Annotated in this window: 106 protein-coding genes, 1 pseudogene and 1 riboswitch (1 of these 108 only partly in view); of the genes and pseudogenes, 50 read left to right on the forward strand and 57 right to left on the reverse strand. The window is 69.6% G+C overall.

What is annotated here, in order from left to right:
* The 10 genes from OG496_RS36890 to OG496_RS36935 form a co-directional block, all read left to right on the forward strand.
* Positions 1-165, forward strand: partial view of an SOS response-associated peptidase gene (locus OG496_RS36890; RefSeq protein ID WP_366489762.1) — the final stretch only. It extends 675 nt beyond the left edge of the window; only the last 165 of its 840 coding nucleotides appear in the window; its start codon lies off the left edge, out of view; the stop codon is at positions 163-165.
* 1 nt (position 166) lies between these two features.
* Positions 167-823, forward strand: a complete 657-nt coding sequence (locus OG496_RS36895) for an alpha/beta family hydrolase (RefSeq protein ID WP_405973955.1) — start codon at positions 167-169, stop codon at positions 821-823.
* A 236-nt stretch (positions 824-1,059) separates the two neighbouring features.
* On the forward strand, positions 1,060-1,752 hold the full coding sequence (sigR, locus tag OG496_RS36900) for an RNA polymerase sigma factor SigR (RefSeq protein WP_033282150.1): 693 nt from the start codon (positions 1,060-1,062) through the stop codon (positions 1,750-1,752).
* Positions 1,749-2,051: a mycothiol system anti-sigma-R factor gene (rsrA, locus tag OG496_RS36905; RefSeq protein ID WP_033282062.1), complete on the forward strand. Its 303-nt coding sequence runs from the start codon at positions 1,749-1,751 to the stop codon at positions 2,049-2,051. The genes sigR and rsrA overlap by 4 nt, the downstream gene beginning before the upstream one ends.
* 125 nt (positions 2,052-2,176) lie before the next feature.
* A complete protein-coding gene (locus tag OG496_RS36910; protein WP_405973956.1) occupies positions 2,177-3,484 on the forward strand; it encodes an HD-GYP domain-containing protein in 1,308 nt (435 codons plus the stop codon).
* A 4-nt stretch (positions 3,485-3,488) separates the two neighbouring features.
* The gene (locus OG496_RS36915; RefSeq protein ID WP_405973957.1) at positions 3,489-4,739 is read left to right on the forward strand and encodes an HD-GYP domain-containing protein; all 1,251 of its coding nucleotides are present in this window, start codon (positions 3,489-3,491) and stop codon (positions 4,737-4,739) included.
* Positions 4,740-4,843: 104 nt separating this feature from the next.
* On the forward strand, positions 4,844-5,824 hold the full coding sequence (locus OG496_RS36920) for a tetratricopeptide repeat domain-containing protein (RefSeq protein WP_033282065.1): 981 nt from the start codon (positions 4,844-4,846) through the stop codon (positions 5,822-5,824).
* Between the two features lie 195 nt (positions 5,825-6,019).
* Complete coding sequence (gene def / locus OG496_RS36925) at positions 6,020-6,670, forward strand: peptide deformylase (RefSeq protein ID WP_405973958.1); 651 nt, start codon at positions 6,020-6,022, stop codon at positions 6,668-6,670.
* 296 nt (positions 6,671-6,966) lie between these two features.
* Positions 6,967-8,064, forward strand: coding sequence for an epi-isozizaene synthase (cyc1, locus tag OG496_RS36930; RefSeq protein ID WP_366489772.1), 1,098 nt, complete (start codon positions 6,967-6,969; stop codon positions 8,062-8,064).
* Positions 8,061-9,431: a cytochrome P450 gene (locus tag OG496_RS36935; protein WP_366489773.1), complete on the forward strand. Its 1,371-nt coding sequence runs from the start codon at positions 8,061-8,063 to the stop codon at positions 9,429-9,431. Before cyc1 ends, OG496_RS36935 begins: the two co-directional genes overlap by 4 nt.
* A 16-nt stretch (positions 9,432-9,447) precedes the next feature.
* Here OG496_RS36935 and OG496_RS36940 read toward each other — a convergent pair whose 3' ends face one another.
* Positions 9,448-10,410 carry a GlxA family transcriptional regulator gene (locus OG496_RS36940; protein WP_405973959.1) on the reverse strand — a complete coding sequence of 321 codons (963 nt, stop codon included), beginning with the start codon at positions 10,408-10,410 and terminating at the stop codon, positions 9,448-9,450.
* 87 nt (positions 10,411-10,497) lie between these two features.
* On the opposite strand from OG496_RS36940, the gene OG496_RS36945 reads away from it, so the two are divergent.
* The gene (locus OG496_RS36945; RefSeq protein ID WP_329257156.1) at positions 10,498-10,662 is read left to right on the forward strand and encodes a hypothetical protein; all 165 of its coding nucleotides are present in this window, start codon (positions 10,498-10,500) and stop codon (positions 10,660-10,662) included.
* Here the strand turns inward: OG496_RS36945 and OG496_RS36950 are convergent.
* The 10 genes from OG496_RS36950 to OG496_RS36995 form a co-directional block, all read right to left on the reverse strand.
* Positions 10,640-11,098 carry a hypothetical protein gene (locus OG496_RS36950; RefSeq protein ID WP_366489776.1) on the reverse strand — a complete coding sequence of 153 codons (459 nt, stop codon included), beginning with the start codon at positions 11,096-11,098 and terminating at the stop codon, positions 10,640-10,642. The two genes, OG496_RS36945 and OG496_RS36950, sit on opposite strands and share 23 nt — an antisense overlap.
* Before the next feature lie 127 nt (positions 11,099-11,225).
* Positions 11,226-13,310, reverse strand: a complete 2,085-nt coding sequence (locus OG496_RS36955; RefSeq protein ID WP_405973960.1) for a putative Ig domain-containing protein — start codon at positions 13,308-13,310, stop codon at positions 11,226-11,228.
* Positions 13,311-13,620: 310 nt separating this feature from the next.
* Complete coding sequence (locus tag OG496_RS36960; protein ID WP_366489779.1) at positions 13,621-14,634, reverse strand: ribonucleotide-diphosphate reductase subunit beta; 1,014 nt, start codon at positions 14,632-14,634, stop codon at positions 13,621-13,623.
* Entirely contained in the window at positions 14,634-17,063 is a 2,430-nt protein-coding gene (locus tag OG496_RS36965) for a ribonucleoside-diphosphate reductase subunit alpha (protein WP_405973961.1), read from the reverse strand. Before OG496_RS36965 ends, OG496_RS36960 begins: the two co-directional genes overlap by 1 nt.
* 124 nt (positions 17,064-17,187) lie before the next feature.
* Positions 17,188-17,347: riboswitch (cobalamin riboswitch) on the reverse strand.
* A 17-nt stretch (positions 17,348-17,364) separates the two neighbouring features.
* On the reverse strand, positions 17,365-17,871 hold the full coding sequence (locus OG496_RS36970) for a GNAT family N-acetyltransferase (protein ID WP_405973962.1): 507 nt from the start codon (positions 17,869-17,871) through the stop codon (positions 17,365-17,367).
* 109 nt (positions 17,872-17,980) lie between these two features.
* A complete protein-coding gene (mctP, locus tag OG496_RS36975; protein ID WP_366489782.1) occupies positions 17,981-19,591 on the reverse strand; it encodes a monocarboxylate uptake permease MctP in 1,611 nt (536 codons plus the stop codon).
* Entirely contained in the window at positions 19,588-19,851 is a 264-nt protein-coding gene (locus OG496_RS36980) for a DUF3311 domain-containing protein (RefSeq protein ID WP_405973963.1), read from the reverse strand. Before OG496_RS36980 ends, mctP begins: the two co-directional genes overlap by 4 nt.
* A 152-nt stretch (positions 19,852-20,003) precedes the next feature.
* Positions 20,004-20,216 carry a YbdD/YjiX family protein gene (locus OG496_RS36985; RefSeq protein ID WP_405973964.1) on the reverse strand — a complete coding sequence of 71 codons (213 nt, stop codon included), beginning with the start codon at positions 20,214-20,216 and terminating at the stop codon, positions 20,004-20,006.
* Complete coding sequence (locus OG496_RS36990; RefSeq protein ID WP_405973965.1) at positions 20,188-22,329, reverse strand: carbon starvation CstA family protein; 2,142 nt, start codon at positions 22,327-22,329, stop codon at positions 20,188-20,190. Before OG496_RS36990 ends, OG496_RS36985 begins: the two co-directional genes overlap by 29 nt.
* A gap of 88 nt (positions 22,330-22,417) precedes the next feature.
* On the reverse strand, positions 22,418-23,182 hold the full coding sequence (locus OG496_RS36995) for a GntR family transcriptional regulator (protein WP_366489788.1): 765 nt from the start codon (positions 23,180-23,182) through the stop codon (positions 22,418-22,420).
* 309 nt (positions 23,183-23,491) lie between these two features.
* Between OG496_RS36995 and OG496_RS37000 the strand changes: the two genes are divergently transcribed.
* The 4 genes from OG496_RS37000 to OG496_RS37015 all read left to right on the forward strand — a co-directional run bounded on the left by OG496_RS37000 (position 23,492) and on the right by OG496_RS37015 (position 28,253).
* On the forward strand, positions 23,492-24,778 hold the full coding sequence (locus tag OG496_RS37000) for an extracellular solute-binding protein (protein WP_366489790.1): 1,287 nt from the start codon (positions 23,492-23,494) through the stop codon (positions 24,776-24,778).
* A 105-nt stretch (positions 24,779-24,883) separates the two neighbouring features.
* Positions 24,884-25,867 carry a carbohydrate ABC transporter permease gene (locus OG496_RS37005; RefSeq protein WP_405973966.1) on the forward strand — a complete coding sequence of 328 codons (984 nt, stop codon included), beginning with the start codon at positions 24,884-24,886 and terminating at the stop codon, positions 25,865-25,867.
* The gene (locus OG496_RS37010) at positions 25,864-26,727 is read left to right on the forward strand and encodes a carbohydrate ABC transporter permease (protein ID WP_405973967.1); all 864 of its coding nucleotides are present in this window, start codon (positions 25,864-25,866) and stop codon (positions 26,725-26,727) included. Before OG496_RS37005 ends, OG496_RS37010 begins: the two co-directional genes overlap by 4 nt.
* 8 nt (positions 26,728-26,735) lie before the next feature.
* Positions 26,736-28,253, forward strand: a complete 1,518-nt coding sequence (locus tag OG496_RS37015; RefSeq protein WP_405973968.1) for a glycoside hydrolase family 3 protein — start codon at positions 26,736-26,738, stop codon at positions 28,251-28,253.
* 107 nt (positions 28,254-28,360) lie between these two features.
* Here OG496_RS37015 and nagB read toward each other — a convergent pair whose 3' ends face one another.
* Positions 28,361-29,146 carry a glucosamine-6-phosphate deaminase gene (gene nagB / locus OG496_RS37020; protein WP_405973969.1) on the reverse strand — a complete coding sequence of 262 codons (786 nt, stop codon included), beginning with the start codon at positions 29,144-29,146 and terminating at the stop codon, positions 28,361-28,363.
* Positions 29,147-29,360: 214 nt separating this feature from the next.
* On the opposite strand from nagB, the gene OG496_RS37025 reads away from it, so the two are divergent.
* Both OG496_RS37025 and OG496_RS37030 read left to right on the forward strand, forming a co-directional pair.
* Entirely contained in the window at positions 29,361-30,431 is a 1,071-nt protein-coding gene (locus tag OG496_RS37025) for an SIS domain-containing protein (protein WP_405973970.1), read from the forward strand.
* 356 nt (positions 30,432-30,787) lie between these two features.
* Positions 30,788-32,254, forward strand: a complete 1,467-nt coding sequence (locus OG496_RS37030) for a PAS domain-containing sensor histidine kinase (RefSeq protein ID WP_366490390.1) — start codon at positions 30,788-30,790, stop codon at positions 32,252-32,254.
* Between the two features lie 257 nt (positions 32,255-32,511).
* Here OG496_RS37030 and OG496_RS37035 read toward each other — a convergent pair whose 3' ends face one another.
* Both OG496_RS37035 and OG496_RS37040 read right to left on the reverse strand, forming a co-directional pair.
* Positions 32,512-32,769, reverse strand: a complete 258-nt coding sequence (locus OG496_RS37035) for a WhiB family transcriptional regulator (protein ID WP_006142322.1) — start codon at positions 32,767-32,769, stop codon at positions 32,512-32,514.
* 320 nt (positions 32,770-33,089) lie between these two features.
* On the reverse strand, positions 33,090-34,058 hold the full coding sequence (locus OG496_RS37040; RefSeq protein ID WP_328679161.1) for a diacylglycerol kinase family protein: 969 nt from the start codon (positions 34,056-34,058) through the stop codon (positions 33,090-33,092).
* A gap of 116 nt (positions 34,059-34,174) precedes the next feature.
* Between OG496_RS37040 and OG496_RS37045 the strand changes: the two genes are divergently transcribed.
* Positions 34,175-34,633, forward strand: coding sequence for a hypothetical protein (locus OG496_RS37045; RefSeq protein WP_405973971.1), 459 nt, complete (start codon positions 34,175-34,177; stop codon positions 34,631-34,633).
* Positions 34,634-34,646: 13 nt separating this feature from the next.
* On the opposite strand, the gene OG496_RS37050 is transcribed toward OG496_RS37045, so the two are convergent.
* The 3 genes from OG496_RS37050 to OG496_RS37060 form a co-directional block, all read right to left on the reverse strand.
* Complete coding sequence (locus OG496_RS37050; RefSeq protein WP_405973972.1) at positions 34,647-35,759, reverse strand: SigB/SigF/SigG family RNA polymerase sigma factor; 1,113 nt, start codon at positions 35,757-35,759, stop codon at positions 34,647-34,649.
* Positions 35,760-35,776: 17 nt separating this feature from the next.
* A complete protein-coding gene (locus tag OG496_RS37055; protein WP_019058277.1) occupies positions 35,777-36,190 on the reverse strand; it encodes an anti-sigma regulatory factor in 414 nt (137 codons plus the stop codon).
* A gap of 291 nt (positions 36,191-36,481) precedes the next feature.
* The gene (locus tag OG496_RS37060) at positions 36,482-36,742 is read right to left on the reverse strand and encodes a UBP-type zinc finger domain-containing protein (protein ID WP_327401378.1); all 261 of its coding nucleotides are present in this window, start codon (positions 36,740-36,742) and stop codon (positions 36,482-36,484) included.
* A gap of 62 nt (positions 36,743-36,804) precedes the next feature.
* Here OG496_RS37060 and OG496_RS37065 point away from each other — a divergent pair, with 62 nt between their 5' ends.
* Positions 36,805-38,400: a Na+/H+ antiporter gene (locus OG496_RS37065; protein ID WP_366489803.1), complete on the forward strand. Its 1,596-nt coding sequence runs from the start codon at positions 36,805-36,807 to the stop codon at positions 38,398-38,400.
* A 4-nt stretch (positions 38,401-38,404) separates the two neighbouring features.
* On the opposite strand, the gene OG496_RS37070 is transcribed toward OG496_RS37065, so the two are convergent.
* Together OG496_RS37070 and OG496_RS37075 are read right to left on the reverse strand one after the other, a co-directional pair.
* On the reverse strand, positions 38,405-39,322 hold the full coding sequence (locus OG496_RS37070) for a 1-aminocyclopropane-1-carboxylate deaminase/D-cysteine desulfhydrase (protein ID WP_405973973.1): 918 nt from the start codon (positions 39,320-39,322) through the stop codon (positions 38,405-38,407).
* A gap of 577 nt (positions 39,323-39,899) precedes the next feature.
* Positions 39,900-40,490 carry an N-acetylmuramoyl-L-alanine amidase gene (locus tag OG496_RS37075; protein WP_405973974.1) on the reverse strand — a complete coding sequence of 197 codons (591 nt, stop codon included), beginning with the start codon at positions 40,488-40,490 and terminating at the stop codon, positions 39,900-39,902.
* Positions 40,491-40,787: 297 nt separating this feature from the next.
* On the opposite strand from OG496_RS37075, the gene OG496_RS37080 reads away from it, so the two are divergent.
* From OG496_RS37080 to OG496_RS37095, 4 genes are all read left to right on the forward strand, one after another.
* A complete protein-coding gene (locus OG496_RS37080) occupies positions 40,788-42,194 on the forward strand; it encodes a family 2B encapsulin nanocompartment shell protein (RefSeq protein ID WP_366489809.1) in 1,407 nt (468 codons plus the stop codon).
* 113 nt (positions 42,195-42,307) lie between these two features.
* Positions 42,308-43,447: a family 2 encapsulin nanocompartment cargo protein polyprenyl transferase gene (locus tag OG496_RS37085; protein WP_405973975.1), complete on the forward strand. Its 1,140-nt coding sequence runs from the start codon at positions 42,308-42,310 to the stop codon at positions 43,445-43,447.
* A 298-nt stretch (positions 43,448-43,745) separates the two neighbouring features.
* On the forward strand, positions 43,746-44,342 hold the full coding sequence (locus OG496_RS37090; RefSeq protein ID WP_405973976.1) for a GNAT family N-acetyltransferase: 597 nt from the start codon (positions 43,746-43,748) through the stop codon (positions 44,340-44,342).
* Positions 44,343-44,375: 33 nt separating this feature from the next.
* Positions 44,376-44,723: a DUF952 domain-containing protein gene (locus OG496_RS37095; protein ID WP_405973977.1), complete on the forward strand. Its 348-nt coding sequence runs from the start codon at positions 44,376-44,378 to the stop codon at positions 44,721-44,723.
* 10 nt (positions 44,724-44,733) lie between these two features.
* On the opposite strand, the gene OG496_RS37100 is transcribed toward OG496_RS37095, so the two are convergent.
* The 4 genes from OG496_RS37100 to sodN form a co-directional block, all read right to left on the reverse strand.
* Positions 44,734-45,483, reverse strand: coding sequence for a VOC family protein (locus tag OG496_RS37100; RefSeq protein WP_405973978.1), 750 nt, complete (start codon positions 45,481-45,483; stop codon positions 44,734-44,736).
* 69 nt (positions 45,484-45,552) lie between these two features.
* Positions 45,553-45,969, reverse strand: a complete 417-nt coding sequence (locus tag OG496_RS37105; protein ID WP_365305112.1) for a VOC family protein — start codon at positions 45,967-45,969, stop codon at positions 45,553-45,555.
* A gap of 10 nt (positions 45,970-45,979) precedes the next feature.
* Positions 45,980-46,390, reverse strand: a complete 411-nt coding sequence (locus tag OG496_RS37110) for a helix-turn-helix transcriptional regulator (protein ID WP_019058262.1) — start codon at positions 46,388-46,390, stop codon at positions 45,980-45,982.
* Positions 46,391-46,536: 146 nt separating this feature from the next.
* Entirely contained in the window at positions 46,537-46,932 is a 396-nt protein-coding gene (sodN, locus tag OG496_RS37115; RefSeq protein WP_019058247.1) for a superoxide dismutase, Ni, read from the reverse strand.
* A gap of 145 nt (positions 46,933-47,077) precedes the next feature.
* On the opposite strand from sodN, the gene sodX reads away from it, so the two are divergent.
* Positions 47,078-47,512: a nickel-type superoxide dismutase maturation protease gene (gene sodX / locus OG496_RS37120; RefSeq protein WP_366489816.1), complete on the forward strand. Its 435-nt coding sequence runs from the start codon at positions 47,078-47,080 to the stop codon at positions 47,510-47,512.
* Here the strand turns inward: sodX and OG496_RS37125 are convergent.
* Entirely contained in the window at positions 47,416-48,045 is a 630-nt protein-coding gene (locus tag OG496_RS37125) for a CGNR zinc finger domain-containing protein (protein WP_366489817.1), read from the reverse strand. The genes sodX and OG496_RS37125 overlap by 97 nt on opposite strands.
* A 100-nt stretch (positions 48,046-48,145) precedes the next feature.
* On the opposite strand from OG496_RS37125, the gene OG496_RS37130 reads away from it, so the two are divergent.
* Positions 48,146-48,904 (forward strand): class I SAM-dependent methyltransferase, encoded by a 759-nt coding sequence (locus tag OG496_RS37130; protein ID WP_405973979.1) that lies wholly within the window; start codon positions 48,146-48,148, stop codon positions 48,902-48,904.
* A gap of 46 nt (positions 48,905-48,950) precedes the next feature.
* Positions 48,951-49,118, forward strand: a complete 168-nt coding sequence (locus OG496_RS37135; RefSeq protein ID WP_366489820.1) for a hypothetical protein — start codon at positions 48,951-48,953, stop codon at positions 49,116-49,118.
* A 57-nt stretch (positions 49,119-49,175) separates the two neighbouring features.
* Here OG496_RS37135 and OG496_RS37140 read toward each other — a convergent pair whose 3' ends face one another.
* Genes OG496_RS37140 through OG496_RS37150 form a run of 3 tightly spaced genes read right to left on the reverse strand, consistent with a single transcriptional unit; the run spans position 49,176 to position 51,907 of the window.
* The gene (locus OG496_RS37140) at positions 49,176-49,928 is read right to left on the reverse strand and encodes an amino acid ABC transporter ATP-binding protein (RefSeq protein WP_366490391.1); all 753 of its coding nucleotides are present in this window, start codon (positions 49,926-49,928) and stop codon (positions 49,176-49,178) included.
* Between the two features lie 53 nt (positions 49,929-49,981).
* Positions 49,982-50,920, reverse strand: a complete 939-nt coding sequence (locus OG496_RS37145; RefSeq protein ID WP_366489821.1) for an amino acid ABC transporter permease — start codon at positions 50,918-50,920, stop codon at positions 49,982-49,984.
* A 33-nt stretch (positions 50,921-50,953) separates the two neighbouring features.
* Positions 50,954-51,907, reverse strand: coding sequence for an ABC transporter substrate-binding protein (locus tag OG496_RS37150; RefSeq protein ID WP_366489822.1), 954 nt, complete (start codon positions 51,905-51,907; stop codon positions 50,954-50,956).
* Between the two features lie 496 nt (positions 51,908-52,403).
* On the opposite strand from OG496_RS37150, the gene OG496_RS37155 reads away from it, so the two are divergent.
* The 4 genes from OG496_RS37155 to OG496_RS37170 all read left to right on the forward strand — a co-directional run bounded on the left by OG496_RS37155 (position 52,404) and on the right by OG496_RS37170 (position 55,959).
* Complete coding sequence (locus tag OG496_RS37155) at positions 52,404-53,627, forward strand: NADP-dependent malic enzyme (protein ID WP_399387179.1); 1,224 nt, start codon at positions 52,404-52,406, stop codon at positions 53,625-53,627.
* A gap of 433 nt (positions 53,628-54,060) precedes the next feature.
* Positions 54,061-55,026 (forward strand): zinc-binding dehydrogenase, encoded by a 966-nt coding sequence (locus tag OG496_RS37160; RefSeq protein WP_366489825.1) that lies wholly within the window; start codon positions 54,061-54,063, stop codon positions 55,024-55,026.
* Positions 55,027-55,177: 151 nt separating this feature from the next.
* Complete coding sequence (locus OG496_RS37165; protein WP_266772466.1) at positions 55,178-55,387, forward strand: helix-turn-helix domain-containing protein; 210 nt, start codon at positions 55,178-55,180, stop codon at positions 55,385-55,387.
* Complete coding sequence (locus tag OG496_RS37170) at positions 55,387-55,959, forward strand: Clp protease N-terminal domain-containing protein (protein WP_405973980.1); 573 nt, start codon at positions 55,387-55,389, stop codon at positions 55,957-55,959. Before OG496_RS37165 ends, OG496_RS37170 begins: the two co-directional genes overlap by 1 nt.
* Positions 55,960-56,045: 86 nt before the next feature.
* On the opposite strand, the gene OG496_RS37175 is transcribed toward OG496_RS37170, so the two are convergent.
* Entirely contained in the window at positions 56,046-57,155 is a 1,110-nt protein-coding gene (locus tag OG496_RS37175; protein WP_405973981.1) for a helix-turn-helix transcriptional regulator, read from the reverse strand.
* A 1-nt stretch (position 57,156) separates the two neighbouring features.
* A complete protein-coding gene (locus OG496_RS37180; RefSeq protein WP_405973982.1) occupies positions 57,157-58,293 on the reverse strand; it encodes a DUF4097 family beta strand repeat-containing protein in 1,137 nt (378 codons plus the stop codon).
* 184 nt (positions 58,294-58,477) lie between these two features.
* On the opposite strand from OG496_RS37180, the gene OG496_RS37185 reads away from it, so the two are divergent.
* Entirely contained in the window at positions 58,478-59,323 is an 846-nt protein-coding gene (locus OG496_RS37185) for a hypothetical protein (protein WP_405973983.1), read from the forward strand.
* 27 nt (positions 59,324-59,350) lie between these two features.
* Here the strand turns inward: OG496_RS37185 and OG496_RS37190 are convergent, their stop codons facing one another.
* The 5 genes from OG496_RS37190 to OG496_RS37210 form a co-directional block, all read right to left on the reverse strand.
* Complete coding sequence (locus tag OG496_RS37190; protein ID WP_019075209.1) at positions 59,351-59,533, reverse strand: DUF6104 family protein; 183 nt, start codon at positions 59,531-59,533, stop codon at positions 59,351-59,353.
* 85 nt (positions 59,534-59,618) lie between these two features.
* Positions 59,619-63,437 (reverse strand): multifunctional oxoglutarate decarboxylase/oxoglutarate dehydrogenase thiamine pyrophosphate-binding subunit/dihydrolipoyllysine-residue succinyltransferase subunit, encoded by a 3,819-nt coding sequence (locus tag OG496_RS37195; protein ID WP_405973984.1) that lies wholly within the window; start codon positions 63,435-63,437, stop codon positions 59,619-59,621.
* 281 nt (positions 63,438-63,718) lie between these two features.
* Entirely contained in the window at positions 63,719-64,825 is a 1,107-nt protein-coding gene (locus tag OG496_RS37200; protein WP_366489834.1) for an ATP-binding protein, read from the reverse strand.
* Positions 64,822-65,562, reverse strand: a complete 741-nt coding sequence (locus OG496_RS37205) for a response regulator transcription factor (protein WP_033282112.1) — start codon at positions 65,560-65,562, stop codon at positions 64,822-64,824. The genes OG496_RS37200 and OG496_RS37205 overlap by 4 nt, the downstream gene beginning before the upstream one ends.
* 114 nt (positions 65,563-65,676) lie before the next feature.
* Positions 65,677-66,381, reverse strand: a complete 705-nt coding sequence (locus OG496_RS37210; protein ID WP_405973985.1) for a spermidine synthase — start codon at positions 66,379-66,381, stop codon at positions 65,677-65,679.
* 195 nt (positions 66,382-66,576) lie between these two features.
* On the opposite strand from OG496_RS37210, the gene OG496_RS37215 reads away from it, so the two are divergent.
* Positions 66,577-67,491 carry a rhomboid-like protein gene (locus tag OG496_RS37215; RefSeq protein ID WP_405976788.1) on the forward strand — a complete coding sequence of 305 codons (915 nt, stop codon included), beginning with the start codon at positions 66,577-66,579 and terminating at the stop codon, positions 67,489-67,491.
* A gap of 22 nt (positions 67,492-67,513) precedes the next feature.
* Here OG496_RS37215 and OG496_RS37220 read toward each other — a convergent pair whose 3' ends face one another.
* The 4 genes from OG496_RS37220 to OG496_RS37235 are packed head-to-tail and all read right to left on the reverse strand — an operon-like array spanning position 67,514 to position 69,640.
* A complete protein-coding gene (locus OG496_RS37220; protein WP_405976789.1) occupies positions 67,514-68,311 on the reverse strand; it encodes a GNAT family N-acetyltransferase in 798 nt (265 codons plus the stop codon).
* 50 nt (positions 68,312-68,361) lie between these two features.
* Positions 68,362-68,559, reverse strand: a complete 198-nt coding sequence (locus tag OG496_RS37225) for a DUF397 domain-containing protein (protein WP_405973986.1) — start codon at positions 68,557-68,559, stop codon at positions 68,362-68,364.
* 20 nt (positions 68,560-68,579) lie between these two features.
* Positions 68,580-68,777, reverse strand: a complete 198-nt coding sequence (locus OG496_RS37230; protein WP_405973987.1) for a DUF397 domain-containing protein — start codon at positions 68,775-68,777, stop codon at positions 68,580-68,582.
* A gap of 11 nt (positions 68,778-68,788) precedes the next feature.
* Positions 68,789-69,640: a Scr1 family TA system antitoxin-like transcriptional regulator gene (locus tag OG496_RS37235; protein WP_405973988.1), complete on the reverse strand. Its 852-nt coding sequence runs from the start codon at positions 69,638-69,640 to the stop codon at positions 68,789-68,791.
* A 146-nt stretch (positions 69,641-69,786) separates the two neighbouring features.
* Here OG496_RS37235 and OG496_RS37240 point away from each other — a divergent pair, with 146 nt between their 5' ends.
* Entirely contained in the window at positions 69,787-70,218 is a 432-nt protein-coding gene (locus OG496_RS37240) for an ATP-binding protein (RefSeq protein ID WP_405973989.1), read from the forward strand.
* Positions 70,219-70,420: 202 nt separating this feature from the next.
* Positions 70,421-72,838: an endopeptidase La gene (gene lon, locus OG496_RS37245; RefSeq protein ID WP_405973990.1), complete on the forward strand. Its 2,418-nt coding sequence runs from the start codon at positions 70,421-70,423 to the stop codon at positions 72,836-72,838.
* Positions 72,839-72,915: 77 nt separating this feature from the next.
* Here the strand turns inward: lon and OG496_RS37250 are convergent, their stop codons facing one another.
* Positions 72,916-73,752: a lysozyme gene (locus tag OG496_RS37250; protein ID WP_405973991.1), complete on the reverse strand. Its 837-nt coding sequence runs from the start codon at positions 73,750-73,752 to the stop codon at positions 72,916-72,918.
* 223 nt (positions 73,753-73,975) lie between these two features.
* On the opposite strand from OG496_RS37250, the gene OG496_RS37255 reads away from it, so the two are divergent.
* Positions 73,976-74,521, forward strand: a complete 546-nt coding sequence (locus OG496_RS37255) for a MarR family transcriptional regulator (protein WP_366489845.1) — start codon at positions 73,976-73,978, stop codon at positions 74,519-74,521.
* Positions 74,522-74,574: 53 nt separating this feature from the next.
* Here the strand turns inward: OG496_RS37255 and OG496_RS37260 are convergent, their stop codons facing one another.
* Positions 74,575-75,363 (reverse strand): protein phosphatase 2C domain-containing protein, encoded by a 789-nt coding sequence (locus OG496_RS37260; RefSeq protein WP_405973992.1) that lies wholly within the window; start codon positions 75,361-75,363, stop codon positions 74,575-74,577.
* A gap of 353 nt (positions 75,364-75,716) precedes the next feature.
* Here OG496_RS37260 and OG496_RS37265 point away from each other — a divergent pair, with 353 nt between their 5' ends.
* Genes OG496_RS37265 through OG496_RS37285 form a run of 5 tightly spaced genes read left to right on the forward strand, consistent with a single transcriptional unit; the run spans position 75,717 to position 81,224 of the window.
* Positions 75,717-78,395 carry a nitrate- and nitrite sensing domain-containing protein gene (locus tag OG496_RS37265; RefSeq protein ID WP_405973993.1) on the forward strand — a complete coding sequence of 893 codons (2,679 nt, stop codon included), beginning with the start codon at positions 75,717-75,719 and terminating at the stop codon, positions 78,393-78,395.
* On the forward strand, positions 78,392-78,895 hold the full coding sequence (locus OG496_RS37270; RefSeq protein ID WP_366489849.1) for a roadblock/LC7 domain-containing protein: 504 nt from the start codon (positions 78,392-78,394) through the stop codon (positions 78,893-78,895). The genes OG496_RS37265 and OG496_RS37270 overlap by 4 nt, the downstream gene beginning before the upstream one ends.
* Complete coding sequence (locus OG496_RS37275; protein ID WP_327401342.1) at positions 78,892-79,302, forward strand: DUF742 domain-containing protein; 411 nt, start codon at positions 78,892-78,894, stop codon at positions 79,300-79,302. The genes OG496_RS37270 and OG496_RS37275 overlap by 4 nt, the downstream gene beginning before the upstream one ends.
* A complete protein-coding gene (locus OG496_RS37280; RefSeq protein ID WP_366489851.1) occupies positions 79,283-79,945 on the forward strand; it encodes an ATP/GTP-binding protein in 663 nt (220 codons plus the stop codon). The genes OG496_RS37275 and OG496_RS37280 overlap by 20 nt, the downstream gene beginning before the upstream one ends.
* 25 nt (positions 79,946-79,970) lie before the next feature.
* Positions 79,971-81,224 carry a styrene monooxygenase/indole monooxygenase family protein gene (locus OG496_RS37285; protein ID WP_405973994.1) on the forward strand — a complete coding sequence of 418 codons (1,254 nt, stop codon included), beginning with the start codon at positions 79,971-79,973 and terminating at the stop codon, positions 81,222-81,224.
* Here the strand turns inward: OG496_RS37285 and OG496_RS37290 are convergent.
* From OG496_RS37290 to OG496_RS37340, 11 genes are all read right to left on the reverse strand, one after another.
* Positions 81,221-82,297: a C40 family peptidase gene (locus OG496_RS37290; RefSeq protein WP_405973995.1), complete on the reverse strand. Its 1,077-nt coding sequence runs from the start codon at positions 82,295-82,297 to the stop codon at positions 81,221-81,223. The two genes, OG496_RS37285 and OG496_RS37290, sit on opposite strands and share 4 nt — an antisense overlap.
* 103 nt (positions 82,298-82,400) lie before the next feature.
* On the reverse strand, positions 82,401-82,703 hold the full coding sequence (locus tag OG496_RS37295) for a hypothetical protein (protein WP_399387200.1): 303 nt from the start codon (positions 82,701-82,703) through the stop codon (positions 82,401-82,403).
* A 10-nt stretch (positions 82,704-82,713) separates the two neighbouring features.
* A complete protein-coding gene (locus tag OG496_RS37300; RefSeq protein ID WP_399387202.1) occupies positions 82,714-83,367 on the reverse strand; it encodes a TetR/AcrR family transcriptional regulator in 654 nt (217 codons plus the stop codon).
* A 160-nt stretch (positions 83,368-83,527) separates the two neighbouring features.
* Complete coding sequence (locus tag OG496_RS37305) at positions 83,528-84,466, reverse strand: diiron oxygenase (protein ID WP_405973996.1); 939 nt, start codon at positions 84,464-84,466, stop codon at positions 83,528-83,530.
* A 109-nt stretch (positions 84,467-84,575) separates the two neighbouring features.
* On the reverse strand, positions 84,576-85,103 hold the full coding sequence (locus OG496_RS37310) for a DUF3291 domain-containing protein (RefSeq protein WP_405973997.1): 528 nt from the start codon (positions 85,101-85,103) through the stop codon (positions 84,576-84,578).
* A gap of 44 nt (positions 85,104-85,147) precedes the next feature.
* Positions 85,148-86,605: a penicillin-binding transpeptidase domain-containing protein gene (locus OG496_RS37315; RefSeq protein WP_405976790.1), complete on the reverse strand. Its 1,458-nt coding sequence runs from the start codon at positions 86,603-86,605 to the stop codon at positions 85,148-85,150.
* A gap of 8 nt (positions 86,606-86,613) precedes the next feature.
* On the reverse strand, positions 86,614-87,972 hold the full coding sequence (locus tag OG496_RS37320) for an FtsW/RodA/SpoVE family cell cycle protein (protein WP_405973998.1): 1,359 nt from the start codon (positions 87,970-87,972) through the stop codon (positions 86,614-86,616).
* 61 nt (positions 87,973-88,033) lie between these two features.
* Positions 88,034-88,492 carry an SH3 domain-containing protein gene (locus tag OG496_RS37325; RefSeq protein WP_405973999.1) on the reverse strand — a complete coding sequence of 153 codons (459 nt, stop codon included), beginning with the start codon at positions 88,490-88,492 and terminating at the stop codon, positions 88,034-88,036.
* A gap of 197 nt (positions 88,493-88,689) precedes the next feature.
* Positions 88,690-89,934 carry an ATP-binding protein gene (locus tag OG496_RS37330; RefSeq protein ID WP_405974000.1) on the reverse strand — a complete coding sequence of 415 codons (1,245 nt, stop codon included), beginning with the start codon at positions 89,932-89,934 and terminating at the stop codon, positions 88,690-88,692.
* Positions 89,934-90,698: a hypothetical protein gene (locus OG496_RS37335; RefSeq protein WP_405974001.1), complete on the reverse strand. Its 765-nt coding sequence runs from the start codon at positions 90,696-90,698 to the stop codon at positions 89,934-89,936. Before OG496_RS37335 ends, OG496_RS37330 begins: the two co-directional genes overlap by 1 nt.
* 92 nt (positions 90,699-90,790) lie before the next feature.
* Positions 90,791-91,297: a dual specificity protein phosphatase family protein gene (locus OG496_RS37340; RefSeq protein ID WP_405974002.1), complete on the reverse strand. Its 507-nt coding sequence runs from the start codon at positions 91,295-91,297 to the stop codon at positions 90,791-90,793.
* A gap of 96 nt (positions 91,298-91,393) precedes the next feature.
* On the opposite strand from OG496_RS37340, the gene OG496_RS37345 reads away from it, so the two are divergent.
* Complete coding sequence (locus OG496_RS37345; protein ID WP_399387210.1) at positions 91,394-92,197, forward strand: nuclease-related domain-containing protein; 804 nt, start codon at positions 91,394-91,396, stop codon at positions 92,195-92,197.
* A 291-nt stretch (positions 92,198-92,488) separates the two neighbouring features.
* On the opposite strand, the gene ligD is transcribed toward OG496_RS37345, so the two are convergent.
* Positions 92,489-93,370 (reverse strand): non-homologous end-joining DNA ligase, encoded by an 882-nt coding sequence (gene ligD, locus OG496_RS37350; protein ID WP_405974003.1) that lies wholly within the window; start codon positions 93,368-93,370, stop codon positions 92,489-92,491.
* 69 nt (positions 93,371-93,439) lie between these two features.
* Here ligD and OG496_RS37355 point away from each other — a divergent pair, with 69 nt between their 5' ends.
* A complete protein-coding gene (locus OG496_RS37355; RefSeq protein WP_405974004.1) occupies positions 93,440-94,483 on the forward strand; it encodes a Ku protein in 1,044 nt (347 codons plus the stop codon).
* Positions 94,484-95,394: 911 nt separating this feature from the next.
* On the opposite strand, the gene OG496_RS37360 is transcribed toward OG496_RS37355, so the two are convergent.
* Positions 95,395-97,260 carry a beta-ketoacyl-[acyl-carrier-protein] synthase family protein gene (locus OG496_RS37360; RefSeq protein ID WP_405974005.1) on the reverse strand — a complete coding sequence of 622 codons (1,866 nt, stop codon included), beginning with the start codon at positions 97,258-97,260 and terminating at the stop codon, positions 95,395-95,397.
* Between the two features lie 400 nt (positions 97,261-97,660).
* Between OG496_RS37360 and OG496_RS37365 the strand changes: the two genes are divergently transcribed.
* Positions 97,661-100,042: an endonuclease/exonuclease/phosphatase family protein gene (locus OG496_RS37365; RefSeq protein ID WP_405976791.1), complete on the forward strand. Its 2,382-nt coding sequence runs from the start codon at positions 97,661-97,663 to the stop codon at positions 100,040-100,042.
* Between the two features lie 19 nt (positions 100,043-100,061).
* Here OG496_RS37365 and OG496_RS37370 read toward each other — a convergent pair.
* A pseudogene (locus OG496_RS37370) lies at positions 100,062-101,065 on the reverse strand (IS5 family transposase).
* 254 nt (positions 101,066-101,319) lie between these two features.
* Positions 101,320-102,666 carry an acyltransferase gene (locus tag OG496_RS37375; protein WP_405974006.1) on the reverse strand — a complete coding sequence of 449 codons (1,347 nt, stop codon included), beginning with the start codon at positions 102,664-102,666 and terminating at the stop codon, positions 101,320-101,322.
* Positions 102,667-102,919: 253 nt separating this feature from the next.
* Here OG496_RS37375 and OG496_RS37380 point away from each other — a divergent pair, with 253 nt between their 5' ends.
* The 5 genes from OG496_RS37380 (at position 102,920) to OG496_RS37400 (ending at position 107,857) form a co-directional block, all read left to right on the forward strand.
* Positions 102,920-104,611 carry a chitinase gene (locus OG496_RS37380; protein WP_405974007.1) on the forward strand — a complete coding sequence of 564 codons (1,692 nt, stop codon included), beginning with the start codon at positions 102,920-102,922 and terminating at the stop codon, positions 104,609-104,611.
* 57 nt (positions 104,612-104,668) lie between these two features.
* Entirely contained in the window at positions 104,669-104,935 is a 267-nt protein-coding gene (locus tag OG496_RS37385) for a hypothetical protein (protein WP_405974008.1), read from the forward strand.
* Positions 104,936-105,067: 132 nt separating this feature from the next.
* Entirely contained in the window at positions 105,068-106,516 is a 1,449-nt protein-coding gene (locus tag OG496_RS37390; protein ID WP_405974009.1) for a glycoside hydrolase family 16 protein, read from the forward strand.
* A 329-nt stretch (positions 106,517-106,845) separates the two neighbouring features.
* Positions 106,846-107,430 (forward strand): lamin tail domain-containing protein, encoded by a 585-nt coding sequence (locus OG496_RS37395; RefSeq protein WP_405974010.1) that lies wholly within the window; start codon positions 106,846-106,848, stop codon positions 107,428-107,430.
* Positions 107,431-107,629: 199 nt separating this feature from the next.
* Positions 107,630-107,857, forward strand: coding sequence for a hypothetical protein (locus tag OG496_RS37400; protein WP_366489882.1), 228 nt, complete (start codon positions 107,630-107,632; stop codon positions 107,855-107,857).
* A gap of 138 nt (positions 107,858-107,995) precedes the next feature.
* Here OG496_RS37400 and OG496_RS37405 read toward each other — a convergent pair whose 3' ends face one another.
* Positions 107,996-108,661, reverse strand: coding sequence for a hypothetical protein (locus OG496_RS37405; protein WP_405974011.1), 666 nt, complete (start codon positions 108,659-108,661; stop codon positions 107,996-107,998).
* A 396-nt stretch (positions 108,662-109,057) separates the two neighbouring features.
* Here OG496_RS37405 and OG496_RS37410 point away from each other — a divergent pair, with 396 nt between their 5' ends.
* Complete coding sequence (locus OG496_RS37410) at positions 109,058-109,537, forward strand: hypothetical protein (protein WP_366098268.1); 480 nt, start codon at positions 109,058-109,060, stop codon at positions 109,535-109,537.
* Between the two features lie 67 nt (positions 109,538-109,604).
* Positions 109,605-110,501, forward strand: a complete 897-nt coding sequence (locus OG496_RS37415; RefSeq protein ID WP_405974012.1) for a phosphotransferase family protein — start codon at positions 109,605-109,607, stop codon at positions 110,499-110,501.
* Positions 110,502-110,523: 22 nt separating this feature from the next.
* Here the strand turns inward: OG496_RS37415 and OG496_RS37420 are convergent, their stop codons facing one another.
* A complete protein-coding gene (locus OG496_RS37420; RefSeq protein ID WP_405974013.1) occupies positions 110,524-111,771 on the reverse strand; it encodes a hypothetical protein in 1,248 nt (415 codons plus the stop codon).
* Positions 111,772-112,055: the final 284 nt, after the last annotated feature.

The following is a 112,055-nucleotide window of genomic DNA, read 5'->3' on the forward strand; positions in this document are numbered from 1 at the left end:
GACCCGTCCCGCACCGACCCGGACGACCTGCGCGAGCTGCTCGCGCCGCCGCCCGCCGGGCTGTTGCGCGCGTACCCGGTGTCCACGGCCGTGAGCAACGTCCGCAACAACGGGCCGGAGCTGCTGAAGGAGCTGGAGGGGCCCGAGGAGGGCACACTCTTCTGATGTGACTTCCAGCGCGACTTCCCATGTGACTTCCGGCGAGATCATCGAGACCGACGCGGGGGACGCCCGCGTCACCTGGCACCCGGCCAAGAAGGCGCGGCTCGTCCTCGCCGTCAGTCACGGCGCCGGTGGCGGCATCGAGGCGCGGGATCTCCAGGTCCTCGCCGCTGCACTCCCCGCGCACGGCGTCACCGTCGCACTCGTCGAGCAGCCGTGGCGGGTCGCGGGAAAGAAAGTGGCGCCCGCGCCGAAGACGCTCGACATCGGTTGGCGGGGGATCTGGCCGGCCGTCGCGAAGCCCGGCCTGCCGGTGATCTCCGGGGGCCGTAGCGCCGGGGCCCGCGTGGCCTGTCGTACGGCTACGGAGCTGGGCGCGGCCGCCGTCCTCGCCCTGAGTTTTCCGCTGCATCCGCCGGGCAGGCCCGAGAAGTCGCGGGCCGGTGAACTGCTCGGCGCCGGGGTGCCCACGCTCGTCGTGCAGGGCGGGAACGACCCCTTCGGGAAACCGGCGGAGTTCCCGAAGGGAGACTTCGGGCTGGTCGAGGTGCCGTACGGCGATCACGGGTTCGCGGTGCCGAAGCGGGCGGAGATCGGGCAGGACGAGGCGCTGGAGATCATCGCGGGGCGCGTGGTGGAGTGGACTCGAACACTCGGGTGAGGGGCGGGAATGCCGGGGCCCTTACCACTGTTGAGGCGGACATAGACAGTCGTAGAAAGGAAGTCCGCCGCATGGGTTCGACCTTCTGCCCGAGCCGCAACAGCCGCACTGACCTGGACTGGACTGTGCTGCGTGCGGCCAAGGCCACCCCTATTGGGGCGGCGGGCGGACCGGATCGTCGTCTATCCTCCGATTCTGGTGGCATCGGTTTCGAGGCCACCCGGAATCTTGAGGAGGTGGGTCCGGTTCCCGGTACCGACGCAGGGACCGAACACGGCCAGGCGGAGCAGCCCGAGGGCCAGGGCACGAGCGAGGTCACAGCGGAATCGACCTCGGAGCGCAGTGCGCGCTTCGAGCGGGACGCGCTCGAATTCCTCGACCAGATGTACTCGGCCGCGCTGCGCATGACGCGAAACCCGGCCGACGCCGAGGACCTGGTGCAGGAGACGTACGCGAAGGCGTACGCGTCCTTCCACCAGTTCCGTGAGGGCACCAACCTCAAGGCGTGGCTGTACCGGATTCTCACCAACACGTTCATCAACTCGTACCGCAAGAAGCAGCGTGAACCCCAGCGCTCCGCGGCCGAGGAGATCGAGGACTGGCAGCTCGCGCGCGCCGAGTCGCACATGTCGACGGGTCTGCGCTCCGCCGAGTCGCAGGCGCTCGACCACCTGCCCGACTCGGACGTGAAGGAAGCGCTCCAGGCGATCCCCGAGGAATTCCGCATCGCCGTCTATCTCGCGGACGTCGAGGGCTTTGCGTACAAGGAGATCGCGGACATCATGGGGACACCCATCGGTACGGTGATGTCCCGGCTGCACCGCGGCCGTCGTCAACTGCGCGGCATGCTTGAGGACTACGCGCGTGACCGCGGACTGGTCCCGGCCGGCGCCGGAGAGTCGAACGAAGCGAAAGGCTCGGGCTCATGAGCTGCGGAGAGCCGCACGAAACGGACTGCAGTGAGGTCCTCGACCATCTCTACGAGTTCCTCGACAGCGAGATGCCGGACGTGGACCGCGCCAAGTTCAAGCAGCACTTCACGGAGTGCTCGCCGTGCCTGGAGAAGTACGGGCTCGAAGAGGCCGTGAAGAAGCTGGTCAAGCGGTGCTGCGGTCAGGACGACGTGCCGACCGACCTGCGGGCCAAGGTCCTGGGGCGGCTCGATCTGATCCGTTCCGGGCAGGCCGTGCCCGAGCACGACCTGACGGCCGCCCCCCAGGAGTCCTGACCGTTTCCTGAACGGGCGATCGTCACTCGAACGTGCTAATTCGCGGGTGATACGCCCGCGACCCTCCCCCGACCGCCCTAGGCTCCTCGGCCTGGACAGGCATGGTCGGGGGAAGGGCGTCAGCCATGGAGGCGACACCGGCACGGGCACGTGCGTACGTCGTCTGTGTCGTCGCGGCCGCCCTGTGGTGTCTGCTTCCGCTGCCGGCCGTCCACACACCCTGGTGGGCGGTCGCACTGCTGGCCGCGCTCTACGCCGGCTGCGAGCAGGTCGCCCGGCGCCGCTTCGCCGGCACCTTCTACCCGGTGCTGCTCGCGGCGGCCTTCCTCCTCCCGCCCCCCGCCGCCGCGCTCGTGCCGCTGCCGGGGGCGCTGTTCTCCCGCGTCGAGCAGGGCTCGCCCTGGCTGCGGCGCGGCTGGCGGGCCGCGCAGCTCGCGCTGGGCGTGTGGGCGGCGGCACGGGTGCACTGGGCGCTGGGCGGGCGGAACGCCGTCGTCGCGTCCGACTTCCCGTACGCGCTGGTCCCCGCCCTGGCCGCCGTCCTCGCCTTCTGCCTGGTCCTCACCGTGCTCGACGGCGGGATTCTCGCGCTGGCCGAGCGGATGCCCGTACGACGGGCCTGGCGAGGGCTGTTCCTACGGTCCCTGGCGCCCATCGGCGTGCACGGGCTCGCCGGGCTGATGATGGCCGTCCTGTGGCGCAGTCCCTACGGCCCCGTCGCCGCGCTGCTCGTGCTGCTGCCGATGGGGGTGTCCTGGTGGGTGTTCGCCCAGTACCACCAGGAACGCGCCGCCCATCAGGCCACGATCCGCGCTCTCGTCCAGGCCGTCGACATCAAGGACGGGTACACCCGCGGGCACAGTGAGCGGGTCGGGCAGGCGTCGATGATGATCGCGCGCGAGCTGGGCATGGACGACTCACGGGTGGAGGTGCTGCGCTTCGCCGGGATCCTGCACGACGTCGGGAAGCTGGGCGTCCCCACGCGCTTGCTGCGCAAGGACGGGCCGCTCACTCCCGAGGAGCGGCGGGTGATCGAACTGCATCCCGAGTACGGGCACGAGATGGTGCGGGGCATCGGTTTCCTGGGCGAGGCCCGTGCGGCTGTCCTGCACCACCACGAACGGTTGGACGGGAGCGGGTATCCGTACGGCCTGTTGGGGAGTCAGATCCCGGAGTCCGCACGGGTAGTTGCTGTGGCCGACGCCTTCGACGCGATGACGTCCACGAGGTCCTACCGGAGGGCTCGGCCGGTGTCTGCCGCGCTGGAGGAGTTGTCGCGCTGTGCCGGCACGCAGTTCGACCCGTTGATGGTGCGGGCGCTGGTGCGGGCGCTTGGGCGGTGTGGATGGCATCCGGCGGTGACTGCCGACGAGGTCCAGTCGTCCATTGTCTTCCCACCCACCCCGCCCGTTTCCACTGTGCTGAGGGGCTGACGAAATGCCCTCACCCCGCCCCCCGTTCACCCTCACCCTCATCCACACCTCCGCCGCCCTCCTCGCCCTCACCTCCCTCACCCACACCCTCTGGACCGGCCTCGAAGAACCCCCCGTCGCCCTCGCCTTCGGAGTCCTCGTCGCCGTAGGGGAGTTGAGCCGCTGGAACGGGACGACCGGTCTCAGGGAAACCGCCCCGCTCGGCGCGGCCGGCGCCCTCTCCTACGCCCTGCTCGGCGCGGACGCCGGCCAACCCACCCACCACGGCGTCTTCCAGACCGTCGCCGTGGTGGTCGCCGCCGCCCTCGTCGGCTGCGTCCCGCACATCGCGCGCGGCCACAGCCGCACCCCCGACCAGATGGCCCGCCGCGTCCTGACCGTCGGCTTCGCGGCCGTCTGCTTCCAACCCCTGTACAACCAGGGGGTGTTCAGCGGTTGGGGCGGCCCCGCCTACGCCCTGCTCCTGCTCGCGCTGCTCTCCCTCACCGCGCTCTGCGACGCCGTGCTCGCCGCCGCGCTCGCGCACTCGCGGACCCGGTGGCCGTTCGCGCCGCTGCTGCGGGACGAGCTGCGCGGGATGCTCGGGATCGGGTCGGCCGTGTGCGCGACCGGCGCGGTGATGGCGCTCGCGGTCGCCGTCGTGGGGCTGTGGGCGCTGCCCGTGTTCTCGCTGCCGCTGCTGCTGACCCAGCTGTCCTTCCGGCGGTACGCGGCCGTACGGGACACCTACCGCCAGACCATCGCCTCCCTCGCCCGGTCCACCGAGATAGCCGGTTACACGCCTGCCGGGCACGCCCGCCGGGTCGCCGCGCTGTGTCAGGCGGTCGGGCGGGACCTGGGGCTGTCCGAGCCCGACCTCACCGTCCTGGAGTACGCCGCCCTGATGCACGACATCGGCCAGCTCAGCCTCGTCGACCCGGTACCGGCCGGCGCCACCGCGGTGCTCCCCGCGGAGGAGCAGCGGCGGATAGCACTGCTCGGCGGGGCCGTCGTACGGCAGACCGGGGTGAGTCCTCAGGTGGCGGCCGTCGTGGAGCGGCAGGCCGACCCGTGCCGGGAGCAGCCGCTGTCCGCGCGGATCGTCCGGGCCGTGAACGCGTACGAGGAGAAAACCCGGGCAGGCGGCCCCGGCGGGCCGCTGCGGGCACTGGAGGAGCTGCGCCTCGGGACCGCCGGGGACTACGCTCCCGAGGTCGTGGAAGCACTGGCCCGGGTACTGTCCCGGGACTGTCTGACCTTGCCTTCGGCTGGGTAACCCATGGGTAATGAGCGCCCTCCCAGCCGTACGTGGTTGGATGCGAAGAAGAGGGTGTCCGGGGGCAGAGCCAGCCCACTGAACGGAACTGGCAGGCGGGAATCGTGAGGATCTTCGGCAAGGGACGGCACCGGCCCTCCGCCTCCTGGCGGCAGGCCACAGACCGCGCGTTCACGCTGATCGGCGACGGTCGGTACGAGGACGCGGGCGCGCTGCTGACGCGGGCCGCCGATCTGGAGCCCTGGCTGTCCGAGTCCTGGTTCAACCTCGCCCTGCTGCACAAGTTCCGGCACGACTGGGAGCAGGCGCGGGCGGCCGGGCTGCGGGCCGTCGCGCTGCTCGACCGGGAGGCCGGCGCGCCTGACTGGTGGAACGTGGGCATCGCGGCCACCGCGCTCCAGGACTGGCCGCTGGCCCGGCGGGCCTGGCAGGCGTACGGGCTGCGGGTGCCGGGCGGGGTCACCGGGGCGGGTGAGCCGGCCGGGATGGATCTCGGCAGCGCGGCTGTACGGCTGTCTCCGGAAGGGGAGGCCGAGGTCGTCTGGGGGCGGCGGCTGGATCCCGCGCGCATCGAGGTGCTGTCCATTCCGCTTCCCTCGTCCGGGCGGCGCTGGGGTGAGGTCGTGCTGCACGACGGGGTGCCGCACGGGGAGCGGACGACCGCCGCCGGGCACTCGTACCCCGTGTTCGACGAGATCGAGTTGTGGGCGCCGTCGCCTGTGCCTACGTGGGTGGTGCTGCTGGAGGCTGCCGCCGAGGCCGACCGGGATGCGTTGGAGCAGTTGGCGGCGGACGCGGGGTTCGCGGCGGAGGACTGGTCGTCCTCCGTGCGGTTGCTGTGCCGGATGTGTTCCGAGTCCCGGATGCCTTCCGACGAGGGCGACGGGGAGCATCTTGATCCGCATGATCACAGTGAGCCCGGGCATCCTGGGCCGCTGGGGCACCGGACGGACGGGCAGTTGTGGGTGCCTGAGCGTGAGTGTGGGCTCGCGGCCCCCGCGTCGCTGGTTCGGGGGTTGTTGGACGGGTGGGTCGCCGACAGCCCTGACTCCCGGGACTGGCGGGACTTGGAAGAGGTCTGCTGAGGCCGTTGGTCGGGTGCGGGCCCGTTGTCGCTGGTCGCGCTCGCGCGGCGGAGTCGCAGATCGGCGCAGGACCGCGCCCCTGAGGACAGGGCGTGGTCGCCGCCCATTGACACAGGACCGCGTCTCTTGAAGAACTCCACGTACCCTGTATCAGCAACTTCTCCCCCTTGGTTTTCAGGAAGGCTTACGTCGGTCATGGCGCAGCAGGACACCGATCAGCAGCACGTGGGCGTGCTCCCCGTGGATGACGAGGGGTTTGTCATCGACACCGAGGGGACCGAGGAGCGTGAGGCGGCCTGGCGGGAGCGGGGGGTCTCGCGGGCGATCACGGTCGTCGGGAATCCGGTGCTGCACAAGGAGTGCAGGGACGTCACCGACTTCGGCGCGGAGCTGGAGACGCTGGTGGCCGACATGTTCGCCTCGCAGCGCACCGCCGAGGGCGTCGGCCTCGCCGCGAACCAGGTCGGCGTCGACCTGAAGGTCTTCGTCTACGACTGCATGGACGACGAGGGCAAACGGCACGTCGGTGTCGTCTGCAATCCGAAGCTGGTCGACCTGCCCGCCGACAAGCGGCATCTGGACGAGAGCAACGAGGGCTGTCTGTCGGTGCCCACCGCGTATGCGCCGCTCGCGCGGCCCGACTACGCCGAGGTGACCGGACAGGACGAGAAGGGCAACCCGGTCAAGGTCCGCGGCACCGGCTACTTCGCTCGGTGTTTGCAGCACGAGACCGATCACCTCTACGGCTACCTCTACATCGACCGGCTCTCCAAGCGCGACCGCAAGGACGCGCTGCGGCAGATGGCCGAGAACGAGCCCCGCTACCCCGTGGTCGCCAACGACTGATCCGGCCGACCCCAGCGGTCGCCCGTCTCCCTTACGTACGGCGTCTGTTCAGGTGCAACTCCCTGACCAGGCGCCGTTCGTCTGTCCCTCGCACATTCGATCGTTTGTGCTCGTGTAGTGATCCAGAATCGGTCACACAAGGGGGGATTCTCGGCACTTGGGGGTAGTGAAGGGAGCAAATCCGTTCCCAGAACGGTCAGTTGTGGTGCTGAATAGGAAGTGCGGGGATACGCAACGGCGCACGCCCGGCACAGCGGGAGGGGCGTGCGCAACTGGCGGCTGAGAGGGGTTTGTTCGTGCCTGCTTTCTCACACAGCACCACATCGACAACGGCAACGGTAACGACGGCGATCGCGGTACCACCGTCGCTCTCTCTCCCGGTGATCGAGGCGGCGTTTCCCCGGCAACTGCATCCGTATTGGCCGAGGCTCCAGGAGAAGACACGTGTCTGGCTGCTGGAAAAGCGCCTCATGCCGGCGGACAAGGTAAGGGAATATGCCGACGGTCTTTGCTACACGGACCTGATGGCCGGGTACTACTTGGGCGCACCGGACGAGGTGCTCCAGGCGATAGCGGACTACAGCGCGTGGTTCTTCGTCTGGGACGACCGCCACGACCGGGACATCGTGCACCAACGCCCCGACGCCTGGCGGCGGTTGAGGTTCCGGTTGCACGCGGCACTGGATTCACCACGGCACCATCTGCTCCACCCGGATCCGCTGGTCGCCGGGTTCGCCGACAGCATGATGCGGATCTACTCGTTCCTGCCCGACACCTGGAACGCACGGTTCGCCCGGCACTTCCACGCGGTCATCGAGGCCTACGACCGTGAATTCCGCAACCGCACCGAGGGGACCGTCCCCACGGTCGAGGAATACCTCGCGCTGCGCCGGCTCACCTTCGCCCACTGGATCTGGACGGACCTGCTGGAGGCGAGCGCGGGACTCGAACTCCCGGACAGTGTGCGGAAACACCCGGGATATCGAAGGGCGGCACTGCTCAGCCAGGAATTCGCCGCCTGGTACAACGACCTCTGCTCGCTGCCCAAGGAACTCGCGGGCGACGAGGTCCACAATCTCGGAATCAGCCTCATCAAGCACGAGGGGCTGACCCTTGAGGACGCGGTCGCCGAACTGAGGCGCCGTATCGAGGAATGCACAGACGAATTCCTCGTCGCGGAACAGGACACCTTACGTCTCGCCGACCGGCTCGACGACGGCACCGTGCGCGGAATGGAACTGAGTGCCGCCGTGCGGACCTGCCTCGGCAATATGCGGAACTGGTTCAGCACCGTCTACTGGTTCCACCACGAGTCCGGCCGTTACATGGTCGACAGCTGGGACGACCGGTCCACACCCCCGTACGTCAACAACGAAGCGGCAGGTGAGAAATGACCGTCGAGTCTGTGAAGCCCGCGGCATCCGAGGTGCCGGAGCTGCTGGAGCCGCCCGTCGCGGGCGGCAGGGTCCCGCTTCTCGGCCACGGCTGGAAGCTGGTCCGCGACCCCCTGGCCTTCATGGCCCAACTCCGCGACCACGGCGACGTCGTGAGGCTCCGCCTCGGCCCGAAGACGGTCTACGCCGTCACCGCGCCGGCCCTCACCGGAGCCCTGGCGCTGAACCCCGACTTCATCATCGCGGGCCCGCTGTGGGAGTCCCTGGAGGGACTGCTCGGCAAGGAGGGCGTGGCCACGGCCAACGGGTCCCTGCACCGGCGCCAACGGCGCATCATCCAGCCCGCGTTCCGCCTCGACGCGATCCCCGGCTACGGACCGATCATGGAGGAAGAAGCGCACGCGCTCACCGAACGCTGGCAGGCGGGCGGGACGATCGACTGCACCTCCGAGTCCTTCCGGGTCGCCGTGCGGATCGCGGCCCGCTGTCTGCTGCGCGGCGACTTCATGGACGAGCGCGCCGAGCGGCTGTGCGTCGCGCTCGCCACCGTCTTCCGGGGCATGTACCGGCGGATGGTGGTACCGGCTGGACCGCTCTACCGGCTGCCCCTCCCGGCCAACCGCGAATTCAACCGGGCACTGGCCGATTTGCATCTCCTCGTCGACGAGATCGTGGCCGAGCGGCGCGAATCTGGTCAAAAGCCGGACGATTTGCTGACGGCATTGCTGGAGGCGACGGACGACAATGGCGACCCGATCGGGGAACAGGAGATCCACGACCAGGTCGTCGCGATCCTCACCCCGGGAAGCGAAACAATCGCGTCCACGATCATGTGGCTGCTCCAGGTCCTCACCGAACACCCGGAACACGCCGACAAGGTACGCGAAGAGGTCGAATCCGTGACGGGCGGCCGCCCGGTGGCATTCGACGACGTCCGGAAGCTCACGCACACGAACAATGTCGTCGTCGAGGCGATGCGGCTGCGTCCCGCCGTATGGATATTGACGCGGCGGGCGGTCGCCGAGACCGAACTGGGCGGCTATCGGATTCCGGCCGGGGCGGACATCATCTACAGTCCGTACGCGATCCAGCGCGACCCGCGTTCGTATGCGCACAACGAGGAGTTCGACCCCGACCGCTGGCTTCCGGAACGGTCCAAGGACGTGCCGAAGTTCGCCATGAGCCCGTTCAGCAACGGCAACCGGAAGTGTCCCAGCGACCACTTCTCGATGGCCCAGCTGAGCCTGATCACGGCGGCGGTGGCGACGAGGTACCGCTTCGAGCAGGTGTCCGGCTCGAACGACACCACCCGCGTCGGCATCACCCTCCGCCCGAACCGGCTGCTGCTCAGGCCCGTGTCGAGGTGATGTGACGGGCGTACGTTCAGGCGGCTTCCGGGCCCCTGAACGTGCGCCGGTAGGCGTTCGGCGTGGTGCCCAGCGCCCGGACGAACTGGTGGCGCAGGGCGGGTGCGGTGCCGAAGCCGGCGCGCCAGGCGATCGCGTCCATCGTCTCGTCCGTCCCCTCCAGCAACTGCTGGGCCAGCAGCACCCGTTGACGCAGGATCCAGCGGTAGGGCGTGGTCCCGGTCTCCTGCTGGAAGCGGCGGGCGAAGGTCCGCGGTGACATGAGGGCGCGGGCCGCGAGCTGTTCGACGGTGACCTCCTGGTCGAGGTGCTCCGCCATCCACACCAGCACCTCGCCCACCGTGTCGCACTGCGAGCGCGGCAGCGGCCGCTCGATGTACTGGGCCTGGCCGCCGTCGCGGTGCGGGGGTACGACCATGCGCCGCGCGATGGCGTTGGCGACCTCCGGCCCCTGCTCCTTGCGGACGATGTGCAGACAGGCGTCGATGCCGGCCGCGGTACCGGCGGACGTGATCACCGGGTCCTCGTCGACGTACAGCACGTCCGGCTCCACGACGACCTTCGGATACCGCCGCGCGAGCAGCTCGGCGTGGTGCCAGTGCACCGCGCACCGCCGCCCGTCCAGCAGCCCGGCGGCGGCCAGCACGAACACGCCCGAACAGACGCTGAGCACCCGGGCACCCCGGTCCACGGCCCGCCGCAGGGCGTCGAGGAGTTCCTCCGGGTACTCCCGCTCCGCATAGGTCGCGCCCGCCGGTACGGCGATGAGGTCCGCGGTCTCCAGGCGCTCCAGGCCGTGGTCGACGGTCAGGGAGAAGCCCGCGTGGGTGGTGAGCGTCGGCCCCTCGGCCGAGGCGACCGCGAAGTCGTAGACCGGCAGTCCCTCGTCGCTGCGGTCGAGGCCGAACACCTCGCAGACGACGCCGAGTTCGAAGGGGGCGACTCCGTCGAGCAGGACCACGGCCACGTTCTTCAGCATGGGGCCAGTGTGCGCCACAAGTGGCAGTAAATCGAGGGTGTACGGCAGTCCTGCCACTCACGGTAAGGAGTCAAAAGGACGAGACTCATGTCCATGAACACAGCCATGGACAACCTCATCGCCCTCCTCACCGTCGTCGGCATCCTCGTGGCCGTGACCTTCCCGTCGCTGCTCGGCATCGCGCACGACCGGCGCATCGACCGTCAGATCCGGACCGCCCACCGGATGATCACTTCGACACCACGACGGTGACCGACCATTCCTGAATGCCCTTGCAGGAGATCTTGTGCGGGGCGGTCGCGCACAGCGGCCGGGACGACGTGAGCTTCACGGTCCCGGCCGACACCGCCTCGTACGCGTTGCTCGCGTCGCCGGGCCGGATCAGGATCCCGCTGTTGGTGGCCTTCAGGCCGCTGCCCACCGTTTTGACCGGCGCCCAGGGGCGGGTGGTCGTCCCGTCCAGCAGGATGCGGACGGTGTTGCCGGTCGTCAGGCAGAACGTGCCGTTCGTGTCGGTGGCGGCGAGGGTCTCCTTCGCCGTACAGGCCGACCGGCTCTTGCTCGGCGTGGGGGAGGACGACGGCGACACGCTGCCGCTGCCGGTGTCGGACTTCGTGCCGCCGCAGCCTGTGAGGGCGAGCGCCAGGGTGGCGACGGCGAGGGACGGACCGAGAATCGATCGGCGCATGGGGGGCCTCCTTTGCCCCTTTGACGTGTCACGGACGCATCCGGATCCCTCGTGAGCTGTGAAATATCCGTGGACATGACAGAACCCCGGCCGCTGCGAGACGGCCGGGGTCCAGCTCATGACGGGGTCAGCTGGTCGTCACGGCGGTGTCGTCGACGACGAAGCTGGTCTGGAGGGAGGAGTCCTCGACGCCGCTGAACTTCAGCGTCACGGTGGAGCCGGCGTACGCGGAGAGGCTGATGCTCTTCTGTACGTACCCGGTGGCCGCGTTGAGGTTGGAGTAGCTGGCCAGGGTGGTGGATCCGGCGGTGACCGTCAGCTTGTCGTAAGCCGTGCTGGTGCTGGTCTCCGCGGTGTCGATGTGCAGGTAGAAGGTGAAGGTCGTGCCCGTGCAGCCGGACGGGATCGTCACCGACTGGGACAGCGTGTCGGTGTGGGTCGAGCCGTAGCCGTCGAGCCACGCGTAGTACGAACCGGCGTGTGCCGACTCACCGCTGTCGTTGGTGATGACTCCGCTGGTCGCGGTCCAGGTGGTGTTGCCGGACTCGAAGCCCGCGTTGCCCAGGAGCTGGGTCGAGGTGCAGCTGCCGCCGCCGGAGGTGCTGACCGTCCAGGTGAAGGAGGCCGAACCGGAGGCGCCGGTGGAGTCGGTCGCGGTCACCGTCACGGCGTAGGTGCCGGCGGTGGACGCGGTGCCCGAGATCAGCCCGGTCGAGCTGCTGATCGACAGGCCGGTCGGCAGCCCGCTCGCGCTGTAGGTGAGGGTCGCGCTCGCGCTGTCCGTGGCCGAGATCTGCAGGCTGGCCGTGGAACCCGTGACGGTGGACTGGCTGCCCGGGTTGGTGACGGTCACCGTGTTGCCCGTGGTGGTGCCGGAGGTGAAGGCGGCGGTGCCGTCCGGGGTGCCCCAGCCGGTCGGGCCGTCGTAGCCGGTGCCCGCGGTGCAGAAGTAACTCGTCGTGCAGGAGCCGTTGTTGCCGCTCGTGACGTCGTACAGGTTGCTGGTGTGGGAGTAGGGGTACTTCGCCGGGTAGTCGCTGGTACCCGGGGTGCCGGCCAGCGCGTAGACGCCCGCGATGATCGGGGACGAGGCGCTGGTGCCGCCGTAGACCGCCCAGCCGGAGCCGCCGTAGGTGTCGTAGACGGCCACGCCGGTGGCGGGGTCGGCGACGGCGGAGACGTCGGACTCCATGCGCTTGGTGCAGCCGGTGTCGGTCTGCCAGCTCGGCTTCGCGTCGTAGGAGGAGCAGCCGGAGCCGGTGCCCTCGGTGCTGCTGGTCTTCCACACGGACTCGGTCCAGCCACGCGTGGTGGACGACGTGGAGAGCGCGGTGCCGCCGACTGCCGTCACGTACTGGGACGTTGCCGGGTACTCGGCGCCGTAGTCCTCGTCACCGGCGGAGACGGTGATCGCGACACCCGGGTGCTTGAAGTACGAGGTGTCCTCGGAGGTCTGCGAGGAGGACTCGGAGCCGCCCCAGCTGTTGGAGACGAACTTCGCGCCCAGGGTCACGGCCTCGTTCTCGGCGGTGCCGAGGTCGGAGTCGGTGGCCGAACTGGCCTCCACCAGAATGATGTTGCAGTTCGGGCAGACCGCGCTGACCATGTCGATGTCGAGCGCTTCCTCGCCCGCCCAGCCGCTGTCGTTGGTCGGCAGCGAGGTGGTCGAGCCGGTCTGACTGACCTGCTTGAAGCAGCCGCTGGCCACCGTGCAGGCCGACAGGCCGAAGTTGGAGCGGTAAGTGGCCAGGTCCGAGGCCGCGTTGGGGTCGTTGTACGCGTCGACCACCGCGACCGTCAGGCCGGAGCCGCCGGTCGAGGGAAGCGCGTACGCGCTGTGCAGGTTGGCCGGGCTCAGCCCGGAGACCGCTGCGGCCGCGTCGGAGTGCACGGCGGCGGCCAGCTTCTGCTTGATGTCGGTGCGCCGCTGGGCGAAGCAGGACGCGTGACCGGGGGTGGCGGCGGCGCACAGGTGCTCGGTCGGCACCTTCTGGCCGGCCTTGCCGGTCGAGTGGACGGCCTGGGCCGCGGGGGACGTCAGGGCCTTGGAGTTCTGGGTGACCTTGGAGACCTGGGCGGACTGGACGGCGGCCTGTGGGGCGGGCTGCGCGCCGGCGGGGGAGGCCGCCACGAGCCCGAAGACGCTGAGGGTGAGGGCGGGTACGGCGGCGGTCAGCAGTCTTCGCAGACTCCGTCTGGGCTTCTCACGCATGGGGTACTGCCTCCATCGTTGGAGTGGGGTTCCTCGGCGTGGTGGCAGGCCTGTGACGCGCGTAGCGGCGGCAGATGACGTCGTCATGGGCATGACACTTTGAGCGTCCTGTGGGGCCATTGGTGAATGACATGAACAGGACGGGTGGAACGTAGCCGGGGCGACGAGACCGCGAACAGACGCACCCCATGAACTTTGCCGCTCCATAGAAACTCCATGGACGGCCCATGGAAGCTCCATGGGCCGTCCGCGAAGTAAGAGGCAGATAAAGGGGACCGGGGGTCCGCTAGGGGAGTCCTCTGGCGGGGTCCTAGAAGTCCTCGTCCAGGTCGACCGTGCCTTCTACGGCGACCTGGTACGCCGACGGGCGGCGCTCGAAGAAGTTCGTCAGCTCCTGGACACCCTGCAACTCCATGAAGGAGAAGGGGTTCTCGGAGCCGTAGACCGGCGCGAAGCCCAGCCGCTGGAGGCGCTGGTCCGCGACGCACTCCAGGTACTGGCGCATCGAGTCGGTGTTCATGCCCGGCAGACCCTCACCGCACAGGTCACGCCCGAACTGCAGCTCAGCCTCGACGGCTTCGCGCAGCATGTCGGTCACCTCCTGCTGGAGTTGGTCGTCGAACAGCTCCGGCTCCTCCTTGCGGACGGTGTCGACCACCTCGAAGGCGAAGCTCATGTGCATGGTCTCGTCGCGGAACACCCAGTTGGTGCCGGTGGCGAGGCCGTGCAGGAGACCCCGGCTGCGGAACCAGTAGACGTACGCGAACGCGCCGTAGAAGAACAGGCCCTCGATGCACGCGGCGAAGCAGATGAGGTTGAGGAGGAAGCGGCGGCGGTCGGCCTGGGTCTGGAGGCTGTCCAGCTTCTCGACCTCGTTGATCCACTTGAAGCAGAACTCGGCCTTCTCGCGGATGGAGGGGATGTTCTCCACCGCGTCGAAGGCGGCCGCCCGGTCCGCCGGGTCGGGGAGGTAGGTGTCCAGCAGCGTCAAGTAGAACTGGACGTGCACGGCCTCCTCGAAGAGCTGACGGCTCAAGTAGAGCCGCGCCTCGGGGGAGTTGATGTGCTTGTACAGCGTCAGCACGAGGTTGTTCGCCACGATCGAGTCACCCGTCGCGAAGAACGCGACCAGCCGCCCGATCATGTGCTGCTCACCCGGCGTCAGCTTCGCGAGGTCGGAGACGTCCGAGTGGAGGTCGACCTCCTCGACGGTCCAGGTGTTCTTGATCGCGTCCCGGTAGCGCTCGTAGAAGTCCGGGTAGCGCATGGGACGGAGGGTCAGCTCGAAGCCCGGGTCGAGGAGGTTCTTTTCGGTGGAGCTCATCACTGGCAGGCCTCGCAGGACTCGGGGTTCTCAAGGGAGCAGGCGACCGCGTCTTCGTCGGGGGTCAACTGCTGTACGGGGATGGGGGTTTGCGTTTGGGCCTGGGCCGCGCGGGCGATGCGGGTCGCCGGGCGGGAGCGCAGGTAGTACGTCGTCTTCAGGCCCTGCTTCCAGGCGTACGCGTACATCGAGGAGAGCTTGCCGATCGTCGGCGTCTCCAGGAACAGGTTCAGGGACTGGGACTGGTCCAGGAACGGGGTGCGGGCGGCGGCCATGTCGATCAGGCCGCGCTGCGGGATCTCCCAGGCCGTGCGGTACAGGGCGCGCACGTCTTCCGGGATCCAACTGAAGCCCTGCACCGAGCCGTTGGCCTCGCGCAGTGCCTCGCGGGTGCGGGCGTCCCACACGCCGAGCTGCTTCAACTCGTCGACCAGGTAGGAGTTGACCTGGAGGAACTCGCCGGAGAGCGTCTCGCGCTTGAACAGGTTGGAGACCTGCGGCTCGATGCACTCGTAGACGCCGGCGATGGACGCGATGGTGGCAGTCGGGGCGATCGCCAGCAACAGGCTGTTGCGCATGCCGGTCTGGGCGATACGTTCCCGCAGCGCCGACCAGCGCTCCGGCCAGGTCAGTTCCACGCCGTAGTGGTCGGGGTGCAGGACACCGCGGGCCGTACGGGTCTTCTCCCAGGCCGGGAGCGGGCCGTTGCGCTCGGCGAGGTCGGCGGAGGCCTCGTACGCGGCGAGCATGATGCGCTCGGCGATCCGGGTGGAGAGGGCCTGCGCCTGCGGGGAGTCGAAGGGGACGCGGAGTTTGAAGAAGACGTCCTGGAGGCCCATCGCGCCCAGGCCGACCGGGCGCCAGCGGGCATTGGAACGGCCCGCCTGCTCGGTCGGGTAGAAGTTGATGTCGACCACGCGGTCCAGGAAGGTGACGGCGGTGCGGACCGTCTCGTCCAGCCGCTCCCAGTCCAGCTCACCATCGGTGACGAACGCGCCCAGGTTCACCGAACCCAGGTTGCACACCGCCGTCTCGCCGTCGTCCGTGACCTCCAGGATCTCCGTGCAGAGGTTGGAGGAGTGGACCGTGTGGCCCGGCTCGGCCGTCTGGTTGGCGGTGCGGTTGGCCGCGTCCTTGAAGGTCATCCAGCCGTTGCCGGTCTGCGCGAGGGTGCGCATCATGCGGCCGTAGAGGTCACGGGCCGGGATGGTCTTCTTGGCGAGACCCCGCGCCTCGGCCTTGCGGTAGGCCGCGTCGAACTCGTCGCCCCACAGGTCGACCAGCTCGGGCACGTCGGCGGGGGAGAAGAGCGACCAGTCGCCGTTCTCGTTCACCCGGCGCATGAACTCGTCCGGGATCCAGTGCGCCAGGTTCAGGTTGTGCGTACGGCGGGCGTCCTCACCGGTGTTGTCCCGCAGCTCCAGGAACTCCTCGATGTCGGAGTGCCAGGTCTCCAGGTAGACCGCGGCGGCACCCTTGCGCCGGCCGCCCTGGTTCACCGCGGCGACCGAGGCGTCCAGCGTCTTCAGGAACGGGACGATGCCGTTGGAGTGCCCGTTCGTCCCCCGGATCAGCGAACCGCGGCTGCGGATGCGGGAGTACGACAGTCCGATGCCGCCGGCGTGCTTCGAGAGGCGGGCGACCTGGTGGTAGCGGTCGTAGATGGAGTCCAGCTCGTCCAGCGGGGAGTCGAGGAGGTAGCAGGACGACATCTGGGGGTGCCGGGTGCCGGAGTTGAAGAGCGTGGGGGAGGACGGGAGGTAGTCCAGGCGGCTCATCAGGCGGTAGAGCGCGGCGACTTCGTCCAGGGCGCGGGTGCTGTCGTCCTCGGCGAGGCCGGCCCCGACCCGGAGCATGAAGTGCTGGGGGGTCTCGATGACCTTGCGGGTGATCGGGTGCCGCAGGAGGTAACGGCTGTACAGGGTGCGCAGGCCGAAGTAGCCGAAGCGGTCGTCGGCCTCCGTGTCGATCAGCGCGTCCAGGCGGGCCGCGTGCAGCGTCGCGAACTCGGCGGTACGGTCCGCGATGAGGCCCTCGCGGTGGCCCACGGCGACGGACTCGGTGAACGTCGTGACGCCCTGGGAGGCGGCCTCGGCGGCGATGCTGACCGTCAGCAGCCGGGCGGCCAGCCGGGAGTAGACCGGGTCCTCGGAGATGAGGCCGGCGGCCGCCTCCGTCGCCAGCTCGCGCAGTTCCGCCACGTCCGCGTGCGCGGACCGGCCGCGCAACGTGGCGGCGGCGACCCGGCCGGCGTCGGCGTCGGGGAGGTCGGCGGTCAGCTCGGTCAGGGTCCGCAGGATCGCGGTACCGGGGCCGTCGGCGTCCTGAACAGCCGTTCCGGGAACGTCGGTTCCGGGTCCGGTCGCGGTCGCTACGTTCGCCTCGTTCGCCTGGGTCGCTGATGCCGGCTCTGCTGGCGCGATGGTCACGGTGGGGCTCTCCCTCGCTCGGCACGGGGCCTCGCCGAGGGCAGGCGGCAGTACACGAGCGCACGGGGCGTCGCGTCCACCGGCCCACTCCACGAGGCCCGGACGTCATGCGCCCTGGCCGGGTGGCCGGACGCGCGCCGTCGGCAGGTCCTCGGACTGACCATGCGTGCATATGCACGTAAGTACACCGTTGCGGGACAGTTCCGGATTCGCACCGGATTCCCCTGCGGCGACAGCGAGCATGAGCATACATCTTGTGCCGGGCTGTCGTGGCACCACCAGATGTTGTGTCGCGGCGGTTTCAGAGCGTCAGTTGATAGGTGAGCAGAGTGAGATCGTCCAGGTGTGGCACGGGATTCCAGTCCCGGTCGGGTGTGCGGACGAAACCCAGACGTTCGTAGATGCGGTGGGCCGCGTGCATGGAGGACTGGGTCGACAGGACGACGGCCGTGCAGCCGTCGGTGGCCCGTGCGCGGTCCACGCAGGCGCGGACGAGGGCCTCGCCGGCGCCGCGGCCGCGGGCGGCGCGGGCGATCGCCAGGGCGCGGATCTCCGCCTCGCCGGTTGTCGCGATGTCGGCGATGGGGCCGGGGCCCGGGACGAAGGTGACGCCGCCGAGGAGGTGGTCGCCGTCCACCGCGACGAGGACCTCGGCGGCCGCGGCCCGGCTTGCCACGTCCTTCAGTACGGGGAGGTAGGGGTCGGTCTCGCCGTAGTCGAGGAGGCCGTCGTCGAGGTAGGCGTGGGCCGTGAGGGTGCCGAGGGGTTCGTATTCGGCGGGGTCCGCTCGGCGGATGAGGAAGTCCATGCGGGTGAGTGTGGACGACAGCGGGCCGCCGAGTAACTTGCTTTTCGGCGGCCCGCTGTCGGTTCGTCGTGGCTGGTCGCGCCCCTTGGGCGGGGACGGTCAGCCGGCGCTAGTGAGTTGCCCCCGCTGTCGCCGGAGGCAGCTCCACCTCTACGCCCGGGTCGCCCGCGTCCGCCGTGTAGTCGCCGGGGCTCGTCTCGTCGATGCCATCGGGGGCCTTGAACGCCTTCAGGGCGAACGTCAGGACCACCGTCACCACGACGTTCATGACGAACGCCGTCAGGCCGATGTAGCCGATCTCGCCGATGCCGGGGATCTCCTTGGACGAGCCGCCGAAGTGATCCTGGGTCGGGGAGGCGACGCCGTACGCGGCGAGGGTGCCGTAGATCATGCCGACCGCCCAGCCGGCGAGGAGGGCCCAGCGGTGGCACCAGCGGGTGAAGAGGCCGCCGACCAGGGCCGGGAAGGTCTGGAGGATCCAGATGCCGCCCAGGAGCTGGAAGTTGATGGCGACCGTCTTGTCCATCGTCAGGACGAAGGCCAGGGCGCCGACCTTCACCAGGAGGGAGACGATCTTGGAGACCTTGGTCTCCTGGGCCGGGGTCGCGTCCGGTTTGATGAAGTCCTTGTAGATGTTGCGGGTGAAGAGGTTCGCCGCCGCGATGGACATGATCGCCGCCGGTACCAGCGCTCCGATGCCGATCGCCGCGAAGGCCACGCCCGCGAACCAGTCCGGGAACATGTTCTCGAACAGCTGCGGGATCGCCAACTGCCCGTTGGTGACCTTGACTCCGGCCGCGATCGCCATGAAGCCGAGCAGCGCGAGCAGGCCCAGCATCAGTGAATACAGCGGCAGGATCGTGGTGTTGCGGCGGATCACGTTGCGGCTCTTGGAGGAGAGGGTTGCGGTGATCGAGTGCGGGTACATGAAGAGGGCCAGCGCCGAGCCCAACGCCAGTGTGGCGTACGTCCATTGGCCCGCCGGTGCGGGGACGAGTCCGCCCGCTCCCGCAGCCTTGAACTTGGCGCCCGCCGCGCTGAAGATGTCGTCGAAGCCGCCGAGCTTGATCGGGATGTAGATGATCGCCACCGTGATCACGATGTAGATCAGCCCGTCCTTCACGAACGCGATCAGCGCGGGCGCGCGCAGGCCGGACGAGTAGGTGTACGCGGCCAGCACGGCGAACGCGATCAGCAGCGGCAGGTCCTTCACGAACCAGTTGGAGTTGGCGCTGCCGCCCACCCCCATGACGTCCAACACGGCCTGGATGCCGACCAGTTGGAGCGCGATGTACGGCATCGTCGCGAGGATGCCGGTGACCGCCACCGCCAGCGAAAGACCCTTCGAGCCGAAGCGGCCGCGCACGAAGTCCGAGGTCGTCACGTATCCGTGCTTGTGCGACACCGACCAGAGGCGGGGCAGGAACGTGAAGATGAGGGGGTACACGAGGATCGTGTACGGCACCGCGAAGAAGCCCGCCGCGCCCGCCGCGTAGACCGCCGCCGGGACCGCCACGAACGTATACGCCGTGTAGAGGTCACCGCCGAGCAGGAACCAGGTGACCCAGGTGCCGAACGACCGTCCGCCCAGGCCCCATTCGTCGAGGCTCTGCTCGTTGTCGGCGCGGCGCCAGCGGGCGGCCAGGAAGCCCAGGACCGTGACGGCCAGGAAGAAGAAGATGAAGACGCCGAGAGCGACGCCGTTCACGCCGTCGTTCACCGGTTACCTCCATGGCGGGTCCGCTGGTCGCGCTGCCACAGCTTGTAGGCGGTCATCGTCAGCACGGTCGAGATCAGCACCCAGAGCATCTGGTACCAGTAGAAGAACGGGACGCCGATGAACGTGGGGTCGATCTTCGTGTAGGAGCCGACCCAGAGCAGCGCCACGAACGGCGCGACGAGGCAGACCGCGATGACGACGCGGGCCGGTGTCACCACCGGTGGTCCCACTTCGGGCGGAACTTCGGGTACGTCTGACATGTCGCGGCTCCGTCACCTCAATGATCGCCTGTGTAATGCGCAGGCAATCTAGGTCACGGCGTCGCGCGTGCGGAAGACCCCGTCCGTATATCGGCATGTCGATTCTGTGAAGGCGTGACATCGGTGTCAACGGAGGCCGTCGACGGCCGGCGTCAACAGCAGCGGAAACCCTGGCGTGGATCGGCCTCCTGACGGTCCGTCCGCATGCGTTCGAAGTCGCGGCGGCCGGGGACCTCCGCCTCGGGGTGGTTCCGGCGTACGTGCGCGACATAGCGGTCGTACGCCGACTCGTCCGTCAACTCCCGGACGTACCACCGCACTCCACCGGCCAGCCGGCTAGCCGCCCGCGTCAGCGCCGACCGCATCGCGGGTCGCCTCCTCCTTCTCCTCCCGGGTCGGGATCAGCCCGGCCGGTGCCACGATGGTCGACTCGACGTACGGCGTCTCGCTCAGCGTGGAGAGCGCGGGGCGGCGGACGTGTCGAACGCAGACGCGAAGGGCGTCCGCGATGACGACCACGACGAGCACCGCGAGAATGGCCGAAAGCACCCCGTCCACCGTGGAGTTGGTGACGACGGTGCGCATGTCGTCCATGGACTTGGCGGGCGGCAGGACCTTGCCCGCGTCGATCGCGTCCTGGAACACGGACCGTTGCTTGAAGAAGCCCACCTTCGGGTCGCCGGAGAACACCTTCTGCCAGCTCGCGGTCAGGGTGACCGTCGCGTCCCAGGCGAGCGGAATCCCGGTGATCCAGGCCCACTTGATGCGCCCGGACTTCACCAGGAGGGTGGTGCAGACGGCCAGCGCGACCGCCGCGAGGAGCTGGTTGGCGATGCCGAAGATCGGGAAGAGCTGGTTGATCCCGCCGAGGGGTTCGTGGACGCCGACCCAGAGGAAGTAGCCCCAGAGGGCGCACACGATCGCGCTCGTCAGGGCCAGGCCCGGCCGCCAACTCACGTTCCTGAAAGGCCGGTAGACGTTCCCGAGCATGTCCTGGAGCATGAACCGGCCCACCCGCGTGCCCGCGTCCAGCGCGGTCAGGATGAACAGCGCCTCGAACATGATCGCGAAGTGGTACCAGAAGGCGCGCAGGCTTCCGCCGGTCACCTTGGAGAAGATCTCCGAGACGCCGACCGCGAGGGTCGGTGCACCGCCGGTGCGGGACAGCAGACTCGCCTCGTCGACGTTCTTCGCGGCCTGCGTGAGGTCGGCGGGGGAGATGTGATAGCCCCAACTGCTCACCACCTGCGAGGCGTTCTGCACCGTCGTGCCGATCGCGCCCGCCGGGGCGTTCATCGCGAAGTACAGACCCGGGTCGATGATGCTCGCGGCGACCAGCGCCATGACGGCGACCGACGACTCCATCAGCATGGCGCCGTAGCCGATCATGCGGATCTGGGTTTCCTTCTGGATCATCTTCGGGGTCGTGCCGCTGGAGATGAGCGAGTGGAAGCCGGACAGGGCGCCGCAGGCGATCGTGATGAAGACGAAGGGGAAGAGCGAGCCGGCGAAGACCGGGCCGTTGCCGTGCTTGGCGAAGTCGGTGACCGCGGGCATCTTCAGGGCGGGCAGGGCGACCACGACGCCGATCGCCAGCAGGCCGATCGTGCCGATCTTCATGAAGGTGGAGAGGTAGTCGCGCGGGGCGAGCAGGGTCCAGACGGGGAGGATCGAGGCGACGAAGCCGTACGCCACCAGCCAGATCACCAGCGTCGAGGGCGCGAGGGTGAAGGTGCCGGCCCAGGACGACTCGGCGACCCAGCGGCCCGCGACCAGGGCGAGCAGCAGCAGGGCCACGCCGATCAGGGAGACCTCGGAGACGCGGCCGGGGCGAAGTACCCGTAGATAGAAGCCCATCAGGAGGGCGATCGGGATCGTCATGCCGATGGAGAAGGTGCCCCAGGGGGAGGAGGCCAGCGCGTTCACGACGACCAGGGCCAGCACGCCGAGCAGGATGATCATGATGGCGAAGGTGGCGATCAGGGCGGCCGCGCCGCCGAACGGGCCGATCTCCTCGCGGGCCATCTGCCCAAGTGACCTGCCGTCGCGCCGAGTTGAGAAGAACAGGACCACCATGTCCTGGACCGCGCCCGCGAAGATGACCCCGGCGATGATCCAGACCGTGCCGGGCAAGTAGCCCATCTGCGCGGCGAGTACGGGTCCGACGAGCGGGCCCGCGCCGGCGATCGCGGCGAAGTGGTGGCCGAGCAGGACGCGGCGGTCGGTGGGGTGGTAGTCGATGCCGTTGTCGAGGCGTTCGGCCGGGGTGGCCCGGGTGCCGTCGACCTTCAGGACCTGGTACGCGATGAACTTCGCGTAGAAGCGGTAGGCGATGGCGTACGAGCCGAGCGCGGCGGCGACCATCCAGGCGGCCGACACGTTCTCGCCCCGCGCCAGCGCGAGCACGGACCAGCCCGTCGCGCCGACGAGCGCGACGAGGGTCCAGACGACGATGGTTCGGACGTTCGCGGTACGCACCGGGGAGTCCTCCCGTCCATGCGGCGACGGGAGGAACGTAGAGCAGCTTGCGTGACAGCGCTACACCGCGTGCACTAGCTCAAGTGGCTCAATCCTGCGGGCGCTTGAGTCGCGCCACGAACTTGTAGCGGTCCCCCCGGTACACCGACCGCACCCACTCCACCGGCTTGCCCTCCTTGTCGAGGGAGTGGCGGGAGAGCATCAGCATGGGCAGGCCGACGTCGGTGCTGAGGAGGCCGGCCTCGCGCGGGGTGGCCAGGGAGGTCTCGATGGTCTCCTCGGCCTCGGCGAGGTGGACGTCGTAGACCTCGGCCAACGCGGTGTACAGGGACGTGTACTTGACGAGGGACCTGCGCAGGGCGGGGAAGCGCTTCGCGCTGAGGTGGGTCGTCTCGATGGCCATCGGTTCGGCGTTGGCCATGCGGAGGCGCTCGATGCGCAGGACCCGGCCGCCGGCGGTGATGTCGAGCAGGTCGGCGAGGGTGTCGTCGGCGGTGATGTAGCCGATGTCGAGGAGCTGCGAGGTCGGTTCGAGGCCCTGGGCGCGCATGTCCTCGGTGTACGAGGTGAGTTGGAGGGCCTGCGAGACCTTCGGCTTGGCGACGAACGTGCCCTTGCCCTGGATGCGCTCCAGGCGGCCCTCGACGACCAGTTCCTGCAGGGCCTGGCGCACGGTGGTGCGCGAGGTGTCGAACTCCGCGGCCAGAGTGCGCTCGGGCGGGACGGGCGTGCCGGGCGCCAGCGTCTCCGTCATGTCGAGCAGGTGCTTCTTCAGGCGGTAGTACTTGGGCACACGCGCGGTGCGGACGGTGGCCCCACCCTCGTTCTCCGCACTGCTGACGTCGGTGCTCATGCTCCGCCTTCCGGGCTCCGGACAAGGGTCACTTGGTGATCCCCTCTGTATACCGTCGCCGTCTCTTTTGGTCTAGTCCACAGCGCCAAGTGGTCTAGCGGAAGAGAGTACTCCGGCACCGTTGTTTTCGCTGCCTTCTTACTTAAAGGTTCCTGCATATGTAGGTCGCATAACGGCTGGTCAGGGGTGTTTCGAGGGCTCTTGACAGGCTCTGTGGTCTGGTCCAAGCTCCCGGTACTGGTCTACACCATTGGTTCAGGTCCCGGCTCTTGGGCGGGAGGTGTGGCAGGCATCCCTGAGGAGGGTGGCGTGAAGCGCAAGCTGATAGCCGCGATCGGTATCGCGGGCATGATGGTCTCCATCGCGGCGTGCGGGGGCAACGACGACAAGGGCTCTTCGAACAGCGGCGCCGACGCCAAGGAGCTGACCGTCTGGCTCACCGTCGACGCGCAGAACAACTGGCCCCAGCTGGTGAAGGCGGCCGACGCGGCCGTGCAGAAGGCGCACCCGGGCGTCAAGATCAAGCACGAGTACTACGGCTGGCCGGACAAGAACACCAAGCTCGACGCGGTTCTCGCCACCGACAAGGTGCCCGACGTGGTCGAGATGGGCAACACCGAGATGCTGAGCTACATGGTCAAGGGCGCCTTCGCACCCGTCGACCCCGCCAAGTTCACCAACTCCTCCGCCTGGCTCGACGGCCTCAAGGCCTCGGTGACCTACGACGGCAAGACCTACGGCGTCCCGTACTACGCCGGTGGCCGCGTCGCCAACTGGCGCAAGGACATCGCCGCTTCGGTCGGCGTCAAGGCCCCGCCGACGACGTACACCGAGCTGACCGCCGACCTGGACAAGATCCAGAAGAAGGAAGGCAGCAAGTTCAGCGCCTGGTACCAGCCCACCCGTGACTGGTACGCGGCCATGTCCTTCGTCTACGACGCCGGCGGCGCCATCGCCACCCAGTCCGGCAGCGACTGGAAGGCCAGCCTCTCCTCGCCCGAGTCCATCAAGGGACTCAACGAGTGGAAGTCGGTCATCGACAAGTACATGCACGGCGACAAGACCAAGGACGAGTCCGACCGTTACATCGTCTACGGCCAGGGCAAGGCGTCCATGATCTTCGCCGCCGCGTGGGAGGGCGCGACCGCCGCCGACCCGAAGAACGACAAGACCGGCGGCAAGCTGAAGACCGACCTCGTCAACTTCGTGATGCCCGGCCCGTCCGGCAAGAACATGCCCGTGTTCCTGGGCGGTTCGGACCTCGCCGTCCCGGTGAAGTCCAAGGCGCAGGCACTCGCCGCCGAGTGGATCAACGCCTTCACCGGTCCGTCCGGCCAGAAGGGCCTGATGGCCAAGGGCAACCTGCCGAACAACAAGACCGACCTCGCGACGCTGAAGAGCGACCCCGCGACGGCGGTCCCGGCCACCGCGGCCGAGTCCAACTGGTTCGTCCCGATGGCACCGGGCTGGGGCCAGGTCGAGAAGGCCCAGGTCCTGCAGACCATGCTGCAGAACATCGGCACCGGCAAGAAGTCGGTGGCGGACGCCGCGAAGGAAGCGGACGCCGCGATCGACAAGGTCATCAACACCAAGTGACCTGAGCGCGGGGCCCTGTTGGACACCTCGGTGTTCTCGGGGCAGGGCCCCGCGACTCGTACGAAGCACGGCCGTACGACCTGAGGGATCGCTGAGGAGCGCGCGATGAGTGCCGACACGACCACCCCTGCCAAGGTGCCGCCGCCGCGGCAGGCGCCCCCACCGCGCGTCTCCGACGCACCCCGTGGACGGCGGACGTCGAGAGGGGCCGGGATCCCCTGGCTGCTGCTCGCGCCCTGTCTGCTCATTCTCGCCCTGGTCATGGGCTATCCGCTGGTCCGCCTGGTCACGCTGTCCTTCCAGTCCTTCGGCCAGTCCCAGCTGTGGGGCTTCAAGCCCGCCGAGTGGATCGGCTTCGACAACTTCTCCGGGATCCTCGGCGACGGCGAGTTCTGGGGCGTCGTCGTCCGCACGATCGTCTTCGCGGCCGGCTCGGTCATCTTCACGATGGTCGCCGGCATGGCCCTCGCCCTGCTCCAGCAGAAGGTCTCCGGCTGGATGAAGACCCTCATCAACATTGTCCTGGTGGCCAGTTGGGGCATGCCGGTCATCGTCGCGACCACCGTCTTCAAGTGGCTCTTCGACTCGGACTACGGCATCTTCAACGCGCTGCTCAGCAAGCTCCCCGGCGTCGACATGATCGGCCACAACTGGTTCGCCAGTGGACCCCAGGGCCTCCTCGTCATCATGCTGCTCGTGGTGTGGGGCGCGGTGCCCTTCGTGGTGATCACCCTGAGCGCCGGACTCACCCAGGTCCCCCAGGAGCTGGAGGAGGCCGCCCGCCTCGACGGCGCCGGCGCGTGGGGCGTCTTCCGGTACGTCACCCTGCCCATCCTCAAGCCGATCATCGTGATGCTCACGACCCTGTCGGTGATCTGGGACATGGGCGTCTTCCCCCAGGTCTTCGTGATGCGCGGCGGACACCCCGAGGCCGACTTCCAACTGCTCAGCACCTACTCGTACGACCGTGCCTTCGTCGTCAACGACTACGGACAGGGCTCCGCGATAGCCCTGGTCACGGTGGTGCTGCTGCTCGGGGTCGTCGCCGTCTACATGCGTCAGATGCTTCAGATCGGAGAGGTCGAATGAGCGCGCTCACGACCGACGCGCCCCGGAAGCCGACCGGTGGGCGCCGGAAGTCCAAGGTCGGCTGGAACCTCCTCGGCCTGCTCGTCTTCGTCGTCGTCGGCTTCCCCCTCTACTGGATGCTCGACACGGCGTTCAAACCGGCCAAGGACGCCATCGACCCGGACCCGAGCCTGCTGCCCACCGGCATCACGCTCGACAACTTCCGCCGGGCGCTGGACATCGCCGACTTCTGGGGCCCGGTCGGCCGCAGCCTCATCGTGTCCCTGTCGGTGGTCGTCATCGGCGTGGTCGTCGGCCTGCTGGCCGCGCTCGCGATCTCCCGCTTCGCCTTCCGCGGCCGCAAGATCGTGATCGTCGGCATCCTCGCGGTCCAGATGGTCCCGCTGGTCTCGATGATCATCCCGGTCTTCCTGCTCCTGAACGACCTCGACCAGTACGACAAGCTCTCCGGCCTGGTCATCACGTACCTGACCTTCATCCTCCCGTTCACGGTGTGGACCCTGCGCGGCTTCATCGTCAACATCCCGAAGGAGCTGGAGGAGGCGGCCATGGTCGACGGCTGCTCCCGCACCGGCGCCTTCATCCGCGTGGTCTTCCCGCTCCTGGCCCCCGGCATGGTCGCCACCTCGGTCTACGGCTTCATCCAGGCCTGGAACGAGTACCTGTACGCCCTCATGCTGCTCAGCCAGGAGCACCAGACGGCGACCGTCTGGCTCGGCAACTTCACCACCAAGCACGGCACCGAGTACGCCCCGATGATGGCCGGCGCCACGATGATGGCCGTGCCGATCGTCGTCCTGTTCCTCATCGTCCAGCGCAAGATGGCCGCGGGGCTGACCGCGGGCGCTGTGAAGGGATAACGCCACCGATGACGACACTCGCCAGCGGTACCACAGCGTCTGATTCTGTAAAAGATGGCCTGACGCGCGACGCCCTCACCGTCCTGCAACCGGGCTTCCCCGGCACCACGGCCCCCGACTGGCTGCTCCGGCGCCTCGGTGAAGGCCTCGCCTCGGTGGGCCTGTTCGGCCGCAACATCGCGTCACCCGGTCAACTCTCCTCGCTGACCGCCCAGTTGCGGTCCGAACGGGACGACGTGCTGGTCGCGATCGACGAGGAGGGCGGAGACGTCACCCGCCTGGAGGCCCGCACGGGCTCCTCCTTCCCGGGCAACCACGCCCTGGGCGCGGTGGACGACGTGGAACTGACGAGGGCGGTGGCCCACGAACTGGGTCGCAGACTCGCGGAATGCGGCGTGAACCTGAACTGGGCCCCCTCCGCGGACGTCAACTCCAACCCCTCCAACCCGGTCATCGGCGTCCGGTCCTTCGGCGCCGACCCGGAGCTGGTGGCCCGGCACACGGCGGCCTACGTCACCGGCCTCCAGTCGGCGGGCGTCGCCGCCTGCACGAAACACTTCCCGGGCCACGGCGACACGGCGGTCGACTCCCACCACGCGCTGCCGCGCATCGACGCCGAGTTGTCGGTCCTGGAGCAACGCGAGCTGCTCCCGTTCCGTGCGGCCATCGCCGCCGGCTCCCGCGCGGTGATGAGCGCCCACATCCTGGTCCCCACCCTGGACCCGGACCACCCGGCCACCCTCTCCCTCCGCGTCCTGACCGACCTCCTCCGCGGCCGGCTCGGCTACGACGGCCTCATCGTCACCGACGCCATCGAGATGCAGGCCATCGCCGCCACCTACGGCATCGAACGCGGCAGCGTCATCGCCATCGCCGCCGGCGCGGACGCGCTCTGCGTGGGCGGGGGCCTCGCGGACGACGAGACGGTACGACGACTGCGCGACGCGCTGGTGGGGGCGGTGCGGTCGGGAGAGCTGCCGGAGGAACGCCTGGCCGAAGCGGCGCAGCGGGTACGGGAGTTGGCCCGGTGGGCGGCCTCCGCCTCGAAGGAGACCCCCGGCCCCGCACCGGATGTGACGCGCGTCGACATCGGTCTCGTCGCCGCCCGCCGTGCCCTCACGGTCACCGGCGCCGAGGACTTCACCCCGCTCACCGAACCGCCGTACGTGGCCCTCCTCACCCCCGTCGCCAACATCGCCGTGGGCGACGAGACCCCTTGGGGCGTGGCCGCCGAACTCGAACGGCTCCTGCCCGGCACGGAGACGGCCGGCTTCGCCGGGGACGACGCGGGGAGTGTGATCCTGGAGGCGGCCGGGACCCGGCGCGTCGTGGCCGTGGTCCGGGACGAACACCGGCACCCCTGGATGGCGGCCACCCTCGACACCCTGCTGGCCGCCCGGCCCGACACCGTCGTGGTGGAGATGGGCGTCCCGCAGGCACCGCCCCGAGGTGCTCTGCACATCGCGACTCACGGTGCGGCCCGCGTCTGTGGCCACGCGGCGGCGGAGGTCATCGCGGGCGTGTGACGTGAGCCGGGGGAGCGACCCCGACCCGGGGGAACACCTCCGAATACACCGGTGCCGGGCCCTCCACGAGCGGGCCCGGCACCGGCACGTACAGATGTGAGACCCTGTCAGATCCCTTGCCAGTCCGGCTTGTTGACGAACGTGTGCCGGAAGTAGTCCGCGAGCTTCAGCTTGGACGCGGCGCCCTCGTCGACCACGACCGTCGCATGCCGGTGCAACTGCAGCGCCGAAGCCGGGCACACCGCGGCGACCGGTCCCTCCACGGTCGCGGCGACCGCGTCCGCCTTGCCCTCGCCGGTGGCGAGCAGCACCAGGTGCCGGGCCTCCAGGATCGTGCCGATGCCCTGGGTGATGACGTGGTGCGGCACCTGCTCGATGTCGCCGTCGAAGAACCGCGCGTTGTCCACCCGCGTCTGCTCGGTCAGCGTCTTGATCCGGGTCCGCGAGGCCAGCGACGAGCACGGCTCGTTGAAGCCGATGTGTCCGTCGGTCCCGATGCCCAGCACCTGCAGGTCGACCCCGCCGGCCGCACCCAGCGCCCGGTCGTACGCCTCGCACGCCGCCTGCACGTCCTCGGCGGTCCCGTCCGGCCCGAAGAACGAGTCCATCCCGACCCCGAGCGGCTCCAGCACCTCGCGCCGCAGGACCGAACGGTACGACTCCGGGTGCTCGGCGGGCAGCCCCACGTACTCGTCGAGCTGGGCGATCCGCGCCCGCGAGGTGTCCACCGCCCCGGCGCGGACCTTCGCGGCCAGCGCCTCGTAGATGGGCAGTGGCGTCGACCCGGTGGCCACGCCGAGAAGGGCGTCCGGCTTGCGCCGGAGGAGCTGTGCCATGGCCTCGGCGATGAGTTCGCCGCCCGACTTGGCGTCCGGAACGATGACAACTTCCACGCTGGCCTGCCGTTCTGCAGAGGGGCTTCGAGGAGCCCGGAGGAGCTGTGTGGTTTAGACCAATCCGCGCACCAATCTAACAGAGGAGGCTCCTGCCTCCCAGAGTTCGCCCCCTGTCCGAAGACCGGTAACCGCCCCACAGAGGCGCACCTCGCGCAGAGGGGGTGAAATGGACACCGCAGCACAGCCCCGACCGACCTCCGGAGGACCCCGCATGACCGCCACGACCCCGGCCCCCGACAGCGAACTCCCCGGCCGGATCATGGCCCGCGAGATGGCCGAACAGCCCGCGGTCCTGCGCCGCATCCTGGACGAGGGCGCCCCGCGCATCCGCCAGGTCGCCCAGGAGGTCGCCGCCCGCAGGCCCCGCTTCGTGCTGCTCACCGCCCGCGGCACCTCGGACAACGCGGCCCTCTACGCCAAGTACCTCCTGGAGATCCGCCTCGGCCTGCCCTGCGGACTCACCTCGATGTCGACGACCACGGCCTACGGCGCCCGCCCCGACCTGACCGACGTCCTCGTCGTCACCGTCAGCCAGTCCGGCGGCTCCCCGGACCTGGTGGCCTCGACCCGGGCCGCCCGCGAGGCCGGCGCGATCACGGTCGCCGTGACCAACAACCCGGACTCACCCCTGGCCGCCGTGTCGGAGTACCACGTCGACATCATGGTGGGCCCGGAGAAGGCCCTCCCCGCGACCAAGACGTACACCGCCTCGCTCCTCGCGCTCTACCTCTTCGTCGAGGGCCTGCGCGGCGGCGACGGCGCGGCGGCCAAGGCGCTGCCCGACATCGCCGAGCAGCTCCTGGCCCGCCAGGACGAGGTCCGCACCCTCGCCTCCCGCTACCGCTTCGCCGAACGCATGGTGATCACCTCGCGCGGCTACGGCTACCCCACCGCCAAGGAAGCCGCCCTCAAGCTGATGGAGACCAGCTACATCCCCGCGCTCGCCTACTCCGGCGCCGACCTCCTGCACGGCCCCCTCGCGATGGTCGACAACGTCTCCCCGGTCATCGCGGTCGTGACGGCGGGCAAGGGCGGCACCGCCCTCCAGCCCGTCCTCGACCGGCTGCGCGGCCGGGGCGCCGACCTGGTCGTCATCGGCCCGGCCGGCCAGGTCGACCAGGCCTCGGCCGGTTTCGTCCTGCCTGTGGAGGGCGTCCCCGAGGAACTCCAGCCGATCCTGGAGATCCTCCCGCTCCAGCTCCTCGCCTACGAGGTCACCATCGCCCGCGGCCAGGACCCGGACGCGCCCCGCGCCCTGGCCAAGGTGACGGAGACCCGCTGAGCCCGTGTCCCGGCCACGGAAATTCCCATGACCAATCAGTCCCGCACAGGACCCGACACGGTTAGGCTCTTCAACGTCCTTCAAAGCATGGACACCGCATGTGGTCTAGTCCACAATGTGTTACAGGCGTAAGCCTCCGTCCTCCCCGCACAGGAGGACGGACCGAGGAACCGAGGCTCTCTGCCCTGACTGCCCCGGCTCCTCATCCATCGGCCGATCGGGACCGCACACCCCGTGGCCGTTGCTGCTCCGGGCTGCGGTGCCGAGAGGGCTGAGGGTCCCTCTCAGGCGCCGCGGCCCGCGGGTGTTTTTAGGACAGGTACAGACCGGCGGGTACGCTCGCAGACGTGCCCTCCATGAACGAACTCGTACGCCAGCACACAGCACTCGACGACTCCGACCTTGAGTGGCTGCACCTGCTGGTCTCGGAGTGGCAGCTGCTCTCCGATCTCTCCTTCGCCGACCTGGTCCTGTGGGTTCCCACGCGTGACGGCACCCGCTATGTCTCCGTCGCCCAGATGCGGCCGAACACCGGGCCCACCTCGTACCAGGACGACATGGTCGGCCACCTCGTCCCACGCGGCCGCCGCCCCATGCTGGACGCGGCCCTGGACGAGGGCCGCATCGTCCGCGAGGGCGACCCCGAGTGGCGCGAAGAGGTCCCCGTCCGGGTCGAGTCGATTCCGGTACGACGGGACGGGCGCGTCCTGGGTGTCATCGCGCGCAACACCAATCTCCTCACCGTGCGCACCCCGAGCCGCCTCGAACTCACCTACCTGCAGAGCGCGTCGGACCTCGCGCAGATGATCGCAGCCGGTTCCTTCCCGTTCCCGAACCAGCAGGTCGACATGGACGCCTCGCCGCGCGTCGGCGACGGACTCATCCGGCTCGACGGCGACGGCATCGTGCAGTACGCCTCGCCCAACGCGCTCTCCGCGTACCACCGCATGGGCCTCGCCACCGACCTCGTCGGCCAGCCCCTGGGCACGACCACCGCCGAACTCGCCCCGACCCGGGGCCCGGTGGACGAGGCGCTCGCCAAGCTCGCCAGCGGCTGGGCGCCGCGCGAGTTCGAGATCGAGGCACGCGACGGGGTCATCCAGTTCCGGGCGATCCCCCTCAAACCCAAGGGCACCCGCATCGGTTCACTGGTGCTGCTCCGGGACGTCACCGAACTGCGGCGCCGTGAGCGGGAGTTGATCACCAAGGACGCGACCATCCGGGAGATCCACCACCGGGTGAAGAACAACCTCCAGACGGTCGCCGCCCTGTTGCGCCTCCAGGCCCGCCGCATCGATTCCGAGCGCGGCCGGGAGGCCCTGGAGGAGGCCGTACGCCGGGTCGGCTCGATCGCGATCGTGCACGAGACGCTGTCCCAGAACCTGGACGAGCGCGTGGAGTTCGACGAGATCGCCGACCGGGTGCTCGCGATGGTCGCCGAGATCTCCCCGGGCAAGGTCACCGGCCGGCGCAGCGGACGCTTCGGGATACTGGACGCCGAGGTCGCGACCCCGCTCTCCATGGTCCTCACCGAGATCCTGCAGAACGCCCTCGAACACGGCTTCCGCGAGGGCGAGACGGGCACGGTCGAGGTCTCGGCCGTCCGCGGCGGCACCTCGAAGGAGGCCCGCCTCCTGGTCACCGTGCAGGACGACGGCGTGGGCCTCCCCGAAGGATTCGACCCGCACCGCTCCGGCAACCTGGGCCTGCAGATCGTACGGACGCTGGTGGAGGGCGAGTTGGGCGGCACGTTCGACATGGTGCCGGGGCCGGAGCGGGGGACTCGGGTGATCCTGGACGTGCCGGTGCAGGCGCACAAGTGACGTACGTGCACACGACCTCCACACGCGCGTGCGTCAACGGCCGTACGTACACGGGTGCTTGGACGGCCGTACGCACGCGGACTCGGACGGCGGTACGCGCGCGGGTCTGAACAGCAAAGAGCCCCGGACCAGTTGATGGTCCGGAGCCAGTCGCTCGTTGCTATGCGCATCGGGGGTACTGCGCGCTGCGGCTCGGGGGCGGGAGATGCGTACTCGCTGTACGCGCCGCCAAGCTCAGGCTGTTAGCAGGGTGGGCGTCAGGCGGAGGCCTGACGGGCACGGTTGCGAGCGGCGCGGCGCTTCATGGCGCGGCGCTCGTCCTCGCTGAGACCACCCCAGACGCCGGAGTCCTGGCCGGACTCGAGCGCCCACTGCAGACACTGGTCCATAACGGGACAGCGACGGCAGACGGCCTTGGCTTCCTCGATCTGCAGCAGCGCAGGACCGGTGTTGCCGATGGGGAAGAAGAGCTCGGGGTCTTCCTCGCGGCAAACGGCGTTGTGACGCCAGTCCATGGCTGCTACCTCTCCTTGGTATTACGTGCGGGTTGCTTGTGAATGTGAACGCTTTCACGAATCCCTCAACAAGTGAAGGGCCGAACGCCAGGTTCACTGGCGGAGGTCCTGTGGATTGAAGAGGGGTTCCGGTGATCCGTGGAGGCCGGTGTTGCGGGCCGTCTCGATCGCCACGTAGAGACTCGCAAACCTCAGCGGCGGATACAACCCCTTCCGGAAAGTTTTTTTTGATTCCTCGGTGTCGACTAGGTCACAGCCGTACTTCCATGGGGTGGACCCTGGTCTAAACGTTCGAGTGAAAGGACTTCAGCCCTTTCTGCTCACACAATCACACGCAGTGCACGGCGTACGCCTGTGAACGTCACGCTCGTACGCAGTCCGAGGTGGTCGCCGTCCATCTGGAGGGGCAGGGGGACCTTCGAATGCAAGGTGAACTCACTCAGGTCGTGCAGAGCCGCAGCGTGCTTGCCATGGGGCCCGCGTTCGGGGGACGAAGTGAGCAACTGGGTGCCATACCGGGCAACCGCGGCGCTGGACAGGCGGCTGAGACCGAGTACGTCGAGGCCTTTATCGAACGACGCCTTAGGTGACGTGTACATCGGGCGATTGCCGAGATACGTCCAGGGCGAGGTGTTCGAGACTATGGCCACCACCAGATCGGTGACCGGGTCCGCGCCGGGCTGCTCCAGCGTGATCGTCCCGTGCCGGCGGTGCTGCTCGCCCAGGAACTGCCGGACCACCTGACGCACGTAGAGCGCATGCGTGGATTTCTTACCCTGCTCCCGCTGCTGCTCGACCCGCCCGACCACTCCTGCGTCGAACCCGAGCCCGGCGTTGAAGGTGAACCAGCGCGAGGGCACGGCCTCGTCCTCGGTGCCGGGCGTCCCGGAGGTCAGCCCCAGGCCGACCGTGCGCTCGCGGCCCTCGCGCAGGGCGTCCAGGATGGCGCCGGTCGCTTCCACGGCGTCGTTGGGCAGGCCCAGGGCGCGGGCGAAGACGTTGGTGGAGCCGCCGGGGACCACTGCGAGACCGGGCAGGCGCTCCGGGTCGGGGCCGGTGTGCAGCAGGCCGTTGACGACCTCGTTGACCGTGCCGTCACCGCCGAGGGCCACGACCAGGTCGACGTTCCCGCTCTCCGCGGCCTGCCGGCCGAGGTCGCGCGCGTGGCCCCGGTACTCCGTGGTGACCGCTTCCAGCTTCATCTCGCTCGCGAGCGCGTGGAGCAGGACGTCGCGCGTACGTGCGCTTGTGGTGGTTGCCGCCGGATTGACCACGAGAAGTGCACGCATGAGTTGCAGCGTACCTACTGGGGGGTACTCGGCCCATACCGAGGTAGGCGTTGGGTAAGAGGAGACGGCGTGAGCCTGAACACCTGGGGCCGGATCCCGAGGGCTACCCTTCTGGGGTGAGCGCTGAGCAGACCCCCGCCCCGGAGACCGACGGCCCCGACGGACCCCGTCCGCGCCGTCTGACCTACGCGGCGGCCCTCGTCGCCGTCGAGGGGCTCGCGCTGGCCGTCGCCGGCGTGTGGATGCTCGTCCTGGGTCTCACCGGCGAACCGGACGACCGGCAGCAGGCCGTGACCGGAGGCGTGACCCTCGTGGTGCTCGCGCTGCTGCCGCTGCTGGCCGCACGCGGACTGATCGGGCGGCGCGGCTGGAGCCGGGGCCCGGCCGTCATCACCCAGGTCATGGCGTTGCCCGTGGCCTACAACCTGCTCCAGGCCGACAGTGTGGCCATCCCGGCCGGTATCGCGCTCGCGGTGGTCGCGATCGCCGCGCTGGTGCTGCTGGTGAACCCGGCGACGACACAGGCCCTCGGAATCCGAGGGCCCGGTCGACGAACCGAAGAGCCGAAGAGCTGATCCCGGCCGGGGTCTACTCCTCGACGAGGAGCTTCTCCCGCAGCTGGGCCAGGGTCCGGGCCAGCAGCCGGGACACGTGCATCTGCGAGATGCCGACCTCCTGCGCGATCTGCGACTGCGTCATGTTCCCGAAGAACCGGAGCAGCAGGATGCGCTTCTCGCGGGGCGGCAGGTCTTCCAGCAGCGGCTTGAGCGACTCGCGGTACTCGACGCCCTCCAGGGCCTCGTCGTACGCGCCGAGCGTGTCCGCGACCGCCGGGGACTCGTCGTCCGTGTCGGGGACGTCCAGGGACAGCGTGGAGTAGGCGTTGGCCGACTCCAGGCCCTCCAGGACCTCCTCCTCCGAGATGCCCAGCTTCTCGGCCAACTCGTGGACCGTGGGGGAGCGGCCGTGCCGCTGCGAGAGCTCCGCCGTCGCCGTGGTCAGCGACAGCCGCAGCTCCTGCAGCCTGCGCGGGACGCGCACCGCCCAGCCCTTGTCACGGAAGTGCCGCTTGATCTCGCCGACGACCGTCGGGGTCGCGTACGTCGAGAACTCGACGCCGCGCTCCGGGTCGAAGCGGTCGACCGACTTGATCAGGCCGATGGTGGCGACCTGGGTCAGGTCGTCCAGCGGCTCGCCGCGGTTGCGGAAGCGGCGCGCGAGGTGCTCGACGAGCGGCAGGTGCATACGGACCAGCCGGTTGCGCAGCTCCGCGTACTCGACGCTGCCGTCCTTGAGCGTGCGCAGCTCGATGAAGAGTGCGCGCGCCCCGCTGCGGTCCTGGGGGTCGTGCCGTGTGACCTGCACGCTCTGCGTGGCCGCCACGTTGTCCCGCTCGTGCTCGTTCATCGCCTGGCCCGTCGCCCCTTCCCGAGCTTTCGCCTCCTCCCCCGCGCTCGACCCAGTCGGAGCGGGGGAACCCCCGGCAACGGGGGAGACCCCACCAATACGCACGGCACCGTCCTGCTCACGTTGACCGTCGTCCATCACACCGGCCTCCGAGGGTTCTTCCTCCGGGTGCGGCCGGGCCTGTTCGGGGATTCCGCCGCGTGGCACGAGGGAGCCGTCGTCCGCCGTGCGGCGGGATCCGCCTGAGCCGCCCTCGGCCGGCAGCTCCCGTGTGCCGCGCTCTTCGTCCCGCACCGGCCCGTCCCCGTTCCTCACGCCGGCCCGGGTCCCGCGCCGCGCTGTTTGTAGAGGCTGATCGAAACGGTCTTGTCCTCGTCGACTGCCGATGAGACCTTGCCTGCGAGGGCCGAGAGCACGGTCCAGGCGAAGGTGTCGCGCGCGGGGGCGTGACCGTCCGTCGTCGGGGCGGAGACGGTGACTTCGAGCGAGTCGTCCACGAGGCGGAAGACACAGCTGAGCACCGAGCCCGGCACGGCCTGCTGAAGCAGGATCGCGCAGGCCTCGTCCACCGCGATGCGGAGGTCCTCGATCTCGTCGAGGGTGAAGTCCAAACGGGCCGCGAGGCCGGCCGTGGCCGTACGCAGCACCGACAGGTAGGCACCCGCAGCCGGCAGCCGGACTTCCACGAAGTCCTGGGTCGCGGGCTCGCCTGCGATCTGGGACACCCTCACCTCCAAGGTGGTACAAGCTCTTTCGGGGGCCCAGGGGTCGCCCCCCGGGGTAACGCGATACTTGGTTCAGCGGTGACGCTACCGCGCTCCGAACTTTTCTGTCCCCGGGACCCCAACCCCACGCTGTCACTCATAGTAAACCTACGGATACGCTCCGTGGCTAGGGGTCCTGCGGGCCCAATTGGGAAGAGCGCGCGCCGGGTTGACGTACCCAGACGTCAGACGGTCGAACCGTCGAAACCGGCGGTCGGATTACGGCGTCACAGGAGGACGTGATTCACGGAGTCACAGGAGGACGTGGTCGACGAAGCACCAGCGCCAGCTCTCCCCGACCTCGAACGTCCGCATCACCGGATGCCCGGAGTCCTTGTGATGTGCTGTGGCGTGGCGCAGGGGCGAGGAGTCGCAGCAGGCGACATGGCCGCAGAAGAGGCACAGTCTCAGCTGCACCGGGTGGGTGCCTGCCGCCAGACACTCCAGACAGGTCTCGCTCTGGGGCCCCGGTTCCGGGAGCGGCAGCGCGTCGGCGTGCGTGCACGGTTTCATGATTGCCAGATTACGACGGGTGTGCGGTTGGCCGCGCGAAAAAACGAGGGCGGGCGAGAACGATGGACGTGATGCCACTGCTGTTGCTGGTGGCGGGGAGTGCCGTGGTGGCCGCCGCGGCCCGGCGCACCCCGGTGCCGGCACCGCTGCTGCTGGTGGCGGTCGGGCTGGTCGTCTCGTACGTCCCGGGGGTGCCCGACTACACCCTCGACCCGGAGGTCGTGCTGCCGCTGCTGCTGCCCCCGCTGCTGTACACGTCGGCCACCGACAGCTCGTACCTCGACCTGCGGGCCCAAGTGCGGCCCGTGGCACTGCTGTCGGTCGGCTACGTGCTCTTCGCGACCTTCGTCGTCGGCTGGGCCGCCTACGTGATCGTGCCGGGGCTGCCGCTGACCGCCGCCCTGGTGCTGGGCGCGGTGGTGGCGCCGCCGGACGCGGTCGCGGCGACGGCGGTGGCCCGCCGGGTCGGGCTGCCGTCACGGATCACGACGATCCTCCAGGGCGAGTCCCTGCTGAACGACGCCACCGCGATCACCGCCTACAAGGTGGCCCTCGCGGCCGCGATCGGCGAGGGCGCCACCTGGGCCGGCGGCATCTGGGAGTTCCTGCTCGCGGCCGTCGGCGGGGTCGGGGTCGGGCTCCTGATGATGGTGCCGATCCACTGGCTGCGCACGCACCTCAAGGAGGCGCTGCTGCAGAACACGCTCTCCCTGCTGATCCCGTTCGTCGCCTACGGGGTCGCCGAGCAGGTGCACGCCTCCGGGGTGCTCGCCGTCGTGGTCGTGGCGCTCTATCTGGGTCACCGCGCGTGGGAGGTCGATTTCGCGACCCGCCTCCAGGAGGAGGCCGTGTGGAAGATGGTCGCCTTCGTCCTGGAGTCGGCGGTGTTCGCCCTGATCGGGCTCCAACTGCCGGTGGTTCTCAAGGGTCTTGGCGAGTACCGGGGCCTGGACGCCGCCTGGTACGCGATCGCCGTCTTCCTGGTCGTCGTCGTGACCCGGTTCGTGTGGGTGTACCCGGCGGCCTTCATCCCCCGCATCCTGTCGGCGCGGATCAGGGAGCGCGAGGACAGCCCCACCTGGAAGGGGGCGATGACCACCGCGTGGGCCGGCATGAGAGGCGTGGTCTCGCTGGCCATCGCCTTCTCGATCCCGCTCACGGTGCACGGCGGCGGTCCCTTCCCGCAGCGCAACCTCATCCTGTTCCTGACCTTCACGACGGTCATCGGGACCCTGGTGGTGCAGGGGCTGAGCCTGCCCCCGATCATCCGGCTGCTGAAGTTCCCCGGCCGCGACCAGCAGGCCGAGACGCTCGCCGAGGCCAACGCCCAGGCACAGGCCTCCCGGGTCGCCGAAAAACGCCTGGAGGCCCTTCTGGAGGACGAACGCAACGCCCTGCCGCCTCCCCTCGCCGACCGCCTCCGCGAGGTCCTGGAACGCCGCCGCAACGCCGTCTGGGAGCGCCTCGGTGCCACCAACCCCGTCACCGGCGAGACCGTCGACGACACCTACCGCCGCCTCTCCCGCGAGATGATCAGCGCCGAACGCTCGATGTTCGTCCGCCTCCGCGACGGCCGCTACATCGACGACGAGATGCTCCGCACCTTGCTGCGCAGACTGGACCTGGAGGAGGCGGCGGCCTACCGGGAAGCGGCGTAGAAGATCACGGGAACGGGCGCCCGGTGACGATCGCGGCGACCGTGCTCCCGCGCGGGAAGGCCCCTTCGTCGGCGAGGACGACAAGTCCGTACAGCAACTTGGCGACATAGAGACGCTCTACGGGCACCCCGTGCCGCTGCTCGAAGTCCTCGGCGAAGGCGTCGAGTTCGGCGGGCACGCGTGCGTAGCCCCCGAAATGGAAGCGGTCGTCGAGCGACCAGTCGCCCCGCCGGCCACCGAACGCACGCTCCTGCAGCTCCTCTATGCCGGCGCTCAGGAAGCCGCCCTTGAGGACCGGTATCCCCAACACCCGCTGGCCGGGGCCGAGTCCGGCGGCCAGCCCGGCCAGCGTGCCGCCGGTCCCGCACGCGAGGGCGACGACGTCGACATGGGCATCGGCGTCGGCACGCGCGCGTAGTTCCTCGCCCAGGGCCCGGCAGCCGCGTACCGCAAGGGAGTTGCTGCCGCCCTCGGGGACGACGTACGCGTCCTCCGCGTCCACCGCGCGCAGTATGCCGGCCAGCGTCTCCGGGTCGGACTTACGCCGGTACGTCGACCTGTCGACGAAGTGGAGGCGCATCCCGTCGGCCGCGCAGCGGGCCAGGGACGGGTTGAGCGGGCGGTCGGACAGCTCCTGGCCGCGGACCACGCCGACCGTGGGCAGACCCAGGAGGCGGCCCGCGGCGGCGGTGGCGCGCAGGTGGTTCGAGTAGGCGCCCCCGAACGTGACGACCGTACGTCCGGCCGCCGCCGTGAGGTTAGGCGCGAGCTTGCGCCACTTGTTGCCGATCAGGTCCGGGTGGATCAGGTCGTCCCGCTTGAGCAGCAGCCGGATCCCGTGCCGGCCGAACCGCCCGTCCGCGACCTCCTCCACCGGCGACGGAAGCCGGGGCCGCAGGGCGGAGAGGTCGGGGCTGGTCACGGGACCATTGTCACCCGGGGCGCATGTGTCGGCCGGGTCGCCCGGGTCGTTCGGGTTGCTCGGGGCGTTCATGTAGCCCGGGGCATCCGGATCGCCTGGGCTGCCCGAGGGATCCGCGTCCCCCGGATCGCCCGAACACCCGTGTCGACCGGGTTGTCCGAGGCATCCATGCCACCGGTGTCGACCGGGTTGTCCGAGGCACCCGTGTAGCCCGGGTAACTCGGGAGACCCGCGTCACCCATGTCGCCCGGGGTGTCGTTGTCGCCCGGGTCGCCCGGGTCGCCCGGATCCCCCCGAGGTACCCGAGTCGCCCGAGGCGCCCGGGGTGTCCGAGGCCCTTGTGTCGTCCGGGTAGCGCGGGTGACCCGCGTCACCCATGTCGCCGGGGTTGACCGAGGTAGCCCGAGGCGGCCGTGTCGTCCGGGGTAGCTCCGGGACACCCGTGCACCCGTGCACCCGTGCACCCATGTCGCCGGGGCTGCCCAGGCACCCACGTCCCCCATGCCGCCCGGGTTGCCCAAGGCATCCGCGTCCCCCCGGCTCCCCGGAAGCCCCATGCCCCGCCCCCCCCCGGAAGTCACTTCAGCCGGTCGCGGACCCGGTCCCGGAGCCATGCCATCGTGAACCCCCGCGGGTCGACCTTTCCGGGCTGCCACTCCAGGTGTCCGATCACCGACCGTTCCGACCAGCCGTGGTGGCGGCAGATCGCCGCGCAGACCTTCTCGATCGTCGCCAACTGGGCCTCGGGCCAGGGGTCCTCGCCGTCGCCGAGGTTCTCGCACTCGAAGCCGTAGAAGTGCCGGTTGCCGTCGGTGTTGGCCTCGTTGTCGTGCGGCAGCGCCTTCTCGGCGATCACCGCGCGGAGGACGTCGTCGTCGCCGAGGCCCGCGTGGTTGGCGCGGCCGTAGCCGACGAGGTGGAGGTGGCCGTCCTTGGTGATGACGCCGTGGCAGAGCGGGCCGGGGAGGTCCGGGCGGCCCTCGCGGCACAACTCCACCGTGGCCGCGCTGCCCTTGGTGACCGTGTGGTGGATCATCACGCCGTGGACGGGTCCCCACGGGCCCTTGTGGTTGCGGTTGTGGTGCTCCCAGTCGCCGACCTCGACGACGGTGACGCCCTCCGCCTTCAGGCCGGCCAGGAAACCGCCCGCGGACATGGGTGAGGCCATGACGCCTCCTTCGTGCTGTGCGACGGCCGCTGTGCAAGGCCGTCTCGTATCGCTGCTTGTACCGAAAAAGCGCGGTACGGACGACTTGTTCGTACGGCGTGCGAGCCGATCCGGACAACGGCCGACCCGGCGGCAACTCGAACAACATTCGACGTAAACAGCCCCTGTGCCCAGCAGTTGAAGATCCATTCCCGCTCTTTCGGGTAATACCACCAGCACGCTCCGTGAGGAAGGCTGATGCGCGAGAACGATGCCGGGCGCACAGGTGCCGGGCATGAATGGGGAGGGCATTTCTCTATGTCGGTAGGCGAAGAGGTCCGCGCGGAGCAGAACAAGCCGCAGCAGAGTCTTGGTACGGCGGCTGCGCGGAACCTGGCCACGACCACGAAGTCCGCGCCGCAGATGCAGGAGATCAGCTCGCGCTGGCTGCTGCGCACACTGCCGTGGGTGAACGTGCAGGGTGGCACATACCGGGTGAACCGACGGCTGAGTTACTCCGTGGGCGACGGCCGGGTGACATTCGTGAAGACCGGCGACCGCGTCGAGGTCATCCCCGCGGAGCTCGGCGAACTGCCCGCGCTGCGGGACTACGAGGACGAGGAGGTGCTCTCGGAGCTGGCCACCCGCTGCCGGCAGCGCGAGTACGCCCCGGGGGAGGCGATCGCGTCGTTCGGCGGCCAGGCCGACGAGGTGTACCTGCTGGCGCACGGCAGGGTGGAGAAGGTCGGCACGGGCCCGTACGGCGACGACACGGTCCTCGGGGTCCTCGCCGACGGCGCCTACTTCGGCGACCAGGCGCTGCTCGACCCGGATGCCATCTGGGAGTACACGGCCCGCGCGGACACCGCGTGCACGGTGCTGATCCTGGCCCGCGGAGACGTCGAGCAGGTCGCGGAGCGCTCCGAGACCCTGCGGGACCACCTCACGCAGCTGCGCGCGATCCCGGAGCAGCGCACCAACAAGTACGGCGAGAAGGCCATCGACCTCGCCGCGGGCCACTCCGGCGAGCCGGACATCCCGCACACGTTCGTCGACTACGACGCCCGGCCGCGCGAGTACGAACTGAGCGTCGCCCAGACCGTCCTGCGCATCCACTCGCGCGTGGCCGATCTCTACAACCAGCCGATGAACCAGACGGAGCAGCAACTCCGGCTCACCGTCGAGGCGTTGAAGGAACGCCAGGAGCACGAGCTCATCAACAACCGCGAGTTCGGCCTGCTCAACAACTGCGAGTACGACCAGCGGCTCCAGCCCCACGACGGCGTCCCCAGCCCGGACGACCTGGACGAGCTGCTCAGCAGGCGGCGCGGCACCAAGATGCTCCTCGCCCACCCGCGCGCGATCTCCGCGTTCGGCCGCGAGCTCAACAAGCGCGGTCTGGTCCCGGAGTCCCTGGACATCGCCGGCAACCGCATCCCGACCTGGCGCGGGGTGCCGATCTACCCGTGCAACAAGATCCCGGTCAGCGACCGGCGGACCACCTCGATCATCGCCCTGCGTACCGGCGAGGCGGAGCAGGGCGTCATCGGCCTCCAGCAGGCCGGTATCCCGGACGAGATCGAGCCGAGCCTGTCGGTGCGCTTCATGGGCATCAACGAACAGGCGGTCATCAACTACCTCGTGACGGCCTACTACTCGGCGGCCGTCCTCGTGCCGGACGCCCTCGGCGTCCTGGAGAACGTCGAGATCGGCCGCTGGAGGTGACGTTTCAGCAGCTGGACGCGGTGTCCCCGCCCGGAAGGGCGGGTACACCCCGGTCGAACGCGACCGGTCGCAGCGCAGGCGTCACCGTCCGCGGACTCTCCGAGGGGGACCCCATGGCCGAGTTCAGGACGGAGACGAAACAGCCCGCCGACGGGAGCCCGGCACCTGACGGGACCCGGCCGCTCGACGGGACACCACCGACACCTTCGACACTGCCGACACCGCCGCCCGACGGGCACGAGGCGGCGGTGATCCTGGAGGGGGCCAGGACGTCCGTCGACCCCGAACTGCGCGCGGCGATCGACTCGTTGCCCGGCTCGATGCGCCGGGTCGCGCTCTACCACTTCGGGTGGGAGCACGCGGACGGCACACCGGCGGCGGGCAACGCGGGCAAGGCGATCCGCCCCGCCCTCGTCCTGGCCGCCGCCACCGCGCTCGGCGGCGAACAGGCACGGACGAGCGCGCTGCGGGCCGCCGCGGCGGTGGAACTGGTCCACAACTTCACGTTGCTGCACGACGACGTGATGGACCGGGACACCACCCGCCGGCACCGGCCCACCGCGTGGACCGTGTTCGGCGACGCCGACGCGATCCTCGCCGGGGACGCGCTCCAGGCGCTGGCGCTGCGACTCCTCGCCGAGGATCCGCACCCGGCGTCCTCGGCCGCCGCGGCCCGGCTCGCGGACTGCGTCGTCGAACTGTGCGAGGGCCAGCACGCGGACACCGCCATGGAGAAGCGCGCCCCCGGCGAGGTCACCCTCGACGAGGTGCTCGTCATGGCCGAGGCCAAGACCGGCGCCCTGCTCGGCTGCGCCTGCGCGGTGGGCGCGCTGTACGCGGGGGCGTCCGCCGAGGACGTCGAGGCGCTGGACGCGTTCGGCCGCCAGGCCGGGCTCGCCTTCCAGCTGATCGACGACGTCATCGGGATATGGGGTGACCCCGGTCGCACGGGCAAACCGGCCGGCGCCGACCTCGCCGTCCGCAAGAAGTCCCTCCCCGTGGTTGCCGCCCTCACCTCGGGCACACCGGCGGCCGTAGAACTCGCGGAGCTGTACGGACTGCCGTACGAGGAAGGGGAGTTGGAGCGCACCGCGCTCGCCGTCGAGCGGGCGGGGGGCCGGGACTGGGCGCAGGACCAGGCGGCCGACCGGATGGCGCGGGCCGTGCAGGAACTGGCCCGGGCGATCCCGGACCCGCAGGACGCGGGCGGTCTGCTCGCGCTGGCCGAGTTCGTGACCCGGCGCAGCAGTTGATGACTCCGGAGCCTTCGGGAACCGTGCGGCCCTGACACCGCACGGCCACCAGAGGCCCCGGACAGACGGGTCCCGCGCATCCCCACGGTGCGCGGGGCCCGGCGCCTTTTTTTTGGAGGCTCGGTTCGCCTCCGGGGCGCCAAAGTCGGTGTCGAGAGGCCGACCGTGCTCGACCCTTCGGGCCTCCGCGCGCTCGACCTCTCGACACCGACGCGCCCCTTCGGCTCACTCGCCCCGGAAGTCCCGCTAGGCTCAACAGCCTTTCAGATGACGGTGGTTGAGAGCTAAGGGGCGGGACATGGGCGTGGCGATACGGGCGGCGGGCGAAGGCGACAGAGAGTTGGTCGTCCGGCTGTTGGACGAGGCGTTCCAGGACGATCCGGTCAGCGGCTGGGTCTTCCCCGATGCCGAGTACCGCCGCACGACCCACCACAGGCTGATGGCCGCCTTCACCGACGCGGTGTTCGCCGACGGCCGTATCGACCTCGCCGAGGACGGCGCGGCGTGCGCGCTGTGGCTGTCGGTACCGGCCGAGGCGCATCCGGAGAACGGCGAGGACGAGGCCGTACAACTACGGGAGTTGGTGGATCCGGACAACGAGCGGGTCGAGACGATAGCCCGGCTCATGGCCGATGGGCATCCCGCCGGCCGGGCCCACGAGTACCTGTGGATGATCGCCGTGGCACCGGCCCGGCAGGGCGAGGGCCTCGGCGCCGCGCTCATCCGGCACGTCCTGGACCGCTGCGACCGCGAGGGACTCCCCGCGTACCTGGAGGCGAGCAGCGAACGCAGCACCAAGCTGTACGAGCGCCTCGGCTACACCTTCACCGACCACACCCTCGACCTCCCGGACGGCCCGCGCATGTACCCGATGTGGCGCGAGCCGAGGTCGTAGCGAGGGCGGGGGCAGGGGTCGTAGCGTGGGCTTATGCCGGAACAGGAAGTCACCACCGCCCCCATCCTCCACATCACCGAGCGCGCCCTGTGGGACGCGGCCCGCGAGCGCGGGAGCTACGCGTGGTCGACCCGTGGCCGCACCCTTCAGGAGGAGGGCTTCATCCACTGCTCGACCCGCGCCCAACTCCCGCGCGTGGCGGCCTTTTTGTACGGTTCCTACGACGGCCCCGACGAGCTGGTGGTCCTGGCCGTGGACCCGGGACGGCTCGGCGTACCGCTGAAGTACGAGGCGCCGGAGCCGGGCGGCGAGGAGTTCCCGCATGTGTACGGGGCGATTCCGGTGGGCGCGGTGGTGGACGTGGAGGTGTGGACGGGCTGAGCCCGTCGCCTCAGGGGCGGTTGGGCAGCCCGCCGGTCTCCGGGTCGCGCCCCGTGAGGCAGTAGACGCCGCCCGCCGGGTCCCGCATCACCGTCCAGTGCTTGCCGAGGGCGACGACGGTCGCGCCGAGGTGCTCGTGCAGCACGACGGCCTCGTCGATGTCCGCGCAGGCCAGGTCGAGATGGGCGGCCGCTGGGCGGTCCTCGCCGAGGCGTTGGAGCAGGACGCGGATCGGCAGGCCGGGCGGGGGCTTGAGCACGTGGAACTCGGGGAGCGCGCCCGAGAGCGAGGCCCAGTCGGGCAACAGGGCGCTCCAGAAGGCGACTTCGGCGTCGTAGGAGCCGGGTCCGATGTCGAGGGACACCTGGTCGAGGCGGGTGTCGGCCACGACGGGCGGCCGTACGGACTCGCCGTGCCAGGGGACGGCGCAGAACAACTGCCCAGCGGGGGACCGGAGTACGGCCCAGCCGTCGTGGTCGGCGACGGTCTCCGCGCCGAGTCGCAGCGCGGAGTTCACAAACGCCGGTACGTCCTCGACGGAGAAGTCGAGATGAGCGCCACCGGGGCCGGAGTCCACACCCTGGACCTTCACACAGGCGTCGGTGCGGTCGGACAGCAGGGTGACGAACTCGCCCTCGTCACCCCGGAGTTCGGACAGCCGGGTGTCCGTGACCGCCGTCCAGAAGTCGCGGGCGGCGCCGAGGCGGCCGTGCGGGCGGTCGACGAAGGCGTAGGTCCAGCGGATGCTCGTAGCGCTCATGGCGTGATCGTAGGCGCGGGGCAGGGAGCCGCCCGCGTGTTTTTCGGCCCCCTGTCAGTCCTCGCTCCGTCAGTCCGCACTCCGCTGCATGAACCGCAGCATGTTCCCGGCCGGGTCGCGGAACGCGCAGTCGCGGACGCCGTACGGCTGGTCCGTCGGCTCCTGGACCACCTCGGCGCCGGACTCCTGGACGCGGGCGTACAGGGCGTCACAGTCGGCGGTGGTGAAGTTGACCCCGCGCAGGGTGCCCTTGGCGAGCAGTTCGGCCATGGCCTGCTTGTCGGCGGGGGAGGCGTCCGGGTTCGCGGCCGGCGGCTCCAGGACGATCTCCACGTCCGGCTGCAACGGCGACCCCACGGTCACCCACCGCATGCCCTCGAAACCGACGTCGTTACGGATTTCCAGCTCCAGCACGTCGCAGTAGAAGGCGAGCGCCTTGTCGTGGTCGTCGACGGCGATGAAGCACTGGCGGAGTTTCAGGTCCATGGACGACAGGCTAGGGGCGGAGCGGCGGTCCTGCCCGGTTCGGCCGGGTAAAGGTGCGGGCCACGCAGGACGGGATCACCGCGCCCGCCTCGTGGGAACGGGCGCGGTAGGCGCTGGGCGTCTCACCGACCAGCTCGGTGAAGCGCGAGCTGAAGGAACCGAGCGAGGTACAGCCGACGGCCATGCACACCTCGGTCACGCTCAGGTCGCCGCGCCGGAGGAGGGCCTTCGCCCGCTCTATCCGCCGGGTCATGAGATAGCTGTACGGCGTCTCCCCGTACGCGGCGCGGAAGCTGCGCTGGAAGTGGCCCGGGGACATCAGCGCGGTCCGCGCGATGGAGGCCATGTCGAGCGGTTCGGCGTACTCGCGGTTCATGCGGTCGCGGGCCTGGCGCAGCCGTACGAGGTCGTCGCGGTTCACGTCGTCCAGGATGGCATGGGGCCGCTTTCGCCGGGCCGGGAACGACGAAGGGACCCCGCCGGCGAACCGGCGGAGCCCCTTCCCCACGCCCACTGACCGTCGATGGTGCACCGATCGCCGGTCGGTCGGGCCGGGCCGACTGGGTGTCAGGCCTTCTTGGTCTCCCAGAAGATCTTGTCGATCTGGGCGATGTAGTCGAGCGCCTTCTGGCCCGTCGCCGGGTCGGTGGACGCCTTGGCGGCCGAGAGGGCCTTCAGGGTGTCGTTGACCAGCTGGTGCAGCTCCGGGTACTTCTCGAAGTGCGGGGGCTTGAAGTAGTCGCTCCAGAGCACCGAGACGTGGTGCTTCGCGAGCTCGGCGCGCTGCTCCTTGATGACGATGGCGCGCGCCTGGAAGTGCGGGTCGTCGTTGGCGGCCATCTTGTCCTGCACGGCCTTCACCGACTCCGCCTCGATGCGGGCCTGGGCCGGGTCGTACACACCGCAGGGCAGGTCGCAGTGCGCGCTGACCTTCACCTTGGGGGCAAACAGGCGGGAAAGCATGGAGCGTTCCTTCCTCGTGATCGTCTTCTCAGGTGGGACATTACTCCCTGGAGAAGCTGATTTCGCGAGTGCCCCCATGGGCTTAGGACAAAAGTCCAGGGTCGGACTCAGACTGGTGGAGGATAGGACCGGGGAGGTGCCGGGGATGCCGGAGCTGTCGCAGGAGACCGAGCGCGGGAGGGCCGCACTGCCCTTCGGGACGGCCGAGGTGACCGGGCCGTCCATGGTTCCGACGCTGTTCCACGGGGATCTGCTCGTGGTGCAGTACGGGGCGCGGATCAGGCCCGGCGACATCGTCGTGCTGCGCCATCCGTTCCAGCAGGACCTGCTGGTCGTCAAGCGGGCCGCCGAGCGGCGGGAGGGGGCGTGGTGGGTGCTCGGCGACAACGCGTTCGCCGGTGGCGACAGCACCGACTACGGCGCTGTGCCCGAGGATCTGGTGCTGGGCAAGGTGCGCTTCCGGTACCGGCCGCCGAAGTCCGGTCAGCGTTCGCCGCTCGCGCTCGTCCGCTGGGCGCTCTCGGCCGCCAGGCCCGTGTTTCCCGACCGGTCGGCCTCCAGGCGCTTCCGGGCCCGGTAGGCGGCCACGTTGGCGCGGGTCGCGCAGCGGTCCGAGCAGTAGCGCCGGGAGCGGTTCGTCGAGGTGTCCAGGTAGGCGTTGCGGCACGGCGCCGCCTCGCACAGGCCCAGGCGGTCGACGCCGTACTCGGTGAGGTGGAAGGCCAGGCCCATCGCCGCGATCGCCGCGTAGCCGGCCGTCGCGTTCGACGGGTGGTCGGCGAGGTGCATGTGCCACAGCGGGCGGCCGTCGTCGTCGCGGAAGTTGTGCCCGGAGATCTGCGGACTGACCGGGAACTCCAGCAGGAGCGAGTTCAGCAGGTTCACGGAGAGGGTCTCGTCGCCGCCGTCGGCCGCCTCGAAGACCGCCCGCAGCCGCGCCCGGACCGAACGGAAGCGCGTGACGTCGGCGTCGGCGGCGCGGCGGGCCGCCTCCTGGTTGGTGCCGAACAGGTCCCGCACGGCCTCGACCGAGGTCAGGGCGTCCTTGCCCCGCGCCGGTTCCTCGGTGTTGACGAGGCGTACGGCATAGTCCGAGTAATAGGCCAGTTCCACTTGTAGTCCTTACGGAGGCGCTCTATGGTCGTGGATGCGGTCGGGTAACAGCTGATCGTGCTTCCAGGGTATTACGACAGTGAGTGGACAGGAGGTCCTCATGACGACCGGTGTCGGAACCGACTGGCAGGCCTGGCAGGAGAGCTGGGACCGGCAGCAGGAGTGGTACATGCCCGACCGGGAGGACCGCTTCCGGATCATGCTCGACATGGTCGAGGCCCTCACCGGCCCCGCACCCCGCGTCCTCGATCTCGCCTGCGGCACCGGCAGCATCACCGCCCGGCTGCTCGCCCGCCTCCCGGACGCCACCAGCACCGGTGTCGACCTCGACCCGGCCCTCCTCGCCATCGCCGAGGGCACCTTCGCGGACGACGACCGGGTCACCTTCGTGACGGCCGACCTCAAGGACCCGGAGTGGACGGCGAGGCTGCCGTACGACTCGTACGACGCCGTGCTGACCGCCACGGCCCTCCACTGGCTGCACAACGAACCCCTCGCGGCCCTCTACGGTCAGGTCGCGGGAGTCGTCCGCGACGGCGGTGTCTTCATGAACGCGGACCACATGATCGACGAGTCGACGCCCAGGATCAACGCGGCGGAGCGCGCGCAGCGGCACGCACAGATGGATCAGGCCAAGCGGAACGGCGTCCTCGACTGGGCCGAGTGGTGGCAGCTCGCCGCCCAGGACCCGGTCCTCGCCGGACCGACGGCCCGCCGCTACGAGATCTACGGCGAGCACGCCGACGGCGACATGCCCTCCGCCGCGTGGCACGCGCGCGTGCTGCGCGAGAAGGGGTTCGGGGAGGCGCGGGCGGTGTGGTGCTCGCCTTCGGACACGGTGTTGCTGGCGCTCAAGTAGGCCCGCCCGCTCCGCAACCTCATCGGTGTCCCGCCGCACTGGAAGTGTGGGACGGTCCGCGGCCGGGGAGGGGGCGGGAGGACGCGCGGACGCCGGGGTTGGCTTCACGGGCCGCAACTCCCTCGGTCCGCTGCTGAAGTCCCCGCCGCTGACCAAGAGCCAGCTGCGCGAACTGGCCCTGAACCCCGAGCTGTTGATGAAGAGCCAGCGGTAGGGCAAGGCGAAAGGGGCGGTACGAGGATCTCGTACCGCCCCTTCAACTCGCGTACCGCTAGAGCACCTTGGACAAGAAGCCCTGCGTGCGCTCGTGCTGAGGGTTCGTCAGGACGTCGCGCGGGTGGCCGGATTCGACCACCACGCCGCCGTCCATGAAGACGAGGCTGTCGCCGACCTCGCGGGCGAAGCCCATCTCGTGGGTGACGACGATCATCGTCATGCCGGACTCGGCGAGGTCGCGCATGACGTCGAGGACGTCACCGACCAGCTCCGGGTCGAGGGCCGAGGTCGGCTCGTCGAAGAGCATCAGCTTCGGGTCCATCGCCAACGCCCGCGCGATCGCGACCCGTTGCTGCTGGCCGCCGGAGAGCTGTGAAGGGTAGCTGCCGGCCTTGTCGGACAGCCCCACCCGCTCCAGGAGCTGCATCGCGCGCTCCCTGGCCTGGCTCTTGTTGACGCCCCTGACCTGCACCGGCGCCTCGATGATGTTCTCCGCGGCCGTCATGTGCGGGAACAGGTTGAAGCGCTGGAAGACCATGCCGATGTCCCGGCGCTTCACCGCGACCTCGCGATCGCGCAACTCGTAGAGCTTGTCGCCCTGTTGGCGGTAGCCGACCAGTTCACCGTCGACGTACAGCCGCCCCGCGTTGATCTTCTCCAGGTGGTTGATGCACCGCAGGAAGGTCGACTTGCCGGAGCCGGAGGGGCCGATGAGGCAGAACACCTCGCCGGACTTCACCTCCAGGTCGATGCCCTTGAGGACCTCGACCGGGCCGAACGACTTGTGCACGCCCTCGGACTTGACCATCGGGACCGACGGGTCGGTCGTAGCGGCGTCGTCGGCCTTGCTGAGTTCGGGGCTCATGCCGCGGCTCCCTTCGGGCGGCCGATGGACAGTACGTTCGCCCTGATCTTCTGGAGCGGGGTCGGCGGCAGCGCGCGGCTGGAGCCGCGGGCGTAGTAGCGCTCGACGTAGTACTGCCCGACGCTCAGGACCGACGTCATGATCAGGTACCAGGCGGCGGCGAGGAAGTACATCTCCACCGGGGCGCCGGAGTTCTGGCCGATGTCCTGGGCGTAGCGGAAGAGTTCCGGATACTGGACGGCCGCCACGAGCGAGGTCGTCTTCAGCATGTTGATCACTTCGTTGCCCGTGGGCGGCACGATCACGCGCATCGCCTGCGGGATCACGATCCGGCGCAGCGTCTTGGCGTGGCTCATGCCCAGCGCGTGCGAGGCCTCGGTCTGGCCCTCGTCGACCGCGAGCAGGCCGGCGCGGCAGATCTCCGCCATGTACGCGGCCTCGTTGAGGCCCAGGCCGAGCAGCGCCGTCAGCAGCGGCGTCATGAAGTCCGACCAGTAGTTCTTGTAGATCGGACCGAGGTTGATGTACTCGAAGACCAGGCCCAGGTTGAACCAGAGGAACAGCTGGACCAGGACCGGGGTGCCGCGGAAGAACCAGATGTAGAACCAGGCGATCGACGAGGTCACCGGATTCTTCGACAGCCGCATCACCGCGAGGCCGATGCCGCCGACGATGCCGATGACCATCGACAGGACCGTCAGAAGGAGGGTCTTGTAGACACCGGTCATGATCCGGTGGTCGAAGAAGTAGTCCGGTACGGCATGCCAGTTGATCTTGCCCTGGCCGAACGCGTAGATGATCGAGACCAGGATCGCGATCGCGACGACGGCGGAGACGTAGCGGCCGTAGTGCCGGACCGGAATGGCCTTGATGGGCTTCGGGGCGTCCGGGGTCGCGTCCTGCGGCCCCGGCGCCTCGTCGATGTCAGTAGTCACGGATGTTGCCTCTCAGCGACGGCGGACCCGCGGTCACTTGCCGCCGTTGATCACGGACGACTTGACGGCACCGTCCTCGGCGCCCCACTTCGTCAGGATCTTCTCGTACTCACCGCTCTTGATCACGGCGTCCATCGCGGCCTGCAGCGCGTCCCGCAGCTGCGTGTCGCTCTTGGCGACCGCGATACCGTACGGCGCCGCCTCGACCTGGTCGCCGACGAGCTGGAAGTCCTTGCCGCCGCCGGAGGTCTTCACCGCGTAGGCCGCGACCGGGAAGTCGGAGGAGGCCGCGTCCGCGCCACCGGAGCGCAGGCGGGTCTGGGACTGCTGGTCGTCGTCGAAGGCCTCGATGGTGATCTTCTTGCCGCCCGTGCACTTCTTCGTCTCGGACTTGGCGAGGTCCTCGGAGACGGTGCCGCGCTCGACGGCGAGCTTCTTGCCGCACAGGTCGGACCACGACGCGATGTTCTCGGTCTGGCCCTTGCGCGTGTAGATCGAGACACCGGCGGTCAGGTAGTCGACGAAGTCGACGCCCTCGCCGACCTTCTTGCCCGTGTCGGGGTCGACACCGTCCTGGCGGTTCTTGTTGTCCGTCATCGCCGACATCGCGATGTCGTAGCGGTTGGACCGCAGACCGGTGAGGAGCGCGTCGAAGGTGCCGTTCTGGAACTCGAACTTCACCCCGAGCTGCTTGCCCATCGCGGCGCCGAGGTCCGGGTCGAGGCCGACGACCTTGCCGGCGTTGTCCTTGAACTCGACCGGCGCGTACGCGATGTCCGAGCCGACCGTGATGACGCCCTTGTCGCGGATCGCGGCGGGGAGCTTGCTCGCCAGCGGCGCCGAGCTGGCGGACGCGCTGCTGGAGTCGTCCTTCTTGGTCTGGTCACCACAGCCGGCGAGCAGCAGGGTGGAGGCGACCGCGATCGCACCGACCGCTGCCAGCCGGGTGTGCGGGGCGGTCGTACGACGGGTGAATCTTGCGGTCATGGTGGGTTCCTCCGGCGGATGGATGGCGGTGCCGACGGGTCGACGAGAACACACACCTTCGGGTGTCGCGACCTCGTGTGATTAGGGCATCTTGCCATTCGGACTGAACCATTCAGGGGAGTAGCCATGTCAAAATCGGATAACGGGTGAACCCCGAATCGCATCAGGTCGGTACATCGAGACGCCCTGATCACGGACCATCTGCTGGAATCACTCGTTCCGGCCGGAAGATCTTCGGCATGTCTCACGATGTGATCGATCATCGTTCCGCCCTCGGCGGACGGGATGTGACCTTGCGCCTATTGGACTCGTCCTCGGTGCCGTCCGTCCGGTAAGAAGGTTCTCTACACCCCTCATCCGGGGCTCAGGGCGCGTGTGCGGCGCGCCCGTCGCGCAGGTGCTCGTACGCATCAATTCTCTGGGCCCTGCGCGGTGCCCGCCCACCCCTCACCAGGGAGTGGCCACCCTCAAATCAATGAAGAAGGGGTAAGACAAAGTGGCAGCGGAGATCGTCAATCCTCGCAGCGACAGCAGTACGGATCAGGACGGCGGGGCCGAGCCCCTCGATTCCTTCGATCCGGCGTTCGCGCTGCACCGCGGCGGCAAGATGGCCGTGCAGGCCACCGTGCCGATCCGCGACAAGGACGACCTGTCCCTCGCGTACACACCGGGCGTCGCGCGCGTGTGCACCGCGATCGCCGAGCAGCCGGAACTCGTCCACGACTACACCTGGAAGTCGTCCGTCGTCGCCGTCGTGACGGACGGTACGGCCGTGCTCGGACTCGGCGACATCGGTCCCGAGGCCTCCCTCCCCGTCATGGAGGGCAAGGCGATCCTGTTCAAGCAGTTCGGCGGCGTGGACGCGGTGCCGATCGCGCTGGACTGCACCGGCGTCGACGAGATCATCGAGACCGTCGTGCGTATCGCGCCCTCCTTCGGGGGTGTCAACCTGGAGGACATCTCGGCGCCGCGCTGCTTCGAGATCGAGCGCAGGCTCCAGGAGCGGCTGGACATCCCGGTCTTCCACGACGACCAGCACGGTACGGCGATCGTGACGCTGGCGGCGCTGCGGAACGCCGCGCGGCTGACCGGGCGGGAGCTGGGTGACCTGCGGGCCGTCATCTCCGGCGCGGGCGCGGCCGGTGTCGCCATCGCCAAGTTCCTGCTGGAGGCCGGGCTGGGCGATGTCGCCGTCGCCGACCGCAAGGGCATCGTCTCGCGCGACCGGGACGACCTCACGCCGGTCAAGCGTGAACTCGCGGAGCTCACCAACAAGGCGGGGATCTCCGGGTCGTTGGAGGCGGCGCTGGAAGGTGCCGACGTCTTCATCGGGGTTTCCGGGGGTACGGTGCCGGAGCCGGCGGTGGCTTCCATGGCGGAGGGCGCGTTCGTCTTCGCGATGGCCAACCCGGATCCCGAGGTGCACCCGGATGTGGCGCACAAGTACGCGGCGGTCGTCGCCACCGGGCGGTCGGACTTCCCGAACCAGATCAACAACGTGCTGGCGTTTCCGGGGATCTTCGCGGGGGCGCTGCAGGTGCGGGCGTCCCGGATCACGGAGGGGATGAAGATCGCGGCGGCCGAGGCGCTGGCCGGTGTCGTCGGCGACGACCTCGCCGCGGACTACGTCATCCCGTCGCCCTTCGACGAGCGGGTGGCGCCTGCGGTCACCGCGGCTGTGGCTGCGGCGGCGCGGGCGGAGGGCGTTGCCCGCCGGTAGCTTGAACGGCCCCGTCCACTTGGGCGGGGCCCTTCTTTGCCCACCCGCCCACCCGTTCGGGTGACGTGAGGGGTGGACGTTGCCGGTGGGTGGCTGGTGTCGCTTGGCGGTCGCGGGCCGTGCGGGGCTTTTCATTTCCCCACCCACCCACCCACCCGTTTCTGGCCGCTTGAAGGGTGGGCCTTCGCCGTGAGAGCCGGGGTCGCTCGGCGGCTGCGGACGGTGGCCGGTGGGCTTTGCAGGCGCCGGCCAACTTCCAGCCCGTCCGGCGTTTGAGGACGAGGCCGTTCAGGCCGACGGCGGGGGGTCTGGGGGCGCAGCCCCCAGGAGACGGTCACGCGGACACCCGCACTCCGCACCCCTCGCGCAAGAGGGCATGTGTCACAACCCGAGGTAGTTCCCTGGTCAACCGGCGGAGCCTATCGTCGGGGGCATGTTCGCCGTCTACGCCGCCCGAATCGACCGCGACCAGCCGCTCTCCGGCCTTGAGTTGGGGGAGCGTCCCGCCCCCGAGGCCCGGCCGGGCTGGAGTGTCGTCGACGTCAGGGCCGCCTCCCTCAATCACCATGACCTCTGGTCCCTGCGCGGCGTCGGCCTCGCGGAGGACAAGCTGCCGATGATCCTCGGGTGTGACGCCGCCGGTGTCGACGAGGACGGCAACGAGGTCGTCCTGCACTCCGTCATCGGCCAGACCGGTCACGGCGTCGGCCCCAAGGAACCCCGTTCCATCCTCACCGAGCACTACCAGGGCACCTTCGCCGAGCGGGTCGCCGTACCGACGTGGAACGTCCTGCCGAAGCCGAAGGAACTGTCCTTCGCGGAGGCCGCCTGTCTGCCCACGGCCTGGCTGACGGCGTACCGCATGCTCTTCACCAACTCCGGTGTACGGCCCGGTGATTCGGTGCTCGTGCAGGGTGCCGGCGGGGGTGTTGCCACGGCCGCCATCGTCCTTGCCAAGGCGGCGGGACTGCGCGTCTTCGCGACCAGCCGGGACGAGGCCAAGCGGAAGCGGGCGCTGGAGCTCGGTGCCGTGGAGGCGGTGGAGCCGGGGGCGCGGCTGCCGCAGCGCGTCGACGCCGTCATCGAGACCGTCGGCGCCGCCACGTGGTCCCACTCGGTGAAGTCCCTGAAGCCCGGCGGCACGATCGTCATCTCCGGCGCCACCAGCGGCGACCGGCCCTCGCACGCCGAACTCACCCGCATCTTCTTCCTCGAACTCAAGGTCGTCGGCTCGACCATGGGCACCAAGGACGAGCTGGAGGACCTGCTCGCCTTCTGCGCGGCCACCGGTGTCCGTCCGGTCATCGACGAGGTGCTGCCCATGGACCGCGCCCGCGAGGGCTTCGAACGCCTCGACTCCGGCGGCCAGTTCGGCAAGATCGTCCTCACGAACGGTTAACGACCCCCGTCGGCGACCCCGGTGAGTAACTCCCTTTCCTGCGTGTGGCTTTGTGCGGCCGGTCCGGTTCTCCGGGCCGGCCGTCGACGTCTGCCGACACCGGCCGTCAACTTTGGTTGACATGCGAGGCGTGTCAACGTAGATTGACATCATGACCGAAGCAACGGATCTCGCCGAGCGCGCGGGTGACCGTGATCCACGGGTCGGCCTGCGTGCCGTCTCCGCGCTGCGCAGGCTGGTGGAGCAGTTGGAGGCGGTGCAGGTGCGCAGTGCGCGCAACCAGGGCTGGTCGTGGCAGGAGATCGCCGCGGAACTCGGTGTCAGCAGGCAGGCCGTGCACAAGAAGTACGGGAGGCAGTGATGTTCGAACGGTTCACGAACGACGCCCGCGCCGTGGTGCGGGGCGCGGTGGAGCACCGCGAGCGGTCGGGGCCCGGTTCCGTCGACCCCGAGCACCTGCTGCTGGCCCTCCTCGACCGCCGGGGCAGCCGGGCCTCCTTCGCCCTGACCGCCCTCGGTCTCGCTCCCGAGGAACGCAAGGAGTCCGTACGACAGGCTCTCGGCGACGCGCGCCGGCGCGCGGGGCTCTCGCAGGCCGAGGCCGACGCGCTGGCCGGGCTCGGCATCGACGTCTCGGAGATCGTCGCCCGGGTCGAGGAGGTGCACGGCGTCGGGGCGATGTCCGGCGAGGGGAGGTTCAAGGAGTCGTGGTCGGGCCGCCGTACCTTCAGCCGCGGCGCCAAGAACGTCCTGGAGAAGTCCCTGCGCATCGCCGTCGCCCACCGCGACCGGCACATCGGCGACGAGCACCTCCTCCTCGCCCTGACCGTCCTCCCCGGGGTGCCCGGTGAGGTGCTCGCCGATCACGGGGTGACGCACGAGGCGGCCACGCGCGTGCTGTACGGCGGGGGAGAGGCGAGGGCGGCGGGCTGAGGGGCCCGCCGACTTGTTTGTGGGTGCGGGGTGGTGCGCCTGGGCTTGATCCCCTGGGCGCACCACCTGCGGTTCGCGGCGTCGGGTCAGGCCTTGCGGCCGCCGCGCAGCACTGCCCCGATGTGTGCCGCCGCCGCGGACAAGTGGCGGCGGGTGTCGCGGAGTTGGTCCTCGGTGACGCCATGGTCGCGGGCCGCGTCACGGATGTCGTCCCGGAAGCGGTCGAGGAGCCGGTCCAGGTCGCGGGCCGGTTCACCGGTGGAGTCCTCGTGGGCCCAGGTCGGTTCGTACTCCGCCGGGAAGTCCTCCGGGGTCTGGCTGTACTCGGGTGTCGACGGAGTGGCCGGCGCCGAGGCCGACTTGCCGGCACCAGTGCCCGCACCTGTCCCCGCGCCCGTGCCTGTACCCGGTCGCCCGAACCCGAAGTCCTTGCCGAACTCCTTTCCGAAGTCGCCGAACTCCTTGGCCAGTTCGGTCAGGCTCTCCCGTACGCCCGTGGGCCAGTCGCCGCGCGCGAAGTGGTCCTGCGCGTGCTCCTGGACCTGGCGGCCGATGCGCTGCATCTCCTCCTGGGCCTGCGCCCACGCCCGTGTCTGTGCCTCCTTGGCCTGGCGCCGGGCCTGCTGGGCCTCCTCGCGGGCCCGACGGCTCTCGTCCTTGGCGCGGCGGGCCTGTTCCTTCCACTCCTGCTTGGCGCGGCGCATCTCCTCCTTGGCGGCGCGCCACGACTCCTTGTCACCGAAGTCCGTGAAGTCCCCGGCGGGGTCTTCGTGTTCACTCCGTCGACCGCGCCCGGCCCCGTTTCCCTGCCGGGCCTCCGTGGCCGCCGCGCGCATCTCGCGGCGCAGGTCGCCCGCCGCGCCCCGGACGTCGGCCCGGATCTCGGCGGCCAGTTCGGCGACCGACTCGCGGATCTCCAGCTCCAGGTCGGCCAACTCGCCGCTGCGGTCGGCCAGCTCGGCGCGGCCGGCGTCCGTGATGGCGTACACCTTGCGGCCGCCCTCGGTGGTGTGGGTGACCAGGCCCTCGGCCTCCAGCTTGGACAGGCGCGGGTAGACCGTGCCCGCCGAGGGCGCGTACAGCCCCTGGAAGCGCTCCTCCAGGAGGCGGATGACCTCGTAGCCGTGTCGGGGGGCCTCGTCCAGCAGCTTCAGCAGGTAGAGGCGGAGGCGGCCGTGGGCGAAGACGGGAGGCATGTCAGAGCACCTTCTTGTCGGTCGTGCCGTCGGCCGCGTCGGTGCCGGTAGCACCGCCCGGGCCGGAAGCGGAATTGTCCCCCGAGTCGCCCTGAGCCCCGTCCGCAGGGGCACTTGCGGTGTCGTCCGAAGCGTCCGGCCCCGACTCCTGGGGCCCCGCATCCTCGGTCGTGCCATCCAGCCCACTGTCCTCGGGCCCGGTCGCTACAGCGGGCCCCGTCGCTACATCGGGCCCCTTCGTCATGTCAGGCCGAGGTGTCTTGTCGGCCCGTGTCGCCGAGATGGTCACCTCCGTGTCCCCGTCCCACGGCCCGTCGCCCTCGCCCTCGTCCTCCGCCGCCGGGCGGCGGAGCAGGGCGATCGAACCGGAGACGGTCGTCGCGCGCAGCTTCCCGGTGCCCGCGCCCAGGCGGCCGGTGATCTTGTGGGCGCCCCACTGGCCGTGCACCCGCAGTCCGTCGAAGGCGTTGGAGATCGAGCCGCTCGCCGTGTTGGCCTCGACGTCCGCGTCCGCCGGGTGCGGGAGCCGGATGGCGATCTCGCCCGAGACGTTGGTGAGGCGGACGTCGGTCGGGCCGTCCGGGTCGAGGTCCACGATCATGGAGCCGCTCACGGACTCGGCGCGCACGGAGGGGCCCGAGCCCTCGACGACGGTGAGGTCGCCGGAGACGGAGTTGAAGCGGAGGTCGCCGGTGACGGCCTGGGCCTCCAGGTTCCCGGAGACGGTCTCGGCGCGGACGGATCCGGAGAGGCTGACGAGGGTCGTGTCGCCGGTGACCCCTCGCACCACCGAAGGTCCGCTGATCCCGGAGACGACGGCAGCGGCGCCGACCACCCCGACCTCGACCCGGGTGTTCGCGGGAACGGCCAGGGAGACCACCGCGCTGCGCCGCCAGCCCCTCCGGTCGAGCCACTTGAGAAAGCCCTTCCAGGGGAGGTCCTCGTACGCCACCGTCAGCGTGCCGTTCGTCTGGGTCACCACCAGAGGTGGCCCGTCGATCTCGGAGATTTCCATGCGGGCGGAACCCTCGTCCGTCCCCACGACGTTCACCGTTCCGTTGACGATGCGCACGTGGAGATCGCTCACGGGCTCGTCGAACGTGAGCTTCTTGGGCTCTGCGACGGACCACTCGGACATGATGCAGACCTCCTCGGCCTAACCGGACGGAACACGACGCGCCATATCGCGTCTTCCGAGAAACACGATATATCGCGGATGGGGAAAGTCAAGACACTCGTTCCAGTGATCACCGGAGACCGGATGTCGAGCGCCAGGCGTCGAGCAACCGGCGGAAATGGGCGCATTGCCCTAGCGTGTGACCATGTCGACGGAGAAGCCGCAGGCCAGACACCGGACCGGTGCCACCCCGGGCGCCCTGCTGCTGTGCCGTGCGGACCCCGAGGCCGTCGCCCAGGCGGCCCATCCGCTCCGCGAACGCATGCTGCTGACCCGCGCGGGCGACGACTGGAGCGTGCTCGTCCCCGAGGGCAAGCCCTGGCTGCACGGCGACGAACCGGTCGACCGCGTCCTCACTGGCTGGGCCACCGCGCTCGCCGTCGGCGCCCCCTGGCCCGTACTCGCCCTGTGGTGGGACGCCGACCGCGCGGGCTACACCCTGGCCTCGGGTTTCCGCCGTCCCGTCGGCTACGTCTGGCTCACCGACGGCACCCCGGCCGGCGAGGACGAGGCGATGCGCACCTTCGCCGCCCGGCTGGGCCTGGACCCCGTACTGGACCTGCAGTCCCTGGACCAGCTCACGAAGCCGGACCCCGAAGCCGACGCCCGCGCCCGTCTCCGCGGCCTCCTGGCGGTCCTCACGCGCGCGGGAGTGGCACTGCCCACCGGCCTCACCCCTGGCGAACCCGCTGACCGCCTCCGGGAGATCGCCCGCGTCCGCCCCGATGCCCGACAGGTCGAACGGGCGGGCTGGCGCGAGGCGGTCCGCGCGGAACTCGACGCCGTCGACAGCAGCCGCCTCGGCCCCTGGATGCCCTGGTCCGGCACCCCCAGGGCACGCGCCCTGGCCCTGACCCAGGCGGCAGCGGGCCTCCCGCTCACGACCTGGGGCCTACGACGCCGTAGCGGAGGCTGGACCGTCGCGGGGGCGCTGCTCCTGGCGCACGGCACGCTGGGCCTCGTCTACGACCTGGCCCGCCCGCGCGACTGACACACCCCGGCGGCACCGCCGTAGGAACTACTCGTCGTCGTCCTCGTCGTCCAGCCGGGCCAGCCAGGTCGCCAGGCGTTCCACCGGGACCTCGAAGTCCGGGTTCAGATCGACGAACGTCCGCAGCTGTTCGGCGAGCCACTCGAAGGTGACTTCTTCCTCGCCGCGCCGCTTCTCCAGTTCTTCGATGCCACGGTCCGTGAAGTACATGGGTCAAGGATAAGTGCGCGCAAACGGCCGGGCCGCACCTCCGAAGTGGGGGTGCGGCCCGGCCGCGTACGACAGTGCGGGGCGGTTACGCCTCGAACACCTCACGCACCAACTGCTCCTGCTCCGCCTGGTGCCGCTTGGCGGAACCGACCGCCGGGGACGAGCCGTGCGGGCGGGAGATCCGCCGCAGGCGCTCGCCGTGGGGCACGTCCGCGCCGACCGCCAGGTCCAGGTGGTCGATCAGGTTCAGGGCGATGAACGGCCAGGCGCCCTGGTTGGCCGGCTCCTCCTGGGCCCAGAGGTACTTCTCGGCGTTCGGGTACTTGGCGATCTCGGCCTGGACCTCGGCACCGGGCAGCGGGTACAGCCGCTCAAGGCGGATGATCGCCGTGTCCGTGGTGCCGCGCTTGACCCGCTCGGCCTCAAGGTCGTAGTACAGCTTGCCGGTGACGAAGACGACCTTGCGGACGGACGCGGGGTCCGTCACCGACGCGTCGCCGATGACCGGGCGGAACTGGCCCGTCGTGAACTCCTCCGTCTTCGACGCGGCGGCCTTGAGGCGCAGCATCGACTTCGGGGTGAAGACCACCAGCGGCTTGTGGTGCGGGTTGTGCACCTGCCACCGCAGGAGGTGGAAGTAGTTCGACGGGAGGGTCGGCATCGCGACCGTCATGTTGTTCTGCGCGCAGAGCTGCAGGAAGCGCTCCACACGGGCCGAGGAGTGGTCCGGGCCCTGGCCCTCGTAGCCGTGGGGGAGCAGCAGCGTGACGCCGGACGTCTGGCCCCACTTCTGCTCCGCCGCCGAGATGTACTCGTCGACCACGGACTGCGCGCCGTTGACGAAGTCGCCGAACTGCGCCTCCCACATCACGAGCGCGTCGGGGCGGGCCAGCGAGTAGCCGTACTCGAAGCCCATGACCGCGTACTCGGAGAGGAGCGAGTCGTAGACGTTGTAGCGCGCCTGCTCCTCGGAGAGGTACTGGAGCGGGGTGTAGTCCTCGCCCGTCTGACGGTCGATGAGGACCGCGTGGCGCTGGCCGAACGTGCCTCGGCGGGAGTCCTGGCCGGAGAGGCGCACCGGGGTGCCCTCAAGGAGCAGGGAGCCGATCGCCAGCGTCTCGCCCATGCCCCAGTCGATCGTCCCGTCCTCGACCATCGTCGCCCGGCGCTGCAACTGGGGCAGCAGACGCGGGTGGACGTGGAAGTTGTCCGGGATGTTGACCTGGGACTCGGCGATCCGCTTCACGACCTCCGAGGAGATCGCCGTGGACACCGCGACCGGGAACTCCGCCTGCGGGTCCGCCATCGGGGCGGCGCCCGGCTGGGCGGTGGCCTCGCGGACCTCCGTGAAGACCTTCTCCAGCTGGCCCTGGTAGTCCTGGAGCGCCTGTTCGGCTTCCTCAAGGGTGATGTCGCCGCGACCGATCAGGGACTCGGTGTAGAGCTTGCGCACCGAGCGCTTCTTGTCGATCAGGTCGTACATCAGGGGCTGGGTGAAGGCCGGGTTGTCCGACTCGTTGTGACCGCGGCGGCGGTAGCAGATGAGGTCGATCACCACGTCCTTGTTGAACGCCTGACGGAACTCGAAGGCCAGCCGCGCGACGCGGACCACGGCCTCCGGGTCGTCGCCGTTCACGTGGAAGATCGGGGCCTCGATCATGCGGGCCACGTCCGTGGCGTACATCGAGGAACGCGACGACTCGGGAGCCGCCGTGAAGCCGACCTGGTTGTTGATGACGATGTGGATCGTGCCGCCGGTGCGGTAGCCGCGCAGCTGCGACATGTTGAGCGTCTCGGCCACCACGCCCTGGCCCGCGAAGGCCGCGTCACCGTGCAGGGCGAGCGGGAGGACCGTGAAGTCCGTGCCGCCCTTGTTGATGATGTCCTGGCGGGCGCGGACGATGCCCTCGATGATCGGGTCGACCGTCTCCAGGTGGGACGGGTTCGCCGCGAGCGTGACCTTGATCTGCTCGCCGTCCAGGCCGGTGAAGGTGCCCTGGGCGCCCAGGTGGTACTTCACGTCGCCGGAGCCGTGCATCGACTTCGGGTCGAGGTTGCCCTCGAACTCGCGGAAGATCTGGGCGTACGACTTGCCGACGATGTTCGCGAGAACGTTCAGGCGGCCGCGGTGGGCCATGCCGATGACGACCTCGTCGAGGCGCGACTCGGCCGCGCTGTCGATGACCGCGTCGAGCAGCGGGATGACCGACTCGCCGCCCTCAAGGGAGAAGCGCTTCTGGCCGACGTACTTCGTCTGCAGGAAGGTCTCGAAGGCCTCCGCCGCGTTCAGACGGCGGAGGATGCGCAGTTGCTCCTCGCGCTCCGGCTTGGAGTGCGAGCGCTCGATGCGGTCCTGGATCCACTTGCGCTGCTTCGGGTCCTGGATGTGCATGAACTCGATGCCGGTGGTGCGGCAGTAGGAGTCGCGCAGCACGCCGAGGATGTCGCGCAGCTTCATCAGGGACTTGCCGGCGAAGCCGCCGACCGCGAACTCCCGCTCCAGGTCCCACAGGGTGAGGCCGTGCTCGGTGATGTCCAGGTCGGGGTGCTTGCGCTGGCGGTACTCCAGCGGGTCGGTGTCGGCCATGACGTGGCCGCGGACCCGGTAGGAGTGGATCAGCTCGAAGACGCGGGCGGCCTTCGTCACGTCGTTGTCGTGCGACGCGTCGATGTCCTTGAGCCAGCGGACCGGCTCGTACGGGATGCGCAGCGCCTCGAAGATCTCGTCGTAGAAGCCGCTCTCGCCGAGCAGGAGGTTCGCGACGACGCGCAGGAACTCGCCGGAGGCGGCGCCCTGGATGACCCGGTGGTCGTAGGTCGACGTGAGCGTCATGACCTTCGAGATGCCGAGCTTGTTGAGGGTGTCCTGGCTCGTGCCCTGGAACTCGGCCGGGTAGTCCATGGAGCCGACGCCCATGATGACCGACTGACCGGGCATCAGACGCGGCACCGAGTGGACGGTGCCGAGGCCGCCGGGGTTGGTCAACGACACGGTGACGCCCGTGAAGTCATCCATCGTCAGCTTGCCGTCGCGGGCGCGGCGGACGATGTCCTCGTAGGCCTGCCAGAACTCGAAGAAGTTCAGCGTCTCGGCCTTCTTGATGCCGGCGACGACGAGCTGGCGGTCGCCGTTGGGCTTCACCAGGTCGATGGCGAGACCGAAGTTGACGTGCTCCGGCTTGACCAGGGTCGGCTTGCCGTCCTTCTCCTGGAAGGAGTAGTTCATCGACGGCATGGCCTTGATGGCCTGCACCATCGCGTAGCCGATGAGGTGGGTGAAGGAGATCTTCCCGCCCCGGGCACGCTTCAGGTGGTTGTTGATGACGATGCGGTTGTCGAAGAGCAGCTTGACCGGGACCGCGCGCACCGACGTGGCGGTGGGGACCTCGATCGACGCGTTCATGTTCTTCGCGACCGCGGCGGCGGGACCGCGCAGCGTGACGAACTCCGGGCCACCGACGGCCTCGGCCGCAGGCTCGGCCTTCTTCGGCTGAGCGGCCGGGGCCGCCGCCTTCGCAGGCGCCGGAGCCGGGGCTACGGCCTTCACCGGCGCCGGAGCGACGGCTGCGGGCGCCGGCGCGGGGACCGCCGGAGCGGCGGGCGCAGCAGGAGCGGCCGGAGTCGGAGCCGGGGCGGCGGGTGCCGCCGGGGCCGGGGTGGTTCCTACGGCCCCCGCGGCCGCAGTACCCGCCGAAGTCGAGGTCGGGGCGGCAGCCGCGCCCGGCTTGTAGTCGGCGAAGAAGTCCCACCAGGCTCGGTCTACCGAGTTCGGATCCTGGAGGTACTGCTGATAGATCTCGTCGACGAGCCACTCGTTGGGCCCGAACGCCGCCGCGGGATTCTTACCCGCGGCTTGGTCGGACTCGGTCGAGATGGTCGAGTTACTGGGGGACTGTGACGACACGGCGGCAACCGCCCTCTTCCGCTTCACAAGGTGATGGACAGCGGGAATTAAGGCTACGCCCCCATGACCGCCAAGGTCAGGTCGGGCCGGTCCATCGTCGCGTAAGTCACATCGGAAAGTGTGTTTCGAGCACTGAAATGGCGGGAAACAAGCGTGGTTCCGCTGTGGAAGGGGCGCATCGATGCGGGCCGGACGCGCCGATGGCGCGGGCCTGTGCCTGATCACACGTGTCCGTCAGTGCGGACCGTCGTGGATCTTGGGGCTCCGGTTCGAACTTTACGTCAACTTGGCACGGAAGACAGTCCCGGAAGGGTGACGATGATCCGGCAGCCGCGGTCGGATTCGGCCACACCGATCCGGCCGCCGTGCAGATCCACCGCCCAGCGGGCGATCGCCAGGCCGAGACCCGTACCGCCGTCACTGCCGGGCCCGTGCGGCGAGCTGACCGCTCCCCGGTTGAACCGCTCGAAGATGTGCGCCCACTGCGCCTTCGGGATGCCGGGTCCCTCGTCCAGGACCTCCAGCTCCAGCGACTCCGGCAGCGACCCGCGCCGCGCCTTCACCGTCACCCGGCCGTGCGCGGGGCTGTGCTTGACCGCGTTGTCGATCAGGTTGGCGACGACCTGGTGGATGCGCTCCGGGTCCGCGAGCGCGGTCAGCTCCGGCGGGGACACGTCCAGGTGCAGATGGACGTCCGTCCGCGTGTGACTCCCCGAGCCCGACGCGATGCCCGCGCGCGCGGAGGCGACCATGTTGGCCTCCTTGAGCACGCCCGAGAGATACGGCCACACCTCGAACCGGCGGGTCTTCAGCGGTACGACGCCGTTGTCCAGCCGGGAGAGATCGAGCAGCGTCTCGACGAGACGTCCCAACCGCTCCGTCTGCTTCAACGCCGTCCGCATGGTCTCCGGATCGGCGGCCGAGACGCCGTCGACGACGTTCTCCAGTACGGCGCGCAGGCCGGCGATGGGGGTGCGCAGCTCGTGCGAGACGTTCGCGACGAGTTCCTTGCGCTGGCGCTCCTGCGCCTCCAGCTCGTCGGCCATGACGTTGATCGTCCCGGCCAGGTCGCCCAGTTCGTCACGGCGGTTCTCGCGCACCCGGCGCGTGTAGTCGCCGTGCGAGATGGACCGGGCCACCGTGTTCATCTCGTCCAGCGGCGCGGTGAGCGAATGGGCCACGAACTGCGTTATCAGCAGTGTGGCGATCATCGAGAAGACCGTGATGAAGCGCAGCTCCGTCGCCGTGCGCATGGCGATCATCATCAGCCCGGTGGTGATGAGCACCGCGATGACGACCAGTGCGCCCAGCTTGGTCTTGATCGAGAACGGGCGTACGCCGCCCCAGGGCTCCCCGGGGCTCCTCCGTGACGTCGGCCCGTCGCTCATGGCGTCGGTGTCTCCAGTGCGTAGCCGACGCCGTGCACCGTGCGGATCCGCTCGGCGCCGATCTTCCGGCGCAGCGCCTTGATGTGGCTGTCGACCGTGCGGGTGCCGGAGGCGTCCGCCCAGTCCCACACCTCGGCGAGCAGCTGCTCGCGCGAGAGCACGGCACGCGGGGTGTTCGCCAGGCACACCAGCAGATCGAACTCGGTGGGCGTGAGATGCACGTCCTCGCTGCGCACCCGTACTCGGCGCTGCGCGTGGTCGATCTCCAGCTCGCCGAGGCGCAGGATGCCCGAGCGCGGGGTGGACGCGGCCACCACGGCACGCTCCACCCGGCGCAGCAGGACGTGCACGCGCGCCGCCAGCTCCCGCATCGAGAACGGCTTGGTCATGTAGTCGTCGGCGCCGACCCCGAGCCCGACCAGCATGTCGGTCTCGTCGTCGCGCGCGGTGAGCATCAGCACCGGCACCGGGCGGGCGGCCTGCACACGGCGGCAGACCTCCAGCCCGTCGAAGCCGGGCAGCATGATGTCGAGGATCAGCAGATCGGGCTGCCATGCCTCGGCGGTGTCGACGGCCGACGGCCCGTCGCCCGCGGTCTGCACGAGAAATCCCTCGGCGCGCAGACGGGCCGCGATGGCGTCGACGATCGTCGGGTCGTCCTCGACCACCAGCACCCGGCGCTGCGCGCCCGGCGTGGCCGTGGCCGTGCCGTTGTGGGAGGTGTGTGTCTGCTCCATCGCCCGCCCCTGAAGTGTGCTTTCCGGAACCATGTGGGGTGATCCCATGACTGCGCTTGACGCTTGAATGATCTGCGTCAGGGAAGCAGAGTACGGGGAGTGACGTCGCCTTTGCTATCCAGGTCGTACAGCGAGGTGCACGACGTCGGGAACGCCTCGGGCAACCGGGATCTCTTCGGTACGCACCTGTTGGAACCCGGCATTCCATAAGGTTCGCTCAAATTCCGGAGAGGGCTGCGCCGACCATACGGCCAGTACCCCGCCAGGTCTCAACACCCTTGCGCAGCTTGCCAGTCCGGCCGGTGAGTAGAGGCTGTCGTTGCCCTCGGTGACGGTCCAGCCGGGGCCGTTGTCGATGTCGAGGCAGAGCGCGTCGAAAGTGGCGCAAGTCTCATTGACGAATGCGACTAGGTCCGTTTTCACAATTTCGGTCCGCGGGTCGGCGAGAGCGGTGGCGGAGAGCGCCGACAGCGGGCCTGAGCGGTGCCATTCGACGATCGCGGGCTCCCGTTCGACGACCGTGATGCGGCCCCAGCGCGGGTCGGCGGCGGCGTGCGCGAGGGAGAAGCCGACGCCGAGTCCGCCGATCAACACGTCCGGCAGTACGGCGGGTTCGGGGCGCGAGTCGAGGGCATCGCGTGCGGCGTCGACCAGCAGCCGCTCCGACCGCCCGTCCGAGGTGTCCATCAGGAAGCACCCGTTGGCGATGATCTGGAGCAACTCCCCGTGCCGGCGCAGCACCACCTCGCCGTAGGGGCCCTCGCGACGGTCCAGGACAACGGGGGTGTCGTACGCGGAGGTGTCGTACGCGGAGGTCATGCAACTCATCCTGGCAGTTTCACCGGATCGTGCAGCCGAATTAACCCAGGGCGAACACGTCCGGGTGCAAGGTACCTGCGGACGCACAAGAAGGCTTTCAGGTTGCTGTGAATCGGCTCTCGCGTGGCGTCGGTCATAGACAGGGGCAGGTGGGACGGCGAAGGGTGGGGTGTGAACCGGAAGGAGCGCCTCACCGTGGAACGGATCGCGACGGCCGACACCCAGGCCTCCGGCACGCCTCAGGGCGGGCCCCTGGCCGATGAGTCCGGGGCGGCTTCGTCCCTGGATTCCGGGCTGCTGGACGCGATGCCGAGACAGCGGGAAGTGCTGGACGGGGCCGGGGAGTTGAGGTTCGCCACTCCGACCCCGGCGGCGGTGTCGGTCTCGGCGTCCACCCCTGCCGTTCCCGGAGAATCGCGCGTCCTGCTCGCACTCCGCGACCTCCACCCCTGGCGGCTGCTGCCCACGCCCACCGGGACGCCGTTCACCTTCTGTTACGGGTTGCTGCTCGTCGTGACGTCATTGGTGGCGCAGTACGCCGATCCGACCTTCGTGAACCAACTCCACCAGGCGTCCAGCACCGACGTCACCCACCTCCTCCGCGACCCGTTCCTCGTGCTGGTCGCCAGCGCGCTGTGGATCGTGGGCGGAGTGGTGTCGCCGTACGCGTTCCTGTTCCTGCTGGTGCTGACCGCGCTGGAACGCAGGATCGGCGGGGTGCGGGCGGCCGGTGTCTTCCTGTTCGGGCACATAGTGGCCACGCTGGCGACCGAAGGGACCGTGGGATTCGCGGTGTTGGCGGGTCACCTCCCCGTCAGCTCCCTCCACCGCCTCGACTACGGCATCAGCTTCGGCGTGGCGACGAGCATAGGAGCGCTGGCCGGCCTCCTCCGACCGTGGCTCGGTCTCCCGCTGATCACCCTGTTCGGCTGGTCACTGGTCACGGACCTGATCGCGTTCACCGACCCCATGACGAACTGGGGCCACCTGATCTCGCTGACGATAGGTGTCGCGACGTGGCCGTTGATACGGCGGTGGGCGCGGGCGGCGCGGGTGAGTCGAGCGGTAGGGGTGGCTGGGGCGGCCCGGGTTGAGGTCGCGGGGGTCTAACTCCCGGCTTGCGTGGTCGCGTTCAGCTTCTTCTTTGGTCCCGGGATGCCAAGTCGACGCTCTTACTGGTCGGTTGCTCCGGTGACCACACGTACGGCGTGGTCGTGGTGATCGCCCGGAACCCCAGCCGGCGCAGGATCGGTGCGCTGTCGTCCGTGGCGTCCACCTGCAGATACGGCACTCCGCGGGCGGCGGCGAGAGCGGCTCGGGTGGCGACGAGGGCGCGGTAGATGCCCTTGCCGCGCCACTCGGCGCGTGTCGAGCCGCCCATCATGTTGGCGAACTCCGTACCCGGCCGGAAGGCGAGCCAGGCCGCGGAGACCATCTCGCCCTCCGCCTCCACGGCGTAGACGGCCATGTCGTCCGGAGCGGCGGCGATCCGGCCGAGCAGGTCGGTGGCCAGCCAGTTCAGGTCCATGTCCCAGATGGCCGACTGCAGCGCGCCGAGCCGCCGCAGGTCCGCCACGGCGGTGACCCGGCGGATCGTGACCCCCTCCGGCAGCACCGGCTCCCGTACGGCCATCTCCTCGGCCAGCCCGATCAGCACGGTCTCCGGTTCCTCGGGCACGAACCCCGCCGCGCGCAGCCGGTCGGTGAGGTCGGCGGGCACGTCATGGGAGCGGGTCTTCCACTCCACGCTCTCCCCGCGCGCCGCGAAGAAGTCCCGCTGCCGGACGATCAGTTCGTCCAGTTCCTGTCCCTGTACGCCCAGGTCGTGCGGCCCGCTCACGAACCCCCGGAACTGCCCGACGATCCGTAGCAGCGGCCCGTCCTTCTCGTACGTCACTCCGGCGGGCGGGATGGGTGGGGTGCCGCGCATCTGGTTGTCGTAGGCGGCGAGGAGGGTCTGGGGCTCGGATTCCGGTTCTGTCACGGGGTGACGGTACGGGGGGTGGTGGTCTTGATGTGGCGTAGGAGGGCGGTGAGTTGGGGGTGGCGGGTGTGGAGCACGGTGGTGGGGGTGTCGCTCTCGCGGAGGGCGAGAGTGGTGTCCGTTGCCGCGAGTTCGAGGCAGTTGTTGTCCGCCGAGCCGGAGTAGGACGACTTCTGCCAGGTGGTCTCGGGCATGTCCCCAACTTTCAGGTGCCTCATGGGGAGACGGTACGGGCGGTGGTGGTCCTGATGTGCCGTAGGAGGGCGGCGAGTTGAGGGCGATCGGTGTGGAGCAGGACGGTGGGAGCGTCGCTTTCGCGGAGGGCGAGGGTGAGTGGAGTGGCGCCGATTTCAACGCAGTTCGTCTCTCCCGAGCCGGAGTAGGACGACTTCTGCCAGGCGATCTCGGACATGTCCCCAACTTTCAAGTGCTGTCCGCAAGGGTGCGGATGAACTCCCGTGACTCCTTCACGGGGAGCGCGGCCTTGGTGATGCGCTCCATCAGTGCACGGTAGTTCGACAGTTGGGTCTGCGCATCAAGGAATTCAGTCGTGGTCGCCCTGTCGAGCTGAACGGTGTCGAGCTGCGGTACCGCGCCGGAGGCGTACGTCACGGTGAGCCCGGGGACGGGGAAGCCGCCCGCACTGAACGGGATCACCCGCAGGGTGACGTTCCGGCGTCGTGAGGCGTCGACCAGCTCGTGCAGCTGGCCCCGCATGATCTCCCGGCCGCCGAACTGGAGCCGTAGCGCTGCCTCGTGGATCACGAAGGTGCAGGTGGGCGGATCGTCCCGATCGAGGATGTCGCGGCGCCGCATGCGGTACGAGAGCCATCGCCGGAGTTCCGGCATGGGCCAGGCCGGAACGGTTTCGGACAACACGGCACGCGCGTACTGCTCGGTCTGCAGCAGGCCCGGCACGTGCATGGCGACGAAGACTCGCAGACTCGTGGAGTGGTATTCGAGTTCGGCAAGGTCGAGACCGCTCGCCGTGATGGACCCTCGATATCCCTCCCACCACCCGCGCGTACGGTCCCCGGCCATCGCGCCAAGGGCGTCCACGTAGCCGGTGTCCGGGCAGTCGTAGAGGGCGGCCAGCGTGCGCACGCGCTCCGCGCTCACTCCGAAGCGGGCCAGCTCCATGTTGGTGACGTGGGAGCGGTTCGTGCCGAGTCGGTCGGCCGCCTCCTGGATGGTCAGCCCGCAGTTCTCGCGCATGCGCCGCAGCTCGGTGCCCAGCCGCCGTTGGCGCTCGGTGATGAAGGTCCGTGAAGCCATGGCCCTTTCCTACCGGTCGCCGGACGACGTGTCATCACTCGTTCGGGTTATTCGGCTGCCAATCTGTGCCATTCGGTGGCACTAGTTAGGCGCGTCAGCCTACGGTGAGCATCGAATCAACTCCACCTCGTCATAGGAGAGTTGCCATGGACGAACGCCTGCCCGAACCCCCCTCCGAGTGGCGCTACACCCTCCGCGTCCCCCACGACCCCCTCGCCCCCGCCATCGCCCGCGACACCGTCCGCTCCGTCCTCGCCCGCCACGCCCTCCCCGAACTCGCCGACACCGCCGTCCTGTTGACCTCCGAACTCCTCACCAACGCCTGGTGTCACGCACCCGGCCCCGCCTCCCTGAGCCTCAAGTGGGCGGACAAGCGGCTGCGGGCCAGCGTGTGGGACATGGGCTTCCTGCTGTCGTATCCGACGGGCTGCCCGGAGCCGTATGCCGAAGGCGGTCGCGGGCTTGCCCTCGTGGAACTGTGCGCCGACGCCTGGGGGAGCTTCGTGATGGGGCCCGCCCAGGGCAAGGTCGTGTGGTTCGAGTTGCTGCGGGACTCGCTGCGCCCCGTGACGGCGTGACGGCGATCGTGCCCCCGGATGCAAGGGAACCCCGCCCCACCCTCCCCAAGTGCAGGGAAGACCCTGCCGTGAATCCGCGTTGACCTGGGGCGAGGCAGTCGTCAGACGTCTGATCGCTCACGGCGAACACGGGGTGGGGAACAATCGGAGACGCCCAAGCATTGAGTCGGCATAGCTCAACTTGACTGCCTAAGGGGAGATCATGGCTTCGACGTCCACACCGCTCACCCTGCCCGTGCTGCCGCTCGACGACGAGGTCGTGCTGCCCGGAATGGTGGTTCCGCTGGACCTGAACGACACCGATGTACGCGCCGCCGTGGAGGCCGCTCAGGCCGCCGCGCGGTCCGAGTCCGGAAAGCCCAAGGTCCTGCTGGTGCCACGGATCGACGGGACCTACGCGAGCACGGGTGTGCTCGGCACCATCGAGCAGGTCGGCCGGCTGGCCGACGGCGACCCGGGTGCGCTGATCCGCGGCCGTAGCCGCGTGAAGATCGGGGCCGGGACCACCGGGCCCGGTGCCGCGCTCTGGGTCGAGGGCACCGCGCTCGACGAGAGCCTGCCCGAACCCTTGCCCGGCTCCGTTTCCGAGCTGGTGAAGGAATACAAGGCGCTGGCCACCGCATGGCTGCGCAAGCGCGGGGCCTGGCAGGTCGTCGACCGCGTGCAGGCCATTGACGACGTGTCCACGCTTGCCGATAACTCTGGCTACTCGCCTTTCCTCACCACCGAGCAGAAGATCGAGCTGCTGGAGACCGCCGACCCGGTGGCCCGGCTGAAGCTCGCCACCCAGCACCTGCGCGACCACCTCGCCGAGCAGGACGTCGCCGAGACCATCGCCAAGGACGTGCAGGAAGGCGTCGACAAGCAGCAGCGTGAGTTCCTGCTGCGGCGCCAGCTCGAAGCCGTCCGCAAGGAACTGCGCGAGCTGAACGGGGACACGAGCGACGGCGAGGAGTCCGACGACTACCGGGCCCGTGTCGAGGCCGCCGATCTTCCCGAGAAGGTCCGTGAGGCCGCGCTCAAGGAGGTCGAGAAGCTGGAGCGGTCCTCCGACCAGTCGCCCGAGGGGTCGTGGATCCGTACCTGGCTGGACACCGTTCTTGAACTGCCTTGGAACGAAAGGACCCAGGACGAGTACGACATCCAGGGCGCCAAGGCGATCCTCGACGCCGAGCACGCCGGTCTGAACGACGTGAAGGAGCGCATCACCGAGTACCTGGCCGTGCGCAAGCGGCGCGCGGAGCGGGGGCTGGGTGTTGTCGGGGGCCGGCGCGGCGGTGCAGTGCTCGCGCTCGTCGGTCCGCCCGGTGTCGGCAAGACCTCGCTCGGTGAGTCCGTCGCGCACGCGATGGGGCGGAAGTTCGTCCGGGTCGCGCTGGGCGGGGTCCGGGACGAGGCCGAGATCCGCGGTCACCGGCGTACGTACGTCGGTGCGCTCCCGGGTCGTATCGTCCGGGCCATCAAGGAGGCCGGGTCCATGAACCCGGTGGTCCTGCTCGACGAGATCGACAAGGTGGGGTCCGACTACCGGGGGGACCCGGCGGCCGCTCTGCTCGAAGTGCTCGACCCCGCGCAGAACCACACCTTCCGCGACCACTACCTGGAGGTCGAACTCGACCTGAGCGACGTGGTGTTCCTGGCGACGGCCAACGTGCTCGAAGCCATCCCGGAGGCGCTGCTCGACCGTATGGAACTGGTGCGGCTGGACGGTTACACCGAGGACGAGAAGGTCGTCATCGCCCGTGACCACCTGCTCCCGCGTCAGCTGGAGCGGGCGGGGCTCAAGGACGACGAGGTCGTCATCGACGAGAGCGCGCTGCGCAAGCTCGCCGGTGAGTACACCCGTGAGGCGGGCGTCCGCACCCTGGAGCGGTCCGTCGCCCGGCTGCTGCGCAAGATCGCGGCCCAGCACGAACTGGGGCAGCGGGAGCTGCCGTTCACGGTGACCGACGCCGACCTGCGCGCCCTGATCGGACGGCCGCACCACGTGCCCGAGTCCGCCCAGGACCCGGCCGAGCGCCGCACGGCCGTACCCGGTGTCGCCACCGGACTCGCGGTCACCGGCGCGGGCGGTGACGTCCTCTACGTCGAGGCGTCGCTGGCCGACCCGGAGACGGGCGCGGCGGGTCTGACCCTGACCGGTCAGCTCGGTGACGTGATGAAGGAGAGCGCGCAGATCGCCCTGTCCTTCCTCCGCTCGCACGGCGCCGAACTGGAGCTGCCGGTGGGCGACTTGAAGGACCGGGGCGTGCACATCCACTTCCCGGCGGGTTCGGTGCCGAAGGACGGCCCGAGCGCGGGTGTCACGATGACGACGGCCCTGGCGTCGCTGCTCAGCGGCCGCCTGGTCCGCACGGACGTGGCGATGACGGGTGAGGTCTCCCTGACCGGTCGGGTCCTCCCGATCGGCGGCGTGAAGCAGAAACTGCTCGCCGCGCACCAGGCCGGGGTCACCACCGTGATCATCCCGAAGCGCAACGAGCCCGACCTGGACGACGTCCCGGCCGAGGTCCTGGACAAGCTCGACGTCCACGCGGTGACGGACGTCCGCCAGGTCCTGGAGCTGGCACTGGCGCCGGCCACGAACGGCGCGACGTCGGAGGTTCCGGTGGCGGCGTGACGGACGTCCACCGGTAGGTGAAGGCCCGGGTCCCTTTCGCGAGGGGCCCGGGCCTTCGCCGTAGTACGGATGGCTCGTCAGCCGTTGGCGAGGGCGACCACGCGGTCCAGCGCGCCGTTGAACTTGTCGTGGTCCCCGACCGTCGTCCCGGACGACGTGTACTGCCACATCGTGTAGAACGACCACCCGCCCGGCAGTGTCCCCGGGTCCGAGGCGTAGCGCGCGATCCACAGCGGGTCGGCGGACGCGAAGGCGCCGGAGTCGCCCGTGCAGTCGGACCACCAGCTCGTCGCCGTGTAGATCACCGCGTCACGGCCGGTGCGGGACCTGTACGTGGACAGGAAGTCGGCGATCCAACTGACCATCGCCGCGGCCGACTTGCCGTAGCAGGACGCGCCGTACGGGTTCCACTCGATGTCGAGGACGCCGGGGAGGGTGCGGCCGTCCTTGGACCAGCCGCCGCCGTGGTCGACGAAGTAGTTGGCCTGGGTGGCGCCGCTCGTCGTGTCCGGGGTCGCGAAGTGGTACGCGCCGCGGATCATGCCGACGCCGTAGGCGCCGTTGTACTGCTGGGCGAAGTACGGGTTCGTGTAGTACGTCCCCTCGGTCGCCTTCGTATAGGCCCACTTGACCCCGCTGCTCCACAGGGTCGACCAGGCGACGTTGCCCTGGTAGGCGCTGACGTCGACGCCCTCCGTCTGGGTGGCGTCACCGCTGGTGGGCGTGCCGTCCTGGCCGTCGTGCGCCAGGACGCCGATGCCGAGGTAGGCGGAGCCGCGGGCGGGGACCGTGGCGGCGCCGGCCGGGTGCGTGAGGCCCGCCAGCAGGAGTCCGGAGAGGGCGAGGGTGAGGGAGAGGTGCCGCAGGCGTGGGGTTCGGGGTCTGTACACAGGCCTGGGTGTGGGCGTGGGCATGGCGTGCCTCCGAGGGCGCGGTCGAGCGCGGTGGGGGAGTGGGGAGGGGTGTTGATGTTGGCGTGGCCATGCCAGTCATTGCCTGGTAAGGAAGCTACGCACCGAGAAGACCGCGTGGGAAGGGGGTCCGGACGACGCCGTTGGTCTAGCCCTGCGAAATACTGGCGGAGCTGCGGCGATGACGGTGTTTGGCGGAAACTTTCACGATCGGGAAAGCGGACCAATGGGTGCTGACGTGCACAAGGGCGAGGACAGGAACGGCGGCGGGCTTCCCGTGGACGGCGGCGGCCTCTCCGGAGACGGCGGCGCGCTGCCCGTGGGCCCCGACGGACTCGCCGTCGACCACGAATACCTGTCCCTGGAGCGCGAGTTGACGTTCCTCTTCCGCCGGGCCCGGGCCAACCAGGGCGAGATGGCCCGCGAGGTCCACCCCGACCTGGAGTCCGCCGCGTACGGCCTGCTGGTCCGGCTCGACGAGTACGGCAGGCAGCGCGCCACGGAACTGGCCGCCTACATCGGCGTAGGCAAGGCCACGATGTCCCGCCAGCTGCGCGCCCTGGAGGACCTCGGGCTGATCGCCCGCGAGCCCGACCCGGCGGACGGTCGCGCCTGGCTGGTCGACCTCACCGGCGAGGGCCGCCGCCGGGTCGCCCACGTCCGCGAGGCCCGGCGGGCGCGCTACGTCAGCCAGCTCTCCCACTGGGACCGCCGCGAGGTCGCCGAACTGGCCCGCCTGATCCACCAGTTGAACGGCGTCATGGAGAAGTGACCCCGAACGGAGGGGTGACACCGAAGGGGGAAGCCACGCCGACGTAGGGCCGGTCACAGCTCGGCGTACACGACCGTCGCGTCGTCGTGCGTCTTGCTCCGGCGCAGATACGTCCGCTCCTCCGCGTCGGCCCGCTCCAGCGCCCGGACCCGGGACACCAGCTCCGGTGCCCCCTCCTTCCGTACGAGGGCGAAGCAGTCCGCCCAGTCCCCCTGGTCGAACTTCTCCACCCACCGCGTCGCCCCGTCCGTCAGGGCGACGAGGGTGCGGACGTCGGCGCGGGGGAGCGAGCCCGTCACCGCCCGGGCCGCGACCGACGGATCGGCTGCCGCCGTGAAGAAGCCGCCCTCCTTGTTACGGAGCGTGGTGTCGATCATGGCGTCCGTCGCGAGAGCGGAGCGGGGGAGACGGGAGAGGCGGTCGTCCAGTACGACGGTCACCTCGCCGGACGGGGATTCGGCCAGCAGCGCCGAGTCCGAGAGGACCAGGTATTCGACCTCCTGGGGGGACCAGCGGGCCAGCACCACGGTTGCCTGTGGGGTGCGTGGGTGAGAAAGGTCACAGGTGGTGGCGTGGGCCTCAGCTGTTCGGAGGATCGCCCGGGAGAGAATCTCCGCCAGGGTCAGATCCCGGTAGGAAACGGTCAGTTCGGTCAGCGCGCCGCCCAGGCGCGCGGTGTACCAGGGGACCGAATGCAGACAGCCCGTCTCCCCTCTCGGGGGTGTCACACCGTCCAGGACGATCAGCGAACCGCCCTGTCCCGAGGCCGGAAGGCCGACGCTCGCGAAGTCCTCGTTGGGGCGGTCCGGGTCGCCGGGTTCCGACACAAGTTCCGTACGCATACGGCCAGTCTGCACGACCTCTTCACAGGCTCCGCGAAAGCTTGGCACTCATGGTCGAATAGGCGCAGTCGTGCAGGTCAGACGCCTGGTTTGGGCTGTAATGGATCACTCCGGGAATGCGTGGCGGCGAATCCTGCCAAAGCCCGCCGCTCACGTCCAACCGGCGCACGCCGCGAGGGCTTTGGGGCGGCCGCCGGAACTTGCCCGCCAACTCCCCTCCGGGGTTCACTCCTTCGGGTGGCGGGCCGGACGATGCGCGGCCACTGCCTACCGGCACTGGGAGGGTCGCCGTACCGGGATGACGGAGCGTCACCCGGGCCCATGGGTCTCACGAGTCAGGAATGCGAGCACCGGTGCAGAAAAAGCGGCCGCGGCGCACAGGCAAGCAGACGGCCCCTCAGGGGGGCGCCACCGGTGCCGCCACGCCCGACCCCGCGGGCAGGGGGCGCCGTACCCACGTCCGCAACCGGCTGATCATCGCGGTGGCCGTCGTGGCCGCCGCCATCGCCGCGGCCGGTGTTCCCTCCCTCGTCACCGCCTCGGGCCAACTGAGCGACTCCCAGGACCTGGTGACGCTCGCCGGGCAGACCCGGGACGCCCTGTCGCTGGCCCACTCGCTCGCCGACGAGCGGGACGCGGTCACCTCGTACATCGCCGCCGGGCGCCCCAAGTCCCAGGCCCCCGACGAGGACCGCAGCGCCCGCGTCGACCGCCAGGTCGAGGAACTCCGCGCCGACACCGACATCTCCGCCGCGCTCCGCTCGGACCTCGACGACGTCGCCGCCGTACGACGGGCCGCGCTCACCGGGAAGAGCAGCGCGCTGGAGACGCATGTCGCGTACTCCGGCGCCATCACCGAACTGCACCGGCTGGCCGAGCAGTTGGCGGAGAAGATGCCGCCGCGGGCCGGTTCCGGCGCCTACGCGCTCGCCGAACTCGACGCAGCCGTCCAACAGGCCGCCGCCGCCAGGGGACTGCTCCTCGCCGCCCTGAACGTGCCGACGACCACCGAGACGGTCATCAGCCCCATCACCGGTCTCTCCGTCACCGAGACCACCTCCACGAAGGCCCAGGCCAAGGAGCGCGACGCCCTCAGCGCCGCCGCCCAGCAGGCCCGGCTGCGCTCCGACGCCGCCCTCGCCGACTTCCGCGAGGGCGCGACGAAGGACGCCGTCGCGGGCTACGACTCCGTGGTCACCGGGTCCGACGTCAACTCCGCCGAGAAGTACCTCGCCTCCCTCACCGCCCAGCCCACCCTGTCCGACGGCCAGTTGGACACCAGCACGAAGAAGCTCGACGCGGCGCTCTCCGCCCGCGTCGAGCTGATGCGCGGCGAGGAGTCCGCGCTCTACGTCGACGGCGCCAAGGACCTCGCCCAGCTCCGCGACGACGACGTCAAGGCGCTGGAACTCCGCGTCGCGATCCTCGGCGCCCTCATGCTGCTCGCCGTGGGCATCGCCACCGCCATGGCCCGCACCCTCACCCGCCCGCTGTCGGTGCTGCGCCGCGGCTCGGCACGCCTGGCCGAGGCCGAGGACCCGACCACCGAGGAGTCCATCAAGTTCACCGGCCGCAACGACGAGTTCGCCCAGGTCGTCCGCTCGGTCAACTCCCTGCACGCGCACGCCGCCGCCCTCCACGAGCGCATCGCCACCCTGGAGGCCGACCGCAAGCACCTCGTCGGCCAGCGCCAGAAGATGGCCGACGCCCGCGAGGAACTCCGCGCCGAAGCCACCGACTCGGCAGGCCAGCTGGAGCGGCTGCGCACCAGCATCGGCGGCACCTTCGTCAACCTCGCGCTGCGCACCCTGGGCCTGGTCGAGCGCCAACTCGCCGTCATCGAGGGTCTGGAGGAGCGCGAGCAGGACCCCGACCGCCTCTCCACCCTCTTCAAGCTCGACCACTTCGCCACGGTCATGCGCCGCCACAGCGAGAACCTCCTCGTCCTCGCCGGCACCGAACACGTCCAACAGCACGCCGGACCCGTCCCGTTGGTCGACGTGGTCCGCGCGGCGGTCAGCGAGATCGAACGCTACGAACGCGTCCGCATCTCGGCACTCCCCCCGCACGCCCACGTGGCGGGCTTCGCGGCGGACGACCTGAGCCACCTGCTGGCCGAACTGATGGAGAACGCGAGCTCGTTCTCCCCGCCGGACGCCCCCGTCGAGATCTCCGGCTGGCTCCTGGAGAACGGCGAGGTCATGCTCTCCGTCCAGGACGAGGGCATCGGCATGACCATCAGCCGCTTGACCGGCCTCAACACCCGCCTCGCCGAGTTCGACCCGGAGTCCCCCTACGACCAGGAGGGCGAGGAGGGCCTGGGCCTCGGCCTGTACGTCGTGGCCCGCCTGGCCCACCGCCACGGCGTCCGAGTCCAGCTCCGCGACCAGAAACAGGGCGGCATCGCGGCGGTGGTGGTCCTCCCGAGCCCGTTGCTGGCGTCGGCCCCCACCTCAGCGGTCCCGTCCGCCACCCCGCTGACCGGCGACACCCACTCCTACTCCCTCCCCGGCGCCTCCGCGGAGGCCAACTCCAACGTCCTGCACGGCCGTTCGGACCACACGGACCCCCTGGTGGCCCTCGCGGAGCAGGCGGTACGGGAGACCCCGGCGGAAACGCCGGCGGAGGCTCCGGCGGGACATCCGGTGGAGATCCCGGCGGAGTCTCCCGCGGAGATGACGATGGAACTCCTGCTGCCGCTGACGCCGGAGGACCGAGCCGATGGCGAAGCCGAAGCCGTGGAACACGAACGAGCGGCAGACGAGGACCCCGTCACCGACAAGGGCCTCCCCAAACGCACCCCCAAGATCACCCAACCCGCCCAGGCCCCGCGCCAGCGGACCGGCACGGTCGACGCCGACGCCCTGCGCCGCAGACTCGGTGGCTTCCGCGCGGGAGCCTCCGCCGGCTACCGCGACGTAGAAGCGGAGATCGCCGAGAAGACCGGCCAGAACCCGGTCCCGGCCCCGCGCAGCGCAACCGCACGATCCGAAGAACCCACGGGGGGCACCGTCGAGGAGGCAAGCAGTTGACCGCGCCCAGTACCTTCGGACTGAGCAGTGAAGCCCGCAACCTGCACTGGCTGCTGAGCAACCTCGTCGAGGAGGTGCCCGGCATCCAGTCGGTCGCGGTCGTCTCCTCCGACGGCCTGCTGCTCCTCTCCTCCGATCCGGGGAGGAACGCCCAGGCCAAGGAAGCTCTCGAAGCCAAGCGCACCGGACCGCGAGGCTCCGCCGCAGACCTCGCCACCATCGTCTCCGGCATCGGCAGCCTCACCATCGGCGCCGCGAAACTGCTGGACTCAGGACCGGTGAAGCACACCATGGTCGCGATGGAGGAGGGCAGCCTCTTCGTGATGTCGATCAGCGACGGTTCGCTGCTCGGCGTGCACGGCTCCGCGGACTGCGACATGAGCGTCGTGGCGTACCACATGGCACTCTTCGTCGGCCGCGCCGGGCACGTCCTGACGCCCGAACTCCGCAGCGAGCTACGGAAATCCCTCGAAGACGCGACCTCGGGGAGTGCTCGATGAGCCGTACGCCCAACAGGCTCCCGGTGCGCGGCGGCGACCGCAAACCCGCCCGGGTACGCCCCTACTCGCTCACCGGCGGCCGTACCCGGTTCGGCCATGTCCTCCTCGTGGAGACCTTCGTGGCGGCGCTCGAAGCCCCGGAGGAGCGCAAGGAGCTGACGAACGGTTCCCTCAACACCCGGGTCATGCCGGAGATGCGGGCCATCGTCGAACTCTGCCGCCGTATGCGCACGGTGGCCGAGATCGCCGCGCTGCTGAAGATGCCGCTCGGTGTGGTCCGCGTGCTCCTGAGCGATCTCGCGGACCAGGGAAAGATCCGTGTGTACGGAACCGGAACCGCTCACGGTACGGGCCGTCCTGACCGCGCTCTGCTGGAAAAGGTGCTGAGTGGACTCCGTCGTCTCTGACGCCGCCGCCTACGGCGTCGCCCCGCTCCTCAACGACGAGAAGCAACTCCTCGATGGCGAGGAGCAGTTGCGGCCCTGGCAGCAGGACCGCACGCGCGCGCCCGTCGCCACGAAGATCGTGGTGGCCGGCGGCTTCGGCGTCGGCAAGACCACCATGGTCGGCGCCGTCTCCGAGATCCAGCCCCTCCAGACGGAGGCGCTGATGACCGAGGCCAGCGAGGAGACCGACGACCTCACGGCCACCCCCGGCAAGATGACGACCACGGTCGCCATGGACTACGGCCGTCTCACGCTCGACGACGACCTGGTGCTCTACCTGTTCGGTACGCCGGGACAGCAGCGGTTCTGGTTCATGTGGGACGACCTGGTGCGCGGCGCGATAGGCGCCGTCGTGCTGGCCGACACCCGCCGTCTCAAGGACTGTTTCCCCGCGCTGGACTACTTCGAGAGCTGCGGGCTGCCGTACATCGTCGCGGTCAACCACTTCGTCGGCAGCGAGCGGTTCGAACCGGAGGACGTGCGGGAGGCGTTGACGGTCCCCGCGCACGTACCTGTCATGATCATGGATGCGCGGCGGCGGATTTCGGCCATCGAGACCCTGCTCGCGCTCGTCGGCCACGCGCTGGACGTCACCCCCGAGTAGTCGCGACCAAGGAGCCACCACCCGTATGCGGAAGATACTCGTCGTCGGAGCCGGCCAGTCCGGGCTCCAACTCGCCCTCGGACTCCAGTCGCACGGGTACGAGGTCACCCTGATGTCCAACCGGACGGCGGACGAGATCCGCTCCGGGCGGGTCATGTCGACGCAGTGCATGTTCACCACGGCACTGCGGTACGAGCGCGATCTCCAGCTGAACTTCTGGGAGTCCCAGGCCCCGAAGATCGAAGGACTCGGCGTCTCGGTCGCCGCCCCTGGCTCGCACGACCCGGGGCCGACACAGCGCGCGATCGACTGGGTGGGCAAGCTCGACGGGTACGCGCAGTCGGTCGACCAGCGGGTCAAGATGGCCGGCTGGATGGAGACGTTCGCCCAGCGCGGCGGCCAACTGGTCATCCACGGCGCGGCAGTCGGCGACCTCGACTACTTCTCCCGTACGTACGACCTCGTGCTGGTGTCGGCGGGCAAGGGCGAGCTGGTGTCGATGTTTGCCCGCGACCCGGAGCGTTCCCCGTACACAGAGCCGCAGCGCGCCCTCGCGGTGTCGTACGTCCATGGTCTCGGCCCGCGCCCGGAGCACCCGGAGTTCGACGCGGTCCGCTGCAACCTGGTGCCCGGCGTCGGCGAGTTGTTCGTCATGCCGACGCTGACCACGTCCGGGCGGGCGGACATCCTGTTCTGGGAGGGCATACCCGGCGGGCCGTTGGACGTCTTCAACGGCATCAAGGACCCGGCACGGCACCTCTCCCTGACCCTGGAACTCATGGAGAAGTTCACGCCGTGGGAGTACGAGCGGGCGCGGGGCGTCGAACTCACGGACGCGGGCGGGACGTTGGCCGGACGTTATGCCCCCACCGTCCGTAACCCCGTGGGCCAACTGCCCGGCGGTGGGCTGGTGTTGGGCGTGGCGGACGTCGTCGTAGCGAACGACCCGATCACCGGGCAGGGGTCCAACTCCGCGTCCAAGTGCGCCGCTTCGTATCTCGCGTCGATTCTTGAGCACGGGGAGAAGGAGTTCGACGGGGACTGGATGACGGCCACGTTCGAGCGGTACTGGCAGACTGCGCAGCACGTCACCAAGTGGACCAACGCGATGCTGTCTCCGCCGCCGGAGCACATTCTCAACCTCATCGGGGCGGCTGGGCAGTTGCAGCCGGTGGCGGACCGTTTTGCCAACGCGTTCGACGATCCGGCCGACTTCGAGAACTTCTTCTACGAGCCGGAGAAGACCGGGGCGTACCTGGCTTCTGTTGCCGGGGCCTAATCGCCGTCGGGGTTGTGGGGAGTTGGCGGGTGCGGGTCCGGGCGTACGGCTCCCAGGATCGGGTAGCTCGCGATCGGGGACACCTGGACCTTCTCGCCTGTGCGGGGGGCCTGCACCACCTGGCCCGCGCCCAAGTACAACGCCACGTGCGTCGCCTCGGGGAAGTAGATCACCAGGTCGCCGGGGCGGAGTTCGTCGAGCGGGACTTTCGGCAGCTCGGCCCACTGTTCCTCGCTCGTCCTCGGGATCGGTGTCCCGGCGTGGCCCCACGCCTCGGACGTCAGGCCCGAGCAGTCGTACGTCTTCGGGCCCTCCGCGCCCCACTCGTACGGCTTGCCGATCTGCTGTACGGCGTAGCGGAGGGCACGGTCCCCCTCTCGTGACGGTTCGCGGGTGTCGTCCCCCAGGGCGCCCGAAGTGACCAGTTTCTGCTGGGCCTTGTCGACGTCGGTCTTCTCGAAGGCCGCCAGGGCGGTGAGTTGGTCGGGGGAGAGGGACGTGAGGAGTTTCTCGACGTCGGCGAGGCGCTTGCGGACGTCGTCCTGGTCCTTCTTCTGGCGGGCGGCCAGGGTGAGTTGGGCGTCCAGGGCCCTGCGGGCCGCGCGGGCCAGGCCGTCGCTCTTCTTCTCGCTGCCGACCAGCCGGCCCACCGTCTCGGCGCGCTCCCGCGCCAACTGGCCGATGACATGGCCCTCGTCGAGCGCGTGCTGGGGATCGCGGGCGAGGAGCAGCCGTACGTACGGGGAGATGGCGGTGCTGTTCTGGTACTGCTCGCGGGCCAGCCGGCCCGCGGCACCGCGGCTGTCGTGGAGGGTGAGGCGGGCGCGGGACAGTTCGGAGTCGAGGCGGTCGACCTCGGCGCGCTGCTTCTTCAGCTTCTCCTCGGTGCCGTTGTACGTCTCCGTGGCCTGTTCGGCATCGCGGTACACCGTCTGAAGGTCCGTCAGCAGCGCGGCCACGGGGCGCTGTCCGGGCGCCCGCGGTTCGGGTACGGCCGCGGCGGGCAGCGGTGCGAGGACGGTGCCGGCCGCCACCGCTGCCGTACAGACCAGACGCAGAAGCCTTCCTGACACGTCATCACCTCCGGTGCGCGGCGGGCCTTCCGCCCCGCACCGTGAGCATCAGCCGGGGGCGGCGGGTCCGCGCGCCGGGTGTGCGCGGTTCGGCGTAACCCCGTCACCCGTGGGTGTCGTCCGGCTTGCCGCCCGGCGTGGCGTCTGGCTTGGTCCATGGCCAGCGCAGAGCGCTGCCGCGCTTCCCCTCCGGGTCGAACTCGTACTTCCAGCCCTTGGGGAGGCCGAGCCGTTTGCTGTGGGCGCGGGGGACCCGGCGGTACACGAGGACCGTGGGCGGGCCGCCGGCGTCGTCGGGGACCGGGATGCGGTACGTCTTCGGCGGGGTGCCGGTCGGGCCGAGCAGCACGGGCAGGGAACGCCCGTCCATCGGGCCGCCCTCGAACGGGGTCTCTTCGCTCTTCACGGGACCAGTCTCAGCCATCCGCCGCGAGGCCCTGGACCAGCGCGGCCGTCTGCGGATCCCGCCGCGCCGTCACCGACAGCACCGCCCCGAACTGCTCGACCAGCCAGTCCCGCAACTCGTCCAGGGGCGGCTGCTTGTCCTCGTCGAGCCAGATGAGAGACGCGGCTTCTACGGCCGTGATCCACATCCGTACGGTCATGCGGAGGCGGGGTCCGGGGTCGGTGACCCCGAGATGGCTGAGGATGTGCAGGGCCGCCGCCCGGCGGACGCCGTCCACGATGGCCGTCGTACGGGACGTTTCCACGACGCTGCCGCCCTGGAGCAGGGCGCTGAAACCGGCGTCGTGCTGGTCGACGAAGCCGAGGTAACGGTCCAGGGCGCGGGCGAGGCGGGGGAGGAGCGGGCCCTCGCGGGGTTCGTCGAAGCACTGCTGGAGTTCGTCGGCGGCGGACCTGAGGGCAGCTTCGTAGAGCTGCTGCTTGCCGCCCGGGAAGTACCGGTACACCAGGGGGCGTGAGACCCCGGCCGCCTCCGCCACGTCGTCCAGGGAGATCTCTTCGGGGGCACGGTGCGCGAAGAGGCTGAGGGCGGCGTCGAGAAGCTGGCTGCGCCGCTCCTCGACGTTCAGGCGACGGTAGGCGGGGGTGGAGGCGGCGGGGGGCATGGGTGCAGGGTAGTCGGGCGGGTGCGGGTTGCGTTGTGGCTGGTCGCGCCCCTTGGCAGCAGGCCGGCTGCAACGGGCCGTCTTTCAGGGGCGCGGGGCTGTATTGATCTGCGGCTCCGCCGCGAGGCGCGACCGGCCCCCACCGGGCCGCACTGTGAACTCAGGCCAGCAGCCCGGACGCCTTCCACAGCCGTCGCCCCACACCCCGCAGCACACCAATGTCGTCGAGGAAGGCCGTCAGTTTCTTCGACCCGTTCTGCATGACCTCCCGCCGATGCCCACTCGCCCGCACCTGGGCCACCGCCTCCGCCCGATCGAGCCCTGCGTTCGTGTAGACCTCAGGGTTGACGAAGGCGATGGAGAAGATCCGCGCGAACTCCCCGGAGGTGACCCGCGTGAACTCCTGGGACCACCGCGGCGCGGTGATCATCTGCCGCCTCAACTCCTCCCGCGCGTACCGGACATGACGCGCCTCCTCGACGACATGGATCCGCGTGACCCCCCGGACCAGCGTCTGCACCCGCTCGTCCGGAAACGTCAACCGCTGCATCCAGTCGAGGACTTCCTCCCCGAGCAGCGTCGCCGTGAACGAACCGGGCGTCGTGGAGATGGTCTTGAAGAGCCGCCCGAGGTTCTGATGGGCACGGCTCACCGGGTACCAGGGGGCGTCGCCCCGCGAGATCAACCGCGCGAACATCTTCGAGTGCCGGCACTCGTCCTCGATCTCGGTCAGCGCGTAGCGCACGTGCGCACTCGTCGCCGCCTTGTCGTAGATGTGCCGGACGAGCAGCTGCATCAGGATCAGCTCGAACCAGATACCCAGCGAGGCGAGCGCCGCGGCCTCGTGCTGGGAGAGCAGGATGCGCTGTTCCTCGCCCATGCGTTTCCACAGCGGGGTGCCATACAGGGACACCAATTCCGGCGGCCAGAACCACTTGCCGTCCTCGAAGGGCGCGTCCCAGTCCAGCTCCTTGTCGGGATCGAAGGAGTGCTTGGCGGAGGACGCGAGCAACCGCTCCGCGACCTGCTCGCGGTCCTTCAGCAGCCCGAGCGCGTCACGCAGCCCGTCGACCGCGTCGGCTTCGGTCAGGGTCGTCATGGTTCTCCCACCTCGCGGATCGGCGTGTTACCCGGGGTCACATCCTCCGATGTCTTATGAGACTGCTTGTCAGCAAGCTCGTCAATCCCCTCGACGGGACTTTGTTCCGCTACACCGAACAGCCCAGCCCCTCCGGGATGTCGACCGGCGGCACCGACTCCACCGGCCCCGCCCCCTGTGCCGGGAACGACGTCCGCAGCGTGAACGCGTACGGCGACGGGCCGTGCGCCCGCAGACGCAGGAGCCGTTCCTCCGCCTCCGCCACCGTGGGCCGGTGGCCCGCCGGAACCCACCACAGGACCGCCATCGCCTCCCGCACCCGCTCGAACCACTCGCGGCGGCGGGCCGGCAACTCCCTGTGTTGGCCTTGGTACATGAACGCGGTGAGGGCGTCCGGGTCGCGCCACACCGACATGTTGACGATCAGCCAGTCGTCGCCGAGGACCGGGACGTCGGTCGCGTTGCCGGTGTCGGACTGGAGGCGCCAGACGAAGCCCTCGGCGGTGTCGGAGGTGGCGTTCACGGGGTCGAGGGCCGCCACGAAGTCCGTCAACTCCGGGGAATCCAGCGGGAACTTGAGGCGGCCGACGTTGGCCTGGGCGAGTTCGTGCGCGGGTGTCGTTAAGTCATCGGTCATGACCGAACGGTAGGTCGGCGTGCTCGGGCCCCGGTACCCCCGTCTCAGGAACCGAGCACCGCCTCCATCACCGCCTTCGCGATCGGTGCCGCGTCGCCGCCGCCGCTGATGTCCGACCGGTCCGCCGACGCGTCCTCCACCACCACAGCGACCGCCACCTTCGGCTCCATGTCCCGCTCACCCTGCGCCCAGGACACGAACCAGGCGTACGGCGTACCGGAGTTGCCGATGCCGTGCTGGGCGGTGCCGGTCTTGCCGCCGACGGTCGCGCCGGGGATGGCCGCGTTCGTGCCGGTGCCTTCGGTGACCACGTCCTCCATGAGTTCCTTCATCTGTACGGCAGTTGCGGGGTGTATGGCCTGGCGGACGGGGCGGGAGCCGGGCGTCGACACCGTCTCGCCGCCCCGCCTCGTCGTCCGTTCCACCAGGTACGGCTCCCGCACCTGCCCGCCGTTCGCGACCGCCGCCGCGACCATCGCCATCTGCAACGGCGTGGCCCGCGTGTTGTACTGGCCGATCGACGACAGCGCCAACTGGGCTTTGTCCAGGGTCGTGTCGAAGGTGCTGGGGGAGACCGAGAACGGGATCCGCGCGTCGGTGTCGTTGAAGCCGAACGCCTCCGCCGTGGTGCTCATGTCCTTCACGCCCACGTCCACGCCCAGCTTGGCGAACACCGTGTTGCACGACCACTCGAAGGCGGAGCGCAGCGGCGCGTCCACGCAGCCGTCGCCCTCGTTCGTGAGGGTCGTCGACGTGCCGGGAAGTGTGTACGGGTCGGGGGAGTCGGTCGCCGCGTCCAGGTCCGTCACCACGCCCGCGTCGAGCGCCGCCGCCGCGGTGACCACCTTGAACGTCGAACCCGGCGGATAGGTCTGCCGTACCGCCCGGTTGAGCATCGGCTTGTTCGGGTCGGCGTTCAGGCGGGCCCAACTGCGGTTCGCGGAACGGCTGTTGCCCGACAGGGCGCCGGGGTCGTAGGACGGGGTGGAGACCAGCGCGAGGATGCGGCCGGTGGACGGTTCGATCGCGGCTACCGCGCCCGTGCGCGCGCCGAGTCCGGCGAACGCCGCCTGCTGCGCGGCCGGGTTGAGGGTGGTGACGACGTTGCCGCCGGGGTTCTGGGCGCGGGTGAGGTCGTTCCACAGGGGGAACGGGGAGAGCATCGAGTCGGTGCCGGCGAGGATGCCGTCCTCGGAGTGTTCCAGGAACGTCGTGCCGTACTCCTGCGAGGCGAAGCCGGTGACCGGCGCGTACAACGGGCCGTTCCTGTACGTCCGTTCGTAGCGGAGCTGCTCGCCGGAGTCGCGGGAGCCGGTGATGGGCTTGCCGCCGACGAGGATGCCGCCTCTCGGCTGGTCGTAACGGGCGATGGTGTGGCGGCGGTTGGCGATGTTGTCGTCGTAGGAACGGGACTGGAAGACCTGGATGCGGGTGGCGTTCACCAGCAGGGCGAGCAGGAGCAGGGTGCAGAAGGCCGCGGCGAGGCGGATGTGACGGGTCATGGAGTCGGTCACGCGGCCACCTCGATGTCGTACTGTCTGCGGGACGAGTCGCTCAGCCGGATCAGCAGGGCCACGATCGCCCAGTTGGTGACGACCGAGGAGCCGCCCTGGGCGAGGAACGGCATCGCCATGCCGGTCAGCGGGATCAGGCCCGTCACCCCGCCCGCGATCACGAACACCTGGAGCGCGACGATCGAGGCGAGCCCGACCGCGAGCAGCCGGCCGAAGGGGTCGCGCAGTGCCAGGCCCGCCCGGTAGCCGCGCTCCACGAGAAGGCCGTAGAGGATGAAGATCGCGGAGAGGCCGGCCAGGCCGAGTTCCTCGCCGGCCGTGGCCAGGATGAAGTCCGACTTGGCGGCGAAGCCGATGAGGATCGAGTGGCCGAGGCCGAGGCCCGTGCCGAGCATGCCGCCGGCCGCGAACGCGAAGAGGGACTGGGCGAGTTGGTTGGGGCCCTGGCCCGCGTCGATCGACGCGAAGGGGTGCAGCCAGTCCTGGACGCGGCTGTGCACGTGCGGTTCGAGCCAGCCGACGGCGACCGCGCCGAGGGCCGCGAGCAGCAGGCCGACCGCGATCCAGCCGGTGCGGCCGGTGGCGACGTAGAGGAGGGTCACGAACAGGCCGAAGAAGAGGAGTGAGGTGCCGAGGTCGCGTTCCATGACCAGGACGCCGACGCTCAGCAGCCAGATCGCGACGATCGGGCCGAGGACCCGGCCGGTGGGGAGCTGGAGGCGCCAGACGCGGCGGCCGGCGTAGGCGAGCGCGTTGCGGTTGGCCGCGAGGTACGCGGCGAAGAAGACCGCCAGCAGTACCTTCGCGAACTCGCCCGGCTGGATGGAGAATCCGCCGATCCGGATCCAGATCCGGGCCCCGTTCACGGCCGGGAAGAGGACCGGCAGGGTGAGAAGGACGAGGGCGGCGGCCACGCAGACGTAGGCATAGCGCTGGAGCACGCGGTGGTCGCGCAGGGCCACGACCACGACGATGAAGAGGGTCACGCCCAGGGTGGACCACACGAGTTGGGTGGGCGCGGCCCGGTCGCCCGGGGTCTCCAGGTCGAGCCGGTAGATGAGGACGAGCCCGAGGCCGTTGAGGAGGACCCCGATCGGGAGGAGGAGCGGGTCGGCGTACGGGGCCCGCAGCCGCACCGCGATGTGCGCGAGCAGGGCGAGCACGCCGAGCCCGGCGCCGTAGCCGGCGGCGCCGGGCGGGACCGTGCCGTTCTTCGCGAGACCGACAGCGCAGTAGCCGTACACGGAGAGGAGTACGGCCACGACGATGAGGGTGAGTTCGATGCCACGGCGCCGGGGGAGGCGTACAGCGGGTGTGGGAAGGTCCGCTGTGACGGTGGTTCCGGCGTTGGTCATGTCCGGAACTTACCCAAATGGTGCGGGTTGTGTGCCTTGGGTGGGGAGTGTGTCTCGTCCGTCAGCACCAGCGGGGGGCGGGGCCGATGTTGTCGATGTAGCGCGCCGAGCCCCAGGCCCAGGTGCCGTCCGTGAGGAGGTACCAGAGGGGGTTGCCCCCGACGTTCGAGCCGCCGGTCTTGCAGAAGATCGAGACGCGCTCACCGCGGTAGGCGTACCGGATGATCCTGCTGCCGCGGTCCGGGCGGGAACGCAGGGCGAGTTGACTGGCCGTGACGACGCCTCGGTACAGGCGCGGGTTGTCGTGATCGCCGTGGTCGCCCTGGTGGTCGTAGTCACCGCGGCCGCCGAATTCGTCGTCACCCTGCTGGTTCCACCCGCCGTCGTCCTGACGGCTGACGCCCGGGTCTTCGTCGCCCCATTCGTCGTCGGCCACGGCGGGAGTGACAGCGGCGGCGGTGACCAGCGCACCGGCGGCGACCGCTATACCGAGCCGGCGGAGGGAGAGGCTGAGGGACATGGGGGAACCTCCAGGGGTGGGGCGAACCTGACTAATCGCCACATTAGGAGGGGGGAGGGGGGCCCGCTCGTCACACTGGTCCACACGAGCACCGACAGGGGCGCGGGGCTGTGCCGATATGCGGCTCCGCCGCGTGGGCGCGACCGGGCTCCACCGACCCGCGGCCGACGAACTACCGCTCTCCACCTATCCGAGCGCTATCCGAGCGTCAACGTCGCAAGCGCCCCGCCACCATCGCCGGCGTCCACATTCGCGAACTCCAGCCGCGCCCCCAACACCTCCGCCTGCCCCAACGCGATGGTCAGCCCAAGCCCATGCCCCGTAGCGCCCCCCTCCGTACGGAACCGCTGAGGCCCATGCTCGACGAGGTACTCCGGATACCCGTCCCCGTGATCCCGCACGGTCACGACCGCCCCGTCGACGGTGACCACGACCGGCCCCCGCCCATGCCGGTACGCATTGGCGACAAGATTCCCCAGCACCCGCTCAAGCCGCCGCCGATCCGTCTCCACCCACCCGTCCCGTACGACGACGACCTCCGCGTCCGCCCCCGACGCCCGCACGACCCGCTCGGCCACCGCCCCCAGCCGCTCGGCGTCCAGCTCCAGCTTCTCCCGCCGCGTATCGAGCCGGGAGATCTCCAGCAGATCCTCGGTGAGCGTGCGCAACGCGGCGACCCGGTCCCGCACCAGTTCCGTCGGCCGCCCCGGAGGCAACAACTCGGCCGCCGCGTGCAACCCGGTCAACGGCGTGCGCAACTCGTGCGCGACATCCGCCGTGAACCGCTGCTCGCTGAGCAGCTTGCCCTGCAACGACGAGGCCATCGTGTCGAGCGCGGCGGCCACCGCGGCGACCTCGTCCTGCGGCAGGGTCGCGTCCTTCGTACGGGGATCGTCGACCCGCGCGTCCAGGTCACCGGCACTGATCCGCCGGGCGACCTGCGCCGTCCCGTGCAACCGCCGGGTCACCCGGGTCACCGCGAACGCGCCGACCAGCAGCGTCGCCCCGATCGCCAGCGCGGAGGACCAGACGATCGCCCGGTCCAGTCCGGCGATGGTGCTCGAACCCTGCGAGTAGTCGACCCCGACGGCCAGCACCCGGTCGCCGGAGGCCGGGCCTGCCGCCCACATCGTGGGGCGCCCCCGGTGCGTGCCGACCATCGTGCCGCGCTCCCCGGCCCCCGCCAGTTGCCGCAGCGGAACGGGCAGGTCCTCGGGGTCGACGCCGGCGCCGTGCACGAGCGAGTCCCCGGCCTCGTACTGCGTCGTCGCCTCCTTCAGCCGCGACAGCGCGAGGTCGCGGGCCTGGCCGACGGTCTGGTCGGTCACCGAGACATGCACGAGTACGCCGAGCAGGGCGGCCAGCGCGCAGCACATCACGGTGATGAACACGGCCGCCTTGAAGGCGAGGGTCCCGGCCCAGCGGGGCAGCGCGAGCCTCATCACGGGGTCGCCGAGGGGGACGTAGGAGAGGCGGGGGACCCGGGAGGCGCGGGGGTCGCGCGGCGCACTCCGTGCTTACGGCTGCCCGTGCGCAGGAACTCGTCGTGGGTCAGCAGCATCGCCTTCTGGTCCGCGTCCCAGGTCCACTGCACGCGGTACTCGTACCCCGCGAGCTCCGAAGGCGAGCGGATGATCACCGAATGCCCGGCCAGTTCGACCCCGCTGACCGCGTCGTCGTTGGCCATGACCTGCACGAGCCGGTGCTTCTCGACGGTGTAGACGCGCACCGCGGTCATCTTGGTCGGCAGCAGCCGGAACCCGAGCGTCAGGTCGTCGCGTCCGTCGCCGGTGAGATCGCGGTAGTAGGGCTTGAGAACGGGACAAGCGCTACGGTCCCCACCTTTCTCGCAGTCGCCGATCCGCTCGGCGGTCCCCCGGTACGGCGCCTTGGAGCCGTCGTAGTCACTTGGGTTCGCGGCGATCTCGGCGCGTACGACGGCGATCGGATCCACCTTGTGGATGTCGTCGCCGGGGACGGTGATGCCCTTCACGGTCTCCGTGTCCGCCTCGTCGAAGTCGTAGGCGGGGGAGGAGGCGGGCGACAGATTCGGCCAAAGCTTGGCGGGGCTGGTCGCCGTGGGTGTCGCCCCCGAGGCCCGCAGCGCGCCGGTGTCGCCGCAGGCCACCGCGGTCGCGAGCAGCAGGGCGACGGCGGCGGTGGTGCGGGCGGCGCGCACGGGACGGCCGGGGCGACTGGGGGGCACTGCTCTCCTGCGGGGCGCTGGTGTGGGACCCGTACACCCTATTCGTAGGGAAGTCCTTTTTGTTCATATGTGCGGGTGGGTTGAGGGAACGATTACTCGGCCAGCTCCTCCAGCAGCCGGGCCGTGGAGAGTCCTGTCCGCAGGTACTCGACGAACAGTTCGTTGTGGAGGGCCCACGGGGAGCGGCGGGAGCGGATCAGCCGTATCGCCTCGTCGGTGGAGTACCCGCGGCGGACCAGCGCGTGGGCGATGACCAGGCCCGACCTGTTGTAACCGTGGTAGCAGCGGACGAGGACCTTCCGCCCCTCGTCCAGCGCGTCGCAGGCGGCGACGGCCAGCCGCATCACGCCGGCCAGCTGTGTCCCGTCGAGCGGCCCGTCCGGAATCGGCCACACATGGTGCTCGACGCCGGTGTCGGGCCCGTGCCCGGGCAGCCGTAGCAGCGTCTGCACGAGATCGAACTCGTCCCGCACCACCGCGAACTCCAGTTGCCCCGACCGCCCCCTGAACTCGTGTCCGCCCATCCACAGACCGGGCGTGATCTCGCTCCACGGACTGTCCGGAGCGGGTACGTCGGGTTGCTTCCTGCGCGTCCGCAACGGCGCCTCCCCAAGCCCCAGCGACTGACCCAAAGGTAACCGGGTTCTTGCCCCTTGAGCACCCCGCCTGTTCCCATGGTCGAGGGGTGATGGTGCATGAGCGGACTGCGCGTCATACCGACCTGGCGCCATGGTCAGGAACGGCTGTACGTCTGTCACACCGACGGAAGGAACGTCGCCTGGTACGACAGGGAGGCGGCCCGGATCAACCTGCTGAGCGAGGACCGCAGAGAGGACGTCCTGCACGCCCTCGGCCCCTTCCTCACCGGCCCGGTCACGGTGGGCCCACCCCCGGTGCCGACCCCGGCGGAACTGGCCCGCCTGACCCTCCACCCCGACGACGACCTGGCTCCCAACCGTCCAGGCGAGGCCCTCCACGTGGCCCTCGACCGCGACCCGGGCCCCCAACACCGCCTCCGACCCGACCCCCGCCGCCGAGCCCTGACCGCGGAACAAGCGGTAGGCGAAGCCCTGGACGCCCTGGACGGCGCGGGCTGGCACGCCCTCCACTCCATCCCCCTCCCCGGCGGCGACCGCCTCCACCATCTGCTGATCGGCCCCGGCGGCCTCTTCGCCCTGCACACGCTCTACGCCCGCAAACAACGCGTCCAGATCACCGACCCCATGATCACCCTGGGCCGCCGAGACCCCCTCCCCCTCCTCCGCCGAGCCCGCTCCGACGCGGCCCGAGCGTCGTACGCGCTGACGGCCGAGGTCCACCCGGTCCTCGCCCTGTCCGGCCCGGCGGACATCAGGATGACGACTCCACTGCGCGAGGTGCGCGTACTCCAGGACACGGAACTGTCCGGACTGGCAAGGACGGGCGGGGTGTTGAAGCCGGCGGATGTGGAGGCGTTGCATGCGATGGCGAGGGACCGGCATACGTGGGGGAGGGTTTGAGGCGAGCCTCTTCGGAGCGGGTGCGCATCATCGGCCCGTGCGGCGGAGTTGTCGGCACCGTCTTGGGGCGAGTTCGTCGCGTGTGTTTTCAAGTGGACGTTGGGCCGCCCGCTCGCTTCTCCAACGGGCTGGAGCGGCCCGAGTCAAGGGTGGAGCGCAGCGGAATCGGCGTAGCCGACGCGACCGTAGGGAGCGCCCTTTACTCGGGCCGTGGAAGCCCGACACTGGCCAAGAAGCGGGCGGCCCAACGTCCACTTGAAGAGAGCCAGGCGTATCCCTACGTAACCCTCGTCAAGGCAGGGCTCCCGCTCGTCCGGCGTCGAGCAACGGCTTCAGCAGATCGCCGTACTCAAGCAGCCGTGCCTCCAACTCCCTCGCCGTGAAAGCAAGTTGATCCGGTTCCCTGCACATCGACACCTCCTCCCACGTCACCGGCGCCGACACGCACTCCACCGCCCGTGCCCGCAACGTGTAGGGCGCGGCCGTGGTCTTCCGCGCGGCGTTCTGACTCCAGTCGACGAACACCTTCCCCACCCGCAGACTCCGCGTCATCCGATGCACGACAAGCCGAGGCAGAGCCGCCTCCGCCTCCACGGCCAACGCCTTCGCGTACTCGACGGCCCGCTCGGAAGACACCGGCGCCACCCCCGCCAACAGATGCAGCCCCTTCGCCCCGGACGTCTTGACGTACGCCTCGATCCCATCCGCCGCCAGCCGCTCCCGCAGCCACACCGCAACCTCGCAGCACTCCACGACGGTCGCAGGCGCCCCGGGATCGAGATCGAAGACGAGCCGGTCGGCAAGGCCGGGCGCCCCGATCACCCACTGCGGCGTATGGAACTCGGTGACAAGATTCGCCGCCCACATCAAGGACGCCAGATCCTGCACCAGCACCATCCGGGCCGGCCCCTCCGACCGGGGCACCTCCGCGGTGGTGACCCAGTCGGGCGTACCGGGCGGCACGTTCTTGGTGAAGAAGACCTGGCCGTCAGGCCCGTCCGGATACCGCAGAAAGGACACAGGCCGGTCGCGCAGATGGGGCAGCAGAACCTCGGCGGTGGTCGCGTAGTAGTGCAGGACCTCGCCCTTGGTGAAGCCGGTCGCCGGGTACAGCACCTTGTCCAGATTGCTGAGCGCGACCCTTCGCCCGTCCACCTCTGTGATCGGCGTCATACGATGAGAATCCCACGAAAACATGATGAACCGGACGCGAGTCCGGCGTGAACCGAAAACGGAAGGCGGGTGCGGCAGGTGCGATCCATATGGAACGGCGCCATATCCTTCGGCCTGGTCAGCATCCCGATCAAGCTGGTGAACGCGACCGAGAGCCACTCCGTCTCCTTCCGTCAGATCCACACGGAGGACGGCGGCCGCATCCGTTACCGCAAGGTCTGCGAACTGGAGGACCGTGAGGTCGCCCAGGCCGAGATCGGCAAGGCGTACGAGGACGCGGACGGCACGATGATCCCGATCACGGACGAGGATCTGGCACAGCTGCCGATCCCGACGGCGAAGACGATCGAGATCGTGGCGTTCGTGCCGGCCGACCGGATCGACCCGCTCCAGATGGACGCGGCGTACTACCTCTCCGCGAACGGCGTCCCCGCGGCCAAGCCGTACACCCTGTTGCGCGAGGCGCTGAAGCGCAGCCAGAAGGTGGCCATCGCGAAGTACGCGCTACGAGGCCGCGAACGCCTCGGCATGCTGCGCGTGGTCGACGACGTGATCGCCATGCACGGCCTGCTCTGGCCGGACGAGATCCGCGTCCCCGAGGGCGTCGCCCCCGACACGAACGTCACCGTCCGCGACAAGGAACTCGACCTCGCGGACGCCCTGATGGACACGCTGGGCGAGGTCGACCTCGCGGATCTCCACGACGACTACCGCGAGGCGGTCGAGGAAATGATCACCGCGAAGGCCTCCGGCGAACAACCCGCGACGACCCCGTCCCCGACCCCCGGCGCGAAGGTCCTGGACCTGATGGCGGCCCTGGAGAAAAGCGTCCGAGAGGCAAAGGAGTCCCGAGGCGAGGAACCGGAAGCCAAGCAAACACAGACAAAGGCCGAGGTCAGACGTATCTCCCCCCGGGCAACCCCCAAACAGGCCCCCGGCAAGAAGTCGACCTCCACGGCAACAAAGAAAACAACAACGGCGAAGAAGTCCCAGTCCGAGTCCCCGGCGAAGAAGCCGACACGCACAACCAAAAAGACAACAGCCACGAAGTCCACCGCGACCGCAAAGAAGACCCCAGCAAAGAAGGCAACTCCCCGCAAGCGATCGGCTTGAGCCGCACCTTCCTTGCGAGTTCCCGCGGAGCTCTACCCCAACTCGCTGGCACGGCAACGAAGTTGACCGCGACGACAAAAGCCTCCGGTGAAGAGGGCAGCTCCCGGCAGGCGATCGGCTTGGGCCGCACCTTCCTTGTGTATCCCTGCGCAGCGCTACCCAACCCACCGATACGGCAGCGAAGTTGGCCGTGCCGATGCGAGTCTCCGGCGAAGGAGGCGGCTCTCTCTGCAAGCGAGTGGCTTGGGCTGCAGCTTCCTTGCGGATTCCCGCGCAGCGCTATCCAACTCACTGGCACGGCAGCGAAGTTGACCGCGCCGGTGACAGCCTTCGGCGAGGAGGGCGGCTCTCTGCAAGCGAGTGACTTGGGCCGCAGCTTCCTTGCGGATTCCTGCGGTGCGCGACCCAACCCACCTGCACGGCAGCGAAGTTGACTGCGCCGATGAGAGCCTTCGGCGAGGAGGGCGGCTCCCGGTATGCGAGTGACTTGGGCCGCAACTTCCTCGCGGGTTCCCGTGCAACGCGACCCAACCCACCTGCACGGCCACGAAGTTGACCGCGACGACAAAAGCCTCCGGCGAGGAAGGCGGCTCCCGGCAAGCGATCGGCTTGAGTTGCAGCTTCCTCGCCGGTCCCCGCCCAGAGTCACCCTGCCCACCACCACAACCGCCACCAAGCTCACCACGACCGCGAAGAAACCCTGGCAAAGACCCCGGCAATCAAGCCCCCCGGCAAGCACCCGGCCTGAGTCACGGCCTCTTTGCCGACCCTCGCGTGGCGCCCCGCACCCACCACCACCCCCACGCCCGCGAAGAGACCACGGCAAGGATCCACGCAAAGACCCCGGCAACGAAGCCCCCCCCGCAAGCAACCAGCCCAAGCCGCAACCCCCTCGCCAACTCCGTGAAGCGCTACACCCGCCGCAACGCCAACACCGCGTTGTGCCCCCCGAACCCGAACGAGTTGCTCAACGCGAGATCCCCGGCCCCGGGCAACTCCCGCCGAGCCCCCATCACCACATCCAGCCCGATCGAGTCGTCCAGCTCACCCGCCGCCCCCAACGTCGCCGGCACCACCCCGTGATGCAACGCAAGCACCGTCGCCACAGCCTCCACCCCACCCGCAGCCCCCTGCAGATGCCCGAGATGCCCCTTGATCGCCGTGACAGGAACGTTTCTGCGACCGAACACCGCCCGCAACGCCCCCGCCTCGGCAAGATCCCCCTCCACCGTCGCCGTCGCATGCGCGTTCACATGGACGACGTCAGCGACATGCCCGCCCGCGTCCCGCACCGCCCGCCGCACGGCGAGTGCGACCCCGGCGCCGGACGGATCCGGCGCCGCCATGTGGTGCGCGTCGGCGGACAGCCCCCACCCGGCCGCCTCGCAGTGGATCCGCGCTCCACGCGCGCGTGCGTGTTCCTCGGCCTCCAGGACGAGCACCCCCGCGCCCTCCCCGTTCACGAACCCGTCCCGGTCCCTGCCGAACGGCCGTGACGGCGACGAACCGTCCGCCAGCCCCCGCGTGGACAACGCCCGCATCGCCGCGAACGACGCCATGATCGCCGGCGTGACGACCGCCTCGGCCCCGCCCGCGAGGGCGATGTCGACACGGCCGTACCGTATGCGGTCGATGGCCGCCCCGATCGCCTCCGTGCCGGAGGCACACGCCGCGGTGACCGTGCGGGCCTCGCCGGTGATGTGCAGGTCGAGGGAGACCTGGGACGCGGCCTGCGACGGAACGGTCATGGGCGTGGTGAGCGGCGAGACGCCGCGCGGCCCCTTGTCCCGCAGCTTGCGGTCGCCGCCGACGAGCACGGACGCGTCCCCGAGGATCGCGCCGAGGCTGACCCCGACCCGTTCGGGATCGAGCCCGCTCTCCCGCGTGCCGCCCGCCACGAACCCGGCGTCGTCCCACGCCTCCCGCGCGGCCAGCACCGCGAACTGCGCGGCCCGGTTCATCCGCCGCGCCGCCTGCCGCGGCAGCAGCTCCATCGGATCGACGGGTACGGTCCCGGCCACCCGCACCGGCAGCTCCGCGAACTCCTCGCCGTCCAGCTCCCGTATCCCGTGCCGCCCGTCGAGCAGCCCCCGCCACAACTCGTCGACCCCGACCCCGAGCGGCGTCACGGCCCCCAGCCCGGTGACCACGACCCGCCGCGGCCCACCCGCGGCCGCCACCCGCTCCGGCCGCGGATGATGCCGTACGACGAACTCGCCACCGCCCCCCACACCGGCCCCCGGCGTTTCCGCACCGCCCCGCGCACCAGCCCCCGGTGCCTCCACATCAGCACCCGCCATCTCGGAGCCGGCCCCCGAACCACCCCACCCCCGAACCTCCGCATCGGTCAGAACGTCGTCCCCCGACCCCCCGTCCAGATCCCGGTGCCACACCCCCCACCGCCGCACGTACGACACCTCGTCCGCCCCCGGATCCACCACCCGCAACGAACTCACCCGGTCGCCCTCCCGGAACCCGACGGACGCGAGGTCGTCGGAGACGAGTCGCGGCACCGCCCCGACGTCCAGTCGCCGGCACCCGCTGATCACCCGGCGGTCGCGGCCGAGCACCTCGGCGTGGTCCGTGCCGCCGAGCGGTGGGCGCAGGGTGACGCGGATCGTCTCGGGGGTCTCGGGGAGGGTGTGGGTGACGACGTACCAGCAGGCGCGTTCGGCGTCGGCCGGGGTCAGGGCGATCAGGTCGCCCGGGATGACCTCGGCGGTGGTCACCGGGTGGGGAGCGAAGGGGACTTGCGACGAATCGGATGAATTGGACATATCTCGCACACGCTTCCTGGGGACTGAACGGACTTATGCCCTACGGCAAACCATCCCGAGTGAACTGGACCAAACCGGAAAAAGCCACGGTTGAAAGATGAACCTGTTACGCCCCGGGAGCTCTCAAGGTCCGCTGAAATGAGGCGAGTTGTCCAGTTGATCACCGGGGTTATGTGTGGAACATCACTTTCGCGGCCGTCGCAGTCGTCCCCGTACTCACTTGTTCCCTGGATTTAACGCGAGGCCCTCTGGCAACTCCCTTTCTACGCGCGTAACTTGAGCCGACTCCCCACAGGCACCCGGTATCGGCAGCTACACGAAGCACGAGGAGACCGCCAGCGTGTCCAGACCTGAAGGGCGCAGACCCCGCGCCCGCCGCACCGCCCAAGCGATCGTCTCGGTGGGCGCGGCGGGAGCGTTCGCCTTCACCGCCCTGCCCACCGCGTCCGCAACTCCCTCCGCCTCGGCGGTCGTTGCGGAGGTGTACGGCGGCGGGGGCAACTCGGGAGCCACCCTGACCCGGGACTTCGTCGAACTCGGCAACGCCGGTTCGGCGGCCTACGACCTGTCGGGCTACAGCGTCCAGTACCTGCCCGGTACGCCGTCCTCCGGCTCCACCTGGCAGGTCACCGCCCTCACCGGCGCGATCGCCCCCGGCGCCCGCTACCTGGTCGGCGAGGGCACCGGCAGCGGCGGCACGACCGCGCTGCCCACCACCGACGCCACCGGCTCGATCGCCATGAGCGCCACCTCCGGCACGATCGCCCTGGTCTCCGGCACTACCGCGCTGACCTGCAAGACCGCCGCGGACTGCGCGGCCGACCCGAGCATCGTCGACCTCGCGGGCTACGGCACCGCGGTCGTCCGCGAGGGCAGCGGCCCGGCCACCGGCGCCTCCAACACGGCCGCGGTCGCCCGCGCCGACTCGCTCGCCGACACCGACGACAACGCGGCCGACTTCACCGCCGGTACCCCGTCCCCGGTCAACTCGGCGGGCCAGACGCCCGGTTCGGGCGACGGCGGCGGTGGCGACGGCGGCTCGCCCACCGACCCCGGCACCGTCCGCGTCCACGACATCCAGGGCACGACCCGCCTCTCGCCGTACGCCGGCCAGACGGTCACCCGCGTCCCCGGCATCGTCACCGGCGTCCGCAGCAGCGGCTCCCTCGGCTACTGGATCCAGGACCCCACGCCCGACACCGACCCGCGCACCAGCGAGGCCGTGTTCGTCTACACCGGTTCCGCCAAGCCCACGGTGGCGGTGGGCGATTCGGTCCTGGTCACCGGCAAGGTCAGCGAGTACTACCCGAGCAGCACCAGCCAGTCGAACACCGAGATCGGCGGCCCGACCACCACGGTCCTCTCCAGCGGCAACGCCCTGCCGGACGCCGTGACGCTGGACGCGACCTCGGTCCCCGACGCCTACATCCCGACCGCGTCCGGCGGCAGCATCGAGTCCCTCGCGCTCCAACCCACCGTCTACGCCCAGGACTTCTACGAGTCCCTGGAGGGCATGCGGGTCACCTTCGCCGACGCCCGCGTGGTCGGCGCGAGCGACGCGTACGGCGAGCTGTGGGTCACCGTGAAGCCGGACGTGAACGCCACGGCACGCGGCGGCACCCTGTACTCGTCGTACGACCAGCCCAACACCGGCCGCATCGAGGTGATGTCGCTCGACACCACCTCAACCTTCCCCGCGGCCAACGTCGGTGACGAACTGTCAGGTGTCACGACCGGCCCCCTCGACTACTCCACCTACGGCGGCTACAACGTCCAGGCCACCCAGCTCGGCACCCTCGTCGACAAGGGCCTGAAGCAAGAAGTGACCCGCCGTCAGAAGAAGGACGAGCTCGCGGTCGCCACGTACAACGTGGAGAACCTGGACGCGCTCGACACCCAGGAGAAGTTCGACCGGCTCGCCGAGGGCGTCGCGGTCAACCTCAACTCGCCCGACATCGTGGCCCTGGAGGAGATCCAGGACGACAACGGCGCGACGAACGACGGCACGGTGACGGCCGAGGGAACCCTGAAGCGCTTCACGGACGCGGTCCGCGCGGCCGGCGGCCCGGCGTACAAGTGGCGCTACATCTCGCCGACCAACAACCAGGACGGCGGCGAGCCCGGCGGCAACATCCGCCAGGTCTTCCTCTTCAACCCCAAGCGGGTCTCCTTCACCGACCACCCGGGCGGCGACGCGACCACGGCCACCAGCGTGGTGAAGACCCGCAAGGGCGTCGAACTCACCTACTCCCCGGGCCGTATCGACCCGGCCAACGCGGCCTGGGAGGACAGCCGCAAGCCGCTGGTCGGCGAGTTCACCTTCCAGGGTGAGCAGGTCTTCGTGATCGCCAACCACTTCATCTCCAAGGGCGGCGACCAGCCGATCCACGGCCGCTACCAGCCCCCGGCCCGCAGCTCGGAGACTCAGCGCGCGGCCCAGGCGGCGGAGGTCAACACCTTCGTCAAGTCCCTGCTGGCGGCGGACAAGAACGCCAAGGCGGTCGTCCTCGGCGACCTGAACGACTACGAGTTCTCCCAGACGGTGACCACCCTGACGGCCGACAAGGTACTCAAGCCCCTGATCACCACCCTCCCCGCCGCCGAGCGCTACACCTACGTCTACGACGGCAACTCCCAGACCCTGGACCACATCCTGACCAGCCCCGCGGTGACGTCCTTCAACTACGACGTCGTCCACATCAACGCGGAGTTCGCGGACCAGGCGAGCGACCACGACCCGCAGATCGTCCGGATCGACCTGTCGAAGTGCCGTAGGCACTAGGGCCTGTGTGATGTCGTGATCAAGCGGTTGCTTGCAGCAGGTCGTTGATCCAGATCATCGAGGCGCGGAGGTGGAGGCCGGCGAGATAGCTCTCGGGCGTCTTGTCGTATCGAGTCGCGATGCCCCGCCAGGCCTTCAGCTTGTTGATCAGGCGCTCGACGGTGTTCCGTTCCTTGTAGAGATCGGCGTCGTGACCTGTGGGCCGGCCGCCCCGGCTGCCTTTCCTCTTCCGGTTGGCGGCCTGGTCCTTCTTCTCCGGGATGACGGCCTTGATGCTGCGTTTGCGCAGGTAGGAGCGGTTGGCGCGGGATGAGTAGGCCTTGTCCGCGGCGACAGCCCCGGGCCGGGTTCGGGGACGGCCGACCGGCAGACGGACCCGCACCTTCTGCAGCACGGGGGCGAATTGCGGGCTGTCAGCAGCCTGTCCCGCGGTCAGGACGAACGACAAGGGACGGCACTTGCGGTCCGCAGCGAGATGAATCTTGCTCGTCAGCCCGCCTCGGGACCTGCCGAGCAGGGCTTCCTTCAGACGGAGCTTGCGCCGTCGCCTGAGGTGCCGCAGTTCTTCCCGGCCGGGGGCGTCGCGTCCGTCCTGTCCGTTCTGTTCCGGCGGGCCGCCCCCTTTTGCCGGGCCCGTTCCTGGTCGGCGGCGGCTTCCTCGAGGGCGTCCATGACTTCCTTGCCGATGCGCATCCCGGCGGCGTCGTGGTGGGCACGGACGGTGGTGGAGTCCACGCTGACCAGGGACAAGTCGGCCTGCTCCTGCCGGGCGGCCTCAGCGATCATGCCTTCCAGTAATGCGGTGAAGACGCCGGCGTCCCTCCAGACGCGGAAGCGGCCGTAGACCGTCGGCCATGGGCCGAACTCGCCCGGCATCTCCCGCCACTGGCTGCTGGTGCGGAACCGCCAGATCACCCCCTCGAACTGCTTACGCAGCCGCTCAGGGTACGGACCGTAATCGCCTATCGGCAGGAACGGTTCGATCAACTGCCACTGCTCGTCGCTGAGTTGCCTGCGCGTCACGAACGCCTTCCTACCGGATCCGCGTTCCAGACGGATCCAGATCGGCACGATTGATCACGACATCACACAGGCCCTAGCGCTGTTGAGGGGTGATGGGGCGGAACGGCGTGAGCCGTTCCGCCCCATCACCCTGACCGACCGCCTCCCGGTCCCGGGCAGGGCAACCCCCAAAGGGCGCGGGGCTGTGACATGTGCGGCTCCGCCGCGCGGGCGCGACCAGCCCCAACGCACCCGCACTCGCAAGACAACACAAGCTACGCAGACGTAAGGCGCACGCCCCGGTCCGCCACACTCCGCCCCGTCCCCATGACCAGTCCGACCCCTACGGCCAGCCCCAACGCGGGCAGCACCGGGAACCGCCCGCCATAGGCGAACCCATGCCCGGCGAACCAGATCAGCGCACACACACTCGCCGCCATCCCGCCCCACAACGCCCAAGGCCGACGCGGGAGTTCAAGCGGCAGATCACCCGGCCGCGTCCGCTCGTACACCACCGCGAGTCCACGCTCCAACGGCCGCAGCCCCGCTACGACCCCCACCAGCACGACCCCGAGCACGGCCAGCCAGGGCACCCGCAGCGCCCACCAACTCCCGGACCCGTAGGCTGGTTCGGGCGCGAGCCCGGTGAGATAGAAGGCGGCGGCGACGATCAGCACCGGCATCATGTGCCACAGGTAGAGCGTCATACTGGCGCCGCCCAACGGCCTTACCAGTCCCCAGAGTTGCTCGCGCGCCAACAGCCGCCGCAGCACGGGCGCGAGCAGCAGCGCCAGCCCGACCTGGCCGACCTGGCCGACCGCCCAGGCCAGCATGGCGGCGGACGGGGGATTGGTGTTGCTGGGACTCTGCCCGGTCACCAGGATCAGACTCACCGGGAAGGGCCCGAACGCGACCAGCGCGGCGAAGGCGACCGCGCCGCCAGCGGCCATGCAGGCGGGGAGGGCGGACCGTTCGGTGAGCAGCATGTCCCGCCAGCAGAAGCCCAGTTGATAGGCGACGCCCCACACGAGCACGTAGTTGAGCAGTCCTACGAAGGGCGTGTGCAGGGTGACGACGAGTGCGTCGGCGCCGAGCGCGACCACCCCCATCACCACCGGAACCCGCAGCCCCCACCGCCGATGTGCCGCGTGCAGCACGGGAGTTGCCGCGCTGAGCAGCAGATACACCGGCAGGAACCAGAACTGCATGGCCATCGCCCACCCGACGAGGGCGAGGATGCCGGGGTCCACGCCGACCGCCGAGCAGATCGCGACGGCGACCAGCACCAGCCCGCTGTACACCCCGGCCGGCAGCAGCAGCCGTAGCGCCCGCTGCCCCACCCAACCGGTCGCCGTACGGCCTTCGTTGCGGGCCCGTGCCCAGGATCCGCCGGCCGCGTGCCCGCCGGCCAGGAAGAACAGCGGCATGATCTGGAAACCCAGGGTGAGCCACTGGGTCCAGGGCGCGGTGGCGAGCAACTCCGGTGCGGTGATCACCCCGTTGGGATCCCGCACCAGCCCGGTGATCAGCCAGTGCCCGAACACCACCAGCACGATCGCCCACGCCCGCAGGAAGCCGACGTAGCGATCCCGGCCCCCGCTGCCCCCGCTCAAGTCCCCCATGGGACGCCATGGTGCCGCCGGTGGGCGGCAGTTGCGGGGGAGTGGCGCCGTCCCGCAACCAATCCGTGCCCGTCACGACACCCGCCGTCGATCCGCGGCCGACCCGCCGTCGCCCCACAAGTCTCTTGACCCGCCCTTGCCTTGACTCGCCCCTGTCAACGCTGCTTCTCTGAGCCCACACAGCGAATTGGTCTGCACCAATATCGCGCAGGGATTGAATCGATTCACCCCCCGTCCCCCGTGGAGGTCGCGCATGCGTACCCGATCGAGATCCCGTTCCCTCGCCCGTTCCTTCGCCTGTTCTCTCTCCCGTTCCGTGCCCCGTTCCCTGTCCCGCTCCCTCTTCTCCGCCGCCCTGCTGACCGGAGCCCTCGCGGCCGCCGGTCTCACCGCGGCGGCCCCCGCGTTGGCGGCCTCCGCCCCGAACGCCTGGCCCGCCCACGTCTTCGCGCCGTACTTCGACGCGGGCTCGGGAAACGTTTCCCTCACCGATGTGGCCAACAACTACGGCACCAAGTTCTTCACCGCCGCGTTCGTCGACGGCCCCGGCTGTCAGTGGCAGGTGCCGGGCCAGTCCGCCCTCCAGTCGCAGATCGACGGCATCCGCGGCCTGGGCGGCGACGTCTCCGTGTCCTTCGGCGGCTACACCTCCGACACCGCGCTCACCGAGATCGGCGACTCCTGCTCCAGCCCGGAGGCGGCGGCAGCGCAGATCGAGAGCGTCATCACCACCTTCAACCTCTCGCACGTCGACTTCGACATCGAGTCGGCGTCCCTCACCAACTCCTCCGGCATCGACCGCCGCGACAAGGCCCTTGCCCAGGTGCGCACTTGGGCCGCCAGCAGCGGCCGCGCACTGTCGATCTCCGTCACCCTCCCCGCCCTCCCCAGCGGCCTGTCGGGCGACGGCCTGAACGTCCTCAACAACGCGCGCTCCAACGGCTTCACCCCGGACGTCGTCAACCTGATGACCATGGACTACGGCTCCTCGGGCACCGACATGGGCAACGCGGCCAACACGTCCGTGGACGCGGCGGCCGGCCAGGTCGCGAGCGCCTTCGGCATCTCCACCTCCGCCGCGTACGCCAAGCTCGGCAACACCCCGATGATCGGCCAGAACGACAGCGCGGGCGAGGTCTTCACCCTGGACAACGCCCGCAGCGTCGAGGCCTTCGACGCCTCTCGGGGGATCGCCCTGACGTCGTACTGGTCGCAGAACCGCGACAACGGCGGCTGCGCGGGCTCGACTTCGGCCCAGAGCACATGCAGCGGCGTCAGCCAGAACTCCGGTGACTTCGCCCGTATCTTCCAGGCCTTCACCTCCGGCAGCAGCAGTGGTGGCGGGGACACCGGCTCAACTGTGCAGTCCCTGCCCGGGACTTGGGCCCAGTGCGCGAGCGAGAACGGCACCTGCGCGGTCAGCGGCACGACGGCCGTCGCCTACGGCGCGAGCGGCAGGTTCAACTACGCGACGGAGACCGGCTCCACGCCCTGCACCAACGCGGTCTTCGGCGACCCGATCTCCGGCACCGCCAAGTCCTGCTACGGCCAGAGCGCCCCGCCCGCCACCAACGTCTGGACCTCCTGCGCCGCCGAGGGCGGCACCTGCGCCTTCTCCGGCGTGATGACGGTGGCCTACGGCGCCGGCAGCTCGTTCAACTACGCGACCCTGCCCGGCGGTACGGCGTGCACCAACGCCGTGTTCGGCGACCCGGCCGCCAACACCGCCAAGTCCTGCTACCTGATCGGCGCACCGCCGTCCTTCGCCACGTGGACCAACTGCGCGGCGGAAGACGGGACTTGCACCTTCTCCGGCACCCACGAGGTGGCGTACGGCGCGGCGGGGCGGTACGTGTACCGGTCCGTGTCCGGGTCGACCGGGTGCAGCAACGGGGTCTTCGGCGACCCGGTGTCGGGCACGGCGAAGTCCTGCTACGTGCAGTAGCCGTACATCCGGAGTCGATACCAACTGCTCTTGATCTCCCTTCAGTTGGCCGGTGGATTGAACGTTTCAATCGGTTTCGATCCACCGGCCGTCGACTCCCGCCGCTCCACGTCCTGCTACCTCACCGGCCCACCCCCGACCACCACGACCTGGACGACCTGCGCCGCGGAGGCCGGCACCTGCACCTTCACCGGCACCCACGAGGTCGCCTTCGGTGCCAACGGCCAGTACTCCTACGGCAGTTACACGGGTGGCACCCCGTGCACGAACACGGTCTTCGGAGACCCGATCTCCGGAACGAGCAAGTCCTGTTACGTCCAGTAACGCACTCCTCACGAGGAAGGCCGGACGATGTTCAGATCGAAGTTGAGAGGAAAGGCCGCGCACGCCACCGGACGTAGGTCGAGATCGAGATCGAGGTCGAGACGTCTGGTCTGGCTGGCGACCCTGGCCCCGGTGGTCGCCCTGCTCTACGGCACCACGACCGCCCAGCCCGCGCTGGCCGCCGACCCCGGAGCCCCCTCCGGCTGGTCCACCGTCTTCACCGACGACTTCAACGGCTCGGCGGGATCGGCCCCTTCGTCGGCCAACTGGAAGTTCGACACCGGCCCGGGCTCCAGCTTCGGGACCGGTGAGATCGAGACGATGACCGACTCCACCGCCAACACCCACCTCGACGGCAACGGCAACCTGGACATCACCGCCCTGGGCTCCGGCAGTTCGTGGACCTCGGGCCGGATCCAGACCCCGACCGCGAACGTGGGCGCACCGGCCGGCGGCAAGCTGGAGGTCGCCGCCTCCATCCAACAGCCCAGCCCCTCAAGCGGGTTGGGCTACTGGCCCGCGTTCTGGATGCTGGGCCCGGGCCAGTGGCCGGAGAACGGCGAGATCGACATCATGGAGGACGTCAACGCCCTCTCCGACGTGGCCGGCACGATCCACTGCGGCACCTCACCGGGCGGCCCCTGCAACGAGGGCGCCGGAATCAGCAGCGGCCTGCGCGCCTGCTCCGGCTGCCAGAGCGGCTTCCACACGTACTCGATGATCCTCGACCGCACCAACACATCGGCGGAGACGATCACGTTCTACCTGGACGGCAGCGCCTACTACTCGGTCTCCGAGGCCCAAGTGGGCACCGCCACCTGGCAGGCCGCCTTCGACCACAACCAGTCGATCATCCTGGACCTGGCGATGGGCGGCACGTTCCCCGACGCGGCCTGCGGCTGCACAACACCGTCCGGCTCGACGACATCGGGCGGCACCCTGAGCGTCGACTACGTAGCGGCGTACACCACAACGGGAAGCGCCACAGGCTCCACCACCCAAGCCCTGCCCGGCACTTGGCCCCAGTGCGCGGCGGAGAACGGCACCTGCACACTCAACGGCACCTCGGCGGTGGCCTTCGGAGCGAACGGCCGCTTCAACTACACGACGGCGACCGGCTCAACTCCCTGCACTACGGCCATCTTTGGCGACCCGACCTCGGGGGTGGTGAAGTCCTGCTACGCGGAATCAGCACCCCCGGCAACCAACATCTGGTCCGCGTGCGCGTCCGAGAACAACACCTGCTCGTTCTCCGGCGTGATGACGGTCGCGTACGGCGCCGCCGGTTCGTACCGCTACGCCACGCTGCCGGCCGGCACCCCGTGCACCAACGCGGTCTTCGGCGACCCGATCCCAGGCACGGCGAAGACTTGCTACGTCGTATCGCCGCCCCCGTCGTTCGCGACCTGGACGACATGCGCGGCGGAGAACGGAACCTGTTCCTTCTCCGGCACCCACGAGGTGGCGTACGGGGCGAACGGCCAGTACTTCTACGGCAGTTTCGCGGGCGGCACCCCCTGCACCAACACGGTGTTCGGTGACCCGGCATCAGGAACGGCGAAGTACTGTTACTACCAGTAACGATGCGCAGGTGGGAGGCCCGCCGTTACCCACTTTCGGGTGACGCTCCCGGCGGGCCTGGGGTGGCGCACCGTGGCGAAGGCGGAACCCGGTCCAGCGCGCACTAGGTCCGTCGCCCAGCCAGGGCGTCAACCTGGTGCATCACGCACATAAATGGACGGTACAGCCGACAGTCACGGAAATACGACCGACTCGTAACACGATTCACGTATCGCTCATATCCCGTCCGCCCGGTGGAGAAGGTGTGGGTGTGCGGCCAACAGGCCGCCACCCGCACACCGCACAGCCCGGGATCCGGCCGTAGCCGTATCCGGGGAAGTGCCCGCACCATGCTGGGGGAACCCGTGACCTCTTCACCTTCCGTGTCCGTCCGCCGTCTGGCCGCAGCCGCTCTGGCTGCCGGCGCTCTCGTCGGCGCGGCGGCACTGCCGGCGACCGCGGCCGACCACGCGGCCCGGCCGAGCGTGGAGATCAGCCGCGTGCAGTACGACTCTCCGGGACCGGAGGACCGCTCCAACCGCTCCCTGAACAACGAGTGGGTGGAGATCACCAACCACACCCGCAGCGCCGTCAACCTCGACGGCTGGAAGCTGTCGAACAAGGACGGCCAGACCTACACCTTCCACCACTACCGCCTGGACGGCCGCGCCACCGTCCGCGTCCACACCGGTGTCGGCCGCGACACCAACCGCGACCTCTACCAGGACCGCCACAACTACACCTGGGACAACCGCTCCGACACCGCCACCCTCCGCAACGACCACCGCCGCCTCGTGGACGACACGTCCTGGGGCAACCACGGGGGCGGGCACGGCGGCGGCGGTCACAACGGCGGCGGCCACGGCGGTGGCGGTCACAACGGTGGCGGCGGTCACAACGGTGGTGGCGGTCACGGGGGCGGCGGCCACCACTGATCACCACCTGCACTACGACGTCATGACGCCCAGGCGGTGACGTAATTCCGGCGGCGCGCTTCCCCTGCCAGGGGCGGCGCGCCGCTCACGTCTGCGCCGGAGAGGCGCGAACACGGCTGCCCTGCCCACCCGTTCGCGCCAACGGCCCAGGTGGGTAGCCTCGTCCCGACCACACGGCAGGGACGGGGGCTTTCACACGATGGCGAAGAAGCCGGTACGCGCAGCACTGGGAGACATCTGGCTCAAGTGCCAGGTCTGCCAAGGAGATCTGTTCCGCGAACGGGGCATCCTCCTCAACAGCACCGGCATGGAGTTCATGAACCTGGCCTGGGCCGACGAGAACGCCACCGGCCTGATCTGCTGGCGCTGCGGCTACGTCCACCTGTTCGTGAACAAGGACATCAAGCTTTACCGGGCGGACAAGTAGGTGAGACCGCGTAGCCAACTGGGTGATTCGGCCGAGCTGTTGGGGTTGGCGACGACCGGCGCTGGAGAGACGGGCGAGTCGACGGACGACGCGAGCAACGGGCGGATTCCCGATCCACTCCACCTCTCTGCGGCGCGCCTACCGAGTCCCGCCAACCGGTCCGGCGACCTGGGCCCGCTCTGCGGCGAGTAGACGCGCGAGGTCGTCGCGCGCACCGTCGAGCGTGGCGAGCATCTGCAGACGGGTCTGCTCGAAGTGGGGTTCGGTCTCGACGCCGAGGTCGTGCCGCAACGTGACCCGCAGCAGATACACACCGTCGGACAACGGCTCACTGAACCATGTTCTCGCCCGCTGACAAGCACCGTTGAGGTCGGGGCTGCTGGGCAGCTGCCTGACGACCGAATACCCGACTCCAAGCGCCCTGTTGAGAGCCGAGGCCACGTCCAGGACGTCCCTCGCCAGCGCCATCTGAGCCTGCGAATACTCGTCGGCCCAAGCTTCCTTGGCGGCGTCGAGAAGCGCCGGGTCGACACTCTCACCGCGTTGGGAGGCTTCTACGGCGTCTCGCGCAGCGACCCGGTAAGCGCGAGCGGTGGTGTTCAGACGGGCGTAGAGATCTCGCCGGGTCTGTATCGCATGCTCGTGACGCTCCTGCTCCCGCTCACGATCAGCACGCCGGTCCTGCTCCCGGTTGGCACGCTGGCTGAGCAGCGTCCCGCCCAGAGTTCCGCCCAATGTCCCTCCGACACTGATGACCGCGACGGCAAGCGTGGTCACATCCACGAGATCCCCCAACTCGTCCATCCTCTGCCCGCGGCCGACGCCTGATGACGGCGTTGATCACCCCAACCCGCGGCACTGCCCCAAGATCCTGCCCACCCCTTGTCCACAGACCCTGCCACGTGACCACCACGGGCCGCACCCGCCCGCACATACGCGAAGACCCCGTCCTCAGCTGACGCGCTGACGGCGGGGTCTTTGGGCACCTAATCAAGGTGCCCCCGGCAGGATTCGAACCTGCGCACACGGCTCCGGAGCCCAGGTGAGACCGTGCCGCTTTTGTGGGCCTGACCTGCGGGGGAGCGGCATCCAAGATGCCTGCTGACCAAGGTCATTACGCCCCTATTACGTGGGCGGCCTGTCACGAGTCTCGGGCGGCCCGTATGGTCGATCACGTCAACCGGGTGCAGGGGAGGAAGGTTGAGCGCGGACGTGTGGACGGGGGTCACTGCTGTGGTGTCGCTCTTCGCACTAGTCACCGCGGTAGCCGCGTATCGGAGGCAGCGTCGGGCAGAGGACTTCAAGCTGGCTCGCGACCTGCACATTGATCTCACCAGCGGGGACGTTGCAAGGGCACGCGAAGACCTCGGCACCCTCGTGTACGACGGTGGCCGCATCACCGATGACGATCTCCCACGTGTCCGCAACTCCTACTTCACGGTCCTCTGGTGCTTTGAGCGCATCTACGCCGGTCGATGTGCCATCGCCGACGGGTGGTCTTTCGGAAACAAGCCCCTGAAGTTCCTGGACCGCATGGTCGGGTGGCAGGTGCGGTACTGGTCAGAGAACGTTGGCGACGTGAAGCAGGCACTGGAGGACCGGCTTGGAGTCCAGTTGTCTGATGGGAACTCGCGGCTGGCGCTCGACGCGCTGAGCCACGACATCTCCAGAACTGAGTGAGCCGGGGCACCCAAACAGGGGTGCATCGTGATCAACGAATCGAACCAGGCGACTGGAGGCCTCGGGCATGGCGGCGGAGTTCACGGCGGAGACTACGGGCGCAGTGGTCAAAGAGGCTTGCCGAACCGTGGGGCTCGACGCCTCGGGAGCCGAGTTGCTGCGGCTCGGCTCCAACGCCGTGTACCGCTTATCGAAGTCACCGATCATTGTTCGCGTTGCTCGTGACCTCGACGTCCTGGAGGACATGGAGCGGGCGGTACGGGTTGCGCGGTGGCTGGAGGCGGAAGACCTTCCGGCTACTCGGGTGCCGACGGGCATCACGCAGCCGCTCGTGGTCGGCGGTCGGGTCGTGAGCTTCTGGGAGAGCGTCCAGGAGCACGAGGAGTACGCCACGGTGGGCGAGTTGGCCGACCTGCTGCGCCGACTTCACTGGCTTGAGGAGCCTGAGTCCCTGAGACTCCCGTACTTTGATCCGTTCGCGAATCTGTCGGCCTCCCTGAGGCGGATGGATGGCGTCACGGAGGAAGACCGCACGTTCCTGGAGGACCGTGCCGCAAAGCTCCACAAGGACTACGACCGGCTGGACTTCGTCCTCCCCTTCGGGATGATCCACGGGGACGCGAGCATCGGCAACGTGCTCCGCCACCGGGACGGTCACGCGGTACTCATCGACCTCGACGGCTTCGCGTTGGCGCCGCGCGAGTGGGATCTGATCCAGACCGCAATGTTCTATGACCGGTACGGCTGGCACACGAAGGCTGAGTACGCCGAGTTCGTACACCGGTATGGCTTCGACCTGATGAACTGGCCTGGGTATGAGACCTTGGCGGATGTCCGCGAGCTGATGATGGTGTCCTGGCTCGGCCACCAGGTCGCGGGCAGTGAGCGTTCCGCGGCGGAGTTCGCGCGGCGCGTGCGGTCACTGCGTACGGGCGAGGGGCGAGACGAGTGGGGCCCGTTCTGAGCGGCGGCTCTACACACGGGAGTCAGACGCTGACGTGAGCCTCGGAAGCCACCCAGAGTCTGTGCTCTCCGACTTGCTCCGTGAAGGCTCGCGCTTCCGTGGTGTTGCCGACGGCGGCGAGACCCTGCCGAAACTCGGCGAGGTAGCTGACACATCGGGCTGACTTGAGCTGTTCGCCGAGGTCCAGCGCATCGAGTGCCACCCTGCACGCCTCCTCGACATCGCCGGCACGTAGGTGCGCATCGGCGAGAACCATGGTCGCGAAGAAGTCGCTCCGTACGTGATTGCCGCTCATGGCGTTCTCGGCGTGAGAGACGGCCTGCCGGGCGCTGTTGACGTCACGGAAGCAGTGCGCAGCTTCGGCGGCAAGCTCGGTCTCGTCGAAGTAGCTGATCCATTCCGGCTCGTCGTCGCTGTTACGGCTCTCAAGCGCCCTCGTGGCTGCGCTCAAAGCGGCTTCGCAGGCGCCTACGTCGCCAGTCCGGGCAAGAGCGCGGGCCTCCATTACGTGGAACTGGGCGCGCAGGGTCGGAGTAGCCACGGGGGAGATGCCCATGAGGGCGGCCCGAGCGAGTGTCGCGGCCTGCGTGTAGCGGCCGAGGAACGTCGCCTGATGACTCATGGCGGACAGGATGCTTCCGGCAAGGCGGCGGTCGTTGGCGTCCTGGGCCAGTCGGAGGGCCTGGAGGAAGTACCGCTGTGCCAAGCCATGGCGGCAGGCGTCGTACGACATCCAACCGGCCAGGAGAGTTGCCTCCGCCACGGTGGAGAACAGGGCCCGCCCGACCTGCTCGGTGTACTGCCCGCGCAGGAGCGGTGTCACTTCGGTGCTGAGGTATTGGACAGCAGCATGCCGAGCGTGGTCGCCACCGAAACGGTCGTCCAACTCGGCGAACATGTCCGCGGTGGTCTTGATGGCGGCCACGTCTCCGAAACCGACGCGCATTCCATCCCGATGTTGCCGAGGAACGGCCGGTTCGGGTGCGACCAGCCACCGAAGCGAGGCTTCGTTCCACGCGGGCTCGGACGGCTCGGCCTGTAACAGGGGCTCGTACCGGTTCAGATCAGCGCGCCACAGCAGGCCGACGGTCTCGATGGCACCTTCGGGGCTCGCCGGATATCTGGCGTCGAGGAGTCCGGTGTCTCGCTCGCCCTCGTGGTTCAGCCCCAACTCGGCGGCGCTGAGGCCGTACGCCTCACACAGAAGCGGACCGTAGAAGTCGTCCGGCGTGCTGTGCCCGTTCTCCCAACTGGCGATACGACGCTTCACGCTGGCGTCCGACGGAAGTTGGTGGCCACGGCGGAGCGCAACCTGACGCAACTCCCGCACCAACCGCGGCTGACTCCAGCCGCGACCGACACGGGCTTGCCGTAAGTGAACGCTGATCGGCTCCAGCGAAGACGTGACCGTTCCCTCCCCACTTGTACATGGGTGCGACTTCTGGGGCACGCGATTCTTTGGCTTCTCGACCGAATGTACGCGCTGTTCACCGGTGCGCGCTGCAAGTAACCGGAGTTCGCGGGTTGTTGACCCGTGACGGGGGATGACGCGTG

It is taken from the genome of Streptomyces sp. NBC_00988, from assembly GCF_045162645.1.
Taxonomy (GTDB): Bacteria; Actinomycetota; Actinomycetes; order Streptomycetales; family Streptomycetaceae; genus Streptomyces.

What these genes read in the sequence shown, in the direction of transcription:
- OG496_RS36935 (WP_366489773.1), top strand. Translation starts at nt 8,061, where the DNA reads ATGACCGTCGAGTCTGTGAAGCCCGCGGCATCCGAGGTGCCGGAGCTG.
- OG496_RS37130 (WP_405973979.1), top strand. Translation starts at nt 48,146, where the DNA reads ATGACGACCGGTGTCGGAACCGACTGGCAGGCCTGGCAGGAGAGCTGG.
- OG496_RS37180 (WP_405973982.1), bottom strand. Translation starts at nt 58,293, where the DNA reads ATGTCCGAGTGGTCCGTCGCAGAGCCCAAGAAGCTCACGTTCGACGAG.
- sodN (WP_019058247.1), bottom strand. Translation starts at nt 46,932, where the DNA reads ATGCTTTCCCGCCTGTTTGCCCCCAAGGTGAAGGTCAGCGCGCACTGC.
- OG496_RS37190 (WP_019075209.1), bottom strand. Translation starts at nt 59,533, where the DNA reads ATGTACTTCACGGACCGTGGCATCGAAGAACTGGAGAAGCGGCGCGGC.
- ligD (WP_405974003.1), bottom strand. Translation starts at nt 93,370, where the DNA reads ATGACGCCGATCACAGAGGTGGACGGGCGAAGGGTCGCGCTCAGCAAT.
- OG496_RS37235 (WP_405973988.1), bottom strand. Translation starts at nt 69,640, where the DNA reads ATGGCTTCACGGACCTTCATCACCGAGCGCCAACGGCGGCTGGGCACC.
- OG496_RS37200 (WP_366489834.1), bottom strand. Translation starts at nt 64,825, where the DNA reads ATGAGCGACGGGCCGACGTCACGGAGGAGCCCCGGGGAGCCCTGGGGC.
- OG496_RS37405 (WP_405974011.1), bottom strand. Translation starts at nt 108,661, where the DNA reads ATGGACGAGTTGGGGGATCTCGTGGATGTGACCACGCTTGCCGTCGCG.
- OG496_RS37415 (WP_405974012.1), top strand. Translation starts at nt 109,605, where the DNA reads ATGGCGGCGGAGTTCACGGCGGAGACTACGGGCGCAGTGGTCAAAGAG.
- OG496_RS36940 (WP_405973959.1), bottom strand. Translation starts at nt 10,410, where the DNA reads ATGCTGAAGAACGTGGCCGTGGTCCTGCTCGACGGAGTCGCCCCCTTC.
- OG496_RS37300 (WP_399387202.1), bottom strand. Translation starts at nt 83,367, where the DNA reads ATGCCCCCCGCCGCCTCCACCCCCGCCTACCGTCGCCTGAACGTCGAG.
- OG496_RS37040 (WP_328679161.1), bottom strand. Translation starts at nt 34,058, where the DNA reads ATGCGTGCACTTCTCGTGGTCAATCCGGCGGCAACCACCACAAGCGCA.
- OG496_RS37375 (WP_405974006.1), bottom strand. Translation starts at nt 102,666, where the DNA reads ATGGGGGACTTGAGCGGGGGCAGCGGGGGCCGGGATCGCTACGTCGGC.
- OG496_RS37395 (WP_405974010.1), top strand. Translation starts at nt 106,846, where the DNA reads ATGCTGGGGGAACCCGTGACCTCTTCACCTTCCGTGTCCGTCCGCCGT.
- OG496_RS37100 (WP_405973978.1), bottom strand. Translation starts at nt 45,483, where the DNA reads ATGAGCGCTACGAGCATCCGCTGGACCTACGCCTTCGTCGACCGCCCG.
- OG496_RS37010 (WP_405973967.1), top strand. Translation starts at nt 25,864, where the DNA reads ATGAGCGCGCTCACGACCGACGCGCCCCGGAAGCCGACCGGTGGGCGC.
- OG496_RS37305 (WP_405973996.1), bottom strand. Translation starts at nt 84,466, where the DNA reads ATGACGACCCTGACCGAAGCCGACGCGGTCGACGGGCTGCGTGACGCG.
- OG496_RS37080 (WP_366489809.1), top strand. Translation starts at nt 40,788, where the DNA reads ATGTCGGTAGGCGAAGAGGTCCGCGCGGAGCAGAACAAGCCGCAGCAG.
- OG496_RS37250 (WP_405973991.1), bottom strand. Translation starts at nt 73,752, where the DNA reads ATGCCCACGCCCACACCCAGGCCTGTGTACAGACCCCGAACCCCACGC.
- OG496_RS37165 (WP_266772466.1), top strand. Translation starts at nt 55,178, where the DNA reads ATGACCGAAGCAACGGATCTCGCCGAGCGCGCGGGTGACCGTGATCCA.
- OG496_RS37360 (WP_405974005.1), bottom strand. Translation starts at nt 97,260, where the DNA reads ATGTCCAATTCATCCGATTCGTCGCAAGTCCCCTTCGCTCCCCACCCG.
- OG496_RS37095 (WP_405973977.1), top strand. Translation starts at nt 44,376, where the DNA reads ATGCCGGAACAGGAAGTCACCACCGCCCCCATCCTCCACATCACCGAG.
- OG496_RS37275 (WP_327401342.1), top strand. Translation starts at nt 78,892, where the DNA reads ATGAGCCGTACGCCCAACAGGCTCCCGGTGCGCGGCGGCGACCGCAAA.
- rsrA (WP_033282062.1), top strand. Translation starts at nt 1,749, where the DNA reads ATGAGCTGCGGAGAGCCGCACGAAACGGACTGCAGTGAGGTCCTCGAC.
- OG496_RS37075 (WP_405973974.1), bottom strand. Translation starts at nt 40,490, where the DNA reads ATGGCCTCACCCATGTCCGCGGGCGGTTTCCTGGCCGGCCTGAAGGCG.
- OG496_RS37330 (WP_405974000.1), bottom strand. Translation starts at nt 89,934, where the DNA reads ATGAGGCTCGCGCTGCCCCGCTGGGCCGGGACCCTCGCCTTCAAGGCG.
- OG496_RS37160 (WP_366489825.1), top strand. Translation starts at nt 54,061, where the DNA reads ATGTTCGCCGTCTACGCCGCCCGAATCGACCGCGACCAGCCGCTCTCC.
- OG496_RS37255 (WP_366489845.1), top strand. Translation starts at nt 73,976, where the DNA reads ATGGGTGCTGACGTGCACAAGGGCGAGGACAGGAACGGCGGCGGGCTT.
- OG496_RS37035 (WP_006142322.1), bottom strand. Translation starts at nt 32,769, where the DNA reads ATGGACTGGCGTCACAACGCCGTTTGCCGCGAGGAAGACCCCGAGCTC.
- OG496_RS37310 (WP_405973997.1), bottom strand. Translation starts at nt 85,103, where the DNA reads ATGACCGATGACTTAACGACACCCGCGCACGAACTCGCCCAGGCCAAC.
- def (WP_405973958.1), top strand. Translation starts at nt 6,020, where the DNA reads ATGGCGCAGCAGGACACCGATCAGCAGCACGTGGGCGTGCTCCCCGTG.
- OG496_RS37005 (WP_405973966.1), top strand. Translation starts at nt 24,884, where the DNA reads ATGAGTGCCGACACGACCACCCCTGCCAAGGTGCCGCCGCCGCGGCAG.
- OG496_RS37060 (WP_327401378.1), bottom strand. Translation starts at nt 36,742, where the DNA reads ATGAAACCGTGCACGCACGCCGACGCGCTGCCGCTCCCGGAACCGGGG.
- OG496_RS36910 (WP_405973956.1), top strand. Translation starts at nt 2,177, where the DNA reads ATGGAGGCGACACCGGCACGGGCACGTGCGTACGTCGTCTGTGTCGTC.
- OG496_RS37105 (WP_365305112.1), bottom strand. Translation starts at nt 45,969, where the DNA reads ATGGACCTGAAACTCCGCCAGTGCTTCATCGCCGTCGACGACCACGAC.
- OG496_RS36980 (WP_405973963.1), bottom strand. Translation starts at nt 19,851, where the DNA reads ATGTCAGACGTACCCGAAGTTCCGCCCGAAGTGGGACCACCGGTGGTG.
- OG496_RS37325 (WP_405973999.1), bottom strand. Translation starts at nt 88,492, where the DNA reads ATGTCCCTCAGCCTCTCCCTCCGCCGGCTCGGTATAGCGGTCGCCGCC.
- OG496_RS37085 (WP_405973975.1), top strand. Translation starts at nt 42,308, where the DNA reads ATGGCCGAGTTCAGGACGGAGACGAAACAGCCCGCCGACGGGAGCCCG.
- OG496_RS37090 (WP_405973976.1), top strand. Translation starts at nt 43,746, where the DNA reads ATGGGCGTGGCGATACGGGCGGCGGGCGAAGGCGACAGAGAGTTGGTC.
- OG496_RS37225 (WP_405973986.1), bottom strand. Translation starts at nt 68,559, where the DNA reads ATGCCCGAGACCACCTGGCAGAAGTCGTCCTACTCCGGCTCGGCGGAC.
- OG496_RS36950 (WP_366489776.1), bottom strand. Translation starts at nt 11,098, where the DNA reads ATGCGCCGATCGATTCTCGGTCCGTCCCTCGCCGTCGCCACCCTGGCG.
- OG496_RS37030 (WP_366490390.1), top strand. Translation starts at nt 30,788, where the DNA reads ATGAACGAACTCGTACGCCAGCACACAGCACTCGACGACTCCGACCTT.
- OG496_RS37285 (WP_405973994.1), top strand. Translation starts at nt 79,971, where the DNA reads ATGCGGAAGATACTCGTCGTCGGAGCCGGCCAGTCCGGGCTCCAACTC.
- OG496_RS37205 (WP_033282112.1), bottom strand. Translation starts at nt 65,562, where the DNA reads ATGGAGCAGACACACACCTCCCACAACGGCACGGCCACGGCCACGCCG.
- OG496_RS37015 (WP_405973968.1), top strand. Translation starts at nt 26,736, where the DNA reads ATGACGACACTCGCCAGCGGTACCACAGCGTCTGATTCTGTAAAAGAT.
- OG496_RS36985 (WP_405973964.1), bottom strand. Translation starts at nt 20,216, where the DNA reads ATGCGGTCGGCGCTGACGCGGGCGGCTAGCCGGCTGGCCGGTGGAGTG.
- OG496_RS37065 (WP_366489803.1), top strand. Translation starts at nt 36,805, where the DNA reads ATGGACGTGATGCCACTGCTGTTGCTGGTGGCGGGGAGTGCCGTGGTG.
- OG496_RS37345 (WP_399387210.1), top strand. Translation starts at nt 91,394, where the DNA reads ATGAGCGGACTGCGCGTCATACCGACCTGGCGCCATGGTCAGGAACGG.
- OG496_RS37315 (WP_405976790.1), bottom strand. Translation starts at nt 86,605, where the DNA reads ATGACCCGTCACATCCGCCTCGCCGCGGCCTTCTGCACCCTGCTCCTG.
- OG496_RS36915 (WP_405973957.1), top strand. Translation starts at nt 3,489, where the DNA reads ATGCCCTCACCCCGCCCCCCGTTCACCCTCACCCTCATCCACACCTCC.
- OG496_RS36970 (WP_405973962.1), bottom strand. Translation starts at nt 17,871, where the DNA reads ATGGACTTCCTCATCCGCCGAGCGGACCCCGCCGAATACGAACCCCTC.
- OG496_RS37140 (WP_366490391.1), bottom strand. Translation starts at nt 49,928, where the DNA reads ATGGTCAAGTCCGAGGGCGTGCACAAGTCGTTCGGCCCGGTCGAGGTC.
- OG496_RS36960 (WP_366489779.1), bottom strand. Translation starts at nt 14,634, where the DNA reads ATGAGCTCCACCGAAAAGAACCTCCTCGACCCGGGCTTCGAGCTGACC.
- OG496_RS37210 (WP_405973985.1), bottom strand. Translation starts at nt 66,381, where the DNA reads ATGACCTCCGCGTACGACACCTCCGCGTACGACACCCCCGTTGTCCTG.
- OG496_RS37380 (WP_405974007.1), top strand. Translation starts at nt 102,920, where the DNA reads ATGCGTACCCGATCGAGATCCCGTTCCCTCGCCCGTTCCTTCGCCTGT.
- OG496_RS37320 (WP_405973998.1), bottom strand. Translation starts at nt 87,972, where the DNA reads ATGACCAACGCCGGAACCACCGTCACAGCGGACCTTCCCACACCCGCT.
- OG496_RS37025 (WP_405973970.1), top strand. Translation starts at nt 29,361, where the DNA reads ATGACCGCCACGACCCCGGCCCCCGACAGCGAACTCCCCGGCCGGATC.
- OG496_RS36955 (WP_405973960.1), bottom strand. Translation starts at nt 13,310, where the DNA reads ATGCGTGAGAAGCCCAGACGGAGTCTGCGAAGACTGCTGACCGCCGCC.
- OG496_RS37240 (WP_405973989.1), top strand. Translation starts at nt 69,787, where the DNA reads ATGGACGAACGCCTGCCCGAACCCCCCTCCGAGTGGCGCTACACCCTC.
- OG496_RS36945 (WP_329257156.1), top strand. Translation starts at nt 10,498, where the DNA reads ATGTCCATGAACACAGCCATGGACAACCTCATCGCCCTCCTCACCGTC.
- OG496_RS37150 (WP_366489822.1), bottom strand. Translation starts at nt 51,907, where the DNA reads ATGACCGCAAGATTCACCCGTCGTACGACCGCCCCGCACACCCGGCTG.
- OG496_RS36995 (WP_366489788.1), bottom strand. Translation starts at nt 23,182, where the DNA reads ATGAGCACCGACGTCAGCAGTGCGGAGAACGAGGGTGGGGCCACCGTC.
- OG496_RS37170 (WP_405973980.1), top strand. Translation starts at nt 55,387, where the DNA reads ATGTTCGAACGGTTCACGAACGACGCCCGCGCCGTGGTGCGGGGCGCG.
- OG496_RS37220 (WP_405976789.1), bottom strand. Translation starts at nt 68,311, where the DNA reads ATGCGCGGCACCCCACCCATCCCGCCCGCCGGAGTGACGTACGAGAAG.
- sodX (WP_366489816.1), top strand. Translation starts at nt 47,078, where the DNA reads ATGCCGGAGCTGTCGCAGGAGACCGAGCGCGGGAGGGCCGCACTGCCC.
- OG496_RS37400 (WP_366489882.1), top strand. Translation starts at nt 107,630, where the DNA reads ATGGCGAAGAAGCCGGTACGCGCAGCACTGGGAGACATCTGGCTCAAG.
- OG496_RS37175 (WP_405973981.1), bottom strand. Translation starts at nt 57,155, where the DNA reads ATGCCTCCCGTCTTCGCCCACGGCCGCCTCCGCCTCTACCTGCTGAAG.
- OG496_RS37185 (WP_405973983.1), top strand. Translation starts at nt 58,478, where the DNA reads ATGTCGACGGAGAAGCCGCAGGCCAGACACCGGACCGGTGCCACCCCG.
- OG496_RS37260 (WP_405973992.1), bottom strand. Translation starts at nt 75,363, where the DNA reads ATGCGTACGGAACTTGTGTCGGAACCCGGCGACCCGGACCGCCCCAAC.
- OG496_RS37230 (WP_405973987.1), bottom strand. Translation starts at nt 68,777, where the DNA reads ATGTCCGAGATCGCCTGGCAGAAGTCGTCCTACTCCGGCTCGGGAGAG.
- lon (WP_405973990.1), top strand. Translation starts at nt 70,421, where the DNA reads ATGGCTTCGACGTCCACACCGCTCACCCTGCCCGTGCTGCCGCTCGAC.